Source organism: Burkholderia perseverans (assembly GCF_022870505.1).
Lineage (GTDB): Bacteria > Pseudomonadota > Gammaproteobacteria > Burkholderiales > Burkholderiaceae > Burkholderia > Burkholderia plantarii.
Genome location: NZ_CP045094.1, coordinates 3409388 through 3519917, shown reverse-complemented (window position 1 = coordinate 3519917; position 110530 = coordinate 3409388). Strand labels below are relative to the sequence as shown.

The window sequence follows — 110530 nt, the reverse complement described above, 5'->3', positions numbered from 1 at the left end:
CGCCTGCGCGATCTCGAGCCGATGGCCTTCGATTTCGTGATGAACTTCGCGCGCGACAACAACCTCGTCGTCACCGAGGCCTGCGAGTTGCATCTGGGCAAGCATCCCTGAGCGGACCCGCGCGGGCGCACCGGCAAGGCCGCCGCCAGCGTCATCACGATTCCCTTCCCCCGTTATCGCCGGTGCGCGCCGGTGCGCAGCCTGGCGGCCAGGTTAACGTCATGTCGGCGTCGCGCATGCGCTGCGGCTGGCGGCAAGTCCTGCAGGCACGACAAAAAGCCCGCCGAAGCGGGCTTTTCGCGATCGCGGGAAACAGGGGCCCGCGCGAGGCGGGCACACCGGATTCGAGTTACTGCGCGGCGGCCTGCAGGCCCTTGACCGCTGCCGACAGGCGGCTCTTGTGGCGAGCGGCCTTGTTCTTGTGAACGATCTTCTTGTCGGCGATCGTGTCGATCGTCTTCGTGGCGGCCTTGTACAGCTCGGCAGCCTTGGCTTGATCGCCGGCGTCGATCGCCTTGCGAACCGCCTTGATTGCGGTACGGAATTTCGAGCGCAGCGCCGAGTTGTGCGAGTTAGCCTTCGCTGCCTGGCGGGCGCGCTTGCGTGCTTGTGCGGAATTAGCCATGACGGTTCCTTATCCTGTCCTGTTCCCAGAGCTTGGAGCCTGACGGCCAAGCGCTGCTTTTCGATCCGACCCTCGAGAGCGATTGCCCGGGGCGCAAAAAAACATTGGTTTCACCGAGGTCGGCAACGTGCTCGATGATCACCGCAGCGCGAATGCAGACTCAGAAACGGGCGATTATAGCAACAAAATCAAGGCAGTGACAAGCTCGGCGATATCGGCCGGTCCTGCCTCGTGCCATTTCATGCCGGCGGCGGCCGGAGCCCCGCGCGGGGCGCGTCCGGCGCCTTTTTCCGCCGAAGGGGCGGACCGCAACGGGGCTTCCGTATAATAGGCGCCCCATGAATCTATTCCGAGCCCTGCTGACGGTCAGCGGCTTCACGCTGTTGTCGCGCGTGACCGGTCTGGCCCGCGAAACGCTGATCGCCCGTGCGTTCGGCGCCAGTCAATACACCGACGCGTTCTACGTCGCCTTCCGGATCCCGAACCTGCTGCGCCGGCTGTCGGCCGAGGGCGCGTTTTCGCAGGCATTCGTGCCGATCCTCGCCGAGTTCAAGAACCAGCAGGGCCACGACGCCACCAAGGCGCTCGTCGACGCGATGTCGACCGTGCTCGCCTGGGCACTTGCGCTGCTCTCGGTGGTGGGCGTGGCCGGTGCGTCGTGGGTGGTCTACGCGGTCGCCTCGGGCTTGAGCAACGACGGCCATGCCTATCCGCTCGCGGTCACGATGACGCGGATCATGTTCCCGTACATCATCTTCATCTCGCTGACCACGCTCGCCTCGGGCGTGCTGAACACCTACAAGAACTTCTCGCTGCCGGCGTTCGCGCCGGTGCTGCTGAACGTTGCGTTCATCGTGGCCGCGGCGTTCGTCGCGCCGCACCTGAAGATGCCGGTCTACGCGCTGGCCTGGGCCGTGATCGTCGGCGGCCTGCTGCAGTTCGTGGTGCAGTGGCCGGGGCTCAAGCGCATCGACATGATGCCGCGCATCGGGCTCAATCCGCTGCGCGCGCTCGCGCACCCGGGCGTCAAGCGCGTGCTTGCGAAGATGGTGCCGGCCACCTTCGCCGTCTCGGTCGCGCAGCTCTCGCTGATCATCAATACGAACATCGCGTCGCGGCTCGGGCAGGGCGCCGTGTCGTGGATCAACTATGCCGACCGGCTAATGGAGTTTCCCACCGCGCTGCTCGGCGTCGCGCTCGGCACGATCCTGCTGCCGAGCCTGTCGAAGGCGCACGTCGACGAGGATTCGACCGAGTATTCGGCGCTGCTCGACTGGGGCCTGCGCGTGACCTTCCTGCTCGCGGTGCCGAGCGCGCTCGGGCTGCTGTTCTTCGCCACGCCGCTCACGGCCACGCTGTTCAATTACGGCAAGTTCGACGCGCACACGGTGCAGATGGTCTCGCGCGCGCTGGCCGCCTACGGCGTCGGCCTGATCGGCATCATCCTGATCAAGATCCTCGCACCGGGCTTCTATGCCAAGCAGGACATCAAGACCCCGGTGAAGATCGCGATCGGCGTGCTGATCGTCACCCAGCTGTCGAACTACGTGTTCGTGCCGCTGCTCGGCACGGCCGGCCTCACGCTCAGCATCGGCGTGGGCGCATCGCTGAATTCGCTGCTGCTGTTCCTCGGGCTGCGCCGGCGCGGCATCTACCGGCCGTCGCCGGGCTGGCCGCGCTTCTTCGCCCAGCTGACGGGCGCCTCGCTGGTGCTCGCCGGCACGATCCACTGGTTCGCGATCAATTTCGACTGGACCGGGCTGCGCGCGCAGCCGCTCGCGCGCATCGCGCTGACGGCCGCCAGCCTGATCCTGTTCGCCGCACTATATTTCGGTATGTTGTGGTTGATGGGATTCAAATACGCGTATTTCCGCCGCCGCGCCAAATGACGACCACCATGACCCGCGTTCTCGATTTCTTCAGCGCCCTCGTCGCCGAGGATGACAGCCTGCCCCTGACCGAGGCGGCGCTCTCGCTCGCCCAGGATGCCTATCCCGACCTCGACATGCAGGCGGCGCTCGCCGAGCTCGACGCGCTCGTCGTGCGCTTTCGCCGGCGCGTGCGGGCCGACCTGCCGGCGCGCGCGATGGTGGACGCGCTCAACGACTATTTCTTCCGCGAACTCGGCTTCGCCTGCAATCACAACGATTACTACGATCCCGACAACAGCTACCTGAACATGGTGCTCAAGCGCCGCCGCGGCATCCCGATCTCGCTCGCGGTGCTCTATCTGGAACTCGCGGGCCAACTCGGGCTGGCGGTGCGCGGCGTGTCGTTCCCGGGCCACTTCCTGCTGCGCGCGACGCTGGCCGACGGCGACGCGATGATCGACCCGACCACCGGGCGCTCGCTGTCGGAGGCCGATCTGGTCGACATGCTGGAGCCGTATGTGGCGCATCCCGAGGAAACCATGTCGAGCACGCTGCGCGCGCTGCTGCAGCCGGCGACGAGTCGCGAGGTGCTCGCGCGCATGCTCAACAACCTGAAGTCGATCTACCTGCAGACCGAGCGCTGGCAGCGGCTGCTGGCGGTGCAGCAGCGGCTCGTGATCCTGCTGCCCGGGCAGCCCGACGAGGTGCGCGACCGCGGCTTCGCCTATGCGCGGCTCGACTACCTGCGCCCGGCGCTCGAGGATCTCGAGTCGTATCTCGACGACTGCCCCGAGGCGGTCGATGCGACCATCGTCGAGGCGCAGCTGACCGAACTGCGACAGCGCATGCAGCGCGGCGACGACTGACGCCTGCGCCGCCGGCCGACACCAGCCGATTCAAACGACGACGCCCGCGCACTGCATCACCGGGGCCGCGGGCGTCGTCGCATCGGCGCGCGGCTTGCGGGCCGCGCCGGCGTTCATTTCGGCTGCATGCGGATCGCGCCGTCGAGGCGGATCACCTCGCCGTTCAACATCGGGTTCTCGAGGATCTGGCGCACCAGCATCGCGTACTCGTCGGGCTTGCCGAGCCGCGGCGGGAACGGCACCATCGCGCCGAGCGCGTCCTGCACCTCCTGCGGCATGCCGAGCAGCATCGGCGTCTCGAAGATGCCGGGCGCGATCGTCATGACGCGGATCGCGCTGCGCGACAGGTCGCGCGCGAGCGGCAGCGTCATGCCGGCCACGCCGGCCTTCGAGGCGGCATAGGCGGCCTGGCCGATCTGGCCGTCGAACGCGGCCACCGACGCGGTGTTGACGATCACGCCGCGCTCGCCGGTCTCGACCGGCGCGTTCGCGGCCATCGCGGCCGCGGCCAGGCGCGCCATGTTGAAGCTGCCGACCAGGTTGATCGATACGACCTTCGCGAACAGGTCGAGCGAATGCGGACCGTCCTTGCCGACCGTCTTCGCGGCCGGCGCGATGCCGGCGCAGTTGACGAGGCCGCGCAGCGTGCCGAGCCCGGTGGCCGCTTCGACGGCGGCCTGAGCATCGGCCTCGCGCGCGACGTCGCAACTGACGAAGCGCCCGCCGAGTTCGCCGGCGAGCGCCTCGCCCGCCTCGCGGTTCAGGTCCGCGAGCACCACCTTCGCGCCCGCGCCGGCGAGCATGCGCGCCGTGCCGGCGCCGAGGCCCGATGCGCCGCCCGTGATCAGAAAGACGTTGCCGCGTAATTCCATCTTCGCTCCTTGGTTGTCGGGATCCGCCGCCGTGATCGGCCGGCGCGATCCATTGCCGGTCGATTGTACGAAACCGCGCGTGGCGGTGGTGTGAAGCGAACGTTCGTGCGATTTTTGGGTGGACGAAAAAAAGCCGCCCCGGAGAGCGGCGTGGCGCGTCGGGCGGGCGTCGTGCCCGCGGCCGGCGTTTACTTCAGTGCGTCGAACGCGCGCTGACGGATTTCGTCGACCGTGCCGAGGCCCGAGATCTTGCGATAGGCGGGCGCCTGCAGGCCGTTTTCGGCACCGCGCGCGGCCCAGTCGCCGTAATACGAGATAAGCGGCTTGGTCTGTGCCTCGTAGACGTCGAGGCGCTTCTTCACCGTGTCTTCCTTGTCGTCGTCGCGCTGGATCAGCGGCTCGCCCGTCACGTCGTCCTTGCCCTCGACCTTCGGCGGGTTGAACGTGACGTGATAGGTGCGGCCCGAGGCCGGATGGGTGCGGCGGCCGCTGATGCGATCGATGATCGCCGAGAACGGCACGTCGATCTCGAGCACGTAGTCGATCGCGACGCCGGCGTCCTTCATCGCGTCGGCCTGCGCGATGGTGCGCGGGAAGCCGTCGAACAGATAGCCGTTGGCGCAGTCCGCTTCCTTCAGGCGTTCCTTCACGAGGCCGATGATCAGCGAATCCGGCACCAGCTTGCCCTCGTCCATGTAGCCCTTGGCCTCGACGCCGAGCGGCGTGCCGGCCTTCACGGCCGCGCGCAGCATGTCGCCCGTCGAGATCTGCGGAATCCCGAACTTTTCCTTGATGAACGTGGCCTGGGTGCCCTTGCCGGCGCCGGGAGCGCCCAACAGGATCAAACGCATGGTGATATCTCCAAGTTTCATGAATGTGTGTGGCGCGAGGGGATCGCATCGGCGCGCGGCCCGGAGGTCGGCTTCCACACAACTCCGGCCGGTCTGACGGCGGCGCGGGCGGTGAAGCCCGCGCGGCGGCCGGCGGAGGGAGCTGGCGAGCGCGACTCAACGTGGGCGGCGCCTGACGGCTCGCACAGTCGTCCGATTATGCCATGGGTTATTTTTGCGGCGACCGAAAAAGGGCCTGCACGCGCGCGAGATCGGCCGGCGTGTCGACGCCCGGCGCCGGCGCGGCATCGGTCACGAGCACCGCGATCCGCTCGCCGTGCCACATCGCGCGCAGCTGTTCGAGCTGCTCGGCCTGCTCGATCGGCGCCTGCGCGAGCGACGGGTAACTGCGCAGGAAGCGCGCGCGATAGGCGTACAGCCCGATATGCCGATATACCGGGAAGGCCGGCTCCGGCATGGCTTCGACGGCAGGCCAGTGCGGCTGCCAGGCATCGCGCGACCACGGGATCGGGGCGCGCGAAAAGTACAGCGCGACGCTTTTCGCGTCGAGTGCGACCTTCACGACGTTCGGGTTGAACACGTCGGCGGCGTCGTGGATCGGATGCGCGGCAGTGGCGATCGCGCAGGCCGGATGGGCGGCTAGGTGCGACGCTACGTCGCGGATTAGTGTCGGGTCGATCAACGGCTCGTCACCTTGAACGTTCACGACGATCGTTTCATCCGGCAATTCGAGCAGCGTCGCGACTTCGGCGAGGCGGTCGGTGCCGGAAGGGTGGTCAGCGCGCGTGAGCAGCGCGTCGAAGCCGTCCGCCCGCGCGGCGTCGAGCACGCTCTGCGCGTCCGAGGCGACCAGCACGCGCGCGGCGCCCGCTTCACGCGCGCGCTCGGCCACGCGCACCACCATCGGCTTGCCGCCGAGGTCGGCGAGCGGCTTGTTCGGCAGGCGTGTCGAGGCGAGGCGGGCGGGCACGACGGCGATGAAGGGCGACGGAGTGGTCATCGGGGTTTCGGCGGCGAACGAGAATGGAATCGAAGGGAAGGCCGGCGGGGTGCCGGAGACGGGGCGCCCGCCGCAAAGGGCGGGCGCGACGGCTGGCGCCGGTGTGGAGCCGGTTTGGAGCCGGGTTGGGACCGGTGCCGCTGGAGCGGTCGGCACCGGTGGTAACGGCCAAACCAGCCGGACCGGCGCGGCGACCCCGGTCAGTGCGTGGCGGCGGGGCCGGCCGGATCGACCGGCGTGCCTTCCACGGTCTGGCGCGCCTCGTCGACGAGCATCACGGGGATGCCGTCGCGGATCGGGTAGGCGAGCTTGTCGGCGTGGCAGATCAGTTCCTGCGCGGCGCGGTCATGGTGGAGCGGGCCTTTGCAGATAGGGCACACGATGATTTCAAGCAGGCGAGCGTCCACGGAGTTTCTCCACAACGAGAGCGATAAGGCGGGGATCGAGCGCGGCCTCGACAGGGACCACCCAGAGTCGGGCATCGCGCCAGGAAGCGCCCAATTTTACTGCATCCTTCTCGGTGATCAGGATCACCTCGGCGTCGTCGTTCGCGAACGGGTTGTCGGCGAACGCGTAATGGTCGGGCAGCGCGCGCGTGGCGGGCGCGAGGCCGGCCGCGCGCAGCGTCGCGAAGAAGCGCTCGGGCGCGCCGATGCCGGCCGCGGCCAGCACGCGCGCGCCGGCGAACTGCGCGAGCGGGCGGCGCCGCGACGGCTCGTCGAGATGCCAGGCGTCGCCGGGCGCGAGCCGCAGCGCATAGGTGTCGGGCCACGGCGGTAGCGCGCGGCTGTACGGATCGTTGACGAGCGTGGCATCGCGGTGCCGCGTGAGCGGTTCGCGCAGCGGGCCGGCCGGCAGCAGGAAGCCGTTGCCGCCGAGCCGGTGGTCGAACACCACCAGCTCGACGCGGCGCGCCATCCGGTAATGCTGCAGGCCGTCGTCGCTGACCACCACGTCCACCTCGGGATGCGCGGCCGCGAGCGCCCGGATCGCGGCCACGCGGTCCGGGCAGACCATCACGGGCGCCTGGGTGCGGCGCGCGATCAGCAGCGGCTCGTCGCCGGCGCGCGAGGCGAGCGAATCGGGGCGGACCTCGGTGGGCTCGCGGATCTCGGCGCCGTAGCCGCGCGAGACCACGCCGGGGTGGAAGCCGTTGGCGCGCAGCGCGTCGACCAGCGCGATCACGGTCGGCGTCTTGCCGGTGCCGCCCACCGTGACGTTGCCGACCACCACGACCGGCGGGCCGGCATCGACGGTTTCCTTCCAGCCCGCCGCGAACGCGGCGCGGCGCAGCGCGGCGCAGGCGCCGAACAGCGCGGCGAGCGGCGTGAGCGCCCAGGCGAGCGGGCCGCGCCGCTGCCATTCGCGGGCGATGCGCGCCTCGGCGCGTGCGAGCAGGCCGCCGCTCATCGGGCGATGGCGCCGGCGAGGCGCAAGGCGGGCGACGGATCGATCAAGCGGATTCTCCAGGGCAACCGGGACCGGGGCGGCGCGGCGGGACGGCGCGCCGGATTCCCCTCGAAAGGCGGCACTCTAGCGCGGCGGCGCCGCGCACGGCAAGTCGGGCCGGGACCGCGCCCGCACGGCCGCGGCGGCGTTCTCACGGGGCCAGATGAGGTCGTGCCTGTGGATAACTCTGTGAAAAACTGCCCGAGGGATCGGCGCAAACGCCCGCGTGGCGGGCGTCCGATCGGCGGCTTGACACAATATGTCACAAAGATATTGTTTTAAATCAATAGGTTATTGAGATTTGTCCGGGTTTTTCAGGGGGTTGGCGCAAGCGGCGAGCCGACCGGGGCGCATGTGGACACTTCGTGTCCGATCGGCGCGCGGGCCGGCCTCGGGGCGGCCCGAAGGCGCGGCCGACGCGCGGGCCGGGTGCCGGCGCGAAGCACGAAGCTTGCCGCCACGGCGCGACGGGGCTATCGTGTGCGCGCCTTCATTCCTCCCTACGCGATGCCATCCGATTCCTTTCCGTCCGGCCCGGGCGGTGCCACTTTCGGCCGTGCCGGCGACACCGGCGACGGCGTGATACCCGTTTCCGCGCTGAACCGCGCGATCGGCTCGATGCTCGAGCGTTCGTTCCCGCTCTGCTGGGTCGCGGGCGAGGTGTCGAACTTCACGCGCGCGGCGAGCGGCCACTGGTATTTCTCGATCAAGGACAAGGACGCGCAGATGCGCTGCGTGATGTTCCGCGGTCGCGCCCAGCATGCACCGTTCACGCCGCGCGAGGGCGACCGCATCGAGGTGCGCGCGCTGGTCAGCATGTACGAGCCGCGCGGCGAGCTGCAGCTCAACGTCGAGGCGGTGCGGCGCACCGGACAGGGCAAGCTGTTCGAGGCGTTCCTGCGGCTCAAGGCGCAGCTCGAGGCCGAGGGGCTGTTCGATCCGCAGCGCAAGCGGCCGCTGCCCGCGCATCCGCGCGCGATCGGCATCGTCACCTCGCTGCAGGCCGCCGCGCTGCGCGACGTGCTGACCACGCTCGCGCGCCGCGCGCCGCACGTGCCGGTGATCGTCTATCCGGCGCCGGTGCAGGGCGCGGGCGCCGCCGAGAAGCTCACCGCGATGGTCGAGACGGCCAACGCGCGGCGCGAGGTGGACGTGCTGATCGTCTGCCGCGGCGGCGGCTCGATCGAGGATCTCTGGTCGTTCAACGACGAGGCGCTGGCACGCGCGATCGCCGCGAGCGAACTGCCGGTGGTGAGCGGAGTCGGCCACGAGACCGATTTCACGATCGCCGATTTCGCCGCCGACCTGCGCGCGCCGACGCCGACCGGCGCGGCCGAACTGGTCAGCCCGCAGCGCGCGCTGCTGCTGCGCGAACTGGCCGAGCGCCAGGCGGCGCTCGCGCGCGGCCTGCGGCGCGGGCTCGACGCGCGCGCCCAGCAGCTCGACTGGCTGGCGCGGCGCCTGGTGAGCCCGGCCGAGCGGCTGGCGCGGCAGCGCACCCACCTGCAGCAGCTCGCGCTGCGGCTCGGCTCGGCCGGCGCGCGGCCGGCGCGCGATGCGCGGGCGCGCTTCGCGCTGGTGATGCTGCGCTGGCAGCGCACCCGGCCCGACGCGGCCGCCGCGCGCCAGTCGCTCGCCGGCTGGTCGCAACGGCTCGACACGGCGCTGCGGCACCGGCACGAACGCGCCGCGGCGCGCGTGGCCGGCTACGCGGCGCGGCTCGAAGTGCTGAGCCCGCAGCGCACGCTGGAGCGCGGCTACGCGGCGCTGATCGACACCCAGACGGGGCGCGCCGTGCGCGCGCCGGGCGCGCTCGCGCCGCAGCGCCGGCTCACCGTGCATCTGGCCGAGGGCACGGCGGACGTGTCGATCGCCGACGTCCAGCCGCGTCTCGATGAAACGTTCTGAGCGAGCGTTTCACGGGACGCGCCGCAGCGGGACCGAATCATGCTGAATCAGGCGGGCGTGCTGTCATCGCGCTGATTTTTATATGGGTTGTTCCATCGGTTATCACGCCGGGGCCGCTGGTCGAACGGAGGCAGGCGGATCCGAATACCCGCGAGTTTGCGGGGTTATTCGGTCTCGCCTACAATCGGACGCTCCGCAGGCCCTAGTCCCTACACATACACTTCAAAGGAATCCGTCATGGCTCATACGCTCCCGCCGCTGCCCTATGCTGAAGACGCGCTTGCTCCGCACATCTCGCAGGAAACGATCCAGTTCCACTACGGCAAGCACCATCAAACGTATGTGACGAACCTGAACAACCTGATCCCGGGCACGGAATTCGAAAACCTGTCGCTCGAAGAGACCGTGAAGAAGTCGTCGGGCGGTATTTTCAACAACGCCGCGCAAATCTGGAACCACACGTTCTTCTGGAACAGCCTGTCGCCGAACGGCGGCGGCGCTCCGACGGGCGCGCTGGGCGACGCGATCAACGCCAAGTGGGGTTCGTTCGACGCGTTCAAGGAAGCGTTCACGAAGACCGCGGTCGGCACCTTCGGTTCGGGCTGGGCATGGCTCGTGAAGAAGGCCGACGGCTCGCTCGACCTGGTCTCGACCAGCAACGCCGCCACGCCGCTGACGACCGACGCGAAGGCACTGCTGACGATCGACGTGTGGGAACACGCCTACTACATCGACTACCGCAACGCGCGTCCGAAGTTCGTCGAGGCGTTCTGGAACATCGTGAACTGGGACTTCGCCGCGAAGAACTTCGCGTAAGGTCCGCTGCGACGTCGTTACGCCGGCCGGCATGGCCGGCGTGCCTGCCAATGCCCTCCTCGCGAGGGCATTGTCGTTTCCGGCGCGTCGCTGCTGAATCGTATCCAGCGGCGCCCACGCGTTGTCCCGCCTTTCCGTGACGCCGCGCCGGGTTCGTCACGATCGCCGCGATCGTTTCGACGGTTTCCTCCAGAGCGCGCAGCATCGCGCGGCCGGCTCAGATCGCGCGGCCGATCTCGCCGCTCGCGGCGCGCAGCGCGTCGAGGTCGAGGATCTCGATTTCCCCCACCTGCACGCGCACCACGCCGCGCGCGGCCAGCTCCTTCAGCAGCTGGTTAGTGGTCTGCCGCGTCAGCGAGGCCAGCGCGGCGAGCCGCTCCTGCGAGAGCCGGATGCGCGTGTGGCCGGTACTGATGCCGCCGTAGCCCTCGGCGATCATCAGCAGCCGCGCGGCCAGCCGCTGCGCGGCCGGCATCAGGCTGATGGCTTCCACGGTCATGAACGACAGCCTCAGCTTCTGTGCCATCAGGAGCCCGAAATGTCGCCAATAGCGCGGCTCCTCGTCGAGGAGTTGTTGCAATGCAGCTTGCGTGAAATGCAAAAGTCGTGTGTTCTCCACGGCAATCGCGTCGTGCGTACAGGGCTGGCCGTCGAACAGCGAGATCTCGCCGAACCAGGTGGTGGGTTCGAGCACGGTCAGCAACGCTTCGCGGCCGTCGGGATCGACCGCGCCGATGCTGAGCGCGCCGGACAGCACCGCGTAGAGGCCGCAGGGCGGGTCGCCGCGCCGGAACAGCGTGGCGTCGGCCGCGAGCGTCTGCACGGCGGCAGCGGCGAGCAGACGGGCGCGCAGCGCGTCGGGCAGGGTCTGGAACCAGGGGTTCGCGTCGAGTTGCGACGAATCGAGGTCGGACGGCGTGGGCATGGGGGGATGTCGGGTAGCTGACAGCGCGGGCCTGGGGCAACGCGCAATGATAGCGCTCGTCAAAGGAGACAAACACGATGAAAACACTGGTCGATCAACTCGCGAACTACGCCGCGTATCACCGCGATACGCGCAACATCGTCACCCACCTGTTCGGCATCCCGATGATCGTCGTCGCGGTCGCCGTACTGCTGTCGCGGCCTGCGGCCGGCGACGCGGCCGGCGTCGCGCTGACCCCGGCGCTGGTGCTGGCGGCGGCCACCGCGATCTACTACCTGCGGCTCGACCTGCGCTTCGGCGCGGCCATGAGCGTGCTGCTCGCGCTGACGCTGTGGGCCGGCCAGGTGCTCGCGGCGCAGCCCACCGCGCACTGGCTCGCCTGGGGCATCGGGCTGTTCCTGGTCGGCTGGGTGATCCAGTTCGTCGGCCATGCGTTCGAGGGGCGCAAGCCCGCGTTCGTCGACGACGTGATCGGCCTCGCGATCGGGCCGCTGTTCGTGGTCGCCGAGGTGGCGTTCTACGCCGGCCTGCGCCGCGAGGTGCGCGATGAAGTGGAACGGCGTGCGGGGCCGCAGCGTCACGGGCCGCACGGCGCGCGAATCTGAGCGACGGTGACGACGCTCGCCGTGTTCGGCGCGGGCACCATCGGCTGCTATCTCGGCGGCCGGCTCGCGGTCGCCGGTGCCGAGGTGCGCTTCGTCGGTCGTGCCGCCACGGGCGAGATGCTGCGCCGGCACGGCCTGACGCTGACCGATTACCTGGGCCGCGAGGCGCAGGTGGCCGCCGCGCGGATCGCCTTCGACACCGATACGCGCGCGCTGGCCGAGGCCGACGCGGTGCTCGTCACGGTCAAGTGCGCGGCCACGCCGGCCGCGGCCGCCGCGCTCGAACCGGTGCTGCGTCCCGGCACGGTGGTGATCAGCTTCCAGAACGGCGTGCGCCAGGCCGATGCGCTGCGCATCGCGCTGCCGGGCCGCACGGTGCTGGCCGGCATGGTGCCGTTCAACGTGATCGCACGCGGCGACGGGGTGTTCCACCAGGGCTCGGCGGGGGAACTCGCGGTGGAGGCGTCGCCGCGGCTCGCACCGGTGGCCGGCGCGTTCGAGCGGGCCGGGCTGCCGCTGCGCGTGCGCGAGGACATCGTCGCCGTGCAGTGGGCCAAGCTGCTGTTCAATCTCAACAACGCGATCAACGCGCTGGCCGCGATGCCGCTGCGCGAGCAGCTCGGCACGCGCGACTACCGGCGCTGCCTCGCGCTCGCGCAGGCCGAGGCGCTGCGCGTGATGCGCCGCGCCGGCATCCGCCCCGCGCGGCTCACGCCGCTGCCGGCCGGCTGGCTGCCGACCGTGCTGTCGCTGCCCGACGCGCTGTTCATGCGGCTCGCGGGCGCGATGCTGGCGATCGATCCGCTCGCGCGTTCGTCGATGGCCGACGACGTCGCGGCCGGCCGCGCGACCGAGGTGGACTGGCTGAACGGCGAGATCGTGCGGCTCGCGGCCGAGTTCGGGCTCACCGCGCCGATCAACGCACGGCTGCGCGAACTCGTGCAGCTCGCCACGCGCGATCGTGCGCGCACGCGCTGGCGCGCCGATGCGCTGCTGCATACGCTGCGCGATTCGGTCCACGATCTGCCGGTGATCGCCGACGAGACCTGAACCCGCCGGTGAGCGAGGGAAGTCGTCCGCTAGCGGCGAGCAAGCAACGAAGGCGCCGCGCCGGCGCCTTCGCGTTCACCAGTTGATGTCGACGCAGAGCACCTGCATGCCGTCCGCGCGCGGCACGGCCACCGAGGCGGTCACGCACAGATGCGCCTCGTTGATCGACAGGTAGGGCGGCGTCACGCGCACGCGCCCCGGCGCGCGCATCGCCTCGATGAAGTACGGACGCCTCGCCCAGCTCGCGCCTTCCGAGTGCAGCAGCGGCCGGAAGCGTTTCGCGCGCTGCGAGGCGCGCGTGCGCGGCAGCACGTTGTCGCCGATCTGGCGGCCCGAGGAATCGAGCACGAAGCAGCGCGCGGTGTCGGGCAGCGCGAGCAGCTCGCCGGTGGCGTTCTCGACGTCGTCGCCGGCGGCGAGCCGCGTGCCGGACTGCTGGAGCGCGATCACATACGGTGCGAGACGCGCCTGCTGGCCCCGCTCGCGCTCGGCCACGCGCAGCCGCAGCGCGGCCGACAGCGTGTCCATCGCGCCCGCGGCCGCCTGCGGCTGCACCGGCTCGACGCTCGGTCCCGAGAAATACTGGCCCTGCACGAAATCGACGTTGCATTCGAGCGCGATCAGCGCGTCGCGCTCGGTGGACAGGCCGCCCATCATCACGAGCTGTCCCGACTCGTGCAGCAGCGAGACGAGCCCCGGCAGCACGCGTTCCAGATGCGAGTGCTCGCTCGCCTGCGCGAGGATGCCGCGATCGAGCGCGACGATGTCGGGATGCAGATGCCAGACGCGGTCGATGTTCGAATGCTTGGCGCCGAAGCCGCCCAGCGCGATCAGGAAGCCGGCCTTGCGCAGCCCGTCGACGATCGCGCCGAAGCGCGGGGTCTCGCCGCCCGCCTGCTCCGGCACTTCCAGCACGACGCGCTGCGGCGGCAGGCCGAGCGCCTTCAGGTTGGCGAGCAGCGCGTCGCCGTAGATGGTGTCCATCAGCGCGGCCGGATGCAGGCTCAGGAAGAGCCATTCGTCGTGGCTGTCGAACGCATGGAAATTGCCGAGATGCAGCGACTCGGCGAGCCGGCCGAGTTCGAGCAGATCCCCGCGCCGCGCCGCCTGCGTGAACACCTCGTGCGACGGCACCGGCTGGCCGTCGGCGCCGCGCGCGCGCAGCGAGGCGTGATAGCCGATCGCGCGCCGGTGCGAGACCGAGAACACGGGCTGGAACACGCTGAACACGGTGTAGTCGCCGTACAGCACGGTGCGCCGGTTGCCGTCGTCGCCGGCGACGGGGCGCGGCGGCTGGAAGCCGGGGGGATCGATATCGATCATGGTCATCATGATGTCGGCCGGAAAGAGGATGACAGTTTACCTACCCGGTGTGACTGAGCAAGAAACATGCGCGTGACGGGCCGGCGGCCCAAGCCCTGCCACATTGATCGCGGCGGTCGCCGGTGTGGTCCGGCGGCCTGGGCGGGCACCGATCGCAGGCGGACTGGGTCGGGGTCGGTCGATTCGCGCACCGCATTGGTGCGGCCGGGGTGGGGCCGGTTTGCGCGCCGATCTGCCGGTACGCGAGTGCGTGCAATCGCGGCGGCGCGTTTTTTCAACGCCGCCGCCCCCCGTTCCATCCCGCGTCAGGCGCGTTCCGACGGATCGGTCTTCTTCGCGCTGCCGCGCACGTCCGGCGCGAGCTGCGCGAAGATCCACGCCGAGCCGGCCGTGATGATGCCGACGCAGAAGAACGTCGCATGGAACGCCGGCAGCGTGTGGGTGGGCGTCACGCTGCGCATCACGCCGGTGAAGGTCGCGAGCAGCGCGCCCGCCACCGTCACGCCGAGGCTCATCGACAGCATCTGCACCAGCGAGAACAGGCTGTTGCCGCTGCTCGCGCCGCCGGTGCCGAGGTCCTTCAGCGTGAGCGTGTTCATCGCCGTGAACTGCATCGAATTGAAGCCGCCGAACACGGCGAGCTGCAGCACCTGCACCCAGACCGGCACGTTGTCGCGCATCAGCGCGAAGCTGGCCATCAGCAGCCCGACCATCACGGTGTTGACGAGCAGCACCTTGCGGTAGCCGTGATGCTGGATCAGGTGCGTGATCAGCCGCTTCGAGAACATCCCGACCACCGCCACCGGCAGCATCATCAGGCCCGCCTCGAACGCCGAATAGCCGAGGCTCACCTGCAGCAGCAGCGGAATCAGGTACGGCATCGCGCCGCTGCCGATCCGCGCGAACAGGTTGCCGAGCAGGCCGACGCTGAAGGTGTGGATGCGGAACAGTTCGAGCGAGAAGATCGGATGCGGCGCGCGCACCGCGTAGAGCCCGTAGGCGACGAACGCGGCGAGGCCGAGGATCATCAGCACCAGCACGGCGGCGTGGTCCATGCCGAGATCGGCGAGCCCGTCGAGCGAGAGCGACACCGCGATCATGCCGACCGTCAGCAGCAGGTAGCCCTTCAGGTCGAAGCGGCCCGCCGCCGGGTTGCGCGAGTCGGGCATCGAGTAGAACGTCGCGATGCAGCCCACCACGCCCACCGGCACGTTGATCAGGAAGATCCAGTGCCACGACGCGATCTTGACGAGCCAGCCGCCCAGCGTCGGCCCGATCAGCGGGCCGATCAGGCCCGGGATCGCGACGAACGACAGCGCCGGCAGGTAGCGTTCGGCCGGGAACGTGCGCAGCACGGCGAGCCGGCCGACCGGCAGCAGCATCGCGCCGCCCACGCCCTGCGCCACGCGCGAGGCCACCAGCTGCGGCAGCGTGTGGGCGCTCGCGCAGAGCAGCGAGCTGGCCGAGAAGATCAGGATCGCGCTGAAGAACACGCGGCGCGTGCCGAACGTGTCGGCAAGCCAGCCCGAGACCGGGATCATCACCGCCATCGTCAGCGAGTAGGCGATCACCACCGACTGCATGCGCAGCGGCGATTCGCCGAGGCTCGCGGCCATCGACGGCAGCGCCGTGTTGACGATGGTCGCGTCGAGCGTCTGCATGAAGAAGCCGGTCGCGACGACCCACAGCATCACGGTCAACGACGATTCGCTCGGGGTAGGGGCGGCGGGACGGGACATGGGCGGGCTCGTGGTCGCGAAACAGCCGTCATTGTAAAAAAATCAGGCGAGGCGCGCAGGAGATTCGGGGGCGGATGCTTGGGCGAGACTGGCGCGCGGCGAGCGGGAGGCCGCCGCTGGCCGCCATGGCTTGCGGCCGGGGTGCATGAGTGGCGAGCGTGGCGGCGTCAGTCGGGCCGTGGGCAGCGCCGGAGCGGCCGCCCGTGCTTGGCCCCGGCCCGGGACCGTGGCGCCGGTTCGCGGGCACGCATTGCGCCGGATCAGGCCGGCGTCGCGTCGGTGCCCACGTAGCGCGCGCGTGGCCGGATCAGCTTGCCGTCGTGCTGCTGTTCGAGCGCATGCGCGATCCAGCCCGTCACGCGGCCGGCCGCGAACAGCACGAACGCGGCGCCGTCCGGCAGCGCCAGCACGCGTTCGAGCAGCGCGAGCGCGAAATCGATGGTCGGCCGCTCGCCGGAGGCCGCCTCGACGCGCGCGGCCACGTCCAGCCCCACCCGCAGCGCCGCGTGGCGGGGCATGGCCACCCGCAGCGCCTCGATCAGCGCCGCCGCGCGCGGGTCGCCGGCCGGGTAGAGCGGATGGCCGAAGCCCGCCAGGCGCGTGCGACCGCCGGCCTCGCGCATGTCCTGCGCGAGCCGCGCGGCGAGATAGCGGTCGAGATCGGCGGCGCGCCCGGCCTCGTCGAGCAGCGCGCGGGCCAGCACCGTCTCGCCGCCGTGGCGCGGCCCCGACAGCGCGGCGAGCCCGCCCGCGATCGCGCCGAACAGGTGCGTGCCGGTGGACGCGATGCAGCGCACCGCGAACGTCGACGGGTTGAGTTCGTGATCGGCGCACAGCACGAGCGCGCGGCGCAGCAGCCCGGCGCCGGCCCGGCCGCGCACCGTCCAGGCGCCGGCGAGCTGCCGGTGCGCCGGCTGCATCGACGGCACGATGCCGGCCAGCGCGGCGACGGTCGCGCGCAACAGCGCCGCGGCTATCTCGACCCGCGCCTCGCGGCCTGAATCGGACACGCGCGGCAGCCGCGCCGCCGCGGCCGGCAGCATCACGAGCGCGCGATCGAGCGGCGCGCTGCCGGCCCATTCGCGCAGCGCGTCGCGCCAGCGGGCGGCATCGAATCCCGACAGGCAGGCCTCGGCCTGCACGGCACCGGGCGCGCAGTCCCACAGCAGCGCGGCCACGTCCTCGAGCGAGGCGGACGCGGCGAGCGCCACCGCGTCGTGGCCGCGATAGCGCAGCACGCCATTGGCGATCTGCGTGATCCGCGATTCGAGCACCGGCAGCCCCCAGTCGAGCGAGCGCTCGGCCACGCCGCCCGCGCGTTTCGCGTCGGCGCGCCGACGCGCGAGCAGCGTGACCTCGTCGGCGTCGTAGCGGTGCCGCTTCGACGCGCCGTCGGGCCACGAGCCCAACAGCCCCCGGCTCACGTAGGCGTAGAGGGTCGACAGGCTCACGCCGAGCCGCCGGGCGGCTTCGGTCGCGCTGAGTCGGGCTGTCACGATCACTCCCTGCGCGCCATGGCACGCGGTTGTCCGGATGACGATTTATGCATTGATTCCGCCGATCAAGATTGATCGGCCGGCGCGGCAATTCTAGACTCGTCCGACCGATTTCGAATCCGGCAGGAGGCACGACGATGAATGCTCGACTGGCTTTGCGGACCTTGTGGCAGGCGGCGCTCGGCGATCCGGACGCGCTCGCGCGCGTCGATCTCGCCGACGATGGCGACCCTGGCGACGGCGGCGCGGCGCTGCCGTCGGTGCATCGGGTGGGCGCGCTGGCGGCCTCGACGATCGCGGCGGCGGGGCTGGCCGCCGCCGAATGCCTGCGCCTGCGCGACGGCCGGGAACAGCGCGTGGCCGTCTCGCAGCGCGACGCGCTCGCGGCGTTCCGCAGCGAACGCTACCTGCGTGTCGACGGTGCGCCGCCGCCCGATCCGCGCGACCCCGTCACCGGCTTCCACGCGACGCGCGACGGCCGCTGGATCCAGCTGCATGCGAACTTCGCGCATCACCGGCAGGGCATCGTCAAGGTGCTCGGCTGCGCCGACACGCGCGAGGCGATCGCCGCCGCGATCCTCGAACGCGACGGCGCCGAACTCGACGCGACGCTGGCCGAGGCGGGGATGTGCGCCGCCTTGATTCGCAGTCCCGAGGAATGGGCGGTGCTCGACGCGGCACGCGCGCTCGAACGTCGGCCGCTGTTCGAGATCGAGCGCATCGGCGACGCACCGCCGCGTGCAATCGGCGCCGGCGCGCCCGACATGCCGCTCGCCGGCGTGCGCGTGCTCGATCTCACGCGCATCATCGCCGGCCCGGTGGCCGGGCGCACGCTCGCGCAGCACGGCGCCGACGTGCTGCTCGTCAACGGCCCGCACCTGCCGAACATCGCGGCGCTCGTGATCGACAACGGGCGCGGCAAGCGCTCGGCGCAGCTAGACCTGCGCGATGAAGCGGGCCGCGCGGCGCTCGACGCGCTCGCGGCCGGCGCCGACGTGTTCCTGCAGTCGTACCGGCCCGGCTCGCTGGCCGCGCGCGGCTTCGGCGACGAGGCGCTGGCGGCGGGCCATCCCGGCATCGTCTGCGTGTCGGTCTGCGCCTACGGATACGACGGGCCGTGGGCGATGCGGCGCGGCTTCGACAGCCTCGTGCAGTCGGCGAGCGGCATCGCCTGGCGCGAGCAGCAGGCGGCCGGCGCGGCCGGCCCCGTGCATCTGCCGTGTCAGGCGCTCGATCACGCCACCGGCTATCTGGCCGCGTTCGGCGCGATGATGGCGCTGGCGCGGCGCGCGCGCGAGGGCGGCAGCTGGCGCGTGCGCGTCTCGCTCGCGCAGACCGGGCGCTGGCTGCAATCGTTCGGCACGCTCGACGCGGGCCGCGAGGTGCCGGACTGGCCGCTCGAGGCGGTGCGCGACTGCCTCGCCCCGCCGCTGGTGTCGCCGTTCGGCGTGGTCCACGGCGTGCGGCCCGCCGAGCGGCTGTCGCTGACGCCGCCGCGCTTCGCGCGTCCGCCCGTGCCGCCGGGCACCGATGTGCCGCGCTGGCCCGCCTGACGGCGGCGGGCTCGATCAATCTGATGGATGTGATGGATGTGATGGATGTGATGGATGTGAGGAGCGTGATGCGTGGCGGCCGGCCCGGCGCGAGCACGGAACCGGCGGCGAAGGCTCGCGGCCGCGCGCGCCGTCGCTACTTGCGCAACTCGACGACGAAGTCGTAGTAATCGTTGCGGCAGTAGGTGTCCGTCAGCTCGATCGCGCGCTGGTCGGTGGTGTAGCCGATCCGCGTGATCAGCAGCAGCGCGTCGTGTGGCGCGATGCCCATCTGCTGCGCGATCTCCTCGCTCGCGTTGACCGCGCGGAAATGCTGCAGCGCGCGCACGATCGGCGTGCCGCGCTGTTCGAGCCAGCTGTAGAGCGAATCGCCGATCGAGGCCGGATCGGGGATCAGCGTGGCCGGGAACGTCGAGTTCTCGACCGCCATCACGATGTCGTCGGCGAGCCGCAGCCGCTTGAGCCGCGTGACCGACGCGGCGGGCGAGAGCCCCAGCTGGATCACCTCGTCGCGATTGGCGGGCTGCACGCTGCGCGCGATCCAGCGCGAACTCGGCGTGAAGCCGCGGCGGCGCAGCATCTCGCTGAAGCTCGACAGCCGCGAGAGCGGATCCTCGTAGCGCGGCTGGATGAAATTGCCGGCGCCGTGGGTGCGGCGGATCAATCCTTGCTCGACCAGCAGCGCGATCGCCTTGCGCGCGGTGATCCGCGACACGCCGAGCGCCTCCGACAGCACGCGCTCGGACGGCAGCGCCTCGCCGGCCGTCCAGCGGTTCTCGTGGATCGCTTCGGCGAGCTTGCGCGCGAGTTGCAGGTACAGCGGCGTGTCGTTGTCCGGGTCGGGGCGCAGATCGTGCCAGCGGTCTTCCGTCGGTGGCTTCATGAGGGCGGCGTGAAACAGGGTGGGGTCATTTTATGACATTCGCGCGCCGGGGTTGCGGCCGGCCGGGCCGCCTCGGTGATAGTCCGTATGCCGGCGCGCCGGACGCGGCGCCGCGCGCGACTCGCTACACTGGCGGTCCGGCATGGTGCCGGACTACTGGCGAGGACGAGATGGCGAACACGATCGACATGATTGCGCTGCCCGACGGCGAGCGGGTGGCGAAGCTCGGGCAGGGCACCTGGGAGATGGGCGAGCGGCCCGCGCGCCGTGCCGCCGAGATCGCCGCGCTGCGGGCCGGCATCGAGTTGGGGCTGACGCTGATCGACACGGCCGAGATGTACGGCGACGGCGCCACCGAGGAACTCGTCGGCGAGGCGATCCACGGCCTGCGCGACGGGCTGTTCCTGGTCAGCAAGGTCTATCCGCACCATGCCGACCGCCGCCGCATGATCGCCTCGTGCGAGGCGAGCCTGCGGCGGCTCGGCACCGACCGGCTCGATCTCTACCTGCTGCACTGGCGCGGCGGCGTGCCGCTCGACGAGACGCTGGAAGCGTTCGAGAGCCTGCGCGCGGCCGGCAAGATCCGCCATTGGGGCGTCAGCAACTTCGACACCGACGACATGGAGGAGCTGGTCGCCGCGGGCGGCGCCGGCTGCGCGACCAACCAGATCCTCTACAACCTCGCGCGGCGCGGGCCGGAATTCGACCTGCTGCCATGGCAGGCCACGCGGCACATCCCGGCGATGGCGTACAGCCCGATCGACCATCTGCGCCTGCCCAAGGGCACCGTGCTCGACGAGATCGCGCGCGAGCGCGACGCCACGCCCGAGCAGGTCGCGCTGGCCTGGGTGCTGCGCCGTGACGACATGATCGCGATTCCGAAGGCGGGCAGCGTCGAGCACGTGCGCGCGAACCGCGCGGCGCTCGACCTCGTGATCGACGACGCGGCGCTGGCCCGGCTCGACGTGGCGTTTCTCCCGCCGCGCGAGAAGCAGCCGCTGGAAATGCTGTAGGCGGTTGCGGGCGGCCCGCGCCGCTCAGGCGAGCTGCGAACTGGCGCGGCGCCAGCGATGGAACAGGATCGAGCCGACCCAGCAGGCCAGGAACAGCCCGACGATCGCGTAGCCGATCATGCCGAAGCGATCGTTGATCGCGCCGATCAGGTCCCAGACGCCGCCGGCGAGCCCGAGCCGGTCGGCGACGAGGCCGAGCGCCTCCACGCCGCCGATCACGAGCGCGACCGCGGCCGAGACGAACGTGATGCTGAGGTTGTAGGCGAGCTTGCGGCGCGGGTCGTCCATCGCCCAGCCGTAGGCGTGGACCATCAGCACGTTGTCGGTCGAATCGATCAGCGTCATGCCGGCCGTGAACAGCGCCGGGAATACCAGCACCGCGTGCAGCGGCAGCCCCTGGTTGGCCTGCGCGGCGGCGATCGCGAGCAGCCCGATCTCGGTGGCCGTGTCGAAGCCGAGCCCGAACAGCAGGCCCACCGGATACATGTGCGCGCTCTTCGTGACGAGCCGGAACAGCGGGCGCAGCAGGCGCGTGAGCAGGCCGCCCGCCGCGTGACGGTGGCCCGCGTGATCGTGATCGGCCACCTCGGCGCCGGGATGCGCGGCGGCGGTGGCGCTTGCCGTGCGCGCGCGCCGGTAGCGGCGCCAGATGTCGCGCAGGATCACGAGATTGACGATCGCGAGCACGAGCAGGAAGCTCGCCGACACCGCCGTGCCGATCGTGCCGCCCACCGCCTTGAAGCCGTCGAAGCGTGAGCGCAGCGCGAGCGCGGAGATCGCGATGCCGAGCGTGGCGACGATCACGATCGTCGAGTGGCCGAGCGAGAAGAACAGGCCGACCGAGAACGGCCGCTTGCCTTCCTGCATCAGCTTGCGCGTGACCGTGTCGATCGCGGCGATGTGGTCGGCGTCCACCGCGTGGCGCAGGCCGAAGCCGTAGGCGAGCGCGGCGGTGCCGAGCAGCAGCGGATGGTCGTGCAGCGCGACGAGCGCCCAGACCCAGGCGGCGAGGTTTGCGCCGAGGAGCGAGGCGTAGAGCGTAAACAGCTGGCGGCGAGGCGAGACGGGCATGGCGTGGCGTCGGATCGGTCGGCGGGAGCGGCGGGATGCGGGGATTTTGACACGAGCAAAATTCCGGCGGTACGACCGGACGAGCCACGCATGCGAAACAGATTGTGCAGTTTAACTGTGCAGTTTTCCTGTAAAAGTGATAACGTGCGCGAATGGTTGAAATCACCGACTCCTCCGATTCCCCGGATCCCGCCGCTTCCCGCGGCGACGCCGAGCCGGCCGCGCTGGCCGGCGAGCTGCGGATCGCACTCGGCAAGCTGATGCGGCGCTTGCGCGAGCAGGCGCGCAGCGGCGATTTCACGTCCTCGCAGCGCTCGGTGCTGCTGCGGCTCGAACGCGACGGGCCGGCCACCGTGTCGGCGCTCGCGCGCGCCGAGAGCGTGCGTCCGCAGTCGATGCGGGCCACCGTCGCCGCGCTCGAGGCGCAGGGCGCCGTGGTCGGCACGCCCGATCCGGCCGACGGCCGGCAGACGCTGATGGCGCTTGCCGACGCGTTTCGCGAGCACCTGCAGGCGAGCCGCGCGGCGCGTGAGGACTGGCTCGGCCGCGCGCTCGACGCGCAATTGTCGGCGCGCGAGCGGCGCGAACTGGCGGCGGCCGTCGCGCTGCTGAAGCGGCTCGCGGAGTTCTGAGCCATGCATGCGCATGCCGCTGCGGTCCCGATCGTTTCGCCGAACCCGCCGGCCGGCGCGCGTTTCTTCGATGGCCGCGACGGCGCCGTTTGTCGTCAGCGCGGGGAACCGAAATGAACCTGGCCCGCTCGTTCCGTTCGCTACGCAATCCGAACTATCGGCTCTGGGCCGCCGGCGCGCTGGTCTCGAACGTCGGCACCTGGGTGCAGCGCACGGCGCAGAGCTGGCTCGTGCTCACGCAGCTGACGCATCACGACGCCTCGGCGGTCGGCATCGTGATGGCGCTGCAATACGCGCCGCAGATGCTGCTGCTGCCGTGGACCGGCTACGCGGCCGATCATTTCGACCAGCGCAGGCTGCTGCGCGCGACGCAGGCGCTGATGGGCGTGCTCGCGTTCGGGCTCGGCGTGATCGTGGTGGCCGGCGTGGCGCGGCTCTGGCACGTGTACCTGTTCGCGCTGCTGTTCGGCAGCGTGGCCGCGTTCGACGCGCCGGTGCGGCAGACCTTCGTCACCTCGCTGGTCGGCGACGCCGACCTCGCCAACGCGGTCGCGCTCAATTCCACCGTGTTCAACGCGGCGCGCATGATCGGCCCCGGCGTGGCGGGCCTCGTGATCTCGTCGATCGGCACCGGCTGGGCGTTCGTCGCGAACGGCCTGTCGTTCGGCGCGGTGCTGGTGTCGCTGTCGCGGCTGCGCGTGTCGGAGCAGCATCCGGGCGCACGTTCGCGGCGCGCGCAGGGCGGCCTCGCGGCCGGCGTGCGCTACGTGCGCGGCCGTCCCGACCTGCTCGCGATCCTCGCGATGCTGTTCCTGATCGGCACCTTCGGGCTCAACTTCCAGATCTACATCTCGACGATGGCCGTCGACGTGTTCCATACCGGCGCGAGCGGCTTCGGGCTGCTGTCGTCGATCATGGCGATCGGCACCATCGCGGGCGCGCTGGTGGCCGCCGGCCGCGACCGGCCCACGCTGCGCACGCTGCTCGGCGGCTGCGTGGTGTTCGGCATCGGCTGCGCCTGCGCGGCGCTCGCGCCGGGCTTCTGGATCTTCGGCGCGATGCTGGTGGTGGTCGGCGTCGCCGCGCTGACCATCACCAATTCGTCGAACAGCCTGATGCAGCTGTCCACCGAGCCGGGCATGCGCGGCCGCGTGACGGCGCTGCGCGTGGCGATCGTGATGGGCGGCACGCCGATTGGCGCGCCGATCGTCGGCTGGGTGGCGGACCGCTTCGGGCCGCGCTGGTCGCTCGGCGTGGGCGCGGCGGCCGGCGTCGCGGCGGCCGTGGTGGCGCTGCGCGCGATGCGCCGGCAGGCCCGCGACGCGCTGGCCGAGGCCGAAGCCGAAGCCGAAGCCGAAGCCGAAGCCGAGACAAGCGACGAATCCGGTGGAAGGCATGGAGGCGATGCCGCGGTCGAGCACGAGGCGGACGGCGGCGCCTCCCGCTCGCGCTCGTCGCGCTGAACGCGAGGCGCGGAAAAGCACCACGGCGCATGGCCCCGAGCCTCGCCGCGCCATGAAAAAGCCCGCCCGGAGCGAACCCCGGGCGGGCTTTCCGTCAGGCGCGCCTCATCGCAACGAGGCGCGCCCGCTCACCGGTTTCAGCGCCCCTTCGCGCTGATCACCGCTTCCGACACGTTGGCCGGCGTTTCCGCATAGTGCTTGAACTCCATCGTGTAGGTCGCGCGGCCCTGCGTGGCCGAGCGCAGCGAGGTCGAGTAGCCGAACATCTCCGAGAGCGGCACCTCGGCGCGCACCACCTTGCCGCCACCGCCGGCGATGTCGTCCATGCCCTGCACGATGCCGCGGCGGCTCGACAGGTCGCCCATCACGTTGCCCATGAAGTCCTCGGGCGTCTCGACTTCCACCGCCATCATCGGTTCGAGCAGCACCGGCTTGGCGCGGCGCATCGCTTCCTTGAACGCCATCGAGCCGGCCATCCGGAACGCGTTTTCGTTCGAATCGACGTCGTGGTACGAGCCGAACGTCAGGTGCACCTTCACGTCGACGATCGGATAGCCGGCCAGCACGCCGCTCTTGAGCGTGTCCTGGATGCCCTTGTCGACAGCCGGGATGTACTCGCGCGGAATCACGCCGCCCTTGATCTCGTCGAGGAACTCGTAGCCCTTGCCCGGGTTCGGTTCGAGCGTGACCACCGCGTGGCCGTACTGGCCGCGCCCGCCCGACTGCTTGACGAACTTGCCCTCGACGTCCTTGGCCGTGGTGCGGATCGTCTCGCGATACGCCACCTGCGGCTTGCCGACCGTGGCCTCCACGCCGAACTCGCGCTTCATGCGGTCCACCAGGATTTCGAGGTGCAGTTCGCCCATCCCGGAGATGATCGTCTGGCCCGATTCCTCGTCGGTCTGCACGCGGAACGACGGGTCTTCCTGCGCGAGACGGTTCAGCGCCAGGCCCATCTTCTCCTGGTCGGCCTTGGTCTTCGGCTCGACCGCCTGCGAGATCACCGGCTCCGGGAATTCCATGCGCTCGAGGATGATCGGCGCATTGACCGCGCAGAGCGTGTCGCCGGTGGTGGCGTCCTTCAGGCCGACCGCCGCGGCGATGTCGCCGGCACGCACTTCCTTGATTTCCTTGCGCTCGTTGGCGTGCATCTGCAGGATCCGGCCGAGCCGTTCCTTCTTGTCCTTGGTCGCGTTGAGCAGCGTGTCGCCCGATTCCACCACGCCCGAATAGACGCGGAAGAAGATCAGCTGGCCGACGAACGGGTCGGTCATGATCTTGAACGCGAGCGCCGAGAACGGCTCCTCGTCGCTCGGGTGGCGCTCGGCCTGCTTTTCCGGATCGTGGTAGTCGTGGCCGAGAATCGCCGGCACGTCGACGGGCGACGGCAGGTAGTCGATCACGGCGTCGAGCATCGCCTGCACGCCCTTGTTCTTGAACGCGCTGCCGCACAGCATCGGCACGATCTCGTTGGCGACGGTGCGCTGGCGCAGCGCCGCCTTGATCTCGTCCTCGGTCAGCGAATCGTGGTCGGTCAGGTACTTGTCGAGCAGTTCCTCGCTCGATTCCGCGGCCGCCTCCACCATCTTCTCGCGCCATTCGTGCGCGAGCTCGACGAGGTTCGCCGGGATCTCTTCATAGCTGAACTTCACGCCCTGGCTCTCGTCGTCCCAGAGGATCGCCTTCATCTTGACGAGATCGACCACGCCCTGGAAATGATCCTCCGCGCCGATCGGAATCTGGATCGGCACGGCCACGCCCTTCAGGCGGTCGCCGATCTGCTTCTGCACGCGGAAGAAGTCCGCGCCGATCCGGTCCATCTTGTTGACGAACGCGATGCGCGGCACCTTGTACTTGTTGGCCTGGCGCCAGACCGTCTCGGACTGCGGCTGCACGCCGCCCACCGAGTCGTAAACCATGCAGGCGCCGTCGAGCACGCGCATCGAGCGTTCCACCTCGATCGTGAAGTCGACGTGCCCGGGGGTGTCGATGATGTTGATCCGGTGCTCCGGATAGTTGCCGGCCATGCCTTTCCAGAACGCGGTCGTCGCGGCCGACGTGATCGTGATGCCGCGCTCCTGTTCCTGCTCCATCCAGTCCATCGTGGCCGCACCGTCATGCACTTCGCCGATCTTGTGGCTCACGCCGGTGTAGAACAGGATGCGCTCGGTCGTCGTGGTCTTGCCGGCGTCGATGTGAGCGCTGATCCCGATATTTCTATAGCGCTCGATGGGGGTTTTGCGGGGCACGTGAACCTCCTGTGGTTCCTGAACGAATCGAACCGGCCGACATGACCGGTCCGCTACTGCATTTTCGAGATTTCAAGCATAGCCTGTACGGGTTGCTTTTGCAGGTGGGGGCGCCGGGCGGCGAATCAACCGGGGGCGCGGCAGGGGAATCCGGGCGGTGGGCGGCGAAGCGGGCGGTCTCGGGAGCGGGGCGGTGGCGGCCGCGCTGATTCCAGCCGGCGAGGCTCGGGATGCGGCGTGGCAACGCGTGAGGCGGGCCGGAAACCCGCGCGGGTGGCCGCGATGCGCGACGCGGACGCCGGCTCGGCCGTCCCGGTCGGTCGAGCGCTGTATACAAATAGCACTGGATCGCGGCCGGCGGCGGGAAGCGTGCGGCGGCGCCTGCGCGGCTGCCGCGAGGCTGCACCGGCCGGCAATCCCGCCGGGCAAAGGGCCGGCGTTGCGCCGCCGGCGGCGCGGTACCCCGTCGCGTCGCGCCGCGTGGTCCGTCGGGCCTCGGCCGGGCCTTATTGCGGTGCCGGCAACCCGTCGATCTTCATGCCGGGCTTGATGCCCTTCGCGTCGAACCAGCCCTTGCTCATTTCGAGCGCGTAGACGCCATTGTTGCGCGGGCAATGATTGTCGGTGGTCTCGGCGCGCATCTCGTCGATGTCGGTGATCGTGCCGTCGGCGCGCATGAACGCGATCGACAGCGGGATCAGCGTGTTCTTCATCCAGAAACAATGCACGGCGTTCTCGCCGAACGCGAACAGCATTCCTTCGTTCGGGGCGAGCTGGCTGCGGTACATCAGTCCCTGCTCGCGGTCCGCGTCGTTGGCGGCGATCGCCGCGTCGATCACGTACATGCCCACGCGCAGCTTGGTGCGCGGGAACTCGCTCGGCTGCTTGGCACCCGGCGGGATGCCGTTCGACTGCGCGACGGCGGGCGCGATGCCGCCCGCGGCAAGCGCGAGCGCGACGGGGAACACGGCGGTCCGCACGAGGCGGGCGAGCATGGGGCGCGGGGAGAATCGCACGACGAGGCTCCTGATCGGGTAATCGAGGGCTGCATGGTACGCGATGCGCGTGCTCCGGTGCAGCAATGGCATGACGGCCGGGTGACGGCGCAAAAAGAAAAGGCAGATCGCCTCGCGGTGATCTGCCCTTCAACGGCGCGGGAACCGGACTACGGGCTCCCTGCGCTGCTTACGGCCTGCTTACTTAGTTCGAAGCAGCTGCCGGTGCTGCTGCGTCGCTGGCAGCGGCCTTCTTCTTTGCGTGCTTCTTCGTTGCGTGCTTCTTGTGCGTTGCCTTCTTCGCCGGTGCCGAAGCGGCGTCCGGAGCGGCAGCCGGTGCCGAAGCTTGTGCGAATGCAGCCGTTGCGAACAGGCCAGCGACCAGAGCGGCGATCAGTTTGTTCATCTTGTGTTTCCTCAGCTTTAGTTAATTAACCAAATGACCCGGCATAGGAGTCAGTTCGTCTAACGAGGCCATCCACCTTTCGGTTGACAGACGCGGCAAGAAAAAAATTTCCTTGGCGCTGCGGACACGCGGCTGCGATTCGTGCGTCGCGGACGACGCGGATTTCGCGGCTTGGCGCCAATGCCGGATAGCTTCGGTCGGCATCTGCGTGAAATAACGGGCGGTCGGGATGATTGGTTGACGCGAGTCACGAAACTTTCATTCGACCGGCGCAAAACCATCCCAGGGCGCGCGCGGCGGCAGTTCGACGGTTTCACCGGGCGCGAGGCCGAGCGTGAACAGGTCGAGCGCGCCGACGCCGACGCGCACCAGCCGCAGCGTCGGGAAGCCGACCGCGGCCGTCATCCGTCGCACCTGGCGGTTCCTGCCTTCGCTGATCGCGAGTTCGATCCAGGTGGTCGGGATCGCCGCGCGAAAGCGCACCGGCGGGGTGCGCGGCCACAGCGTGGCGGGCGGCTCGACGAACGACGCGCGGCACGGACGCGTGACGTAATTGCCGAGATCGACACCGCGCGCGAGCGCCTTCAGCGCGGCCGCGTCGGGCGCGCCCTCGACCTGCGCCCAGTAACGCTTGACGAGCTTGTGGCGCGGCTCGGCGATGCGCGCCTGCAGCGCGCCGTCGTCGGTCAGCAGCAGCAGGCCCTCGCTGTCCGCGTCGAGCCGGCCGGCCGGATAGACGCCTGGCGCGCGCACCCAGTCGCCGAGCGACGGCCGGGTTTCGTGCGGCGAGAACTGGCAGATCGTGCCGAACGGCTTGTTGAGGGCGAGGAGGGGCATCGGGCGGGCTGCGCGGCTCGCGCCGCATCGTATGGCAAATGGCGGAATCTTAATGCATAATACGGAACGGCAGGTCTTTTGTCTTATATAAGACTTGGTGACGGGCGGCGGCTTCGCGGCGGCACGGCCGGTCCGGGCGCTAGAATAGCGGCAACGTTTCTGTGCATCAGCCAGGCAAACCACCCGCTTTCCAATCAGCCCAGCCATATCACTGGAGTCGACCATGCCGTATCAGCACATCGTGGTGCCGGACGGCGGTGACAAGATCACCGTCAACGAGGACTTTACGCTCAACGTGTCGGACCAGCCGATCATCCCGTACATCGAGGGTGACGGCTCCGGTGCCGACATCACGCCGGTGATGCTGAAAGTCGTGAACGCCGCGGTCGAGAAGGCCTATGGCGGCCGCCGCCGGATCCACTGGATGGAGATCTACGCCGGCGAGAAGGCGACGCGGGTCTACGGCGACGATGTCTGGCTGCCCGAGGAGACGCTGCAGGCCGTGAAGGAATACGTGGTCTCGATCAAGGGGCCGCTGACTACGCCGGTCGGCGGCGGGCGCCGTTCGCTGAACGTGACGCTGCGCCAGGAGCTCGACCTCTACGTCTGCCTGCGCCCGGTCCGCTATTTCAAGGGTGTGCCCTCGCCGGTGCGGGCCCCCGAGAAGACCGACATGGTGATCTTCCGCGAGAACTCGGAAGACATCTATGCCGGCATCGAGTGGCCGGCCGGCTCCGAGCAGGCGAAGAAGGTGATCCGTTTCCTGCAGGAAGAAATGGGCGTGAAGTCGATCCGCTTCCCCGACAGTTCGGCGCTCGGCGTCAAGCCGGTGTCGCGCGAGGGCACCGAGCGGCTGGTGCGCAAGGCGATCCAGTACGCGCTCGACCACGAGCGCAAGTCGGTGACGCTGGTCCACAAGGGCAACATCATGAAGTACACCGAGGGCGCGTTCCGTGACTACGGCTATGCGCTCGCGCTGAAGGAATTCGGCGCCGAACTGATCGACGGCGGCCCGTGGATGCGCGTGAAGAATCCGAAGACGGGCGGCGAGCTCGTCATCAAGGATGCGATCGCCGATGCCTTCATGCAGCAGATCCTGCTGCGCCCGGCCGAATACGACGTGATCGCCACGCTGAACCTGAACGGCGACTATCTTTCCGATGCGCTCGCCGCGCAGGTCGGCGGGATCGGCATCGCGCCGGGCGCCAACCAGTCCGATTCGGTCGCCATGTTCGAGGCGACCCACGGCACGGCGCCGAAGTATGCCGGCAAGGATTACGTGAACCCCGGTTCGGAAATCCTGTCTGCGGAGATGATGCTGCGCCACCTCGGCTGGACCGAGGCGGCCGACCTGATCATCTCGTCGATGGAGAAGTCGATCCAGCAGAAGCGCGTGACGTATGACTTCGCGCGGCTGATGGAGGGCGCGACGCAGGTGTCGTGCTCGGGTTTCGGCAACGTGCTGATCGAGAACATGTAGGCACGATGCGGTAGTGCCGGATCCGTTCCGGCCACCCCGGCGCCAGGCCGATGCCGCCGGGGTGAGAACTGAGGTTGGTCGGCGCTTCTTCGCGGTCGGTTCGATCGCGGCCCGTTGGGTTCGCTGTCAGCGATCTTCTGTCAATTTTTCGTAGCAACGCATCAACCATGTCCACCTCGTCCAAGATCATCTACACCCTTACCGACGAAGCTCCGGCGCTGGCGACCTATTCGCTGCTGCCGATCGTCAAGGCCTTCACGCACTCGTCGGGCGTGGCCGTCGAAACCCGCGACATCTCGCTGGCCGGCCGCATCATCGCCGCGTTCCCCGAGGCGCTCACGCCCGAGCAGAAGATCAGCGACGATCTCGCCGAGCTCGGCCAGCTGACGCTGCGCCCCGAGGCGAACATCATCAAGCTGCCGAACATCAGCGCCTCGGTGCCGCAGCTCAAGGCCGCGATCGCCGAACTGCAGGCGCAGGGCTACAAGCTGCCGAACTATCCCGACGAAGCGACCAGCGACGCCGAGAAGGACGCCAAGGCCCGCTACGACAAGATCAAGGGCAGCGCCGTGAACCCGGTGCTGCGCGAAGGCAACTCGGACCGCCGCGCGCCGCTGTCGGTCAAGAGCTACGCCCGCAAGCACCCGCACAAGATGGGCGCCTGGACCGCCGATTCGAAGTCGCACGTCGCCCACATGAGCGAAGGCGACTTCTACGGCAGCGAGAAGTCGGCGCTGATCGGCGCGGCCGGCAGCGTCAGGATCGAGCTGACCACAGCCGACGGCACGAAGAAGGTGCTGAAGGAAAAGACCGCGGTCAAGGCCGGGGAAATCATCGACGCCTCGGTGATGAGCCGCACCGCGCTGCGCAGCTTCATCGAAGCGCAGATCGCCGACGCGAAGGCCAAGGACGTGCTGTTCTCGGTCCACCTGAAGGCGACCATGATGAAGGTCTCCGACCCGATCCTGTTCGGCCAGTTCGTGTCGGTGTTCTACGAGGACGTGCTGACCAAGCATGCCGAGACGCTCGTCAGGATCGGCTTCAACCCGAACAACGGCATCGGCGACCTGTACGCGCGCCTGAAGGACGTGCCGGCCGAGACGCGCGCCGAGATCGAAGCCGACATCAAGGCCCAGTACGAAAAGCGTCCGCACCTTGCGATGGTCAACTCGGACAAGGGCATCACGAACCTGCACGTGCCGAGCGACGTGATCGTCGACGCCTCGATGCCGGCCATGATCCGCGACTCGGGCGGCATGTGGGGCGCGGACGGCAAGCTGCACGACGCCAAGGCCGTGATTCCGGACCGCTGCTACGCGGGCTTCTACCAGGCCGTGATCGACGACTGCAAACAGCACGGCGCGTTCGATCCGGTCACCATGGGCAGCGTGCCGAACGTCGGCCTGATGGCGCAGGCGGCCGAGGAATACGGTTCGCACGACAAGACGTTCCAGATCACCGCCGACGGCGTGGTGAGCGTGACCGACGAAGCCGGCAACGTGCTGCTCGAGCAGCCGGTGAAGTCGGGCGACATCTGGCGCATGTGCCAGACCAAGGACGCGCCGGTGCAGGACTGGGTCAAGCTGGCCGTGAACCGCGCGCGCGCCTCGAACACGCCGGCTGTGTTCTGGCTCGACGCCGCACGCGCCCACGACGCGCAGATCATCAAGAAGGTCGAGCAGTACCTGAAGGATCACGACACGAGCGGCCTCGACATCCGCATCCTGCCGCCCGTCGAGGCGACGCGTTTCTCGCTCGAGCGCATCCGCGCCGGCAAGGACACGATCTCGGTGACCGGCAACGTGCTGCGCGACTACCTGACCGACCTGTTCCCGATCATGGAACTGGGCACCAGCGCGAAGATGCTGTCGATCGTGCCGCTGATGGCCGGCGGCGGCATGTTCGAAACCGGCGCGGGCGGTTCGGCGCCGAAGCACGTGCAGCAGTTCAACGAGGAAGGCTTCCTGCGCTGGGATTCGCTCGGCGAATTCCTCGCGCTGGCCGCCTCGCTCGAGCACCTCGGCAACGCGTACCACAACCCGAAGGCGCTGGTGCTCGCGAAGACGCTCGACCAGGCCACCGGCAAGTTCCTCGACGAGAACCGTTCGCCGGCACGCAAGGTGGGCGGCATCGACAACCGCGGCAGCCATTTCTACCTGAGCCTGTTCTGGGCGCAGGCGCTGGCCGCGCAGACCGAGGACGCGGAGCTGGCCGCGCAGTTCGCCGGGGTCGCGAAGACGCTGACGGAAAACGAGGCACGCATCGTCGAGGAACTCGGCGCGGCGCAGGGCAAGCCGGTCGACATCGGCGGCTACTACCGTCCGGACGCCTCGCTGACGAGCCAGGCGATGCGCCCGAGCGCGACGCTCAACGGCGTGATCGACGCGCTGGCGTAAGCCGCGCGGGCGGTGCCGAGGCTGGCGGGCGCGTGAGCGCGCGGCGGCGGTAGCGGGGCACCGAAACAAGCGCGGCGCGGGTGGTGGGCCTCACCGCGCGCGTCGCATGGCCGTCCGCGCAAGGCGTCGCGCGGCGGCGGGGAACGGCGGGCACGTGCGACAAGGCACGCGCCCGCCGTTCGCCGTTTACACATGGACGATTTCCCAATCGTCGATCTGCCCGGGAATCTCGAGCGTCGAGGTGTCGACCTCGTCGAGCGCCTCGCAGTGCGCGCCGCGCGCGAGATGATCGACCGCATGCTCCGGGCTCTTGAACTCGCCCAGCGATTCGTTGCCGAACGTCGCCTCCCAGCCGTCGTTGCCCGGCAGGATGTAGAACGACCCCTGGTCCGATCCATAGCGAAATCCCTTCATATCAGCCTCCGTCCACCATTCAAGAAAGAAATCGGTTGCGTTCCCGCCGCGCGGCGGGAGCCGGCTCGTCGACGTCCGCGCCGGTGGCGGGCGAGGGGGCGGGCATGCCGTGGCCCCTCGCGTTGCGTCGATCCATGGAAACCAGTCTACGTGGGCGGCGCGCGCCGATCGAGCGCATAGAGCGGCTGCTCGAAACAAAAATAATCGATTGAAAACAATGATTTATGTGAGGCGTTTCGAATGGCGGAACGCGTTGCGACATCGCGAAAACGCCTTTTGGTGCTCCGCATCATGATTTTTTACGACACGCGGCAGCGTTCCGTATCGTGAAAAATAACGGGCTTCGATGCTGGGGGAGTGAAGCGGGAGAGGCGGCCGGGAAGAAAAAGGGAGCGATTAAGTCGCCATTCGGCCGTATATTAACGGCGGCCGTTTTCGAAACTTGAGGCTTCGTTCGCGAAACGGCGCCAAAACACTTCATTTCGTGCTCGATTCCCGGGGGGTCATCGTTAAGTCATATGGCGGTAGCCATAATGCGCCCGCCCGGCGATTCGTCCGATTTTCAAAGTCGAGCGGACGGGCGGGCCGGACTCACACATATGGCTGCTACGGGGATTCACATGACCATCCGACATCGCATTACGTTGCTTGTCGCACTGATGTTCGTTGCGCTCGCAGCGATCGGCGGCTACGCCGTCTATCAGGCGCAGCGCAGCGCGGCAAGCGTTCGTCAGGTGACGCAGGGCGTCGTACCGAGCGCACTCGCCTCCTCCGATCTCGTCGCCGACCTGAAGGACGTCCAGATCGCGATGATGACGCTCGTCTACGCCCCCGACGCGAACATGGCGTCGCAGGCGCTCACCGAACTGAATACCAAGGAAGCGTCGCTGCGCGCGGCGCTCGACGTGCAGGGCCGCTCGGCGACGGGCCAGGCACAGACCGGGCTGATCTCGCAGGCGCGCGACAGCCTCACCAACTACTTCGACGCGATCCACGACACCGCGAAGATGAAGTCGGAGGGCAAGAACGAACTGGCGCAGGCCTACCTGTTCGCCAACGTTGCCCAGTACCGCGACGAGCTCGAAGGCATCATCGAGACGCTGCGCATCGAGAAGAACCGCCAGAAGGACGAGGCGATCTCCACGCTGAACGGCATGCTGGCCACCACCACGATGACGATCGCGATCGTCGCGGGCATCGTGATCGTGGTGCTGATCGGCGTCGGCCTGATGCTCTATCGCCAGATCGTGCGCCCGCTCGGCCGGATGCAGGAGATGATGAGCGAGATCGCGTCGAGCCAGGACTTCACGCGCCGCGTGCCGGTGGGCCGGATGGACGAAATCGGCCGCTCGATCGTCGCGTTCAACGGCATGATCGAGACGATCCAGCGCAACGCCGCGCAACTCAAGCAGCGCACCGCCGACATCCAGGCGATGCTGCAGAACATGCAGCAGGGCATCCTGACGATCGTGCCGGGCGGCACCGTGCATCGCGAGTACTCGGCGTTCCTCGAGCGCATCTTCGAGACCGGCGACATCGCCGGCCGGCCGGCCATGGAACTCGTGTTCGCCGATTCGGACGTCGGTTCGGACGGCCTCGCGCAGATCGACGCGGCGATCGACGCGTGCCTCGGCGAGGACGGCATCAACTTCGAGTTCAACCAGCATCTGCTCGTCAACGAGATCGGCAAGCGCATGCCGAACGGCGCCGAGAAGCGCCTCGACCTGTCGTGGTCGGCGATCACCGACGAGACCGGCACCATCGTGCGCCTGATGCTCTGCGTGCGTGACGTGACCGAGCTGCGTGCGCTGTCGGCCCAGGCCAACGAGCAGCGCCGCCGCCTGGAGATGATCGGCGAGATCCTCGCGGTCAGCCAGGACAAGTTCCACGATTTCGTCGAGAGCGCCACCGGCTTCCTGCACGAGAACGAACGCATCATCCGCCAGCACGAGCGCGCCGACAGCTCCGCGCTGGCCGAGCTGTTCCGCAACATGCACACCATCAAGGGCAATGCGCGGACCTACAGCCTCCAGCATTTGACCAACATCGTCCACGAGGCCGAGCAGGTCTACGACGAGCTGCGCAGTGCGGAAGCGGCGCGCGAGTGGGACCAGCACGAGCTGATGAGCGACCTGGCGCGCGTGCGCGAGGCGCTCGACCACTACGCGACCATCAACAACGTGAGCCTGAACCGTCGCGGCCCGGCCACGGGCGCCGAGCCGGATCGCTATCTGGTGGTGGAGCGCGCGCGGATCCATGAAAGCCTGCGTCTGCTCGACTCGGCCGATCCGTCGGACCCGCATAACTGGCTGACGATGCGCGATTCGGTGCGCGACACGCTGCGCCTGCTCGGCACCGAAACGCTCGGCGGCATGATCGCCGGCGTGACCGAATCGCTGCCGGCGCTGGCCGCCGATCTCGGCAAGGCGGCACCGGTGGTGCGCATCGACGACAACGGTTATCGCGTGCGCAGCGAAGCGGCGACGGTGATCAAGGACGTCTTCATGCACCTGCTGCGCAACGCGCTCGACCACGGCATCGAAGCGCCCGAGGCGCGCCGCGCCGCGGGCAAGGCCGACGAAGGCACGATCGACATCGAGGTCGGCGTCGACGCCGGCATGCTGCAGATCACCGTCAGCGACGACGGCCGCGGCCTCGCGCTGGAGCGGATCCGCTCGATCGCCGGCGAACGCGGCTGGCTCGACGACGCGGCCGTGGCGAACGACGACGAGGCCGTCGCCGCGCTGATCTTCCGCCCCGGCTTCTCGACCGCCAGCGCCGTCACCGACGTGTCGGGCCGCGGCGTGGGCATGGATGCGGTGCGCAGCTTCGTGGTGCGCGCCGGCGGCAGCATCTCGCTGCGCTTCACGGACGATCGCCAGGGCGCCGCGTTCCGGCGCTTCCAGACCATCGTCAGCCTGCCGGACAACTACGCCGTCGACAGCGTCGGCATCGAGGTCACGAACGCCGACGAAGCGGCGCGCGACGACCAGGCGATCGATCGGGCGTAACGCGATGATGGGTGGAATCTGGGTAGCAGGGCTGGTGGTGGTCGCGATCGCGGCCATCGGATTCGGCTGCGTCATGTACCTGCGCGCGGCGCGCGCGCTGGCCGAAGTGGGCCGGCTCGAAGCCGAGCAGGGTGCCGCCGCGGCGCGCGCCGTGGCGGCGGAAGCCGACTGGGCGGCGCGCCGCGACGAGGACGCGGAGCAGGCGGCCGCGCGCGAGCAGTCGCTCAACGAGTCGCTCGAGGAGGCAGCCGCGCAGATCGCGGCGGTGCGCGAGTCGCTCGCGAAGGCCGTCGACGAGCGTGACGCCGCGCGTGCGCTGGCCGAGCGGATCGCCACCGAGTCCGCGCGGCTGCGTAGCCTGACCGGGACGTTCGAGCGCTGGCACGAGCAGATGAGCTCGCTGATGACGCAGAACCAGGACATGCATGCGAAGAATCACGAGCTCTCGTCGATCGTCGCGCACGTGCTGATCGTCTCGCTGAACGCCTCGATCGAGGCCGCGCGCGCCGGCACGGCGGGACGCGGCTTCTCGATCGTGGCGAGCGAGGTGCGTTCGCTCGCCTCGCGTTCGCAGGAGCTTTCCAAGAGCTACCAGGACAGCCTGAACCGCAACGACCTCGTGACCACCGCCACGTTCCAGGACATCCAGGCGGGCGGCAAGATGATCACCGCCTCGCTCGGCAACGTCGACCTGCTGGCGACGCAGCTGCGCGACCGGCTCGAACGGAGCGAATCGTGATCGGCGCGAACGCGCGCGAGAGCTTCGAGCGGATCTTCTTCGGCGCGGCGCGGGCGCGGCTCGCGACCGACGGCGTCTGCGAGATCACGCCGCGCGAGGCGCCGGACGTGTCGCGCGGCGTCGAGGTGATCGTGCTGACCATCTCGTCGCTGCGCTTTCGCCTGCTGCTGCTGCTGCACTACCGCGACGACGAGACGACGCGCGCCTATTACATCGGCAGCGACGGCGCGACCGGGCAGCGGCCGCTACGCGAGGCGTTCATGGAAGTCGCGAACCTCTGCTGCGGCGCGATCAACCAGGCGCTCGTCGAGCATTTCCCCGATCTCGGGATGTCGACGCCGTATGGCCTGAACGGCGCGAGCGCCGCGCATCTGATCGAGTTGAAGCCCGACCACGTGGCCGCGTATGACCTGATGGTGGGCGGCTCGGTGCGGCTGGGCGCCACGCTTTGCGTCTGCGCGAACGCGCAGGTCGACTTCGTGGCGGAGACGCTCGACGTCGATTCGGGCGCGGGCGAGCTCGAAATGTTTTGATGGAAGAACCGAACGAACCCTCGGAGAAGCAATGACGACTCACGATACGCCCGTCAGCAAGGTGCTGGTGCTCGACGACAGCGAGACCCACCTCGACGCGATCCGCCGGTTCTGCGACGAGCACAATCTGGTCGGGCTCAAGGCGCGCCGCAACCGGCTGCTGAAGGTGCTGCGCTCGAACATCGACCTCGGCGCGGTGCTGCTCTCGTTCGACTACGGCGGCTCGGCCGACGAGGCCGCCGCGGTGGCCGCGCAGATCGACGCGCTGCGCCCCGAACTGCCGATCATCGTGCGCCGTCCCGACGGCAGCGGCGACGACGGCCTGCCCGAAGCGCTCAAGCGCGTGGCCTGCGCGAGCTACGCGCTGCCCGACCTGGAGCCGCTGCGCCGCGCCGTCGACGAATACCTGTTCAGCCTCGCCTATCCGAACGCGCTGGTGCGCGGCATCGAGGAGATCACCGAGGCGCGCCTCGCCACGATCTTCCGCGGCATGACGATCGAATGCGAAACGCCGTGCATCGTGCGCGATCAGATCATCTTCGGCGAGGTGTTCAGCCTGATCGCACTGGAAAGCGCGTGGTGCCGCGGCTACATGATGATGCAGACCGACGAGCAGCCGATGCTCGACTTCGTGGCCGCGATGCACCCGGACGACAAGGCGCCGGACTTCCGCGACCTGAACGGCGTGCTCGGCGAGCTGACGAATCTGGTCTGGGGCGCGTTCAAGGATCGCTTCCTCGGCAGCAGCAACGTGCCGGCCTCGAGCTCGGTGCAGGTGCCGCTGCTCGTGAACCACAAGCACAAGTACATCTCGTTCGGGTCCGAGAACCCGCAACTGTGTTTCAAGTATCGGGTGACCGACGACAAGTCGGGCCGCACCGTCACGCTGCACCAGCGTTTCGTGTTCAGCCTGCAATGGTCGCCGGAGTCGTTCGACGATCACGCGCAGGCGGTCGGCGAGATGGTCGACGCGGGCGAGCTCGACTGGTTTTAAGCAACAGACGGAAGACAACGGACATGGCAAAGATTCTGGTAGTGGACGATTCGAGCACGGTGCGCGACGAAGTGGCGGGTTTCCTGCGCAAGAACGGGCTCGAGGTGGAAACGGCGGTGGACGGCAAGGACGGCCTGGCGAAGCTGAAGTCGAGCCCGGGCATCCGCCTGGTGGTCAGCGACGTGAACATGCCGAACATGGACGGGCTGACGATGGTCGAGAAGATCCGCAGCGAACTCGGCAACGCCTCGGTCAACGTCGTGATGCTGACCACCGAAAGCAGCCCGGCGATGAAGGAGCGCGGCAAGGCGGCCGGCGTGCGCGGCTGGATCGTCAAGCCGTTCCGCGGCGAGGCGGTGCTCGAGACGTTCCGCAAGCTCGCGGTCTGACGCGAAACTGCGCGTTTTGCCGCTGCCGCGGCGCGCGCGCCGGTGTATCGTCATTGCTTCTCTGACACGGGATTCGATCGATGATACGCAGGCAATTTCTCCGCCGCGCGCTCGGCGCGGCGGCTTCGCTCGCATTCGCGCGCGGCGCGCTCGCGAAGGCGCCGGCGGTGGAGGCGTCGCATGGTATGGGGCCGATGAGCGGCATGGCTGGCATGGACGGCATGCAGGCGGCGCCGGCGGCTTCGGTCACGGCGGCGCCCGCCCGCGACGCGGCGGCCGGTGACGGCACGCTCGCGGCCGCCGACGCGCTGCCCGCGGGCGCGCCGCTCGCGCCGCTGCGCGTGCTGGCCAACGAAAGCACGACACCGGGGCAATTCCGTGCGACGCTCGTCGCGCAGCCGGTCGCGCGGCAGCTGCTGCCCGGCGCGGCGCCCACCACCATGTGGCTCTACGGCGAGGCGGCGACGGGTTCCGCCGTCGGCCCGCTGATCGAGTTGCACGAGGGCGACGCTGTCGAGATCCACGTCGTCAATCATCTGCCGCAGCCGACCACGATTCACTGGCATGGCCTGCCGGTGCCGCCCGACCAGGACGGCAACCCGCTCGCACTGATCGAGCCCGGCGCGTCGCGCACCTACCGCTTCACGTTGCCGAAGGGCAGTGCCGGCACCTACTGGTACCACCCCCATCCGCACATGATGACGGCCGAGCAGGTGTTTCGCGGCCTGGCCGGGCCGATCGTGGTGCGCGCGGCCGACGATCCGCTCGCCGGCTGGCCCGAGCGCCAGCTGTTCGTGTCGGACCTGAAGCTGGCCGCCGACGGCACGATCGCCCCGAACGACATGATGGACTGGATGAACGGCCGCGAAGGCCAGTTCGCGCTCGTCAACGGCGCGCGCCGCCCGCATCTGGAGGTGGCCGGCGACGAGCGCTGGCGCGTCTGGAACGGCAGCAGCGCGCGCTTCCTGAACCTGTCGTTCGACGACGGCCGCGCCTTCGAGCAGGTCGGCACCGACGGCGGCCTGTTCGAGCAGCCGCGCCGCGTAACGACGCTGCTGCTCGCGCCGGGCGAGCGCGCCGAGCTGCTGGTGCGCGCGGGCGAGCAGGCCTCTCGCGCCGTGCTGCGCGCGGCCACCTACGACCGCAGCAAGATGGCCATGGCGATGTCGGACGACGACGATCCGTCGCTGCCGCCCGATCCGCCGCTGCCGCTCGCGGACCTGAGCTTCGCGCCGGCGCCGGCGCGCGCGGTGCCGGCCGTGCTGCGCGTGGTGCCGCCGCTCAGCAAGCCGGTGGCGCGCAAGTCGGTGACGTTCGGCGAGGCGATGGACATGAACGCGATGATGGCCTCGGCGCCGGGCAAGCGCCCGGCCGGCATGCGTTTCATGGTGAACGGGCAGACCTGGTCGCCGCATCGCGCGACGCTGACGAGCCGGCGCGGCGACGTCGAACTGTGGAGCATCACGAACACCACCGACATGGACCACCCGTTCCATCTGCACGGCACGCAGTTCCAGGTGGTCGAGCGCGAACTGCGCGGGCGGCGCACGCCGGAGCCCTACCGCGCGTGGCGCGATACCGTGAACGTCAGGAAGGGCGAGACGGTGCGGATCGCCACGGTCCAGCACGAGGCCGGCGAGCGGATGTTCCACTGCCACATCCTCGAACACGAGGATCTCGGCATGATGGGCACCTTGAAGGTCATCTGAGGCTGCCCGCCCGGGCGCAGGCCGCCTGGGTAGCGGCGAAAAAAAACCCGGCAGAAGCCGGGTTTTTATCGAGAATCCAATGCGCTCAGGCTGCCTGGATATTCGAAGCTTGCTTGCCCTTCGGGCCTTGTACGACCTCGAAGCTCACCTTCTGGCCTTCCTTCAGGGTCTTGAAACCCTGCATGTTGATGGCCGAGAAATGTGCAAACAGATCTTCGCCGCCTTCATCGGGCGTAATGAAGCCGAAGCCCTTCGCGTCATTGAACCACTTGACGATACCAGTTGCCATACCTACTTCCCCTGTCACTCAGTCGTTACCACGAGCACGCTCGAAAAGCTAAACGACCGGCAAATGCAGCCGTTCCCCCCTCACAAGCTCACCTCGGCCCATTCTCCGTCGTCAAGAAAGACAAAAAGAAAAAAGTGCCAGCTTGATTGTTGGCGCTCTTTATTTGAGTGTCAAGGGGAATTTGTCGGCGGTTTGGGGGTCGTTGTAAAGAACCCATTTTCAGGGTTTATCCGGCTTTCCAGCGTCATTCGCGTGCCAAGCAGCAATGCTTGAAAAGCCCCATAATCGGCCCATATACCAGCCTCGGACGACAGGCCTTCGAGCTTGCCGGGAATATGGGATACTCGATCCGAGCGTCGCGTCACGGTAGCGGTTCCGTGGTCGCATGCACGATGAGGGGGCCGGTGCCGCGAGCCGGACTTCACTTCGCGCCTACCACGCAGATCTGTGAGCATGCAGTCAGAACGGTGCCGGCCGCAAGGCTGGTTAATGACAGGATTGCGGGCCTGTCCGAGTTGTTTAGAATGGGTGTATGGCGATCATCCCGGACAAGCAGGACAACACCGTCCTGGAACGCAGCGAGCAGAAGCTGAAGCCGCCTTCGATGTACAAGGTGGTGCTGCTCAACGACGATTTCACCCCGATGGAATTCGTCGTGATGGTGGTGCAGGAGTATTTCAAGAAGGACCGCGAAACCGCGACGCAGATCATGCTGAAGGTACATCGCGAGGGACGGGGGGTATGTGGGGTCTATACGCGGGACATCGCGTCGACCAAAGTTGAGCAAGTCGTTACCCATGCGCGGCAGGCAGGGCATCCGCTGCAGTGCGTGATGGAGGAAGCATGATTGCCCAGGAATTGGAAGTCAGCCTGCACATGGCGTTCATGGAAGCGCGCCAGGCGCGGCACGAATTCATAACGGTCGAACACCTGTTGCTTGCGCTGCTGGACAACCCGACGGCGGCCGAAGTGTTGCGCGCATGCGCGGCCAACATCGAGGACCTGCGCCAGAACCTGCGCAACTTCATCCACGACAACACACCGACGGTGCCCGGTACCGACGACGTCGACACCCAGCCGACGCTCGGTTTCCAGCGCGTGATCCAGCGCGCCATCATGCACGTCCAGTCGACGTCGAACGGCAAGAAGGAAGTTACCGGCGCGAACGTGCTGGTGGCGATCTTCGGCGAGAAGGATTCGCACGCCGTCTACTACCTGCAGCAGCAGGGCGTGACGCGCCTGGACGTCGTGAACTTCATTTCGCACGGCATCGCGAAGACGGGCAGCGCCGACGCGGCAAAGGCGGGCGAAGGCACGCCGGAGTCCGAGGATGCCAATGCGCAGAAGGAAACGCCGCTCGCGCAGTTCACGCAGAACCTGAACCAGATGGCCAAGGACGGCCGCATCGATCCGCTCATCGGTCGCGAGACCGAGGTCGAGCGCGTCGTGCAGGTGCTCTGCCGCCGTCGCAAGAACAACCCGCTGCTGGTCGGCGAGGCCGGGGTCGGCAAGACCGCGATCGCCGAGGGCCTGGCGTGGCGCATCACGCGCGGCGAGGTGCCGGACATCCTCGCGAACGCGCAGGTGTTCTCGCTCGACATGGGCGCGCTGCTGGCGGGCACGAAATACCGCGGCGACTTCGAGCAGCGTCTGAAGACGGTGCTGAAGGAACTGAAGGAGCGGCCGCACGCGATCCTCTTCATCGACGAGATCCACACGCTGATCGGCGCGGGCGCCGCATCGGGCGGCACGCTCGACGCGTCGAACCTGCTCAAGCCGGCGCTGTCGTCGGGCAACCTGAAGTGCATCGGCGCGACCACCTTCACCGAATATCGCGGCATCTTCGAGAAGGACGCGGCGCTGTCGCGGCGCTTCCAGAAGGTCGACGTGAACGAGCCGAGCGTCGAGCAGACGGTAGCGATCCTGCGTGGGCTGAAGTCGCGCTTCGAGGAACATCACGGCGTCAAGTATTCGTCGGGCGCGCTGTCGGCGGCCGCCGAGCTGTCGTCGCGGTTCATCACCGACCGGCATCTGCCGGACAAGGCGATCGACGTGATCGACGAGGCCGGCGCCGCGCAGCGGATCCTGCCGAAGTCGAAGCAGAAGAAGACGATCGGCAAGGCCGAAATCGAGGAAATCATCTCGAAGATCGCGCGTGTCCCGCCGCAAAGCGTTTCGCAGGACGATCGCAGCAAGCTGCAGACGCTCGATCGCGACCTGAAGAGCGTGGTGTTCGGCCAGGATCCGGCGATCGACGCGCTGGCGGCCTCGATCAAGATGGCGCGGGCCGGCCTCGGCAAGCTCGACAAGCCGATCGGCGCGTTCCTGTTCTCCGGCCCGACCGGCGTCGGCAAGACCGAAGTGGCGCGGCAGCTCGCGTTCACGCTCGGCATCGAGCTGATCCGCTTCGACATGTCGGAATACATGGAGCGTCACGCGGTGAGCCGGCTGATCGGTGCGCCCCCGGGCTACGTCGGCTTCGACCAGGGCGGCCTGCTGACCGAGGCCGTCACGAAGAAGCCGCACTGCGTGCTGCTGCTCGACGAAATCGAGAAGGCGCATCCGGACATCTTCAACGTGCTGCTGCAGGTGATGGACCACGGCACGCTGACCGACAACAACGGCCGCAAGGCGGATTTCCGCAACGTCATCATCATCATGACGACGAACGCGGGCGCCGAGTCGATGCAGAAGGGCACGATCGGTTTCACGACGCGCCGCGAAACCGGCGACGAAATGGCCGAGATCAAGCGCCTGTTCACGCCGGAGTTCCGCAACCGCCTCGACTCGACCATCAGCTTCCGCTCGCTCGATGAGGAAATCATCATGCGCGTGGTCGACAAGTTCCTGATCCAGCTGGAAGACCAGCTGCACGAGAAGAAGGTGGATGCGCTGTTCACCGACGCGCTGCGCAAGTACCTGTCGAAGCACGGCTTCGATCCGCTGATGGGCGCGCGGCCGATGCAGCGGCTGATCCAGGATACGATCCGCCGTGCGCTGGCCGACGAGCTGCTGTTCGGCAAGCTGGTCAGCGGTGGCCGCGTGACGGTGGACGTCGACGAGAACGATACGGTGCAACTGTCGTTCGACAACTCGGCCGAGCCGCCGAAGCCGAGCGAAGAGACGGTCGAAGTCGAGTAAATGTCGATCGGGTCCGGCGACCCGGTCCGCACGCGGCGACGCGTGAGCCGAACGGCGCGGGATTCACTCCGCGCCGTTTTTCATTTTTGCGCCCGATTGTTGTGCATCCGGTGCATGCGTGCGGGGCCGGACGTGTCGCCGGCACGCGATTCGAATGGAATAAACCTACTAATCGCGGCGACCCGGGCGGGCGCCGCCCGGTGTGTTCAGCCGCGGCCGGTGCTGCCGAAGCCACCTTCGCCGCGCTCGCTCTGCGCGAATTCCTCGACGACATTGAAGCTCGCCTGCACCACCGGCACGATCACGAGCTGGGCGAGGCGCTCGAATGGATCGAGCGTGAACGCGGTCTGCCCGCGATTCCAGGTCGAGATCATCAGCTGGCCCTGGTAGTCCGAGTCGATCAGGCCGACCAGGTTGCCGAGCACGATGCCGTGCTTGTGGCCGAGCCCCGAGCGCGGCAGGATCAGCGCCGCGTAACGGGCATCGGCGACGTGGATCGCGAGCCCGGTCGGCACCAGCGTCGTCTCGCCCGGCTGCAGCGTGACGGGGGCGTCGAGGCAGGCGCGCAGGTCGAGGCCCGCGCTGCCCGGCGTCGCGTAGTTCGGCAGGTATTCGCGCATGCGCGCGTCGAGGATCTTGAGGTCGAGTTTCATGCGGCGGGTTGCTGGCAGGAGTCGTGGAATTGAAACGTGCGCCGGACCGCGGCTTGTGTCGCGACCCGGCGGCTTGCGTGAATCAGATCAGGCGCGTGTCGGGCAGGCGTTTTGCGATCTCGTCGATCAGCGTGTGCGCGAGCGTGGCTTTCGGCGCGCGGGGCAGGCGTGTGGCGCCGCTGGCCTCGAACAGCACGACTTCGTTGTCGTCGAGGCCGAACGTCAGCGGGCCGAGGTTGCCGATCAGCAGCGGCACCTGCTTGCGCCGGCGCTTTTCCTCGCCGTGGACGTCGAGGTCGCCGCTCTCGGCCGCGAAGCCGACGCAGTAGGGCGCATCGGGCAGCGCCGCGACGGTGGCCAGAATGTCGGGATTCTCGACGAAGTTCAGCACCGGCATCCGCTGGTCGGCCGTTTTCTTGATCTTGTGCTCGGCGGGCTGGTCGACGCGCCAGTCGGCCACGGCGGCCACCGCGATGAACAGGTCGGCGTCGGCCACCGCGTGCATCACCGCGTCGTGCATCTGCTGCGCGGTCTGCACGTCCTCGCGGTAGACGCCCCAGGGCGTCGCGAGCGGCACCGGGCCGGCGACCAGATGCACCTCGGCGCCCGCCTGCTGCGCGGCGCGCGCGAGCGCGAAGCCCATCTTGCCGCTGGAGCGGTTGGTGAGCCCGCGCACCGGGTCGAGCGGCTCGAAGGTCGGGCCGGCCGTGATCAGCACGCGCTGGCGGGCGAGCCGCTTCGGCCGGAAGTGCGAGACGATCGCCTCGTAGATGGCGCCCGGTTCGAGCATGCGCCCGTCGCCGACCTCGCCGCAGGCCTGCGCGCCCGAATCGGGGCCAAGCACGGCCACGCCGTCGGCGCGCAGCTGCGCCGCGTTGCGCTGGGTGGCCGGGTTCTGCCACATCTGGCGGTTCATGGCCGGCACCACCAGCAGCGGGCAGTCGCGCGCGATGCAGAGCGTCGAGAGCAGGTCGTCGGCGAAGCCGTGCGCGAGCTTCGCGAGGAAATCGGTCGAGGCGGGCGCGATCACGATCGCGTCGGCCTCGCGCGACAGGTCGATGTGCGCCATGTTGTTGTCGACGCGCGCGTCCCACTGGCTCGTGAACACGGGCCGTCCCGACAGTGCCTGCATCGTGACCGGCGTGATGAACTGCGTGGCCGCCTCGGTCATCACCACCTGCACGGTCGCGCCGGCCTTGGTCAGCAGGCGCGTGAGCTCGGCGATCTTGTAGCAGGCGATGCCGCCCGTCATGCCGATCACGAGATGTTTTCCTGCGAGTTCCTGATGTTCCAACTGGACCTCCGGTAACGAAACGGGCCGGCGCTACGCGGCCCGGCCCTGTCACGCGCCGCGCGGCTCGGGCGAGACGGCGGTGCTCAGCGCGTGCCGCGCACGCGGCGCAACTCGTCGTAGACCAGCAGCACGGCGCCGATCGTGATCGCCGAGTCGGCGAGGTTGAACGCCGGCCAGTGCGAGCCGCGCAGGTGAAAATCGAGAAAATCGATCACGTGACCGTACATCAGCCGGTCGATCACGTTGCCGAGCGCGCCGCCGAGGATCAACGCGAGCGACAGGCTGAACAGGCGCTGATGGCCGTGGCGCTTGAGCAGGTAGCAGATCACCAGCGTCGCGGCGATGCCGAGCGCCGTGAACGCCCAGCGCTGCCAGCCGCTCGCGGCCGACAGGAAGCCGAACGCGGCGCCGCGGTTGAACACCAGCGTGAGGTTGAAGAACCCGGTGATCGGGTGCATCACGCCGTAGCCGAAGGTCTTCAGCACCGCGATCTTGGTCAGCTGGTCGAACAGGATCACGATCAGCGAAATGCCAAGCCACGGCGCGAGCGAGCCGCTCGCGGATTTCGACAGGGTTTTCGCCATGTTTATGCAGCGCTCCGGGTTTCGCCGTTTTCAAAGAGGTTGGAGAAGCAGCGGCCGCACAGCGTCGGGTGGTCCGCATGCGCGCCGACGTCGGCGCGATAGTGCCAGCAGCGCTCGCACTTCGCGTAGGTCGAGGCCGCCACCACGACCGCTTCGTCGGCCGGCGCCTCGACGCCCACCACCGTGGCCGCCGAGGTGATCAGCACGAACTTGAGATCGTCGCCGAGGCTCGCGAGCGCCGCGTGGCGCGCGCCGCTCGCGCGGATCTCGACCTCGGCCTGCAGCGACGAGCCGATCCGGTTCGCGGTGCGGGCTTCCTCGAGCGCCTTCGTCACGTCGGCGCGCACGGCGCGCAGCAGCGTCCACTTGTCGATCAGCGCGGCCGCGCCGTCGATCTCCGGATAAGCGTAGTAGGTTTCCGTGAAAATCGTCTCGCTGGCCGGCTGGAACACCTTCCACGCTTCTTCGGCCGTGAACGAGAGGAACGGCGCGAGCACGCGCAGCAGCCCCTGCGTGACGTGATGGAGCGCGGTCTGCGCCGAGCGGCGCGCGACCGAGGCCGGCGCGCTGGTGTAGAGGCGGTCCTTCAGCACGTCGAGGTAGAAGCCGCCGAGATCCTCCGAGCAGTACGTCTGCAGCTTCGCGACGATCGGGTGGAACTCGTACTTTTCATAGTGCGCGAGCAGCTCGGCCTGCAGCTGTGCCGAGAACGCGATCGCGTAGCGGTCGATCTCGAGCCATTCGGCGGCCGGCAGCGCGTCCTTCGCATAGTCGAAGTCGGACAGGTTCGCGAGCAGGAAGCGCAGCGTGTTGCGGATCCGGCGATAGCCTTCCGTCACGCGCTTGAGGATTTCCTCGGAGATCGCCAGCTCGCCCGAGTAATCGGTCGAGGCGATCCAGAGCCGCACGATCTCGGCGCCGAGCCGGTTCGACACTTCGTGCGGATCGATGCCGTTGCCGAGCGACTTGCTCATCTTGCGGCCTTCGCCGTCCACCGTGAAGCCGTGCGTGAGCAGGCCCTTGTACGGCGCGCGGCCGTCGATCATCGAGGCCGTCAGCAGCGACGAGTGGAACCAGCCGCGGTGCTGGTCCGAGCCTTCCAGGTAGAGGTCGGCCGGGAACTGCAGCGCGTCCTTGTGCGAGCCGCGCAGCACGTGCCAGTGCGTCGTGCCCGAATCGAACCAGACGTCGAGCGTGTCGCGGTTCTTCTCGTAGAGGTTCGCCTCGTCGCCGAGCAGCTCGCGTGCGTCGAGCGTCTGCCACGCCTCGATGCCGCCCGCCTCGACGCGCTGCGCCACGGCTTCGAGCAGTTCGAGCGTGCGCGGATGCAGCTCGCCGGTTTCCTTGTGGACGAAGAACGCCATCGGCACGCCCCACTGGCGCTGGCGCGACAGGGTCCAGTCCGGGCGGTTCGCGATCATGCTGTAGAGGCGCTGCTTGCCCCACGACGGATAGAACGCGGTGGCCTCGACGCCTTCGAGCGCGACTTCGCGCAGCGTGCGCCCGCCGTCGTTCGGCGGCGTGTCCATGCCGGCGAACCACTGCGAGGTGGCGCGGTAGATGATCGGCGTCTTGTGGCGCCAGCAGTGCATGTAGCTGTGCGTGTACTTCTCGCTGCGCAGCAGCGTGCCGGCCGCCTGGAGCGCCTCGACCACCTTCGGGTTGGCATCCCAGATCGCCAGGCCGCCGAACAGCGGCAGCGATTCGATGTAGCGGCCGTCGCCCATCACCGGGTTGATGATGTCGGCGTCGGTCATGCCGTGCGCCTTGCAGGAGACGAAGTCTTCCACGCCGTAGGCCGGCGACGAGTGGACGATGCCGGTACCGGTGTCGGTCGTCACGTAGTCGCCGAGGTAGACCGGCGCGGTGCGCTGGTAGCCGGGGTGGGCGCTCGCGAGCGGGTGATGGAAGCGCAGGCCCGAGAGCTTCGCGCCCGGCGTGGTGGCGATCGTGTGGCCGGTCAGCTTGAACGCCTCGAGGCAGGCGGCGACGCGTTCTTCGGCGAGGATCAGCAGGCCGCGCGGCGTGTCGACCAGCGCGTAGACGATTTCCGGGTGCGCGTTGAGCGCCTGGTTCGCCGGGATGGTCCACGGCGTGGTGGTCCAGATCACGATGCCGCCGTCCTGGCGCGGCAGCGCCGCCAGCCCGAACGCCTGCGCGGTCTTTTCCGGCTCGGCGAACGCGAACAGCACGTCGATGGTCGGGTCGGTGCGGTCCTTGTACTCGACCTCGGCCTCGGCCAGCGCCGAGCCGCAGTCGAAGCACCAGTTCACGGGCTTCAGGCCGCGGTAGACGAAGCCCTTCTCGATGATCTTGCCGAGCGCGCGCAGCTCTTCCGCCTCGTTGACGAAGTTCATCGTCTTGTACGGGTTCTGCCAGTCGCCGAGCACGCCGAGCCGCTTGAAGCCGAGCTTCTGCTTCTCGATCTGCTCGGTCGCGTAGGCGCGCGCCTTCTGCTGCACCTCGGCGGCCGGCAGCGACTTGCCGAACTGCTTCTCGATCTGGATCTCGATCGGCATGCCGTGGCAGTCCCAGCCCGGCACGTAGGGCGCGTCGAAGCCGGCCATGTTGCGCGACTTGACGACGATGTCCTTCAGGATCTTGTTGACCGCGTGGCCGAGGTGGATGTCGCCGTTCGCATAGGGCGGGCCGTCGTGCAGGATGAACTTCGGCCGGCCGGCGCTGGCCGCGCGGATCTTCTGGTAGATGCCGCGATCCTCCCAGTCCTGCACCCACTGGGGTTCGCGCCTGGGCAGGTCGCCGCGCATCGGGAACGGCGTGTCGAGCAGGTTGACCGGATACTTGGCCTGCGGTTTCGAGTCGGCTTTCTTGTTGCTCATGTCGGGGGTCGCTATCTCTTTTCGGTGACGCTCGCGCGTCGTGAAATCGGGGGGCGTGCGCCGGGCCGGCGCGGCGGGCGCATGCGGCGCCCGGGGCGGATCAGGTCAGCTAATTCGGTCGGTGGCCGAGGTCGCGAAGCCGGTCGCGCGGCCGCCGTGCGCGGCGAAATAGGCGCGCGTGTCGACGACGTCCTGCGCGATCGCGCGCGTCAGCGTTTCCAGGTCGATGAACTTGGCCTCGTCGCGCAGCTTCTTCAGGAACTCGACGCGCACGATCCTGCCGTAGGCGTCGCCGTGCCAGTCGAGCACGTGGACTTCCAGCAGCACGCGGCCCGCGTCCACCACGGTCGGGCGCACGCCGAGGCTCGCCACGGCCGGCAGCGGGTGGTCGGCCAGGCCATGCACGAGGACCACGAAGATGCCCGACAGCGCCGGCCGCTTGTGCGCGATCGGCAGGTTCAGGGTCGGGAAGCCGAGATCGCGGCCGAGCTTGAGCCCGTGGGCGACGTGGCCGCTGATCGCGTAGCCGTGGCCGAGCGCGGCCTTGGCCGCGTCGAGGTCGCCGGCCGCGAGCGAGGCGCGCACGCCCGAGCTCGAGATGCGCGCGCCGTTCGGCGCCGCGAGCGTGGCCATCTGCTCGACGTCGAAGCCGTAGCGCTGGCCCGCCTCGCGCAGCGAGGCGAAATTACCGGCGCGCTTCGCGCCGTAGCAGAAATCGTCGCCCACCATCATCCAGCGCGCATGCAGGCCGTTCACGAGCGTCTGCTCGACGAACGCTTCGGGCGACTGGTTCGCGAACGTGTGGTTGAAATGCTCGACCACCACGCGATCGACGCCGTTCTCGCGCAGCGCTTCCAGCTTGTCGCGCAGCATCGCGATGCGCGGCGGCGCGCCGGCCGGATTGAAGAATTCGCGCGGATGCGGCTCGAACGTCATCACGCAGACCGGCAGCCCGCGCGCGTCCGCCGCCGCGCGCACGCGCGCGAGCAGGGCCTGATGGCCGCGATGGACACCGTCGAAGTTGCCGATCGTCAGCGCGCACGGGGCGCGGCTCTCGGCGTTGGGCAGGCCGCGAAAGACTTTCACGATAGCGGGTGGCAGCGGGCGAGTGGGGCGGGCGGATGCCGCAAAGCACAAGATTATAAACGTTCGGACGGCGGGGCGGCTCGGGCGGCGGGAAACCGCTATCCCGAATGGTAAAATCCGCGGATGAAAAAACTTGTCATCCTGATTTCAGGTCGCGGCAGCAACATGGAGGCCATCGTCGACGCGTGCGAGCGCGAACGCTGGCCGGCCCGGGTGGCTGCCGTGATCGCAAACCGGCCCGACGCGGCCGGTTTGTCGTTTGCGGCCGCGCGCGGGATTCCCGCCGTCGCGGTCGATCACGGCGAGTACGACGGCCGTGAAGCGTTCGACGCCGCGCTGGCGGCCGAGATCGACCGCTTCGACCCGGACCTCGTCGTGCTCGCCGGCTTCATGCGGATCCTCACGCCGGCCTTCGTCACGCGTTACGAGGGCCGGATGCTGAACGTCCATCCGTCGCTGCTGCCGAGCTTCAAGGGCATGCGTACCCACGAGGCGGCGCTGGCCGCCGGCGTGGCGCTGCACGGCGCGACCGTGCATTTCGTGATTCCCGAGCTGGACAGCGGCGCTATCGTCGCGCAGGCGGCGGTGCCGGTGCGCGGCGGCGACACGGCCGAAACGCTGGCCGCGCGCGTGCTCGCGGCCGAGCACCAGCTTTATCCGCGCGCCGTGCGCTGGTTCGCCGAGGGCCGACTGCGGCTCGACGGCGGCCGCGCGGTGGTGGCGCCCGGCGCGTGCCGATGGCTCGTCGCCGATGACAACAACGAACAGGGTGAGGGTGTATGAAGCTGCATGGTTTTCTGATTGGCCAGACCGAGACGTTGCTCGCCGACGTCCTGAAATTTACCGGCCCCGCCGATGCCACCACCAGCCGGTTCTTCCGCGCGCATCCGAAGCTCGGCCATGCCGAGCGCGGCGTGATCGCCGAGGCCGTGTTCGCGGTGCTGCGCCGGAAGATGGAGTTCTCGCATCTGGCCGAAAGCGGCTCGGGCAGCCCGGCGCGGCGCCTGACGCTGCTCGGGCTGATGCAGACGGCGGGCCGCTCGGCGCTCAAGCAGCATGTGTCCGAGGCCGAATGGGCGTGGCTCGATCACGTCGCGAAGATCGATCCGGCCAGCCTGCCGCTGCGCGTGCGCACCAACCTGCCCGACTGGATCCATCAGGCGCTGGCCCAGCGCTTCGATGCCGAGACGCTCGCGCAGTTCGCGGCCGCCGTCAACTATCCGGCGCCGCTGGACCTGCGCGTGAACGTGCAGAAGGCGACCCGCGAGCAGGTGCTGGACGCGCTGCGCATCTCCGGCATCGAGGGCGGGGAGACGCCGTTCGCGCCGAACGGCGTGCGCGTGGTCGGCAAGCCGGCGCTGACGCGGCTGCCGATCTTCCAGGACGGCATGGTCGAGGTGCAGGACGAGGGCAGCCAGCTGCTCTGTTCGCTGGTCGCGCCGCGCCGCGGCGAAATGATCGTCGACTTCTGCGCCGGCGCGGGTGGCAAGACGCTCGCGCTCGGCGCGGCGATGCGCTCCACCGGCCGGCTCTATGCGTTCGACATCTCCGAGAAGCGGCTGGCCAAGCTCAAGCCGCGCCTCGCGCGCAGCGGGCTGTCGAACGTGAACCCGGTGCTGATCGACAGCGAACACGACGCGAAGATCAAGCGGCTCGCCGGCAAGATCGACCGCGTGCTGGTCGATGCACCGTGCAGCGGGCTTGGCACGCTGCGCCGCAATCCCGACCTGAAGTGGCGCCAGACGCGTGATTCGATCGACGAACTCACGCCGAAGCAGGCCTCGATCCTGGCCAGCGCCGCGCGCCTCGTGAAGGCGGGCGGGCGGCTCGTCTACGCGACCTGCAGCGTGCTGGAAGCCGAGAACGAGGCGATCGTCACGCAGTTCCTCGCCGCGCATCCCGATTTCGTGCTGGTGCCGGCCAACCAGGTGCTCGCCGAGCAGCGCATCGGGCTCGACACCGGCGAGTACCTGTCGCTGTGGCCGCATCGTCACGCTACCGACGGCTTCTTCGCCGCCGTGCTCGAACGCCGCGCGAAGCCGGCCGGCAGGGCGGTGGATAAAGCCGGGAAGGCGGCTGAAAAGCCCGCCGAGACGCCAGTTGAAAAGCCGACGGAGCAGGCCGCCGGGCAGCCGGCCGAGCCGGTGGCGGAGCAGCCTGCCGAACCGGCGCCGGATCAGGCCTGACGGACTCGCGCGTGATGCAGGGCCTGCCGCTGTCGCAACGGCTCGCCGGCGTGATCCGCGACTTCGGGCAGCCGGGAACCATCTGGCAGCTCGCGGTGCTGGTCGGGACGCTGCTGCTGGCCTGGTTCGCCGCGCGCTGGCTGCGCGGGCGCATCGACGCGCGGCGCCGGCGTGCCGGGCAGGTCGCCGGCACCGGCTCCGAAAGCCTGAACCGCGCGCTGTTTCCGCTGGTGGGCGGCCTGTTCGTGCTGGTCGCGCAGGCCGTGGGCGAGCGCGTCTTCTCGACCGCGATCCTGCAGCTCGCGCTGGTGCCGCTGTTCGGCATCGCGCTGATCTACCTGCTGTTCTCGATCGCGCGCCGCGCGTTCGTGCGCAACGGCCGCGATCGCGACACGCACGCGTGGCTGTCGATCGTCGAGAAACTCGTCTCGGTGGTGGTCTGGGTCGCGATGGTGCTGACCGTGCTCGGCATCCAGCGCGACGTGGTCGACTGGCTCGACGGCGTGCGATTCCATGTCGGCAGCGCGCACCTGAGCCTGCTGTCGTTGCTGTCGGGCTGCCTCTGGATCGGCGTGACGCTGGTGGTCGCGATGTGGCTCGGCTCGCTGCTCGAGGATCGCCTCGCCCGCGCCACGACGCTCGACGCGAACCTGAAGGTGGTGCTGTCGCGGGTCGGCCGCGCGCTGCTGGTGGTGGCCGCGGTGCTGATCGGGCTGTCGCTGGTGGGCATCGACGTGACGGTGCTCGGCGTGTTCGGCGGCGCGCTCGGCGTCGGGCTCGGCTTCGGCCTGCAGAAGATCGCGAGCAACTACGTGTCCGGCTTCATCATCCTGCTCGACCGGTCGCTCAGGCTCGGCGACGCGATCAACGTGGGCGGCCTGCAAGGGGTGGTCACGCAGATCCGCACGCGCTACACGGTGGTGCGCGGCCTGGACGGCTACGAGACGCTGATTCCGAACGAGAAGCTGATCACCGACGTGGTGCAGAACCAGTCGTCGTTCCAGACGCGCGGCTACGCGAAGGCGGCCGTGCGCGTCGCCTACACGGCCGACGTCGAGGCCGCGCTCGCGTTGCTGGTCGAGGCGGCGCGCGGCGTCGAACGCGTGCTTGACGAGCCGGCTCCGGCCGCCTATCTGGCCGGCTTCGGCACGGACGGCATCGAGCTCGAACTCGGCTTCTGGATCGCCGACGCCGCGCTCGGCACCTCGGGCGTGCGCTCGGCCGTGAACCGCAAGCTGTGGCGGCTGTTCGCCGAGCACCGCGTGGCGATCGCGCTGCCGCAGCGCGAGGTGCGCGTGGTCGGCGCGGGTCATGTCGCTGAAGTTGTCGACGCAGGCCGTCCGGACGAATCGACCGGATTTGTCGCCGCTGCACCGGCACGATCGATCGACCCGGCGCCGCTCTGATTCGTCCCTTTTCGGTCGATTTAGATCGTATCTGGACTCCAAATTCTTGGATGTCCGATATTAGACTGCAATCCCCTTGCGCCATAGCAACAATCATTCATTTTTGACAGTTGCCAGGAACGGATACAGTAAAATTGTGTCTACACGCGGTAGGCTTTCATTTTTATGACGTCGGCGGCCGCGTACCGGCGCCGTCTCTGAACCACGGGTAATTTGCCTTGCTGAATTCTGTGCTCGACTTCCTGGCCCACGGGCTGCTGCACTTCTCGTGGTGGCAGATCGTGCTGTTTACGCTCGTTGCCACTCACATCACGATCGTTGCCGTCACCATTTACCTGCATCGCTGCCAGGCGCACCGCGCGCTCGATCTGCATCCGGCCGTCAGCCACTTCTTCCGGCTCTGGCTCTGGATGTCGACGGGCATGTTGACGGGCCAGTGGGCCGCGATCCACCGCAAGCATCACGCCAAGTGCGAGACCGAGGAAGATCCGCACAGCCCGCAGACGCGCGGCATCTGGAAGGTGCTGCTCGAAGGCGCCGAGCTCTATCGCGCCGAGGCGAAGAACGAAGAAACGATGCGCAAGTTCAGCCATGGCACGCCGAACGACTGGATCGAGCGCAACGTGTATTCGAAGTACACGATCCTCGGCGTGAGCCTGATGATGGTGATCGACGTGGCGCTGTTCGGCATCGTCGGCCTGTCGGTCTGGGCCGTGCAGATGATCTGGATCCCGTTCTGGGCGGCCGGCGTCGTCAACGGCCTCGCGCACTACTGGGGCTACCGCAACTTCAACTCGGCCGACGCGAGCACGAACCTGATTCCCTGGGGCATCGTGATCGGTGGCGAGGAAATGCACAACAACCATCACACGTTCGCGACCTCGGCGAAGTTCTCGAACAAGTGGTACGAGTTCGACATCGGCTGGATGTACATCCGCATCCTGTCGGCGTTCAAGCTGGCCAAGGTGAAGAAGGTCGCGCCGACGCCGCGCCTGGTCGCACGCAAGGCCGTGCTCGACCAGGAAACGCTGCAGGCCGTGCTGTCGAACCGCTATGAAGTGATGGCGCGCTACGGCAAGGCGCTCAAGCGCGCCTACCGCCAGGAGCTCGTGCATCTGAAGGAACTCGGCGCGCGTGAGAAGTACCAGCTGATGCGTGGCGCCCGCAAGTGGTTCCACAAGGAAGAGGACGGCCTGAACGAACCGCAGAAGCGCCTGCTGCCGGAAATCTTCGCGAACAGCCAGAAGCTGCAGACCTACTTCCAGCTGCGCCAGGAACTGGCCGCGATGTGGGACCGTTCGAACGCTTCGCGCGAACAGTTGCTCGTGCAGTTGCAGGACTGGTGTCATCGCGCGGAACAGAGCGGCATCAAGGCTCTGCAGGAATTCGCGACGCGCCTGCGACGCTACGCATAACCGGAAATCGATTAGAATTTCGGAACGTCACAAACCCCGCGCTGGCGGGGTTTTTTCTTTTGTGCCGCCGGTTTCGGGGCGGCCGATCGGCAGGGCAGAGGAGAAGGAAGATGCAAGCGGCGATCAAACCCGTCGAGTACGACCGGCCGGGCGCTACATGCGGCATCGGGCAGGCATGGGCGAAGGTGCCCGACAGCCCGTCGGCGGTGGAACGCGACGCGCTGAAGGCGCGAATCAAGGCGCTGCTGGTGCGCGAGAAGGCCGTGCTCGTCGCGCATTACTACGTCGATGCGGAGCTGCAGGAACTGGCCGACGAGACGGGCGGCTGCGTGGCGGACTCGCTCGAGATGGCGCGGTTCGGCCGCGATCACGACGCGCAGACGCTGATCGTGGCCGGCGTGCGTTTCATGGGCGAGACGGCCAAGATCCTGAGCCCGGGCAAGCGAATCCTGATGCCCGATCTCGACGCCACCTGCTCGCTCGATCTCGGCTGCCCGGCCGACGAGTTCTCGGCGTTCTGCGACGCGCATCCGGACCGCAAGGTGGTGGTCTATGCGAACACGAGCGCGGCCGTGAAGGCACGCGCCGACTGGATGGTCACCTCGTCGATCGGCCTCGAGATCGTCGCCGACCTGCATGCGCGCGGCGAGAAGCTGATCTGGGCGCCGGACCGCCATCTCGGCAGCTACATCCAGAAGAAGACCGGCGCGGACATGCTGATGTGGCAGGGCTCGTGCCTCGTCCACGACGAATTCAAGGGCATCGAACTCGACCTGCTGCGCGCCGAGTATCCCGATGCGAAGGTGCTCGTGCATCCGGAGTCGCCCGAGGGCGTGGTCGCGCTCGCCGACGTGGTCGGCTCGACCACGCAGCTGATCGATGCCGCGGTCAGGCTCGACGCGCAGCGCTTCATCGTCGCGACCGATCTCGGCATCCTGCACAAGATGCGCCTCGCGGCGCCGGGCAAGACCTTCATCGAGGCGCCCACGGCCGGCAACAGCGCGACCTGCAAGAGCTGCGCGCATTGCCCGTGGATGGCGATGAACGGCCTCGCGAACCTGGCCGACGTGCTCGAACGCGGCCACAACGAGATTCACGTCGATCCGGCGCTCGGCCTGCGCGCACGCGTGCCGATCGACCGCATGCTCGCGTTCGCCGCCGAGCACAAGCAGCGCGTGCAGGCCAGCGGCGACCTGCAGCGCGATGCGAAACTGTTCTCGAACGTGGGGGCGGCATGACGGCGGTCTCCACGATCTACGGCGAGATCGTCGCCGAATACGGCGCGGCGTTCGAGGCCGCGATCTCACGCAACGTCGGCGATGCGATTGCCGAGGACGTCGGCAGCGGCGACCAGACCGGCCGGCTGGTACCCGACGGCCTCGCGCGGCGCGCGCGCATCATCGTGCGCGAGCGCGCGGTGCTGTGCGGCGTGCCGTGGTTCGAGGCGGTGATGCGCGCGATCGATCCGTCGATCGAGGTCGACTGGCGCTATCGCGAGGGCGAGATGATGGAGCCCGACGCCACCGTCTGCGAGCTGCGCGGCCCGGCCCGTTCGCTGCTGACGGCCGAGCGCAACGGCCTGAATTTCCTGCAGCTGCTCTCGGGCGTAGCGAGCGCGACGCGCCGCTACGTCGATCTGATCGACGGCCATCGCGCACGCATCCTCGACACGCGCAAGACGCTGCCGGGGCTGCGCCTCGCGCAGAAATACGCGGTGCGCGTGGGCGGCGGCGCGAACCAGCGGCTCGCGCTGTACGACGGCATCCTGATCAAGGAGAACCACATCGCGGCGGCGGGTGGCGTCGGTGCGGCGCTCGACGCGGCGTTCGCGCTGCAGGCCGGCGTGCCGGTGCAGGTCGAGGTGGAGACGCTCGCGCAGCTCGATACCGCGCTCGCGCATGGCGCGAAATCGGTGCTGCTCGACAACTTCACGTTCGAGATGATGCGCGAGGCGGTGCGGATCGCGGGCGGCCAGGCCGTGCTCGAGGTGTCGGGCGGCGTCAATGCCGATACCGTCGTCGAGATCGCGGCGACGGGCGTCGACCGGATCTCGATCGGCGCGCTGACGAAGGACGTGCGCGCGACCGATTTCTCGATGCGCATCGTCGACTGATCGATCGGGCGGGACAAAAAATGAAGCCGCGCGCGGAATGGTCCGCGCGCGGCTTCGTTGTTTTCCGAGCCGGTTTCCTGATCCTGCCTGGCGGCCCGGGCGCCGCGCTCAGCGACCCGGCGACAGCACGGTCGGCAGCGCTTTCGGCAGCGTGTCCGGCCAGTCGCGGCTGTAGTGCAGGCCGCGGCTCTCCCGCCGCGAGCGCGCGCTGTCGACGATCAGCGAGGCGACGTCGACGAGGTTGCGCAGTTCGAGCAGGTCGGGGCTGACGCGGAAGTTCGCGTAATACTCGTGGATCTCGTCGCGCAGCAGCGCGATGCGATGTCGGGCGCGCGCGAGGCGCTTGTCGGTGCGCACGATCCCGACGTAGTTCCACATCAGCCGGCGCAGCTCGTCCCAGTTGTGCGCGACCACCACTTCCTCGTCCGGATCGGATACGCGGCTATCGTCCCAGGCCGGCAGCGCGCCGTGCGAGGCGGATTCGTAGCCGGCGGCCTCGATCGCCTCGGCGGTGGCGCGGCCGATCACGAGGCATTCGAGCAGCGAGTTGCTGGCGAGCCGGTTCGCGCCGTGCAGGCCCGTGTACGACGTCTCGCCGACCGCGTAGAGGCCGGCCAGGTCGGTGCGGCCCGCCAGATCGGTGACCACGCCGCCGCAGGTGTAGTGCGCGGCCGGCACGACCGGGATCGGCTCCTTCGCGATGTCGATGCCGAATTCGAGGCAGCGCGCGTGGATGGTCGGGAAGTGTTCGCGCAGGAACGCCTCGGGCTGGTGGCTGATGTCGAGATAGACGCAGTCGATGCCGCGCTTCTTGATCTCGAAGTCGATTGCGCGCGCAACGATGTCGCGCGGCGCGAGTTCGGCGCGCGGATCGTGGGCCGGCATGAAGCGCGTGCCGTCGGGCAGCTTCAGCAGGCCGCCTTCGCCGCGCACTGCCTCCGAGATCAGGAACGACTTCGCATACGGGTGATAGAGGCAGGTCGGATGGAACTGGATGAACTCCATGTTCGCGATCCGACAGCCCGCGCGCGAGGCCATCGCGATGCCGTCGCCGGTCGCCGTGTCGGGGTTCGTCGTGTACAGGTAGACCTTGCCGGCGCCGCCGGTGGCGAGCACCGTGTGCGGCGCCTCGATCGTCACGGTCAGGCCGGTGCGCACGTCGAGCGCGTAGAGTCCGACGCAGCGCCCGCCGGTCAGGCCGATGCGGTCCGAGGTGATCAGGTCGATCGCGTGATGGTTCTCGAAGAACGTGATGTTCGGATGGCGGCGCGCGCGCTCGCTCAGCGTCGCGAGCACGGCGTGGCCGGTCGCGTCGGCCGCGTGGATGATGCGGCGATGGCTGTGGCCGCCCTCGCGCGTCAGATGGAAACCGAGTTCGGCGGCCGCGTCGCGCGTGAACGGCACGCCCTGCGAGATCAGCCACTCGATCGCGGCGCGGCCGTGCTCGACGATGAAGCGCGTGGTGGTCTCGTCGCAGAGACCGCCGCCCGCGATCAAGGTGTCGCTGACGTGGTTCTCGACGCTGTCGGCCGAATCGAGCACCGCTGCGATGCCGCCCTGCGCATAGTCGCTCGCGCCTTCCATCATCGACCGCTTCGCGATCAGCGCGACCTTGCGCGTTTGCGCCAGGTTCAGCGCGACCGACAGACCGGCCAGACCGCTGCCGACGATCGCCACATCGAAATTCATCTTGCCTCTCCGTTTCCGCGCTTTGATCCGATGTTTCCGCCGGCGCGGGGCCGTGCGGAAGGGCAGAGCATACCGCGTTCGTAACGGCCATGTGTCACGGAGAAGACAAAAACCGGCATCGCGAACAACCTGCGCGCCGGCAAAACAAAAAGCCCCGCGCGAGCGGGGCTTTTCGTGTCATCAGGCTGGAGACGGAAGATTACTTGATCTTCGTTTCCTTGTACGCCACGTGCTTGCGGACGACGGGATCGAACTTCATGATCTCCATCTTTTCCGGCATGTTGCGCTTGTTCTTCGTGGTCGTGTAGAAGTGACCTGTACCAGCGGTCGACTCGAGCTTGATCTTGTCGCGTGCGCCCTTTGCCATGTTCGTGCTCCTTGGACTTAAGCTTCGCCGCGTGCGCGCAGGTCAGCGAGCACGGAATCGATGCCGTTCTTGTCGATAAGGCGCAGGCCGGCGTTCGAGACGCGCAGACGCACCCAGCGGTTTTCGCTTTCCACCCAGAACCGGCGATTTTGCAGATTCGGCAGGAAGCGACGCTTCGTCTTGTTGTTGGCGTGGGAAACGTTGTTGCCGCTCATCGGCGCTTTCCCAGTTACTTGGCATACGCGTGCCATGAGAGCACTCCTAATACGCTGAATTCGGGTTCAATGGCCGGTGAAGTTTCTTCGCTCAACGACTGCGGACCCGCTGCCGTCTTGGAAAGACCAAGCCATTGGTGATGGCCGGACCCTTCGTCCCTTCTTGGCTTCAGAACTGGTTGGAAAAAAGTCAGACGGCGATTCTAACAGAAAAAATTCAGGAAAATCAACCCAATTTCCCGATCCGGTTCGTGGGCGGCTCTGCCGCCGGGTTCGCCGCTCTTCTCGAGGCCATGGGGCCATATCGGAGCGGCCAGCCTGGCGCGCCTGCCGGCGTGGCCGCGAAGGCAGGCGCCGGTGCCGCCGCGCGCGTTTCGCGCCGGTCACATCAGGCCCGCCTGGGCGAACGAGAAGGTCTCGCTCGCGCCCACCACGATGTGATCGATCAGCCGCACGTCGACGAGCGCGAGCGCGTCGTGCAGCACGCGCGTGAGCCGCCGGTCCTCGGCGCTCGGGCGCACCGCGCCGGACGGGTGATTATGCGCCACGATCAGCGCGGCCGCCTTCAGTTCCAGCGCGCGCCGCACGATTTCGCGTGGATAGACGGCCATCCGCGTCAGCGTGCCGTGGGTGGCTTCCTCGTCGCGCACGAGCCGGTGCTGCGCGTCCAGATAGAGACAGACGAACACCTCGCGCGCCCGGGTGCCGATCGTGAGCCGCAGGTAATCCTCCACGGCCCCCGGCGAATCGACGAGCGGGCGCTCGCTGGCGCGTTCGACGAGCGCCCGACGCACCAGTTCGGTGGTGGCGATCATGACCGCGGTGCGCGCCGGGCCGACGCCGGGCAGCTCGCTGATGGCGTCCGGAGCCGCGTCGAGCAGCGCGCGCAGCGACCCGAAGTGCCGCAGCACCGCTTCGGCGATGGCGGCCGTGCTGAGCCCGGCGATGCCGTTGCCAAGCAGCAACGCGAGCAGCTCGTGATCGGCCAGCGCGGCGGGGCCGCGGTCGAGCAGCCGTTCCCGTGGCCGGTCCTCGTGTTCGTTTTTGCGCCGGCGCCGGCGTTTGCGGACGACCGGCGCCGGGGAAGGGCGAAGTGCCGGGGCGGCGTCGGGGCCGGCGGGGGCGACCTCGGGCGCGGCGCCGCCGGCCGTGCGATTGCTGTCCGAACGCATGCGATGATTCTCCGGGTGAGGAACGCACGGCGGCGGCCGTGGCCCGACATTCCGCCCCGCGCGCTCAGGTGACTTACAATAGCGGTTTTGCGTTGTGCCGCCCGGCGGCGGACTGAACGAGTAACTCATGAGCCTCATCGATATCTCAGAAGTGAAGCCCGGTTCCCACGTCACGCTTCATTACCGGCTCGCGCTCGCCGATGGTGCCGACATCGTCAACACTTTCATGGACAAGCCGGCTACCCTGCTGCTCGGTGCCGGGCAACTCGCCCCGGCACTCGAGACCATTCTGCTCGGGCTGAAGACCGGGCACCATTCGACCTTCCAGCTAGCGGCTGGCGAGGCGTTCGGTCCCCGCAATCCGGAGATGATCCAGCGCGTCAGCCTGAAGACGCTGCGCGAGAACGGCATGGTCGGCGACGATTTCACGCCCGGCGACCTGATCGAATTCAACGCGCCGGACGGCGGCCGCTACGCGGGCGTGCTGAAGGAGGTCGGCGAGACCTCGGCGCTGTTCGACTTCAACCACCCGCTGGCGGGGCAGGCCATTACGTTCGAAGTGAAAATCATCGGGATCCTGTAACCATGAGCTCCACCGATACGCTATCCGGCCCCACCGTCGCGGCCGATGCCGAAATTCTGCTCGCCCAGCCGCGCGGCTTCTGCGCCGGCGTCGACCGCGCGATCGAGATCGTCGAGCGCGCGATCGCGATGCACGGCTCGCCGATCTACGTGCGTCACGAGATCGTCCACAACAAGTACGTGGTCGAGGATCTGAAGACGAAGGGCGCGATCTTCGTCGAGGAACTCGAGGAAGTGCCGTCGGGCAACACGGTGATCTTCAGCGCGCACGGCGTGTCGAAGGCGGTGCGCGACGAGGCTGCGGTGCGCGGCCTGCGTATCTACGACGCGACCTGCCCGCTCGTCACGAAGGTCCACGTCGAAGTCGCGAAGATGCGCCAGGACGGCGTAGACATCGTCATGATCGGCCACAAGGGGCACCCCGAGGTCGAGGGCACGATGGGCCAGGTCGAGCGCGGCATGCACCTGGTCGAGAGCGTGGAGGACGTCCTCGCGCTGGAGCTGCCCGATCCCGAGAGCGTCGCGCTCGTCACGCAGACCACGCTGTCGGTCGACGACGCGGCCGAGATCATCGCCGCGCTCAAGCGCAAGTTTCCGGCGATCCGCGAGCCGAAGAAGCAGGACATCTGCTACGCGACGCAGAACCGCCAGGACGCCGTGAAGTTCATGGCGCCGCAGTGCGACGTGGTGATCGTGGTCGGCAGCCCGAACAGTTCGAATTCGAGCCGCCTGCGTGAAGTCGCGGAAAAGCGCGGCGTCGATGCCTATATGGTCGATTCGCCGGACCAGATCGATCCTGCCTGGGTGGCCGGCAAGCGCCGGATCGGCGTGACCGCCGGCGCCTCGGCGCCCGAGGTGCTGGCCCAGGCGGTGATCGCGCGCCTGCGCGAACTCGGCGTGCGCAACGTGCGTGCGCTCGAAGGCATCGAGGAGAACGTCTCGTTCCCGCTGCCGCGCGGCCTCAACCTGCCGCCGGCCGGCTGAGCGGGAATTCCCTCCCCCGGGATATTCCCCGATTCGTCGGATCAATCCCGGCGACCGGCATCGTCCCCCTACCAAAGCGCGCCTCGGCGCGCTTTTGTTTTACCCTCCATTTCCCTTCTTTTTTTCGTTTTGCAACTGCTTGCTTCGGGTCTGGTGCAACCTGGTTGCGCTGATTTTCGGGCAATTGTTCAAAAATTTGGTTGCAATGCAGGAAAACCCTGTCGAATCAGGAATATTGGTCATCCAGAAATTGGAGTTACAATGCGCGCGTTTTGAGGCTGGAATGCGTTGCAGACAAGGATTTGCAATGCGCAGGAGACCGATTTAATGCCGCGTCAGTTGGCCGTCGCCCGCTCGGTGGTAACCCGGGTTGCAATGGGGCGCGACGCCGTGACGCGAAATCTGGCGGCGGTGATCGAAATGGTATCCGGCGGGGCCGGGGCCGGATCGAAAACGGGTCGCGGCCAGGACGCGACGGACGGGAAGCAAAACGGGAAGCAGAACGATAACGAGGTCTGTTTGGGGATCGAAGCAATGCGTTTGCGTGACCCGAAGGGCGCGCAAAGCCGGATGACGGCCCGCGAATGGCTGGTGTGTGCCGAAACAGGCACGCAAATTGCTCAAATGTTGGAGCAGGCCGATGGGGCGGGCGCGCGCGACGCGACGGCCCGGATGGCGCCGGCCTGCGCACTCGGCATTTTTGGCGGTTTGGATTTGAGTATTGTGCAGATTACGTCTTTCACGAGTCGGACGATCGTCCGCGACGCACCGGCGGTGTGCATGGATGTGCCCGTTATCGGGGCAGGCATTGCCGGCGACGACGAGCGGTCCGTCGCCGGACCGGCGCGGCACGCCGCGCGGCCGGGCCGGACTTCGCGTCGCCCGTGCCGGCGCGGCGCGATTCGCGCCACCTTTCTCAGGACCGTCCCGGGTCGCTCGCGTGCAGGCCACGCGACGGCCGGCGCGCGCGCGAATGCGGGCATGCGGGATGCGGCTGGCTCCAACGTTCGGATGCCTAACGACTTCAAGGAGGCCAGGATTATCGTCCTCGATGTCGTGAAGATGTAGCGACGGGACTCGTGACGGCACCGGGATCGTGCGGTGCCGTTTTTGTATCCGTCCCGGCCGCGTGCACGCTTTCACAGGCTGCGCGGCGTGGCCGGGACGTCATCACCCTTATCGGTATTTATTCGTACCCGCAGTGCAACCGGGATCGCGTATCCGCCGCTCATCGGCGCGGGGCAGTGGTTCTCCGGTCGCACGGATCAAGGAGCTTTTAATGGATATTTTCGTCCAGCAGGTCATCAACGGACTGGTGCTCGGCAGTGTCTACGCCATCATCGCGTTGGGCTACACGATGGTGTACGGCATTCTCGGCATCATCAACTTCGCGCATGGCGACGTGCTGATGATCGGCGCGATGGTGGCGTTGTCGGCCATCACCGTGTTGCAGAACCATTTCCCGGGGCTCGGCAACATCGCGACGCTGACGATCGGTCTCGTGATCGCCGCGGCGGTGTGCGCGGTGGTGGGCTTCACGATCGAACGCGTCGCCTACCGGCCGCTGCGCCGCGCGCCGCGTCTGGCCCCGCTGATCACCGCGATCGGCGTGTCGATCCTGCTGCAGACCGCCGCGATGATGATCTGGTCGCGCAACCCGCTGCCGTTCCCGCAGCTGCTGTCGACGAATCCGCTCAACGTGATCCAGCCGACCGACGCGACGCCGGGCGCGGTGATCTCGCCCACTGAAATCGTGATCATCGCGGTGGCGTTCATCGTGATGGCCGGCCTGCTGCTGCTGGTCCACAAGACCAAGCTCGGCCGCGCGATGCGCGCGATCTCGGAGAACCCGAACAATGCCAGCCTGATGGGCGTGAATCCGAACTTCGTGATCTCGGCGACCTTCATGATCGGCTCGGCGCTGGCCGCGCTGGCCGGCGTGATGATCGCGTCCGAATACGGCAACGTCCACTTCTACATGGGCTTCATCCCGGGCATGAAGGCGTTCACGGCCGCGGTGCTGGGCGGGATCGGCAACCTCGGCGGCGCGATGGTGGGCGGCGTGCTGCTCGGCCTCATCGAGCAGCTCGGGGCCGGCTACATCGGCAATCTGACGGGCGGCGTGTTCGGCTCGAACTACCAGGACGTGTTCGCGTTCGTCGTGCTGATCATCGTGCTCGTGTTCCGTCCGTCCGGCCTGCTGGGCGAACGTGTGGCCGATCGCGCATAAGGAGACCAACATGACTTCCATTCAACCGATCGAAACCTCGACGACGCTCATCGAAGAGCGCAATACCGCGAAGACGCTCGCCATCGGCGTAGTGGTCGCGCTGCTGGTGGCCGCCGCGCCGTTCCTGATCGGCGCGGCCGGTGGCAACTACTGGGTGCGCGTGCTCGACTTCGCGATGCTGTACGTGATGCTGGCGCTGGGCCTGAACGTGGTGGTCGGCTTCGCCGGCCTGCTCGACCTGGGCTACATCGCGTTCTACGCGGTGGGCGCCTACGTCGCCGCGCTGCTGACCTCGCCGCACCTGACCACGCAGTTCGCCTGGATCGCGGCGATGTTCCCGAACGGCCTGCACACGCCTTACTGGGTGGTGGTGCCGGTCGCGATGGCGCTGGCCGCGCTCGCGGGCGTGCTGCTGGGCGCGCCGACGCTGCGCCTGCGCGGCGACTACCTGGCGATCGTCACGCTCGGCTTCGGTGAAATCGTCCGGATCTTCATGAACAACCTGGACCGTCCGGTCAACATCACCAACGGGCCGCAGGGGATCACGGGCGTCGCGCCGCTGCACTTCGGCGGCTTCAACCTGTCGCAATCGCATACGCTGTTCGGTTTCACGATTACCTCGGTCTACCTGTACTACTACGTGTTCGTGATCTGCTCGCTGCTGGTGATCTGGATCTGTACGCGCCTGCAGCACTCGCGCATCGGCCGCGCCTGGGCCGCGATCCGCGAGGACGAGATCGCCGCCAAGGCGATGGGCATCAACACCCGCAACGTCAAGCTGCTCGCGTTCGCGATGGGCGCCTCGTTCGGCGGCCTGTCGGGCTCGATGTTCGGCGCGTTCCAGGGCTTCGTGTCGCCGGAATCGTTCACGTTCTGGGAATCGATCGTGGTGCTGGCCTGCGTGGTGCTGGGCGGCATGGGCCACATCCCCGGCGTGATCCTCGGCGCGGTGCTGCTGGCCGTGTTCCCGGAAGTGCTGCGCTCGACCATGGGCCCGCTGCAGCACGCGCTGTTCGGCCATGAGATCGTCGACACGGAAGTGATCCGCCAGGCGCTGTACGGCCTCGCGATGGTGCTGATCATGCTGTACCGCTCGGAAGGCCTGTGGCCGGCACCGAAGCACGAGGACAAGATCGCCAGGATCTCGAAGCGCAACGGCAAGAAGACGGCGGTTCGCGCCTAACGGACGGATACGGAGAAACAAGCAATGAGCGAGAACATTCGACTGTCCGTGAAGGGCGTGAACAAGCGCTTCGGCGGCCTGCAGGCGCTGTCGGACGTCGGGCTGCAGATCCGCGAGGGCGAGATCTACGGGCTGATCGGCCCGAACGGCGCGGGCAAGACCACCTTCTTCAACGTGATCACGGGCCTCTACACGCCCGACTCCGGCGAATTCAAGCTGGACGGCACCGACTACACGCCGACCGCCGTGCATGAAGTGGCGAAGGCGGGCATCGCGCGCACGTTCCAGAACATCCGCCTGTTCGGCGGCATGACGGCGCTCGAGAACGTGATGGTGGGCCGCCACGTGCGCACGCGTCACGGCCTGATCGGCGCGGTGTTCCAGACGCCGTCCGAGCGCCAGGAAGAGCGCGAGATCAAGGAGCGCGCGATCGAGCTGCTCGATTACGTCGGCGTGCTGCAATACGCCGACTACACCTCGCGCAACCTCTCGTATGGCCACCAGCGCCGTCTCGAGATCGCGCGCGCGCTCGCGACCGATCCGAAGCTGCTCGCGCTCGACGAGCCGGCGGCCGGCATGAACGCGACCGAGAAGGTCGAGCTCACGCGCCTGCTCGACAAGATCCGCGCGGACGGCAAGACGATCCTGCTGATCGAGCACGACGTGAAGCTGGTGATGGGATTGTGCAACCGGATGACGGTGCTCGATTACGGCAAGGTGATCGCCGAGGGTCTGCCGCAGGACGTGCAGAAGGATCCGAAGGTGATTGAGGCATATCTCGGCGCAGGGGTGCACTGATGGCAGCGGCAATGTTGAAGATTTCGGGCCTGCAGGTGAACTACGGCGGCATCCAGGCGGTGAAGGGTGTCGACATGGAAGTTCGCCAGGGCGAGCTGGTCACGCTGATCGGCGCGAACGGCGCGGGCAAGACCACCACGATGAAGGCGATCACGGGCCTCAAGCCGTTCTCGGGCGGCGACATCACCTACGAAGGCAAGTCGATCAAGGGCGTGCCGGCGCACGAGCTGCTCAAGCGCGGCCTCGCGATGGTGCCGGAAGGCCGCGGGATTTTCGCGCGCATGTCGATCCTCGAGAACATGCAGATGGGCGCCTACCTGCGCAGCGACAAGGACGGCATCAAGTCCGACATCGAGCGCATGTTCGGCTTCTTCCCGCGCCTGCGGGAGCGGGCCACGCAGTTCGCCGGCACGCTGTCGGGCGGCGAGCAGCAGATGCTCGCGATGGCGCGCGCGATCATCAGCAAGCCGAAGCTGCTGTTGCTCGACGAGCCGTCGATGGGCCTCTCGCCGATCATGGTCGAGAAGATCTTCGAAGTGGTGCGCGAGATCTCGAAGGAAGGGCTGACCGTGCTGCTCGTCGAGCAGAACGCGCGGCTCGCGCTGCAGGCCGCCGACCGCGGCTACGTGATGGATTCGGGCACGGTCACGATGGAAGGCAACGCGAAGGACATGCTCGACGATCCGAAGGTGCGCGCGGCGTATCTGGGCGAGTGATTCGTCGGGACGCCGCCTGAGCGGCCGGCCGGAAGGCCGGTCGCGCGGCTGCCGAAACGTTCGCAAGAAAACAGGCCGCCACGGTTTTGCCGTGGCGGCCTGTTTCGTTTGCTGCGGTCCGGTGTTTCGGCCGCTCAGGCCGGTATCGGCAGGCGCTTGCCGAACGACACCAGCTGCTCGACCTGATAGCCGAGCGCCGCGTAGAAGCGGCAGGCCTCGTCGTTGTCGGGGAGCACCTGCAGGTTGATCTTGCGGCAGCCGAGTGCCTCGAGCGCGGCCTCGGCGTGCGCCATCAGCGCGCGGCCGATGCCGAGCCGGCGCGTATCGCGCGCGACCGCGAACGAGTAGAGCCAGCCGCGGTGGCCGTCGTAGCCGGCCATCACGGTGCCCGTCAGCCGCTCGTTGCGCAGCGCGACGAAGAACAGCTCCGGCTGGGTGGCGAGCTTGGCCTCGATCGAGCGTCGCGGGTCGCGATGCGGCACGCTCGCGTCCGAGTAGCCCGGAAACGCGTCGGCCCACAGCGCGAGCACCGGCTCGGTGTCGGCGCGCACGAAGGCGCGGATCGTCACGTCATCGTCGAGATGCATGGCCGGCTCCCGCCTCGCTTCAGAGCGTGTCGAGGATCGAACGCAGCATCGCCATCATCTGGTCGATTTCCTCGTTCGTCACGTTCAGCGCCGGCATGAAGCGCAGCAGGTTCGGGCGCGCCGCGTTCAGCAGCAGGCCGTCGGGCTGCATGTCGCGCGCCTTCTCGACGATCTGCGGGCCGATGTCCTTGCCGAGCAGCAGCGCGCGCAGCAGCCCTTCGCCGCGCTCGCCCTCGAAGCCGCGTTCCTCCGACAGTTCGAGCAGGCGCCGCTTCAGGTACTCGCCGCGCTCGCGCACGCCTTCGAGGAAGCCCGGCGCGACGAGCTGCGAGATCACCGAATAGCCGACCGCCGTCATCAGCGGGTTGCCGTTGTAGGTGCCGCCCTGGTCGCCGGCCTCGAACACCGCGACGTCGGCCTTCGAGAGCAGCGCGGCCAGCGGCACGCCGCCGCCGATGCCCTTGCCGAGCGTCATGATGTCCGGCTCGATGTCGGCCAGCTCATACGCGAACAGCGTGCCGGCGCGGCCGCAGCCGCTTTGCACTTCGTCGACGATCAGCAGCAGGTTGTGCTGCTTGGTCAGCGCGCGCAGCTGCTGCATGAATTCGCGCGTGGCCGGGATCACGCCGCCTTCGCCCTGGATCGGTTCGAGCATGACCGCCACGGTCTTCTCGCTGATCAGCTTCTCGACCGACGCGATGTCGTTCAGGTCGGCCTTCGGGAAGCCCGGCACCTGCGGCGCGTAGATCGTGTCCCAGCCCGGCTTGCCGCTCGCCGACATGGTCGCGAGCGTGCGGCCGTGGAAGCTGTGGTCGAACGTGATGATCTCGTAGGCGCCGTTGCGGAACTTGCGGCCCCACTTGCGCGCGAGCTTGATCGCGCCTTCGTTCGCTTCCGCGCCGCTGTTGGCGAAGAACACCTTGTCGAACACGCTGTGCCCGGTGAGCAGCGCGGCTAGCTTCGCCATCGGCTCGTTGTAGAACGCCGGCGACGGGTTCAGCAGCGTCTCGGCCTGCGATTTCAGCGCCTCGATCATGCCTTCGTTGCAGTGGCCGAGCGCGTTCACCGCCCAGCCCTGGATGAAATCCAGATAACGCTTGCCGGTGTGATCGTAGAGCCACGAGCCCTTGCCGTGAGTGAACACGATGTCGGGGCGGTTCGTGATGTACATCAGCGAGTCGATCGGATATTCGTTCAGAGGCATGGCGGCGAGCTCCAGCGGGTAGCGACAGGAAAAAAGACAATAAAAAAGCCACGGGATGCCGTGGCTTGGTGGTTCGAACAGCTTGGCGTAACGAGAGGGGGTTACGCGTGCGTCCGTGACGAGCCGGCGGCATCCATGAGGTGCGGCGAGCGACGTCGGAGGGCGGACAGGAAGCGGTTCATGGCGCAAGCATACGGCATGACGCCGCACCAAGTAAACCGCCCGGTTGCGACAAACGGGTGTCGCCGCGCAAATTTCCGCGGCGCCCGGGTGCCCGGCGGGCGCAACCGGGCGGCCGCGCGGCGCGGGACCGGGCGCCGGCGTGGTCAGACAGCCGGCTCAGACGGCGTGCGCGAGATCGGCCGCGCTCGTGAACGAATCCGCGTAGAACTCGTCCTGGGGCAGCCCGTGGTGCGCCGTGAAATCGCGCTGTGCCGATTCGACCATCACCGGCGCGCCGCAGGCGTAGACCTGGAACGGCGACAGATCGGGCAGATCCTCGACGACGGCGCGATGCACGAAGCCGGTGCGGCCGGTCCAGGCGTCGTCGGCGTCGGGCTCGGAGAGCACCGGCACGAACGTGAAGTTCGGGATCTCGCGCGCCCATTGCTCGGCCAGCTCGAACAGGTAGATGTCCTTGCGGCGGCGCGCGCCCCAGTACAGGCGCATCGGCCGAGTGAAATTGCTGTGGCGCGCGTGTTCGATGATCGCCTTGATCGGGGCGAAGCCGGTGCCCGAGGCGAGCAGCACGATCGGCTTTTCCGAATCCTCGCGCAGGAAGAACGTGCCGAGCGGGCCTTCGAAGCGCAGGATCTCGCGCTCCTTCATGGTGTTGAACACGTGGTCGGTGAACTTGCCGCCCGGCATGTGGCGGATATGCAGTTCGAGCGGGCCTTCCTCGTGCGGCGCGCTCGCCATCGAATAGCTGCGGCGCGTGCCGTCCTTCAGGATGAACTCGATGTACTGGCCGGCCAGGTACTGCAGGCGCTCGTTGGCCGGCAGCTGCAGCTTCAGCACCGCGACGTCGTCGGCGCGGCGCTCGATCGCGTTGACGCGGCACGGCAGCTTCTTCACCTGCACGCCGTCCACGCCGGCGATCTCGCGCACGTCGATCTCGAGGTCGCACTGCGCGGTGGCGCAGCAGAGCAGCGCGAGGCCGCGCGTGCGTTCGTCGTTCGACAGCGCCGAGGCCGCGTGCGGACGCTGCTCGACCTGCCCCTGCACGACCTGTCCCTTGCACGAGCCGCAGGCGCCGTTCTTGCAGCCGTAGGGCAGGTGGACGTTCTGGCGCAGTGCGGCTGCCAGCACGGTTTCGTCGGCCTCGACCTGGAATTGCCGGCCGCTTTGCTTGAGGGTTACGTTGAATGCCATAAGTCGGTTGAACAAAAGTGGGGACCGTGCGAATCGGGCACGGCGGCTACAATGCTTGCGCTACGAATTCCGCTTACATCCATGATTGCGACACGAATCCTGCGCCGTCCGCGCGTGCTGATCGTCGGCTGCGGCGATGTCGGCATGCGCTGCGTCGAACAGCTGCGCCGGCGGGCGCGCCCGCCGCGCATCATCGCGCTGACGAGCCAGCCGGCCCGGCGCGCCGAACTGCTTGCGGCGGGGGCCGTGCCGATCGTCGGCGACCTCGACCGGCGTGGGACGCTGGCGCGGCTCGGGGGCCTCGCGCGGCTCGTGCTGCATCTCGCGCCGCCGCGTCCGTCGGGCGACGGCGATGCGCGCACGCGCGCGCTGATCGCGGCGCTCGGCGCGCGCCCGGCGGCGCGGCGCGGGCCGGCCCGGCAGGCCACCCAGGCGGTGGGCCGGCTGCGTGCGACGGCCAGTCACTTGCCTGACGGCCAGGCCAATCGGGCAGCGCGTATTGTACCCGAGGGGCTCCGGCGCCCGATGACGCTCGTCTATGCAAGCACGAGCGGTGTTTACGGGGATTGCGGCGGCGCCTACGTCGACGAAACGCGGCCGGTGCGGCCGGCCAACGCGCGCGCCGTGCGGCGCGTGTCGGCCGAACGGCAGCTGCGGCGCGCCGGCGCGCGCGGGGCGCTCGACGCGCGGATCGTGCGGATTCCCGGCATCTACGCGGCCAACCGGTTGCCGATCGCGCGGCTCGAACGCGGCACGCCAGCGCTCGTCGACGCCGACGACGTCTATACCAATCACATCCATGCCGACGACCTGGCCGGCATCCTGCTCGCGGCGGCACGGCGCGGCCGCGCCGGGCGCGTGGTGCATGCCAGCGACGATACCGAGATGAAGATGGGCGAGTATTTCGAGCGCGTGGCGCGCGCGAGCGGCCGGGCGAGCCCGCCGCGCATCACGCGCGATGAGGCCGAGCAGCGCCTCGAACCGGTGCAGCTGTCGTTCATGCGCGAGTCGCGGCGGCTCGTCAACACGCGGCTCAAGCGCGAACTGCGCTTCGTGCTGCGCTATCCGAGCGTCGAGGATTTCCTGCGCACCGTGTCCGCCGACAGCGAACTCGGCTCGCTCAGGTGATCGCGGGCAGCGCCTCGATCAACAGGAAGCAGAGCAGAGCGCCGATCATCGCGCCGATCAGGTTCGGGTGGTAGGTGCGCTTCAGATGCATCATGGCCAGCAGTGCGCCGATCAGGACGGCGCCGACGATGGCGAACGTGAGCATTACGGGCGACAGGGCGAACGCGGTGTGGGTCATGATCCTTCCCCTAAACCATACTGACTTTTGACCTTGTTGTGATTCGAGTATAGCGGGGACGCAGCAGAGTTCCATATTGCGCCGCAACGCCGCGTGCGCGGGTGCAACGGCGGGGATTGTGCGGATCGACGCGCGCGCGGCGCGGGGTCAGCGCGCGGTCAGCGGGCCGGCGTGGCGGCGCGCAGCGAGGCGAGATCGGCCTCGTCGAGCCAGCGCCAGGCGCCGGCCGGCAGCGTGTCGGGCGGCAGCGCAAAGCCGCCGATCCGCTCGCGATGCAGCAGCTCGCAGCGATTGCCCGCGGCGGCGATCATCCGCTTCACCTGATGGTATTTCCCTTCCTGCACCGTCATTTCGAGCTGGTGCGTGCCACGCGCCCGCGCGTCGAGCGCGGTGATCGGCTTCGGCTCGCCGTGCAGCAGCACGCCGTCGCGCAGCGCGGCCAGCTGCGCGTCGTCGAGCGGATGCTTGAGCGTGGCGAGGTAGGTCTTCGGGACCTTGCGTTTCGGCGACGTGTAGGCATGTACGAACTGGCCGTCGTCGGACAGCAGCAGCAGGCCGGTGGTGTCCTGGTCGAGCCGGCCCACACATTGCACGCCGCGCTCGGCGAACTGCTGCGGCAGCAGCGCGAACACGCTCGGATGGTGCTGCGGGTCGCGCGAGCATTCGTAGCCGGCCGGCTTGTGCAGCGCGAGGTAGGCGTGCTCGCGATAGGGCCAGCGCGTGCCGTCCACCTCGAATTCGAGGCCGTCGGCGGGGAAGGACTGGTCGGGATCGTCGCAGATCGCGCCGCCGATCGCGACGCGGCCCGCGTCGACCAGCGCGCGGCACTGGCGGCGCGAGCCGAAGCCCTGGGAGAAAAGGATGGTTTCGAGGTCCATGGCGCGCGCAATTGTAGCAAGGGCGGGAGGCATGAAAAAACCCGCGAAGCCAGATGCTGTCGCGGGTTTTCGAGTTTGGTGCCCAGGGCCGGAATCGAACCGGCACGCCTTGCGGCGGGGGATTTTGAGTCCCCTGCGTCTACCAGTTTCACCACCTGGGCAGAAGATGTTGCAGCCCCGCACGTTCGGTTGCGCGCGGGCGAAACGCGGATTATGTCGGAAAACGCCGAGCCGGGCAAGCCGCCCGTGCGGGGCGGCGGCAAGCGTCCGACCGCATCCGCGGCCGCCCCATCTATATAGGAAAGGGGCGTGCCGCCCTCACAGCTCGTAGGACTCGGCCTCGCCTTTCAGCGCCTGCTCGATCAGCTTGCGGTTCAGCGTCGGCGACAGCAGCTCGACGAGCGTATATACATAGCCGCGCAGGTACGCGCCTTGTTTCAGCGCCACGCGCGTCACGTTGCTGCCGAACAGGTGCCCGACCGGAATCGCGCGCAGGTTGCGGTCGCGCTCCGGATTGAACGCGATGTCGGCCAGGATCCCGACCCCGAGCCCCAGCTCCACGTAGGTCTTGATCACGTCCGCGTCGATCGCCTCCAGCACGATGTCGGGCGACAGCCCGCGCAGCGCGAACGCGTGGTTGATCTTCTTGCGGCCCGCGAACGCGTCGTCGTAGGTGATCAGCGGGTATTGCGCGAGATCGTCGAGCGAGGGCGGGCGCCGTTCGAGCAGCGGATGGTCGGCCGGCACCACGGCCGCGTGATGCCACTGGAAGCACGGCAGCGACACCAGCTCCTTGTAGTCGGCGATCGCTTCGGTCGCGATCGCGAGATCGGCCTGGTCGTGGATCACCATCTCGGCCACCTGTGTCGGGCTGCCCTGCAGGATCGACAGATGCACTTTCGGGAAACGCTTCTTGAACTCGGCGATCGCGGCGGGCAGGGAGTAGCGCGCCTGCGTATGCGTGGCCGCGATGGTCAGGTTGCCCTGGTCCTGTGCCGCGTAATCCTTCCCGACCCTTTTCAGGCTTTCCACCTCCTGAAGGATCCGCTCGACCGAGGCGAGAATGATCCGGCCCGGCTCGGTCAGCGAGCGCACGCGCTTGCCGTGGCGCGTGAAGATCTCCACGCCCAGCTCGTCCTCGAGTTCGATGATCGCCTTCGACACGCCCGGCTGCGAGGTAAACAGCGCCTTCGCGGCCTCGGTGAGGTTGAAATTCTGGCGGACGGCCTCGCGCACGAAGCGAAATTGGTGCAGGTTCATATATAACCCTTTCGCATATGGACAGAATTTTTTAGTCGTTTGAAATATAAGGCGAGTTTATTACGATTCACCTTGGTTTTTCAAATATGGATATCTGTTTTCGTCATTAGCAAGTGACGCGGCCGGTGCCCAGCCGGCTCAGCGCGTCGGGCGCGAACGAGGCAGAATTCAGGCTTGGCGTGGCTAGGACGCCAAGCCGTCAACACGAAACCTGGGGTCCCCGAATGTATCAGTACGACCAGCACGACCAGACGATCGTCGACGAACGCGTCGCGCAATACCGCGACCAGGTGCGTCGCCGGCTGTCGGGCGAATTGAGCGAAGAAGAATTCCGTCCGCTGCGCCTGCAGAACGGCCTGTACATGCAGCGCCACGCGTACATGCACCGGATCGCGATTCCGTACGGCAATCTGCGCAGCGACCAGCTCCGCATGCTGGCGCGCATCGCGCGCGAGCACGATCGCGGCTACGGCCATTTCTCGACGCGCTCGAACATCCAGTTCAACTGGATCCAGCTCGAGGAAACGCCGGACCTGCTCGCCAAGCTCGCGTCGGTGCAGATGCACGGCATCCAGACCTCGGGCAACTGCATCCGCAACATCACGGCCGACCAGTTCGCCGGCATCGCGCCCGACGAGGCGATCGATCCGCGCCCGTGGGCCGAAATCCTGCGCCAGTGGTCGACGTTCCATCCCGAATTCGCCTGGCTGCCGCGCAAGTTCAAGATCGCCGTGTCCGGCTCGAAGGTGGACCGCGCCGCCGTGCAGATGCACGACCTCGGCGTCTACCTGTCGCGCAACGCCGACGGCGAACTCGTCGCGAGCATCCTCGCCGGCGGCGGCCTGGGCCGCACCCCGATCGTCGGCTCGATCATTCGCGAGAACCTGCCGTGGCAGCATCTGCTGACCTACTGCGAGGCGGTGCTGCGCGTCTACAACCGTTTCGGTCGCCGCGACAATCTCTATAAAGCGCGGATCAAGATCCTCGTGAAGGCGCTTTCGCCGGAGAAATTCTCGCAGCAGGTCGAGGCGGAATGGCAGCACCTGAAGGACGGCCCCTCGACGCTGACGCAGGACGAAGTCGAGCGCGTCTCGCGCTTCTTCGCGCCGCCGGCCTACGAGAAGCTGGCCGACACCGATGCCTCCTACGAACAGCATCTGCTCGAGAACAAGGCGTTCGCGCGCTGGGTCGAGCGCAACGTCGCGCCGCACAAGGTGTCGGGTTACGCGGCGGTCACGCTGTCGCTGAAGCCGAACGGCGTGGCGCCGGGCGACGCGACCGACGCGCAGATGGAAGCGGTGGCCGACTGGGCCGATGCCTATTCGTTCGGCGAGCTGCGCGTGTCGCACGAGCAGAACCTGATCCTCGCGAACGTGAAGAAGCACGACCTGTTCGCGCTGTGGGAAAAGGCCAGGGCGGTCGGCTTCGCGACGCCGAACATCGGCCTGCTGACCGACATCATCGCGTGCCCGGGCGGCGATTTCTGCTCGCTCGCGAACGCCAAGTCGATCCCGATCGCGCAGGCGATCCAGGAGCGCTTCGACGATCTCGACTACGTCTACGACCTCGGCGAGATGTCGCTGAACATCTCGGGCTGCATGAACTCGTGCGGCCACCACCACGTCGGCAACATCGGCATTCTCGGCGTCGACAAGGACGGCTCGGAGTGGTACCAGATCTCGCTCGGCGGCGAGCAGGGCACGGGGCAGGACGGCCTGAAGCTGGGCCGCGTGATCGGCCCGTCGTTCTCGGCCGAGGAAGTGCCGGACGTGATCACGAAGCTGGTCGATACGTTCGTCGACACGCGCATCGACGGCGAGCGCTTCATCGACACCTACAACCGCATCGGCATCGCGCCGTTCAAGGAGCGGGTCTACGCGGCGCGCCAGCCGGCCCACGCGTAACCGAACGAGGAATTCAGCAGATGGCTTCGATTATCAAGAACCGCGCAGTGATCGACGACGCATGGCAGCTGGTGCGCGCGGGCGAGGACGGCGCGCTGCCCGAGGTGGGCGCGCTGCCGGCCGGCAAGGTGCTGGTGCCGCTCGCCTACTGGCAGGCCGGGCGCGATGCGCTGGTGGCCGCGAAGACGAAGGACGAACTGGGCGTGTGGCTCGCGCCGGACAGCGAGCCGGCCGACCTGGTCGCCGACTTCGACAAGCTGACGGTGATCGCGGTCGAGTTCCCGCGCTTCGGCGACGGCCGCGGCTACAGCACCGCCCACCTGCTGCGCAAGCGCTACGGCTGGACCGGCGAGCTGCGCGCGATCGGCGACGTGCTGCGCGACCAGCTGAACTACATGTCGCGTTGCGGCTTCGACGCGTTCGCGGTGCGCGCGGATCGCGATCCGCACGACGCGCTGAACGCGTTCAGCGAATTCTCGCAGCGCTACCAGGGCGCGGTGGACGACGTGGTGCCGCTGTTCCGCCGCCGCGCCGCGGCCGGCCAGGTGGGCGCATGAGCGAGGCCCTCCCCCCCGAACTGGCGGCCAAGGTCGAGCGGCTCGACGCGCTGCTCGCCGTGATCGCCGAGCGCCACCCGCGCGTGAAGTTCGCGAGCAGCCTGGCGGCCGAGGACATGCTGGTCACCCACGCGATCCTCTCGAAGCAGCGCGCGATCGGCATCTTCTCGCTGAACACGGGCCGCCTGCATGCGGAGACGCTTGGCATGATCGACCGCGTGCGCGAGCGCTACGGCTACGAGATCGAGCAGTTCCACCCGCAGGCCGACGCGATCGACCAGTACGTGGCCGAGCATGGCCTGAACGCGTTCTACGAGAGCGTCGAGCTGCGCAAGGCGTGCTGCCAGATCCGCAAGGTCGAGCCGCTCAACCGCGCGCTCGCCGAGGTCGACGCCTGGGTCACGGGCCAGCGCCGCGAGCAGTCGGTGACGCGTGCGGAGCTGCACGAGGAAGAGCAGGACGAGGCACGCGGCATCGCCAAGTACAACCCGCTAGCCGACTGGAGCGAGGCCGAGGTATGGGCCTACCTGAAGGCGTTCGACGTGCCGGTGAACCCGCTGCACGCGCGCGGCTACCCGAGCATCGGCTGCGAGCCCTGCACGCGCGCGATCCGCCCCGGCGAGGACAGCCGCGCGGGCCGCTGGTGGTGGGAATCGCGCGACACCAAGGAATGCGGCCTGCACATCACGGTCGCGCCGGTGTCGGAACTGCCGAGCCGCGCCAACGCCTGACGCGCCGCCGCGCGCCTTCGACCACGAACGACAGCAATCGCGCCGCCCGCCCCGACGGGCGGCGCCAGCAAACCAGCAAGGACTGACACCATGAGCACGACGCTCGAACAATCCGCCTTCGCCCGGCCGGCCGGCGCTTCCAGCCGGATGGGCCACCTCGACTGGCTCGAGGCCGAGTCGATCCACATCCTGCGCGAACTCGTGGCCGAGTGCAGCAAGCCCGCGCTGCTGTTCTCGGGCGGCAAGGATTCGGTCGTCGTGCTGCATCTCGCGCTGAAGGCGTTCGGCCTCGGCGCGGGCCGCCAGACCTCGCTGCCGTTCCCGCTCGTGCATATCGACACGGGCCACAACTACGACGAGGTGATCGATTTCCGCGATCGCCGCGCCAAGGAGATCGGCGCCGAGCTGGTGGTCGGCCACGTCGAGGATTCGATCGCGCGCGGCACCGTGGTGCTGCGCCGCGAAACCGATTCGCGCAACGCCGCGCAGGCCGTCACGCTGCTCGAGACGATCGAGCAATACGGCTACACGGCGATGATCGGCGGGGCGCGCCGCGACGAGGAAAAGGCGCGTGCCAAGGAGCGCATCTTCTCGTTCCGCGACGAGTTCGGCCAATGGGATCCGAAGGCCCAGCGTCCGGAACTGTGGAGCCTCTACAACGCACGCCTGCACAAGGGCGAGCACCTGCGCGTGTTCCCGATCTCGAACTGGACCGAACTCGACGTCTGGCAATACATCGCGCGCGAGAACCTCGAACTGCCGTCGATCTACTACGCGCACCAGCGCGAGATCGTGCGCCGCAACGGCCTGCTGGTGCCGGTCACGCCGCTCACGCCGATGCGCGAGGGCGAGACGAGCGAGAACGCGCTGGTGCGCTTCCGCACGGTGGGCGACATCAGCTGCACCTGCCCGGTGGAGAGCGATGCCGACGACGTCGAGAAGATCATCGCCGAGACCGCGGTGACCGAGATCACCGAGCGCGGCGCGACGCGGATGGACGACCAGACGTCGGAAGCGGCGATGGAACAGCGCAAGAAGCAGGGTTATTTCTGAAGCACGCGAGGACACAGACATCATGAGCATCATCGAGAACCACGAAGACCTCGGCGTGTTGCGCTTCATCACGGCGGGCAGCGTCGACGACGGCAAGAGCACGCTGATCGGCCGCCTGCTATACGACAGCAAGGCCGTGCTGTCCGACCAGCTGTCGGCGCTGTCGCGCGCGAAGAACAAGCGCACGGTGGGCGACGAGCTCGACCTCGCGCTCCTGACCGACGGCCTCGAGGCCGAGCGCGAGCAGGGCATCACGATCGACGTGGCGTACCGCTACTTCGCCACCGCCAAGCGCAAGTTCATCATCGCCGACACGCCGGGCCACGAGCAGTACACGCGCAACATGGTGACGGGCGCCTCGACCGCGCACGCCGCGATCATCCTGATCGACGCGACGCGCGTGACGGTCGAGGGCGGCGTCACGCAGCTGCTGCCGCAGACCAAGCGCCATAGCGCGATCGTCAAGCTGCTCGGCCTGCAGCACGTGATCGTCGCGATCAACAAGATGGATCTGGTCGAGTATTCGGAGACCACCTTCAACCTGATCCGCGACGCCTACGTCACGCTCGCCGAACAGATCGGTCTGGCCGGCGTGCGCTTCGTGCCGGTGTCGGCGCTCAAGGGCGACAACATCGTCACGCTGTCGGACAGCATGCCGTGGTACTCGGGCGAGCCGCTGCTCGACCTGCTCGAAACGCTGCCGGTGGCGATCGACGGCGGCGACGCGCTGCGCTTCCCGGTGCAGTGGGTGGCGCGCCAGGACGGCAGCTCGGCCGACGACTTCCGCGGCTACATGGGCCGCGTCGAGGCCGGCGAAGTGCGCGTGGGCGACGAGATCGCGGTGCTGCCCTCGGGCCGCACGGCGACGGTGGCCGAGATCATCGCGCCGGTGCCGGGCGGCACGGCCGCGGTAGAATCCGCGTTCGCGGGACAGACGGTGACGATCCGCCTCGGCGAGGACGTCGACGTCTCGCGCGGCGACGTGTTCGTGCCGAACGCGCAGCGCATCGAGCCGGCCAAGAAGCTCGAAGCGGACCTGTGCTGGTTCGACGAGACGCCGCTGTCGCCGCAACGCAAGTATCTGCTCAAGCAGACCACCAACATGGTGTTCACGAAGATCGGCGCGGTCCGGCAGGTACTCGACGTGCATACGCTGTCGCAGGCCACCGACCGCCAGGACCTGAAGATGAACGACATCGGCCGGGTGGCGCTGACGCTGCAAAAGCCGATCGTCTGCGATACCTACGATGCGCATCCGGGTACCGGCGCGTTCGTGCTGATCGACGAGGCGACGCACCACACGGTCGCCGCCGGCATGATCCGCGCGTATTCCGCGTGACGCCAGCGCCGTCGGCGCCGCCGGCATGACCGACGGCCGCCGGCGGCCGCTGAGGGCGACCAACCAACGAAGGGTTTATGGGCAAGGTGTATCTGATTGGCGCGGGGCCGGGCGCGGCGGACCTGATCACGGTGCGCGGCGCGCGGCTGCTCGGCCTGGCCGACGTCGTGCTGCACGACGCGCTGGTGGAGCCGGCGATGCTCGACCATGCGCCGAACGCGCGGCGCGTGGCGGTGGGCAAGCGCTGCGGGCAGCGCTCGTCCGCGCAGCAGTTCATCAACAAGCAGATCGTCGACGCCGCGCGCGAGCATGCCGTGGTGGTGCGCCTGAAGGGCGGCGATCCGATGCTGTTCGGCCGCGCCGACGAGGAAATGCGCGCGCTGGAGGCGGCCGGGATCGACTACGAGGTGGTGCCGGGCATCACCGCGGCGCTGGCCGGCGCGGCCACGCTGAAGCGCTCGCTGACGCTGCGCGGCGTCGCGCGCAGCGTCGCGTTCGCCACCCAGAGCCGTGCGCCGGGCAGCGACGAGATCCGCGAGCAGGTCAACGCCGATTCGCTGGTGTTCTACATGGGCCGCGACAGCGCGCCCGGCATCGCGCAGCAACTGATCGACGCGGGACGCGCGGCCGATACGCCGGTGGCGATCGTCGAGGCCTGCAGCACGCCGCGCGAGCGCACGCTCGAACTGACGCTGGCGCGGATGGCGGCGGGCGAGGCGCAGGCCTGGCTCGATCCCGCGCAGCCGAGCCTGCTGATGATCGGCGCCGCGTTCGGCGAACGCGGGCGGCTCGCGGACGACGGTGCGCCGGCCAAAGCCAAAGCGGATGGCGATAGCGACAGCATGCGCAACGCGGCCTGACGCGGCACTCCCAATGAAAGACGCCGGCCCTCGGGCCGGCGTTTTTTCGTTTCGGTGCCGCCACGACGGGCGGCAGGCATCGTTTCAGACAGATCTTGTAGGCGCGCTAACAAGTCAGGCGCTCGCCTGCTGCAGGCAGTAGTGCGCGATCGCGTCGAGCACGGAGTCGTCCTCGCCGATCGCGGTGGCGCAGCGGATCTCGACGCCCGGATGCGCGGCGCGGCACGCCTCGAGGATCTCGGGCAGGTCGCGCCGCACGTGGCCGCCCTGGCCGACGAACACCGGCACGATCGTGATGGTCGCGCAGCCGTGCGTGACGTGCGCGGCCACCGCGTCGTCGAGTTCCGGCGGCATCAGCTCGAGGAACGCGAGCGAGACCGGGCCGCTCGTGTGGGCGGCGCGCACGCGCTCGGCGAGCCGCTCGAACGGCTCCATCCAGCGCGGGTCGCGCGAACCATGTCCGAACAGGATGATCCCGTGCTTGCTCATCATGCCTCCGTCGTCTGCGGTAATCGGTGGTCAGTGCCGGTCGACCCACTTCAGCGCGAACAGGCCGAGCGCGAGGTAGATCAGGGCGGGGAGCGCCGCCGTGAGCGGCGCGGGCCAGGTGTTGAGCGTGCCGATGTGCGAGAACAGCGTGTTGAAGAGCTGGAAGCTCATGCCGAGCATGATGCCGCCGAACACCTTCACGCCCACCACGCCGGCGCGCGTGTGCAGGTACGCGAACGGCAGCGACAGCACCAGCATCACGAACACCGCGAACGGATACAGCAGCTTGCGCCACAGCGCGATGTCGTAGGTCTGCGTGTCCTGCTGGTTCTCGCGCAGATGCTGGATGTAGCGGAACAGGTTGAAGATCGACATCCGCTCCGGCGACACCAGCAGCACCGAGAGGATCTGCGGCGTGAGATCCGAGCGCAGCGAGTATTGCGGCATCGACACCTGCTCGGAGCGGTAGACCGGGTTCAGCGCGTCCGCCGGCGCGTGGGTGTCGGGCGGGATCGGCGTGAGCTGGGTGTCGGTCACGTCGGTCAGCAGCCAGTGGCCGGGCGGCGCGTAACGGCCCGACTTCGCGATCCGCACGTTCTGCAGCTGGAACTTCGAGTCGAACTCGTAGATCCGCACGTTGCTGATGGTCGAGTCGGGCGACAGCGTGCCGACGTTGACGAAGCGCGTGACCGGCTCGCCGTTGTCGCGCGCGGTCAGCGTGTCCTTGACCCAGACGCCCGAGGCGAAGTTCGACGACACCGACGAGCCGAGCGCCTCGAGCCGCACGCGCTCGGAGAGCTGGTCGGTGTAGGGGCCGACGAATTCGCCGATCAGGTAGGTGACGATCACGAGCGGCACGCCGATCTTCAGCAGCGAACGCAGCGCCTGGTTGGTGGCGAGGCCCGAGACGCGGAAGATCGTGAATTCGGAGTTCGCCGCCATCTGCGCGAACACGTAGATCGCGCTGATCAGCGTCGCGACCGGGATGATCTCGTAGAACCGCGAGGGCGTCTGCAGCGCGACGCGCAGCACCGCGTAGCCGAAGTTGTAGGTGCCGTGGCCGACCGAGTTCAGTTCGCTGATCAGGTCGAAGAAGAAGAACAGCCCCGAGAACGCGAACAGCACGAAGATGAACGTCAGGTAGATCTGGCGCGCGAAATACTTTTCGTAGAGCCGCATCGGTCAGGCTCCCCGGCGGAACGTGGCCCGCGAGATGAGCGGCCGGTTGCGCACGCGCAGCCAGAACAGGAACGCGACGATGCCGGCCACCACCACGTGCAGCACCACCAGCCCGACGCCGAACGGCAGCTTGCCGCGCTCGATCTGCGATTGCACCACGTTCAGCAGGTTGGAATACGTCAGATAGATCAGCACGGCCATCACGAGGTTCACGGTGCGGCCGCGCCGCGGATTCTGGTAGGCGAGCGGGATCGCCAGGATCATCAGGTTGATCGCGATCAGCGGCAGCCCGGCGCGCCAGGCGAATTCGGCCAGGTTTTCCTTGGTCGGATCGCGCAACAGGTCGAGCGTGGGCGTGCTGGTGGTGGTGGGCTGCGTGACCACCTGCTTGCTCTGGATCTTCACGCCGTAGCGCTCGAACTGCATGATCTTGAAGTTCGGCTGGCCGGGCACGCCGTCGTAGCGGCGGCCGTTCTCGAGCACGATGAAGCGGTCGCCGTTCTTCTCGGTTTCGGTGCGGCCGGTCTGCGAGACGACGATGTTGACCTTGCCCTGCTCGGTGGTCGTGACGAACACGTTCTGCACCCGGGCCTGGTCCGGCGACATCTTCTCGATGAAGAACACGCGGTTGGTCGAGGTGGATTCGCGGAACTGGCCCGGCGCGAGCAGCGAGACCTCGTCGCGCTGCTGGAAGCGCGCCTTGATCAGCTTGCTCTGCTGGTTCGACCACGGCCAGCCGACGAACGCGAAGAACGCGATGAGCAGCACGATCGGCGTGGAGAACACGCCGATCGGCCGGATCAGGCGCGTGAGGCTCACGCCCGAGGCGAGCCAGACCACCATTTCGGAATCGCGATACCAGCGCGTGAGCACGAACAGGATCGACACGAACAGGGTGCCGACCAGGATCATCGCGAGGTAGCCGATCACGGTGAGGCCGATCAGCACGAGCACGTCCTTCGGGCTGACCTGACCGGACGCTGCGTAGCCGACGATACGGATCATCATCGACGTCAGCATGATCGTGAGCAGCACCATGAAGACAGCGCCGGCCGTATACGCAAGCTCGCGCTGGAGGGAGCGTTCAAAGATCATGTTTGATGCGAAGAGGGCGGGGAGGGTAGGGGCGCGCGCCGCCACGGGAAAAATAGCGGATAATTGCGGCTTTCACCCATAGCCCAGATTTTATCCGAGGACAAGCGCGATGGACTTTAGCATAAAAGGCTTTGATTGGAGCAAAGGCGCTTCCAAGGGGTTCCTGACCGGAAAATCCGACTGCGTCGTGATCGGCGTGTTCGAGTCCCAGACGCTGTCCGGCGCCGCGCTCGACACGGATGAAGCCACCAAGGGGCTGCTGTCGCGGATCATCAAGGCCGGCGACATGGACGGCAAGGCCGGCAAGACGCTGTTCCTGCACGAAGTGTCGGGCATCGGCGCGTCGCGCGTGCTGCTGGTCGGTCTCGGCAAGCAGGACGGATTCGGCCAGAAGGCTTACCAGGAAGCCGCCCGCGCCGCGTGGCGCGCGCTGCTCGGGACCAAGGTCGGGCAGGTCGCGTTCACGCTCACCCAGCTGCCCGTGGCCGAGCGTTCGTCCGACTGGTGCGTGCGGGCCGCGATTGTCGCGCTGCGCAACGAAACCTACCGCTTCACGCAGATGAAGAGCAAGGCCGAGCCCGCGCCGGCCGCGCTCAAGCGCGTCGTGTTCAGCGTCGATCCGGCCGACGAGAAGGCCGCCAAGCTGGCCGCGAAGCAGGCCGTGGCGATCGCCAACGGCACCGATTTCGCGCGCGACCTCGGCAACCTGCCCGCCAACGTCTGCACCCCCACCTATCTCGCGAACGCCGCCCGGCAGATGGCCAAGGACTGGAACCTGAAGTCCGAGGTGCTCGGCCTGAAGCAGATCCAGGCGCTGAAGATGGATTCGTTCCTGGCCGTCGCGCGCGGCTCGGTCGAGCCGCCGCAGTTCATCGTGCTGCACTACCAGGGCGGGCCGGCCAAGGCCGCGCCGGTCGTGCTGGTCGGCAAGGGCATCACGTTCGACACGGGCGGCATCTCGCTGAAGCCGGGCGAGGGCATGGACGAGATGAAGTACGACATGTGCGGCGCCGGCTCGGTGCTCGGCGCGATGCGCGCCGTGGCCGAGATGGGGCTCAAGCTCAACGTCGTCGCGATCGTGCCGACCTGCGAGAACATGCCGGCGGGCAACGCGGTGAAGCCGGGCGACATCGTCACGAGCATGAAGGGTCTGACGGTCGAAGTGCTCAATACCGACGCCGAAGGCCGCCTGATCCTCTGCGACGCGCTCACCTATGCCGAGCGCTTCAAGCCGGCCGCCGTGATCGACGTCGCGACGCTGACGGGCGCCTGCATCATCGCGCTCGGCCACCACAACAGCGGCCTGTTCTCGAAGGACGACGCGCTGGCGGGCGAACTGCTCGACGCCTCGCGCGAGGCCGGCGATCCGGCCTGGCGCCTGCCGCTCGACGACGAGTATCAGGAACAGCTGAAGTCGAACTTCGCCGACCTGACGAACCTCGGCGGGCGCCCGGGCGGCAGCGTGACGGCCGCGTGCTTCCTGTCGCGTTTCGCCGAGGCTTATCCGTGGGCGCACCTCGACATCGCCGGCACCGCCTGGAAGAGCGGCGCGGCGAAGGGGGCCACCGGCCGTCCGGTGCCGCTCCTGACGCAGTTCCTGATCGACCGCGCCGGCGCGTGAGCGGCGCGGCAACGACGCGGCGGCGCGCGCGATGACGCGGATCGATTTCCACTCGAACGTCGGCGATTCGCTGGCGTATGCGTGCCGGCTGCTGCGCAAGGCGTATCTGGCGGGGCAATCCGTCGTCGTCTGCGCGGAGCCGGCGCGGCTGCGCGCGCTCGACGAGCAGCTCTGGACCTTCTCGCCGCTCGATTTCATCCCGCACTGCTCGGTCGACAATCCGCTGGCCGGCCAGACGCCGATCGTGCTGACCGCCGATCTTTCCCGCGCGCCGCACGACGGCGTGGTGCTCAATCTCGGCGCCGAGGTGCCCGCGCAATTCGCGCGGTTCGCGCGGCTGCTCGAGGTGGTCGGCAACGCGCCCGAGGAACTGGCGGCCGGCCGCGATCGCTACCGGTTCTACCGCGATCGCGGCTATGCGCTGAACAACTACAAGCAGGGCGGCTGACCCGCGCCCGGAGGCAACATGCCCGACGCCAACCACGAGTTCGACATTCCTGTTCTGACCGATGTGCTGGTGCCGGGCAAGCCCGTGCCGGCCCGTTCCGCGACGCAGCCGGAGGCGCCGCCGCCGCGTGCCGGTGATGTTCCCGATCTGCCGCCGGAGGTTGCGCCTGAACTGGCTGCTTCCGGGCTGCCGCCTGTCGAGGCGCGCACGGCGCTGTCGACGGCTTACGATGCGCCGGCCGGCGCGGCCGGAGCCGATGCGCTGCCGGTGTCGAGGCTGGCGGCCGGGGCGGAGGAGGCTGGGCGGGCGGAGGGGCCCGCCGTGCTGAGAGAAATGGAGGCTTGGGCGTCCAGGTCCGAGGTTTCTCCGCAGGCGCGCGCGGCGTTGCCGGAAGCCACGTTCGTGGCGCCGGAGCCGGCGCCGGCGCATACGTCCGAAGCGACGATTTCCCATCAGGTTGAATTGGCTCCGCAGGTTGCGGCAGACGAGCCGCCTTTGCCGGCGGCTGAGGCCGCACCGGCCGGGCTGCATGCGTCGCCACCTGAGGCCCGTGAGGCCGAGCCCGACGTTCCGGATGCGCCGTTCGTTGCACCGGAACCGATGGTGCCGCCGGAACTGGCTGGCGCGCCGGAGCCGTTGCCGGAGCCGGCCGTCGATACGGCGCTGAATGCCTCGGAGGCGCAGTTCGTGGCGCCGGAGCCGTTGGCGCCGCAAGCACTCCCCAAGTCGTCCGAGGCGCTTGGCTCGCTGGAACCGACGGGGCATGAGGCAGTTGCCGCGGAGCCTGAGCAGTCAGTCGCTCGGCACGAGCCGGCGGCGGCACCGGTGCCTGTCGCGGAGCCCGAGTCGCATATTCCGCCGGAGCCGACTATCGAGGCGGCGCCGGATTGGCCGGAGGCGTGGTCCGCGCCGTCTGAGCCGGCGGTGCAGCAGGAATTCACCGCCACGCCCGAGCCTGTCACTCCGCACGAGCCGGCCGCAGCATCTGCGCTCGCAGCCGAGCCCGAGCCGCACATCCCGTCGGAGCCGGCTGGCGAGGCCGCATCGAACGCCCCGGAGGCGCATTCCCCCGAACTGGCGGCGGCCCAGCAGTTCGCCGTCGAGCCCGAGGCGGTTTATCCACAGGAGGCGGCCGCAAAGGCGGAGCCACGTGCGGAGAAGGCACCGTTCGTGTCGCCGGAGCCGCCGCTGCCCCAGGCACTCGCCGCGGCACCCGAGCCCCTCGCTTCGTCCGCACCGCCCGCTCACGCCGAGCCGAGTGCCTCGGAGGCCGTGTTCGTCGCGTCCGAGCCCGCCGTTCCACAGGAATTCGCGGCAAGCCCGGAACCGCTTTTTCCACCGAAGCCCGACGCGGCATCCGTGACATCGTCGCCGGCTCCCACGTTGCATGAGGCGGTCGAAGCGCCGCTCGTTCGCGACGACGAGCACGACGCTCCGGACGACGCTTCGCTCGCCTACGCGCTGACGAATCCGGAACAGGCCGCCGGGCCTGGCGACGCTGAACCGGACGCTACCGGCAACCACTTCGGCATCGCCGCTGCACCAGTCGGCGAAGCACCGCCGGCCGATAGCGATGTCGTCGCCCGCACCGAGTCGGCGCTGCACGCGATCGAGGCGATGCCGCCCGCCGCGTTCGCCGAACTGACGCCGTTCGCCGCCGATGAGCCGATGCCGGCGCGCTTCGCCGGTCACGAGGCGCCGCCGCCCGTCGAACTGCAGCACGGCGCGCCCGAGCCGTTGCCGGCGGCGGTCCCGCCCGCGCCGGCGGCGCCTGCCATCGACGCGCAGCGCGTCGCCGAGCGGCTGCATGGCCGCGTTGCCGGCTATCTGGCCGGCGAAGGCCGCGCGCTGATCGACGCACGCTGTCGCGAGGTGGTCCGGCAGCATGCGGCGGCGCTCGCGGGAGAAGTCTCGCAGCAGGTGCTGCTGGCGCTCGCGCCGGAAATCGAACGATGGGTGAGCGAGGCAATTGGCGAAGCGCTCACGGATCGCGAGCCGCCGTCGGCCTGAAGAGGTAATCGAGGCACGGGGGCGAGCAATGCCCGCGTGCGCGATGATTCGTGGATTTTTCCGACCGGCGCCGGCATCAGCGACGCGGTACCCGGATGCGATGCGAGCGCCTACTTCAGCGTCATGATCCAGTGGGCGAGCGTGTGCGCCTCGTCTTCGGTCAGCTGCGTGTTGGCCGGCATCGGCACCGGCCCCCAGACGCCGACGCTACCCTTCACGATCGATTGCGCGAGATAGTCGGCCGCATCGGCGCGCGCGAGATAACGATCGGCGATGGCGTGGAACGACGGCCCCATCAGCGGAGCCGCCACGGCATGGCAGGCCATGCAATTCTTGCGTTGCGCGAGTATCGGGCCGCTCGCGGGTTGCTGGGCGTGCGCGAGCAGGCTCGTACCCAGCAGCGCGGCGGCGGTCGCTCGCAGGAGCGTGATTCTCATACGGGGGTCTCCACCGGCTCGGCGGCCGGTCTGGCTGTCCGCGCATTATAGAAGTAAAGCCCCCGCGAGTTCCTGGCGGCCGTCCATGCACGGCGTGCGGCCATGCGCGGATCAACTCACCGCGCGCATCCGGCATCGACGGCGATTTCAACCGCGCGCGGCGCTCGCGTCATCCTGTTCGGCGCGTGAAGGATCACGCAGACATGCGCGGATGATCGAAGCAACGGCCGCCGCGAGCCGGCAACCGTTGCAACGCGGCCCCTCAACCCGTCACCGCCCCCTTGTTCGCCGGCAGCGCGAGCGCCGCGTATTTCGCCAGCACGCCGCGCGTGTAGCGCGGCGCCGGCCGCCGCCAGGCGGCGCGCCGGCGCGCCAGTTCGGCGTCGTCCACGTTCAGCTGCAGCAGCAGTCGGTGCGCGTCGATGGTGATCGAATCGCCCTCCTGCACGAGCCCGATCGTGCCGCCCGCAAACGCTTCGGGCGCGACGTGGCCGACCACCATGCCCCAGGTGCCGCCCGAGAAGCGGCCGTCGGTGATGAGGCCGACCGATTCTCCGAGCCCCTTGCCGATGATGGCCGAGGTCGGCGCGAGCATCTCCGGCATGCCGGGGCCGCCCTGCGGGCCGAGATAGCGCAGCACGACCACGTCGCCGGCGCGAATCCGGTTGGCGAGGATCGCCTCGAGCGCGCTCTGCTCGTCGTCGAACACGCGCGCCGGCCCGGTGATCACAGGATTCTTCAGGCCGCTGATCTTCGCGACCGCGCCGTCCTCGGCGAGGTTGCCCTTCAGGATCGCGAGATGGCCCTCGTCGTAGAGCGCCCGGTCGATCGGGAAGATCACCTGCTGGTCCGCGCGCGGCACGCCCGGCACGTCGGCCAGCGTCTGCGCGATCGTGCGGCCGGTGATCGTGATGCAGTCGCCGTGCAGCAGCCCCGCGTCGAGCAGGATCCGCATCACCTGCGGGATGCCGCCCGCGCGGTGCAGGTCGGTGGCCACGTAGCGCCCCGATGGCTTCAGGTCGCAGATCACCGGCACGCGCTTGCGGATCCGTTCGAAATCGTCGATCGACCAGTCGATCTCGGCCGCGTGCGCGATCGCCAGATAGTGCAGCACGGCGTTGGTCGAGCCGCCGGTGGCCATGATCACCGACACGGCGTTCTCGATCGAATGCTTCGTGATGATGTCGCGCGGCTTCAGATCGCGCTTGACCGCTTCCACCAGCACGCGCGCCGATTCGGCGGCCGACTCGACCTTTTCCTCGTCGGGGTTGGCCATCGTCGACGAATAGGGCAGCGCCATGCCGAGCGCCTCGAACGACGAACTCATGGTGTTCGCGGTGTACATCCCGCCGCACGAGCCGGTGGACGGGCAGGCGTTGCGCTCGATGCCCTCGAAATCCTCCTGCGACATGCGGCCGGCCGTGAACTCGCCGACCGCCTCGAACGACGAGACGATGGTCAGGTCGTGGCCCTTCCAGTTGCCGGGGCGGATCGTGCCGCCGTAGACGTAGATGCCGGGCACGTTGAGCCGCGCGAGCGCGATCATGCCGCCCGGCATGTTCTTGTCGCAGCCGCCCACCACCACCACGCCGTCCATCCACTGGCCCTGCACGCAGGTCTCGATGCAGTCGGCGATCACCTCGCGCGAGACCAGCGAATACTTCATGCCCTCGGTGCCCATCGACATGCCGTCGGAGATGGTCGGCGTGCCGAAGATCTGCGGATTCGCGCCGGCTGCCTTCACGGCGGCCACGGCCGCGTCGGACAGGCGCTGCAACCCGGCGTTGCAGGGCGTGATGGTGGAATGGCCGTTGGCGATGCCGATCATCGGCTTGTCGAAATCGTCCTTCTCGTAGCCGAGCGCGTAGTACATCGAACGATTCGGGGAGCGGGCGACGCCTTGCGTGATGTGCTTCGAACGACGGTTGTAGGACATGGGGGACTCCATCCGGGGGTTCTGGCCACGGTACGGTGCGACGCGCTGCCGCGGCGGCTTCGAATGATGGAAGGATGGTGCGTCGGCAAACCGCTGTCCAATATATTATTCATCGCTGATTGAGTCGCAGAGGATATCAACGATGGCGGAACCGACCCCGGATCTGCGGCAATGGCGGTATTTCGTGGCGGTGGCCGACGAGCGCCATTTCGGCCGCGCGGCCACGCGGCTCGCGATGACGCAGCCGCCGCTGTCGCAGGCGATCCGCGCGCTGGAGGAGGCGCTCGGCGTCGAGCTGTTCGCGCGTACGCGCCGTTCGGTCGAGTTGACGGCGGTGGGCGCGGCGCTGCTGCCCGAGGTGCGGCGCCTGCTGGCGGCCGCCGACGCGCTGCCGCCGCTGGCCGCGAGCCTCGCGCGCGGCGAGTCGGGCACGCTCGCGCTGGCGTTCGTCTCGACCGCCGACTACGGGCTGCTGCCGCAACTGCTGCGCGAGTTCGGCGCGCGCTATCCGCGCGTGCGGCTGAAGCTGACCGAGGCGACCAGCGACGTCCAGCTCGAACTGCTCGCGGCCGGCCGGATCGACGCCGGGCTCGTGATCCCGCCGCTGCCGCCGCGCCACGCGGCGGGCCTCGCCTACCTGGCCGTGGCGCGCGAACCGCTGGTGGCGGCGATGCCGCAGGCGCTGTCGGATGCGCCCGAAGCGGAGCCGGTGCGGCTCGCCGAACTGGCCGATCTGCCGCTCGTGATCTTCCCGCGCCGTTTGGCGCCCGGCTTTTATGACATCATTACGGGCTGCTACGGCGCGCTCGGCGTGACGCCGCGCATCGGCCAGGAGGCGATCCAGATGCAGACGATCGTCAGCCTCGTGTCGGCGGGCATGGGCGTCGCACTCGTGCCGCAATCGCTGCGTAACCTGCGGCGCACCGGCGTCGTCTATCGGCCGCTGGCGGACGAAGCGCCGATCTTCGAAACGGGCCTCGTCTGGCGCACGCGCGAGGTGAGCCCGGTGCTCGCGGGTTTCATCGAGATCGTGCGGCACGCGGCGGCGGCCTGAGCCGCGCCGCGTGCCGAACGCGCGCGGCGAACCACCGTCAAATGGCAGGCGCGGCGCATGAATGCCGCACCGATTCAGCAACCATCCACACCGACTCATGATCATTCACCCCAATTTCGATCCCGTCGCGATTCATCTCGGACCGCTCGCCGTGCGCTGGTACGGGCTCATGTATCTCGTCGGCTTCATCGCGGCGATCGTCGTCGGCCGGGTGCGGCTCAAGCTGCCGCACGTCGCGGCGCAAGGCTGGACCGCCAAGGACATCGACGACATGATGTTCTACGGCGTGCTCGGCGTAGTGCTGGGCGGCCGGCTCGGCTACGTGCTGTTCTACAAGGCCGGTTATTACTTCGCGCATCCGCTCGACATCTTCCGCGTCTGGGAAGGCGGGATGTCGTTCCACGGCGGCTTCCTCGGCGTGCTGGCCGCGATGGTGCTGTTCGCCTGGCAGCGCAAGCGCACCTGGCTGCAGGTGACCGACTTCATCGCGCCGATGGTGCCGTTGGGCCTCGCGGCCGGGCGCTTCGGCAACTTCATCAACGGCGAGCTGTGGGGCCGCGTGACGAGCCCCGACGCGCCGTGGGCGATGCTGTTCCCGGGCGCCTCGCGCGACGACGCGCTCTGGCTCGCCGCGCACCAGGACCTCGCCGCGAAATGGCATCTGAACGAGGTGTTCATGCAGTACCAGATGCTGCCGCGCCACCCGTCGCAGCTCTACGAGATCGCGCTCGAGGGGATCACGCTGTTCCTCGTGCTGTTCTTCTTCTCGCGCAAGGCGCGGCCCATCGGCGCGGTGTCGGCGCTATTCCTGATCGGCTACGGGCTCGCGCGCTTCACCGTCGAGTTCGCGCGCGAACCCGACGATTTCCTCGGCCTGCTCGCGCTCGGGCTGTCGATGGGGCAGTGGCTGTCGCTGCCGATGGTGGTGGCCGGCGTGCTGATGCTGATCTGGGCCTATCGTCGCAAGCGCGCGCCGGAAGTGGCGTGAGCCGGCCGACCATCGCGCCGGTGCGTCCGTGATGCCGCGGCGCCCGGCATGAAAACAGCCCGGCGGGGTGACCCGGCCGGGCTGTCGGTTTTGGCGCGCCGCGTTCGTGAACCGGAGCGCGGCGCCGCTTGACGGTGACGCTTACTTCATCTGCACCGAGCCGTTGACGTTGACCGTGACGGTGGCCTTGCCGCCCTCGACCGCGATCGGCGCGGCGGCCTTCGCGGCCATCGGTGCCACGTCCATCGCCATCATGCGCGGATACGGCTGCACGCTGCGCCCGCCGCCCACGTTCACCTCGCGGATCGCGAAGCCACTGTAGCCGAATGCCTTCGCGGCCTCGGCCGCGCGATCGCGGAACGACTGGATCGCCTGCGAGGTCAGCTTCTGCTCGGCCGCGCGCTGCGCTTCGGGCGACAGCGAGAACGCGACGTTGCCGACCTGCAGCGAGCTCGACAGGTCGCCGGCCAGCTTCGAGGCGGCCGCGAAATCGCGCGATTCGAGCACGACCTCGGTGCGGCCGCGCCAGGCCGAGATCTTGCCGTCGCGGTCGGTGCTCGGGTACACCGAGAAGCCGCCGGTGTGGGCGCTCACGCCCGACACGCCGCGGGCACGCGCGAGCGCCGCGTCGGCGCGGCGGTTCAGTTCGGCCGTCAGGCTGCCGGGGTCCTTTGCTTCCTGTTCGTAGAACAGCGTGATGTCGACCACGTCCTGCGGCACGTCGGTGCTGGCCTGGGCCGACAGCGACAGCACGCCGGCGGGCGGCGGCGTGACCTGCGCGCGGGCGGCCGGGGCCACGGAGAGGGCGAGGGTGGACATCGCGAGCGCCAGTGCGGCAGCGGTTTTTTTCATCGTATGAGCTCCGGTTGGTGCGCGGCTGCCGCGAGCGTGCGAGCGTTCGCGGTGCCGTGCGTCGTGTCGAGGCAAACGGACGACGCGGCGTTGCCGCCCGTGGTTCCGCCCGTTTGCGCGAACGTTAGGCCGATGAAAGACACGCCGAGTTCCGGCGCCGCGCCTGCCATCCGGCCGATATCCGGGCCGGCGTTGCGAGCGGCGCGGCAGCGCGGGCTTCACGTCATCAGCCGTTCGGTGATGAAGCGCCATTCGGCGCGCGTGACCGGCGTGATCGAGAGCCGGTTGCCCCTGGCGAGCACGCGCATCTCGGCGAGTTCGTCATGCTCGCGCAGCGCGGCGAGCGGCACGAGCGCCGTCTTCCTCACGAAGCGCACGTCCACCAGCGTCCAGCGCGGTGCGTCCGGTTTCGATTTCGGATCGTAGTACGGACTGTTTGCGTCGAACTGGGTCGGATCGGGATACGGCATGGACGAGACCTCGGCGAGCCCGGCGATGCCCGGCTCGGGGCAGCTCGAGTGGTAGAACAGCACGCCGTCGCCGACCCGCATCGTGTCGCGCATGAAGTTGCGCGCCTGATAGTTGCGCACGCCGGTCCACGGCAGCGTGCGTTGCGGCGCGGCGGCGAGATCGTCGATGCTCGCCTCGTCCGGTTCGGATTTCATCAGCCAGAATTGCATGGAGGCTCCGCGGGGACAGAGAGACAGGGAACGCGGGGAGGGGCAGGCCGCGCGCCGCGGGAAAGCGGTGGCGCCAATGAAAAACGGCATCGGACAAAGTCCGATGCCGTCGAATAGGTCCCCGCCTTGGCCGCTAGGCCGGCATCCTGAACCTGAGGTTCAGAATTGGTCGCAGTTAGCAGCACTTCGGGTACATCAGACAGAGTGACGCGCGCGCCCGTGCTACAAATTTCCGCAACCGTGCACATGGCATTGGTTCAAGGAATATATGACCTTGGCGAACCAGGCAGGGAAGCTGAGTAAATCGTTCCAACAAAAACCATCATTACCGCAAAACCGCTCGAACCGAACCGCTGGTGGCTTACCGCGCTTCGTGCTGGGCCAGTACCGCGCCGAGCTGTTCGTTCATGTGGCGCATTGTACGCCGGATTTCCTCGGCGGGAAATGCTTCTCCGTGACGAACGCTCTGTTGCAGGCGAAGCAACTCCGAGGCCAGCGACAGCGCCGCCATCACGGCGATCCGGTCGGTGCCGCGCACCGAGCTGTTGGTGCGGATCTTCGACATCTCGGCGTCCACGCGCGCGACCGCCTCGAGCAGCGCCGCTTCGGTTTCCGGCGAGCACGCGAGGCGATACGCCTGGCCGAGAATCGAGACTTCGATCTGCTTGGTGGTCATGCATGTTCTCCGTGGCTGGCCGCGCCGCTGCTCGCTGCTTCGGCCGGCACGTCGAGCAGGTCGAGCTGGCTCTCGCCGTCGGCGGTCTGCTTCGTGCGCGGCAGCTTTTCGAGGATCGCGTTCAGTTTCACCTGGGCGTCGTCGATCTTCGCGGAAAGCGTGTCGCGTTCGGCCACCAGCGCGTTGCGTTCCTCGCGCAGCTGGTCGAGTTCGACGCGCACGGCTTCGGCCTGCGCACGCAGCTGCGCGACTTGCTCCTCGAGCGCGAGACGTTCCGTATGATGGCGTTGGTTCAGCGCGATCAGGCGGCCAATGTTCTGGGATAGGGTTTCGAGTTCGTTGAGCATCTGCTGCGTCCTCTAAAGACCGGGCATTTTAGCGCGGAAACTCCGGCGTTCCGACTTTTGTAACGTATCCAGACGTAACACCCCCGCTTCTTGCCGCGAAATGCGTCGCCAGTGACGCGTGATGCGTGCGATGCCGGCGGATTGTTCGCAGCGGGGCGGGGATCGGCCGTGAGGCACGCGGTATGGCGTGTCTGCCGCAAACGCGCGCCGCGCGTTCCTTGACGCTCGGAAGACCCGCTCCTACACTGGCGCCGCTTCGGTGCATGCGTGCGAGATGGCGTCGCACGCGGTTAAACGGGAAGCAGGAAGCCGCCGATGCGGGCGCGCCAACCTGCGCTGCCCCCGCAACGGTAAGCGACCGCGTCGACCGTGCCTCGGTCATGACGCGAACCGCCCCTCGAAATCGGCTGTCCCGCTCGCGCGACGACGGATGGCCGTGGCCACTGCGCGCTGCCGCGCGGGAAGGCGGGGCCGGTGGTCGCCAGCCCGGATACCGGCCGGAGCGGGGAAGCGTGTCGCCCGCGTGCGCCGTTTCCGTGAGGCGGAACCTGCGGGGAAGCGGGGGCCGCGCTGGTCAACAGGATGTTTCCGATGCGTACCCGTTTGGTTCGCGCCACGCTCGCCGCGTTCTGCGGCCTGCCCGGCCTCGCGTGGGCGCAGGCCGCCGCGCCTGCCGCTGCAGCCACGCCGCTTGCGTCTTCGTCCTCGGCTGCATCCGCGCCGACTGAGGCACCGGCTGCCGGCACGGCCGCCGCGTCGACCGACGCCGCCGTGCCGGTCGCGCTCGACTCCGTCGTCGTGACCGCGAGCCGCGGTCCGCAGAAGCTCGCCGACGCGCTGCCGCAGACCACGCTGTTCACGCGCGAGGACATCGACGGCGGCAGCGCGACCGACCTGCCCGGGCTGCTCGCGCTCGCGCCCGGCGCGCAGATCGTGCGCAACGGCGGCCCCGGTTCCAGCACCGCGCTGTTCCTGCGCGGCGCGCAATCGACCCAGTCGCTGGTGCTGATCGACGGCGTGCGCGTCGATTCCGCGAGCCTCGGCGCCGCGCAGATCAGCCAGCTGCCGCTCGAGCAGATCGATCATGTCGAGGTGGTCAACGGCAACGTCTCGTCGCTGTACGGCTCGGGTGCGATCGGCGGCGTGGTGCAGGTGTTCACGCGCGACGGCGGCGATCATCCGCCGCGCTTCTGGTTCTCGGCCGGCTACGGCAGCTATCACACGCAGTCGCAGGACGCGGGCGTATCGGGCCGGCTCGATGCCGACGGCCGCACCACGTTCTCGCTCGCGCTCTCGCGCGACAAGACCGACGGCTTCTCCGCGCTGAACCCGGCGCAGCAGCCGGGCGCGAACCCGAACGCGAACGGCAACCTCGCCGAGAGCGTCTCGGCCGCGCTCAAGCACCGCTTCGCGAACGGCTGGACGGCCGGTGTCACCTACTTCCAGTCGAACGGCGAGAACAGCTACGACAATGCATTCGGCCTGCCCGCCGACGTCAACACGCTGTACAGCCGCGTGCAGCAGATCTCGGTGTTCGCCGACGGCAAGCTGGCCGACTGGTGGACCACGCATCTGCGCGTCTCGACCGGCAACGACCGCAGCCAGTCCTGGCTCAACGGCGCCTACACCGACCACTTCAACACCGACAACCGCCAGTACACCTGGCAGAACGATTTCCGGCTCGCGCGCGACCAGACCATCCAGGCCGGCTACGAGCGGCTCGACCAGGCGTTCGATTCGGACGAGTATTCGGCGCCGCAGCGCCACGTCAATTCGGGCTGGCTCGGCTACACGGGACGCTTCGGCAACAGCCGGTTCCAGGCCAACGTCCGGCGCGACCAGTATTCGGATTTCGGCGGCGCGAACAGCTACTATCTCGGCTACGGCCTCGACCTGAGCGAGCACTGGAAGGTCACGGCCAGCTATTCGGATGCGTTTCGCGCGCCGACCTTCAACGACCTGTACTTCCCGGGCGCGAGCAATCCCGCGATCCAGCCGGAACGCAGCCATTCGGTGGAAGCGGCGCTGCAGTACGCCTCGGACGCGCTCGGCGTGATGCGCCTGAGCCTGTTCCAGACGCGCTACACGAACCTGATCCAGTACGTGCCCGACGCCACCGGCTTCGTCTACACCGCGCAGAACGTCGGACGCGCCAAGGTGCAGGGCATCGAGGGCTCATGGCAGGGGCATCTCGGCAAGACCGACCTGCGCGCGTCGGCGACGCTGCAGAATCCCGTCGACGAGAGCGCGAACCAGGATCTGGTGCGCCGCGCCCGGCACTTCGCGTCGTTCTCGGCGAACCGCGCGTTCGGCGGCTGGCGCGTGGGCGGCGAATGGCTCGTGAGCGGCGCGCGCGACGACAGCGGCGAGCCGCTCGCCGGCTACGGCATCGTGAACCTGACGGCGCGCTACGACATCACGAAAGCGTGGTACGTGAGCGCGCATCTCGACAACCTGTTCAACAAGGATTACCAGCTTGCGTATGGGTACAACACGCCGCGCCGCGGCGCCTACGTCACGATCGGCTGGCGGCAGCCGTAGCGTGTCGACCAGGCCGCGTGCGCGGCGAGCATGCCCGTGCGCGGCGCCCCGATGACGCCCGGCCGGGCCGCCGCGATCTGGGCCGCGCTCGCGCTCGCGGCGGGGCTCGTGCTGGTCGCGTCGCTGGCGCTCGGCAGCGTGCCGATCACGCCGTGGCACGCGCTCGGCGCGCTGTTCGCGCCGGGCGGCGACGCGCTCGCCAGCGAGATCGTCACCACGCTGCGCCTGCCGCGCGCGCTGGCCGGCTTCGGCTGCGGCGCGCTGCTGGCGCTGGCCGGGGCGCTGCTGCAGGTGCTGCTGCGCAATCCGCTCGCCGAGCCCTACGTGCTCGGCGTGTCGGGCGGCGCGGCCGGCTTCGCGCTGGCGGCGATGATCGCGGGCGCCGCGTGGTGGCTCGTCGATGCGGCCTCGTTCGTCGGGGCGCTGCTGTCGATCGCGCTGGTGCTGGGCCTGACGTACCGGCCGCTGGCGCGCGGCGCCGGAGACGCGCGCGACGCATCGCCGAGGCTGCTGCTGACCGGTGTCGTGATCGCGGCCGGCTGGGGCGCGCTCGTCACGCTGATGCTGTCGATCGCGCCCGACAACCGCCTGCGCGGCATCCTGTTCTGGCTCGCGGGCGACCTCGGCAGCGCGGCGCCGCCGTGGTTCGCGCTCGGCGCGCTGGCTTGCGCCGTGGCGGCCGCGCTGCCGGTCGCGCCGCAGCTGAACGTGCTGCTGCGCGGCGACACCGCGGCCGCCGCGCTCGGCGTGCCGGTCGCGCGGCTGCGGCTGCGGATCCTGCTGATCGCCTCGCTGGCCGCCGCCGCCGCGGTCACCACGGCCGGCACCATCGGCTTCGTCGGCCTGGTGGTGCCGCATGCGCTGCGGCTCGCGTTCGGCAACGACCAGCGCATGCTGCTGCCGGCCGCGATGCTGGCCGGCGGCGCCGTCGTGACGGGTGCCGATCTGGTGGCGCGGACCGTGATCGCGCCCGCGCAACTGCCGGTCGGCGCGATGACGGCGCTGCTCGGCGTGCCGGTGTTCCTGTGGATGCTGCTGCGCCGGCCCGCGCCATGAGCGATCAAGCGAACCTGGAGGCCCAAGCCGCCAACGCGACCAGGGCGGCCGATGCCGGCAGCTGGCGCGCCTGCGGGCTGCGGCTCGCGGCCGGCACGCGCACGCTGGTCGAGGCGCTGTCGCTCGCGTTCGGCCCGGGCGAACTCTGGTGCATCGCCGGCCCGAACGGCGCCGGCAAGACCACGCTGATCTCGGTGCTGGCCGGCCTCGCCGAGCCGGACGCGGGGCACGTCGAAGCCGACGGCCGGCCGCTCGCCGCATGGCGGCCCGAGGTGCTCGCGCGGCGCCGCGCGTTGATGGCGCAGGCGCGCCACGACGCGTTCGCGGCGAGCGTGTTCGACACGGTGCTGGCGCACCGCTTCCCGCATCTGGGCGGCTGGGGCTGGGAGCGCGAGGCCGATCGCGCCGCCGCGCGCGAGGCGCTGGCCGCGCTCGATCTGGCGGCGCTCGCGCCGCGCAACGTGCTGACGCTGTCGGGCGGCGAGCGCCAGCGCGTCGCGCTGGCCGGCGTGCTGTGCCAGGACGCGCCGCTGCTGCTGCTCGACGAGCCGCTCGCGCATCTGGACCTGCATCATCAGGCCGGCTGTCTCGACGTGCTGGTGCGCTGGCTGCAGGACGCGCCGCGCAGCGTGATTTTCTCGTGTCACGATCTCAATCTCGCGCGCCGTTTCGCGACCCACGCGCTGCTGCTCGACGGCCGCGGCGGCGCGCTGGCCGGCCCCGCGCGCGAGGTGCTGACGGCCGAGGCCGCGAGCGCCGCGTTCGGCTACCCGCTGGTGCTGATCGAGCGCGACGGCCACGAGGCGCTGGTGCCGGCCTGGCCGGCGCAGCCGCAACCGGGGCGGGCGGCGCCATGACGGCGACCCCGCCACCGACACGCTTACCGAGGCCGGCGCGATCCACGCGCGGGCCGCTATCCGAAACGAATCCGGCATGAACGATACCTACCCGATCCCGACCGTCGACGCGCTCGACGACACGCTGACGGCAACGCTGCAACACCTGATCGACACCAGGACCAAGCCGCCCGGCAGCCTCGGCAGGCTCGAGACGCTCGCGCTGCAACTGGGCCGCATCCAGCGCAGCACCGCGCCGCGCGTCGCGCGGCCCGTGACGATCGTGTTCGCGGCCGACCACGGCATCGCGGCGGAGGGCGTGAGCCCGTATCCGCAGGCCGTGACGGCGCAGATGGTGGCGAACTTCCTGGCCGGCGGCGCGGCGATCAACGCGTTCTCGAAGGTCGGCGGCTGCGAGCTGGAGATCGTCGACGCGGGCGTGGCCACGCCGCTGCCGGCGTCGCCCGCGCTGGTGTCGGTGCCGGTCGCGGCCGGCACGCGCAACTTCGCGCGCGAACGCGCGATGAGCGACGCGCAGCTGCGCACGGCGCTCGCGGCCGGCGCGGCGCGCGTGGCGCACCATGCGGCGCTCGGCACCAACGTGATCGCCTGCGGCGAGATGGGCATCGCCAACACCTCGGCGGCGGCCTGCCTGATGAGCCGCTTCACGGGCCTGCCGCTCGCCGAGTGCGTGGGGCGCGGCACCGGCCTCGACGATCGCGGGCTCGCGCACAAGCGCGCGGTGCTGGAAGCGGCGCTCGCGCGGCACGCCGACGCGCGGACGCCGCTCGAGGTGCTGGCCGCGTTCGGCGGTTTCGAGATCGCGATGATGACGGGCGCGTTCCTCGCGGCCGCGCGGGCGCGCATGGCGATCGTGGTGGACGGCTTCATCGCCAGCTCGGCGCTGCTGGCCGCCGCGGCACTGGCGCCGGCCGTGCGCGACTACTGCGTGTTCTCGCACGTCTCGGACGAGGCGGGCCACCGCCGCATGCTCGACCATCTCGGCGCCGCGCCGCTGCTCGCGCTGGACCTGCGGCTCGGCGAGGGCACGGGCGCCGCGCTGGCGCTGCCGCTGCTGCGCGCGGCGGCCGCGTTCGTCAACGAGATGGCCAGCTTCGATGCGGCCGGCGTCGCGAACCGCGACGACGCGTAAGCCGGGACGTGCGATGCGCTGGCTCGCCGAATTCCGCTATTTCTTCGTCGCGCTCGGCTATTTCACGCGCGTGCCGATCCCGCGGCGGATCGGCTACGCGGCCGGCGATCTCGATCACGCGGCGCGTTATTTCCCGCTGGTCGGGGTGGGCGTCGGCGCGCTCGCGGCGGCCGTCTATCTGGCCGCGGCGCGGATCTGGCCGGGCGGCGTCGCGGTGCTGCTGTCGATGGCGGCCACGCTGGTCGCGACCGGCGCATTCCACGAGGACGGCCTCGCCGACAGCTGCGACGGCTTTGGCGGCGGCTATACGCGCGACGACGTGCTGCGGATCATGCGCGACTCGCGGATCGGCACGTTCGGCGCGGTCGCGCTGGTGGTCTCGCTCGCGCTGAAGTGGCAGGCGCTCGCGGCGCTGCCGCCCTTGCGCGCGGCCTGGACCCTGCTGGCCGCGGATGCGGCGAGCCGCGTCGGCGCGGTAAGCCTGCTCGTCACGCTCGACTACGTGCGCGAGGAAGGCAAGGCCAAGCCGGTCGCGCGGCGCATGTCGGCGCGCGCGTTCGCGTTCGCCGCGCTGTGCGGGCTGCCGTGGCTGTTCTGCCCGGGCTGGCCGGACTGGCGCCTGGGGCTTGCCGCGCTGGCCGTGCTGCTGGTGGCGCGGGCCGGTATCGCGCGTTATCTGCGGCGCCGGCTCGGCGGATACACGGGCGACTGCCTCGGCTTCGCGCAGCAGGTGTCCGAACTCGCGATCTACCTGACGGTGCTCGGATGGACCTCGTCCTGATCCGGCATCCGGCGCCGGCCGTCGCGGCGGGCATCTGCTATGGCGCCACCGACCTGCCGCTCGCGGGCGACGCGGCGGCCGCCGCGGCCGAACTGCTCGGGCGCCTGCGTGCTCGCGGCCTCGCGATGCCGGACGAGATCGTCACGAGTCCGCTGCGGCGCTGCGCGGCGGTGGCCGAGGCGCTCGGCGCGTCGCTGCGGGTGACGGTGCGCAGCGAGCCGCGGCTGCGCGAGATCGATTTCGGCGCGTGGGAGATGCGTACCTGGGACGAGATCGGCCCGGCCGCGCTCGACCGCTGGCAGGCCGACCTGATGGGCGCGCGCGAGCACGGCGGCGAGAGCGCGGCGCAGTTCGTCGCGCGCGTGGTGCCGGCTGCTGCATTGCTCGAGCGCGGCGCCGGCGCGCCGCCCGTGTTCGTGATCACGCATGCCGGCGTGATTCGCGCGCTTGCCTCGCACTGGCTCGGCGTGCCGCTCGCCAGCTTGCTGACGCGCCCGATCGCTCATGGCGGATGGGTTGGATTCCGGCGTGACGCGCGGGGCTGGCGATTGCGGTGCTGGGACGAGCGGGTGGGGTGAGAAGGGGATCGCTTCGGCGATTCGTGCCGGGGCGATGCGATGTTTATGCCGTTGATCGCGCTGCCGAACGACGGGCGTGTTTGGATGTCTCACGGCCGCCGCGAGCGCGCCGTCTCCAGATCGCGGCAGACCTGTTCGGCGCCGAGCGCGAGTCGCGGCGTCGGCCGCGTCAGCAGATCGCCGTCGATCGCGAACAGGTTGCCGCGCGCGACCGCCGTCAGTCGTGGCCAGCGCTGCCAGCGCGCGAGGCTCGGCAGCGCCGCGTCGCTGGCGGTGGCGCCCTGCGCGGTCGCGACGATCGCCTCGGGATTCGCGGCCAGCACCGCTTCGTCGTTCACGGTGGGCGCCACTGGCTTCAGCGCCGCGAACACGTTGTGGCCACCGCACAGGCGCAGCACGTCGCTGACGATTTCGCTGCCGTTCAGCGTCGTCAGCGGCCGGTCCCAGATCTGCAGGAACACGTCCACGGGCGGCCGCGCGGCATAGCGCTCGCGCAGTGCCGCGATGCGCTGCCGGTACGCGTCGGCCGCCGTGTCGGCCACCTCGCGCGTGCCGAGCAGCTGGCCGAGCCGGTCGAGCGACACGGCCACGTCGTCGAGCCGCCGCGGCTCGCTCACGTAGACGGGGATGCCGAGCGCCTGCAGCTGTGCGGTCTGGCGCTCGGCGTTGCCGTGGCGCCAGACCACGATCAGGTCGGGCTTCAGCGCCGCGATGCGTTCGAGGTCGAGCGAGCGGTTGTCGCCGACGCGCGGCAGCGTGCGCGCGGCGTCCGGATAGTCGCTGTAGGCGACCGCGCCGACCATCGCGCCGCCGCCGCCCGCCGCGTAGAGCAGCTCGGTGGCGTGCGGCGCGACGCTGATCACGCGCCGGGCCAGCGCGGCGAGCGTGACGGTGCGGCCCGCGTCGTCGGTCACGGAGACGGCCGCCGCTGCCGCCGGCGCGACGGCGCTGTTCCACAGCGCGAGGCCAAGCCCGAGGCTGCTCGCGAACCGCGCCGCGCGACGTGGCCATGCCAATGGATTCGGTGGTGCGCGCATCGTTCAGCGCGCCGGCCGGTCGCCGGCCGGTGTGGACGATTCGAGCCGTTCGGCCGAGCTTGCCGATGCCGACGATGCGGTTGAGTCAGTGGACTCGGCCGCGAATCCCGCGAGCGCGTCCGCGAGCCGCTGCCATTCGGCTTTCGTGCCGGGCAGGCCGATCCGCACGCTCGGCGCATGCGCGAAGAAGCGCGTCCAGATGCCCCGCCGCGCGAGCGATTCGTGCAGCGCGTGGGCGCGCGCGTCGTCGGTCCAGCAGAACAGCGGCGTGGCGCGCGCCGTCATGCCGAGCGCGCCGAGCAGCGCGGCGAGCCGCGCGCCGTCGTGGGCCAGCCGCGCCCGCGTGGCGCGCTGCCATTCGACATCGGCCAGCGCGGCGCTCACCGCGTGCTGCGCGGGACCGCTGACGGTCCACGCGCCGAGTTCGGCGCGCAGCCGTGCGAGCAGCGTCGGCTCGGCCAGCACGAAGCCGGCGCGCACGCCCGCCAGCCCGAAGAACTTGCCGATCGAGCGCAGCACGACGAGCCCCGGGCGGCCGACCTCGGCGGCGAGCGTCGTGGCTGCTTCGCCGGCATCGACGAACGCCTCGTCGACGATCAGCGTGCCGCCGCGTTCGGCGAGCTGAGCATGCCAGTCGAGCAGCCGTGCGCGCTCGACGCGCTCGGCGGTCGGATTGTTCGGATTGCCGACGATGACGTGGCGCAGCGTGGCGGGCAGCACCGCCGTGCCGACGTCGAAGCGTTCGATCGCATGGCCGTGCCGCACGAAGGCCGGCGCGTATTCGCTGTAGGCGAGCGGCGCGACGCCGGCCGTGCCTTGCGCGAGCAGCGCCGGCAGCGCGCGGATCGCGGCCTGGCTGCCGGCCACGGGCAACACGTGCGCGGCGTCGGGCGCGCCGTAATGGTGGGCAGCCAGCGCGGCGAGCGGGGCGTCGTCGCCGGGCAGCCGGCGCCACGCGTCGGCCGGCACCGGCGGCACCGGATAGCCGAGCGGGTTGATGCCGGTCGACAGATCGAGCCATTGTTCGGCCGGAATGCCGTAGCGGCGCGCCGCGTCGTGCGGATTGCCGCCGTGCGTGATCGCGGGCGGCGTGAAGACGGATTCGGTCATGAGCTGAGGCGGGCGCTGCCGGATGAAGAACGACGAAGATGGCGAGACACGCGGGCTGCCATGGAGGCGCGGGCAACGGTGGAAGAAACGTGGGGCGGCGTGGCGTCCGGGCTTCGGCTTCGTCCCGAGGACGCGGCATCGGCGACAGCCCGGCGCCGACGTATCGAACGCGCGCCGGCCGGCAGCAGGCACGGCGCGTCGGTATCGACAAAGGCGGGATCGCACGCTCGTGGCGACGTTGCCGCGCGAGCCATGCAAGTCGACAGGCGCCGCATCTTTCGCCGCGAGACGCGTAGGCGGCCCGCATCAACCATGATGCGTCGCCACCGCGAGCGCCCCGCACGCGAGCAGCAGCGCGAGCCACAGGATCGAAGTGCGCGTCACCAGCGACAGCGCGGCACGCACGTGTTCGGGCGCGGCAGGGCGGCCGGCGCCGAGCGTGGGCCGCGACTCGATCTCGCCGTGATAGACGGCCGGGCCGCCGAGCACGACGTTGAGGCTGCCCGCGCCGGCGGCCATCACCGGCCCGGCGTTCGGGCTGTCCCAGTGGCGCGCCTGGGTGCGCCAGCAGCGCCATGCGCTGGCGGTGTCGCCGAGCAGCGCGTAGCTGGCGGCGGTGAGCCGCGCCGGTGCCCAGTTCAGCGCGTCGTCGATGCGCGCGGCGGCCCATCCGAAGCGCAGCAGGCGCGGCGTGCGGTAGCCCCACATCGCGTCGAGCGTGTTGGCGAGCCGGAACATCAGCGCGCCGGGGCCGCCCGCCACGGCGAACCAGAACAGCGCGCCGAAGATCGCGTCGTTGCCGTTCTCGAGCGCCGATTCGACGGCCGCGCGCGACAGCGCCGACGCATCGGCGTCGCGCGTGTCGCGCGAGACGATCCGCGCGGTCAGCACGCGCGCGTCGGCGAGGTCGCCGCGCACCAGCGCCGCGCCGATCGGCGCGATGTGTTCGGCGAGGCTGCGCGCGCCGAGCGCGAACCAGAGCAGCGCGACGTGCAGCGCGATCGCGAACGGCCAGGGCAGCAGGGCGATGCCAAGCGCCGCCAGCGCGACCGGCGGCACGACGGCCAGGCACCAGGCGGTCACGCCCACCAGCCGGCCGCGCGCGCCGGTGTTCAGGCGCGCCTCGATCCGCGCGGCGAGCTTGCCGAACCCGACCAGCGGATGGGCGCGGCGCGGCTCGCCGAGCCGCCAGTCGATCAGGAACGCGGCGACCGCGAGGATCGCGACGACGGGCAGCGACAGCATCAGCATCGCGGGCCTGCCTGCGTGGCCGCGGCCACGGTCGTCCCGCCCTCGCCCGCGTCCTTGACGGCGACCGGCAGGCCGGCCACGACCAGCGTCACGCGCGTGGCCAGCGCGGCGATGCGCTGGTTGAGCCGGCCGAGTTCGTCGACGTAGCGGCGCGTTTCGGCGCCGAGCGGCACCACGCCGAGCCCGATCTCGTTGCTGACCACGATCACGCGCGCGCGCGAGGCGGCGAGCGCGGCTTCGAGCGCGCCGATGCGCGCCTCCAGCGCCGCGTCGGAGACGCTCGCGCCATCGGGCGGGCAGAGCAGGTTCGCGAGCCACAGCGTCAGGCAGTCGACCAGCACGCAGCCGTGCGGATCGTCGAGCGCGGCGAGCGCCTCGGCGAGCGTCTCGGGCGCCTCGACGAGCGCCCACGACGCGGGCCGGCGCGCGCGATGGTGGGCGATGCGCGCGTCGAATTCCGCGTCGCCGACCCGCGCGGCGGTCGCCACATAGGTGACGGCGCGGCCGCTGTCGGCCGCGAGCCGTTCGGCGAACGCGCTCTTGCCCGAGCGCGCGCCGCCGAGGACGAAGGTGAGGTCGTGCGAAGTCATCGCGTGATTGTAACGGCGCGGGGGATAATGCGGCCTTCGCTTTCCGCCTGTTTCCCGCCGATGACCGCTCCCGATCGCCCGCTCGCCGGTTTGCCCATGCCACGCGGCACGCTGATGATCCAGGGCACCACGTCCGACGCCGGCAAGAGCACGCTGGTGGCCGGCCTGTGCCGGCTCGCGCGCCGCGCGGGCGCCCGCGTCGCGCCGTTCAAGCCGCAGAACATGGCGCTCAACAGCGCGGTGACGGCGGACGGCGGCGAGATCGGCCGCGCCCAGGCGCTGCAGGCGATCGCGGCCGGCATCGACGCGCATACCGACCTGAACCCGGTGCTGCTCAAGCCGACCAGCGACCGCGGCTCGCAGGTGATCATCCACGGCCACGCGCATGCCAACCTCGACGCGCGTGCCTACCACGCCTTCAAGCCGGTCGCGTTCGAGGCGGTGCTGGCATCCTATGCGCGGCTGCGCGCCGGCTACGACGCGGTGATCGTCGAGGGCGCGGGCAGCCCGGCCGAAATCAACCTGCGCGAGGGCGACATCGCCAACATGGGGTTCGCCGAGCAGGTCGATTGCCCGGTGGTGCTGGTGGCCGACATCGATCGCGGCGGCGTGTTCGCGCATCTGCTCGGCACGCTCGCCTGCCTGTCCGACAGCGAGCGCGCGCGCGTGCGCGGCTTCGTGATCAACCGTTTTCGCGGCGATCCGGCGCTGCTCAAGCCCGGCCTCGACTGGCTCGAGGCGCGCACCGGCAAGCCCGTGCTCGGCGTGGTGCCGTACCTGCACGGCCTCGCGCTCGACGCCGAGGACATGCTGCCGAGCCTCGCCCACACGCGCGCCACCGACCGCGAGGCGAGCGTGCTGCGGGTGGTCGTGCCGGCCGTGCCGCGCATCAGCAACCACACCGACTACGACGCGCTACGCGCGCATCCGCGCGTCGACTTCTCGTACTGGAAGCGCGGGCCGATCCCGGCCGCCGATCTGGTGATCCTGCCCGGTTCGAAGAACGTGCAGCGCGATCTCGAATGGCTGCGCGCGCACGGCTGGGAGACGGCGCTCAAGCGCCACCTGCGCTACGGCGGCAAGGTGCTCGGGATCTGCGGCGGGATGCAGATGCTGGGCCGCACGCTCGACGACCCGCACGGCCTGGAGGGGCCGGCCGCATGCGTGGCCGGCTTCGGGCTGCTCGATTTCGACACGACGCTGATGCCGGACAAGACGCTCGCCAACGTGAGCGGCCGGCTTGGCTGGGGCGCGGGCGCGGGCGCGGCCGTGGCCGGCTACGAGATCCACATGGGCGAGACGCGCGGCCCGGCGCTCGAGGCGCCCGCGCTGCTGCTCGACGGCCCGCACGGCACGCGCCCCGACGGGGCGCGTTCGGCCGACGGACAGATCCTCGCGACCTACGTCCACGGTGTGTTCGAGCGGCCCGACGCCTGCGCGGCGCTGCTCGAATGGGCCGGGCTCGACGCGGCCGAGGCGGTGGACTGGGCCGCGCTGCGCGAGGCGTCGATCGAGCGGCTCGCCGACACGCTCGGCGCCCATCTCGATCTCGAACGCATCTTCGGCGCGTTCGCCTGACGAGGGCGGCGGCTCGATTCATTCCTGATAGGAAGTAATGTAAGCCGGATCGGCGATTTATCGAGGCCGCCGGCTTCGAATACAGTTCGCTCCATTCCCTTCCGAACCGGAGTCCACGATGAACCCGAACCGTTCCGCCGAACTGGGCGCCACGCTGCTGCGCGTGGTGCTCGGCCTGCTGTATCTCGTCCACGTCGCCCAGAAGGTGTTCGTCTTCACGCTGCCCGGCACCGCGCAGTTCTTCGAATCGATGGGCCTGCCGGGCTGGCTCGCCTACCTGACCACCGCCGTCGAGCTGGTGGGCGGACTCGCGCTGCTGTCGGGCTTCCAGGTCCGGATCGCCGCGCTGGTGCTGCTGCCGTTCATGCTCGGCGCCGCGCATGCGCATTATCCGAACGGCTTCAGCTTCGCATCGCCGCATGGCGGCTGGGAATATCCGGCGTTCTGGGCGGTCGCGCTGGCCGTGCAGGCGCTGATCGGCGCCGGTGCCTATGCGCTCGGCGGCCGGACCGCGGAGCCGCGGGCCGGGGCGCGCGCCGCGGTGTGAGGCGGTTGGTCGTATTTCAATCTGCTTTCGGATCGGGCGCGCGGCGGGCGACGCGCCGCGATGTCGGCTGCTTGACGGGCCGCATGGGGACCGTCGGCGCCCGATACGACGGCTGACCGGCGTCCGGCCGACGCCGATTCGAGCGCGGTCCGCAAGCGACTGGCGATCGACCGGCAATCGGTCAACGACCGGCCAACGACCGGCCAACAACCGACCGGCAACTCGCCCGGAGCCCCGTCTACCATTGATCCGCAAAGCCCGCCGCCCCTCCGTCGCGCAGTCGTCCCCGCATCACCTTGCGCGCCCCGTTCCGGTGCGATGCGTTTTGCCGATATCATCGCTCCCTGTATCCGTAATCTCGTGGCGCCGGCCGATCGGCGCCGCACGGCTTTCCGGGGGCGTACATGACGGTGATCGTGGTGGCAAATCCGAAGGGCGGCGTCGGCAAGAGCACGCTGTCCACCAATCTGGCGGGCTATTTCGCGGCGCAGGGCGCCTGGGTGGCGCTCGCCGATCTCGACCGGCAGCAATCCTCGCACGGCTGGCTCGGCCTGCGGCCCGACGCGCTGCCGCCGATCGAAGCCTGGGCGCTCGATCCGGGCAATCCCGCCAGGCCGCCGCGCGGCCTCGAATACGCCGTGATCGACACGCCGGCCGGCCTGCACGGCAACCGGCTCGACGTGGCGCTCGATCTGGCCGACAAGGTAATCGTGCCGCTCCAGCCCTCGATGTTCGACATCCTCGCGACCCAGCACTTCCTCGAACGCCTCGCGGGCGAGAAGGCGGTGCGCAAGGGCACGGTGCAGATCGGCATCGTCGGGATGAGGGTGGACGCGCGCACGCGCTCGGCCGAGCAGCTGCAGCGTTTCGTCGAGGGGCTGAAGCTGCCGGTGCTCGGCTACCTGCGCGACACGCAGAACTACGTGCAGGTGGCCGCGCACGGCCTGACGCTGTGGGACGTCGCGAAAAGCCGCGTCGAGAAGGATCTCGAGCAGTGGCAGCCGATCGTCGAATGGGCGCAGGCGAAGCCCGCGAAAGGCGAGGGGAAGGGGGAGGCGAAGGCCGAGGCCAAGGGCGAAACGAAGCAGGGCTGACGCCGGCCCCGCGCACCGTGCCGCGCGAGCATCACGTCGGCCGTCATCCGGGGCCGCCTTCAGGCGGCTGCTTTCCTGGGTGGACCTCACGGACCAACTTCACGGACCAACTTCACGGACCAACTTCACGGCCCGCGACCCCACGGGCCAGCTGAACGGCCTGACCACGACGCCGCCGGTCCAATCCAGCCCGGTGTCAACTTAGGTCCAGCTCTGGGTCGGCACGTGGTCGCGGCTGCCCTTCATCTTGTTGTGCTCGTCGACGAACACCAGATCCGGCTTCCAGCCCGCTTTCAGGTCCGCCTCGTCGACCACCGCGAACGCAGCGATGATCACCAGGTCGCCCAGCTGCGCGCGGCGCGCGGCCGAGCCGTTCAGCGAGATCATCCCGCTGCCGCGCTCGCCCTTGATCGCATAGGTCGAAAAGCGCTCGCCGTTGTTGATGTTCCAGATGTCGATCCGTTCGTTCTCGACGATGTTCGACGCTTCGAGCAGATCCTCGTCGATCGCGCAGGAGCCTTCGTAATGGAGCTCGCAGTGCGTGACCGTGGCGCGGTGGATCTTCGATTTCAGCATGTGGCGCTGCATGGTGTTTCCTGGGACGGGTTGGCGAAATCGCGGCCGGCGGCCGTCAGATCTCGAGATTGTCGATGAGGCGCGTGGTGCCGAGCTTGGCCGCCGCCAGCACCACCAGCGGCTCGCCGGCTTCGAGCTGTTCGGCGCTCGGCGCGACGAGGTTGGCGCGGCGGCGCACCGCGATGTAGTCGGGCTGCCAGCCGCGCGCGGCCAGCGCCTCGCGCGCGCGCGCCTCGACGGTCGCGAGGTTGCGTTCGCCGCCCAGCACGCTCTCGCGCACGCGCTGCAGCGCGCGCGCCAGTTCCGGCGCCTCGGCGCGTTCGGCCGCGCTCAGGAAGCGGTTGCGCGAGGACATCGCGAGGCCGTCGTCGTCGCGCACCGTCTCGGCGGCAATGATCTCGACCGGCAGCGCGAGCTGGTGGCACATGCGGCGCACGATCATCAACTGCTGGTAATCCTTCTTGCCGAACACGGCCACCTTCGGCGACACGCAGGCCATCAGCTTGGTGACCACGGTGCAGACGCCGGTGAAGAAGCCCGGGCGGAATTCGCCCTCGAGGATGTCGCCGAGGTCGTGCGGCGGCTGCACGCGGTATTCCTGCGGCTCCGGATAGAGGTCGCGTTCGGTGGGCGCGAACAGCACGTAGACGTTTTCCTTCTGCAGCTTCTCGATGTCCTGTTCGAGCGTGCGCGGGTACTTGTCGAAGTCCTCGTTCGGGCCGAACTGCAGCCGGTTCACGAAGATGCTCGCGACGACCGGATCGCCGTGCTGGCGCGCGAGCCGCATCAGCGACAGATGGCCGTCATGCAGGTTGCCCATCGTCGGCACGAAGGCCGTGCGGTTCTGGCCGCGCAACTGGTCGCGCAGCTCCTGGATCGTGCTGATGACTTTCATGATCGGTCAGGCGGTTCCTCGCGCGTCTCGCGCGTTGCCGCCGCGGTTGCGCGGCGTCGTGATCGGAGGTGTCGCTCGCCCGCGAGCCGGGCACGGAGGCGGGCAAGCGCGAGCGTCGGCGATTGTAGAGGATTTGCCGCGGTAGCGCACCGATAAGCGCACGATCGTTCGCTTTTTATCGACGGACAGACGGCGTGGGAAAGCGCCACGGGCCGGATGCGGTCGGCCGTCGAAGCGCCGGGCACGGCAAGGACGCCGCCGGCCCGGTGCCGGCTTCAGGCCGGCAGATAGGCGAGCCGCACGTAGATCGGCGCGAACGGCTCGGGCTGGGTGATCTCGATCAGCGATTCGCGCGCGAGTTCGAGCATCGCGATGAAGTTGACCACCACCACCGGCACGCCGCGCGAGGTGTCGAACAGCTCGGCGAACTCCATGAAGCGCACGTTCTGCAACTGGCGCAGGATCAGGCTCATGTGCTCGCGCACCGACAGCTCCTCGCGCGAGATCCGGTGATGCTGCACCAGCTTCGCGCGCTTGAGCACGTCGGCCCAGGCCGCGCGCAGGTCGTCGGCGTTCACGTCGGGAAAGCGCGGCGAGCTGCTCTGCTCGATATAGACGTCGGCGCGCAGGAAGTCGCGGCCGAGCTGCGGCAGCTGGTCGAGCCGCTGCGCGGCGAGCTTCATCTGCTCGTATTCGAGCAGGCGGCGCACGAGTTCGGCGCGCGGATCCTCGGCTTCCTCGCCGGTGTCGGCCTTCTTGACCGGCAGCAGCATGCGCGACTTGATCTCGATGAGCATCGCGGCCATCAGCAGATACTCGGCCGCGAGTTCGAGGTTCGACTCGCGGATCTGGTCGACGTAACCGAGATACTGCGCGGTCACCTCGGCCATCGGGATGTCGAGCACGTTGAAGTTCTGCTTGCGGATCAGGTACAGCAGC

104 protein-coding genes, 1 tRNA gene, 1 other RNA gene and 1 riboswitch (2 of these 107 cut by a window edge) are annotated in these 110530 nt (G+C 68.9%); of the genes, 55 read left to right on the top strand and 51 right to left on the bottom strand.

Annotated features, from left to right (window positions below; all coding sequences use genetic code 11):
• Nucleotides 1-111 carry the end of a DUF3579 domain-containing protein gene (locus BpN12_RS30245; protein ID WP_042625838.1) on the top strand. The gene continues 207 nt to the left of window position 1, outside the view, so 111 of the gene's 318 nt are visible here — the last part of the coding sequence; the start codon falls outside the window, past its left edge; the stop codon is at nt 109-111.
• Nucleotides 112-349: 238 nt separating this feature from the next.
• On the opposite strand, the gene rpsT is transcribed toward BpN12_RS30245, so the two are convergent.
• A complete protein-coding gene (gene rpsT, locus BpN12_RS30240) occupies nt 350-625 on the bottom strand; it encodes a 30S ribosomal protein S20 (protein ID WP_013699183.1) in 276 nt (91 codons plus the stop codon).
• Between the two features lie 338 nt (nt 626-963).
• On the opposite strand from rpsT, the gene murJ reads away from it, so the two are divergent.
• Nucleotides 964-2514 (top strand): murein biosynthesis integral membrane protein MurJ, encoded by a 1551-nt coding sequence (gene murJ / locus BpN12_RS30235; RefSeq protein WP_042625837.1) that lies wholly within the window; start codon nt 964-966, stop codon nt 2512-2514.
• A gap of 8 nt (nt 2515-2522) precedes the next feature.
• Nucleotides 2523-3362 (top strand): SirB1 family protein, encoded by an 840-nt coding sequence (locus BpN12_RS30230; RefSeq protein WP_246795804.1) that lies wholly within the window; start codon nt 2523-2525, stop codon nt 3360-3362.
• 113 nt (nt 3363-3475) lie between these two features.
• On the opposite strand, the gene BpN12_RS30225 is transcribed toward BpN12_RS30230, so the two are convergent.
• From BpN12_RS30225 to lpxK, 5 genes are all read right to left on the bottom strand, one after another.
• On the bottom strand, nt 3476-4234 hold the full coding sequence (locus BpN12_RS30225; RefSeq protein WP_246795803.1) for an SDR family NAD(P)-dependent oxidoreductase: 759 nt from the start codon (nt 4232-4234) through the stop codon (nt 3476-3478).
• Between the two features lie 188 nt (nt 4235-4422).
• On the bottom strand, nt 4423-5085 hold the full coding sequence (gene adk / locus BpN12_RS30220; protein WP_246795802.1) for an adenylate kinase: 663 nt from the start codon (nt 5083-5085) through the stop codon (nt 4423-4425).
• A 208-nt stretch (nt 5086-5293) separates the two neighbouring features.
• Complete coding sequence (kdsB, locus tag BpN12_RS30215; protein ID WP_246795801.1) at nt 5294-6085, bottom strand: 3-deoxy-manno-octulosonate cytidylyltransferase; 792 nt, start codon at nt 6083-6085, stop codon at nt 5294-5296.
• A gap of 200 nt (nt 6086-6285) precedes the next feature.
• Nucleotides 6286-6492, bottom strand: a complete 207-nt coding sequence (locus BpN12_RS30210; RefSeq protein ID WP_015876828.1) for a Trm112 family protein — start codon at nt 6490-6492, stop codon at nt 6286-6288.
• Nucleotides 6473-7495, bottom strand: coding sequence for a tetraacyldisaccharide 4'-kinase (gene lpxK, locus BpN12_RS30205; protein ID WP_246795800.1), 1023 nt, complete (start codon nt 7493-7495; stop codon nt 6473-6475). The genes BpN12_RS30210 and lpxK overlap by 20 nt, the downstream gene beginning before the upstream one ends.
• Before the next feature lie 546 nt (nt 7496-8041).
• Between lpxK and xseA the strand changes: the two genes are divergently transcribed.
• On the top strand, nt 8042-9442 hold the full coding sequence (gene xseA, locus BpN12_RS30200; RefSeq protein WP_246795799.1) for an exodeoxyribonuclease VII large subunit: 1401 nt from the start codon (nt 8042-8044) through the stop codon (nt 9440-9442).
• Between the two features lie 237 nt (nt 9443-9679).
• Nucleotides 9680-10258: a superoxide dismutase gene (sodB, locus tag BpN12_RS30195; RefSeq protein WP_198251311.1), complete on the top strand. Its 579-nt coding sequence runs from the start codon at nt 9680-9682 to the stop codon at nt 10256-10258.
• A 217-nt stretch (nt 10259-10475) separates the two neighbouring features.
• On the opposite strand, the gene BpN12_RS30190 is transcribed toward sodB, so the two are convergent.
• Nucleotides 10476-11183 (bottom strand): Crp/Fnr family transcriptional regulator, encoded by a 708-nt coding sequence (locus BpN12_RS30190; RefSeq protein WP_246795798.1) that lies wholly within the window; start codon nt 11181-11183, stop codon nt 10476-10478.
• A gap of 77 nt (nt 11184-11260) precedes the next feature.
• On the opposite strand from BpN12_RS30190, the gene BpN12_RS30185 reads away from it, so the two are divergent.
• Together BpN12_RS30185 and BpN12_RS30180 are read left to right on the top strand one after the other, a co-directional pair.
• Nucleotides 11261-11788 (top strand): Mpo1 family 2-hydroxy fatty acid dioxygenase, encoded by a 528-nt coding sequence (locus tag BpN12_RS30185; RefSeq protein ID WP_246795797.1) that lies wholly within the window; start codon nt 11261-11263, stop codon nt 11786-11788.
• A gap of 6 nt (nt 11789-11794) precedes the next feature.
• Nucleotides 11795-12838: a 2-dehydropantoate 2-reductase gene (locus BpN12_RS30180; protein ID WP_246795796.1), complete on the top strand. Its 1044-nt coding sequence runs from the start codon at nt 11795-11797 to the stop codon at nt 12836-12838.
• A 75-nt stretch (nt 12839-12913) separates the two neighbouring features.
• Here BpN12_RS30180 and BpN12_RS30175 read toward each other — a convergent pair whose 3' ends face one another.
• The 3 genes from BpN12_RS30175 to BpN12_RS30165 all read right to left on the bottom strand — a co-directional run bounded on the left by BpN12_RS30175 (nt 12914) and on the right by BpN12_RS30165 (nt 17396).
• Nucleotides 12914-14167 (bottom strand): sensor domain-containing phosphodiesterase, encoded by a 1254-nt coding sequence (locus BpN12_RS30175; RefSeq protein WP_246795795.1) that lies wholly within the window; start codon nt 14165-14167, stop codon nt 12914-12916.
• Between the two features lie 299 nt (nt 14168-14466).
• Nucleotides 14467-15900, bottom strand: a complete 1434-nt coding sequence (gene mdtD / locus BpN12_RS30170; RefSeq protein ID WP_246795794.1) for a multidrug transporter subunit MdtD — start codon at nt 15898-15900, stop codon at nt 14467-14469.
• 260 nt (nt 15901-16160) lie between these two features.
• On the bottom strand, nt 16161-17396 hold the full coding sequence (locus BpN12_RS30165) for a citrate synthase family protein (protein WP_246795793.1): 1236 nt from the start codon (nt 17394-17396) through the stop codon (nt 16161-16163).
• Between the two features lie 137 nt (nt 17397-17533).
• Here BpN12_RS30165 and BpN12_RS30160 point away from each other — a divergent pair, with 137 nt between their 5' ends.
• On the top strand, nt 17534-18949 hold the full coding sequence (locus BpN12_RS30160) for a CoA transferase (protein WP_246795792.1): 1416 nt from the start codon (nt 17534-17536) through the stop codon (nt 18947-18949).
• Between the two features lie 136 nt (nt 18950-19085).
• Here the strand turns inward: BpN12_RS30160 and BpN12_RS30155 are convergent, their stop codons facing one another.
• Nucleotides 19086-19832 carry a GntR family transcriptional regulator gene (locus BpN12_RS30155; RefSeq protein ID WP_246795791.1) on the bottom strand — a complete coding sequence of 249 codons (747 nt, stop codon included), beginning with the start codon at nt 19830-19832 and terminating at the stop codon, nt 19086-19088.
• Between the two features lie 170 nt (nt 19833-20002).
• On the opposite strand from BpN12_RS30155, the gene BpN12_RS30150 reads away from it, so the two are divergent.
• Nucleotides 20003-20845, top strand: coding sequence for an aldo/keto reductase (locus BpN12_RS30150; protein ID WP_246795790.1), 843 nt, complete (start codon nt 20003-20005; stop codon nt 20843-20845).
• A 24-nt stretch (nt 20846-20869) separates the two neighbouring features.
• Here BpN12_RS30150 and BpN12_RS30145 read toward each other — a convergent pair whose 3' ends face one another.
• Entirely contained in the window at nt 20870-21916 is a 1047-nt protein-coding gene (locus tag BpN12_RS30145; protein WP_246795789.1) for a HoxN/HupN/NixA family nickel/cobalt transporter, read from the bottom strand.
• Between the two features lie 152 nt (nt 21917-22068).
• Here BpN12_RS30145 and BpN12_RS30140 point away from each other — a divergent pair, with 152 nt between their 5' ends.
• Together BpN12_RS30140 and BpN12_RS30135 are read left to right on the top strand one after the other, a co-directional pair.
• On the top strand, nt 22069-22548 hold the full coding sequence (locus tag BpN12_RS30140) for a MarR family winged helix-turn-helix transcriptional regulator (protein ID WP_246795788.1): 480 nt from the start codon (nt 22069-22071) through the stop codon (nt 22546-22548).
• Nucleotides 22549-22661: 113 nt separating this feature from the next.
• Nucleotides 22662-24011: an MFS transporter gene (locus tag BpN12_RS30135; protein WP_246795787.1), complete on the top strand. Its 1350-nt coding sequence runs from the start codon at nt 22662-22664 to the stop codon at nt 24009-24011.
• A 137-nt stretch (nt 24012-24148) separates the two neighbouring features.
• On the opposite strand, the gene fusA is transcribed toward BpN12_RS30135, so the two are convergent.
• The 4 genes from fusA to BpN12_RS30115 form a co-directional block, all read right to left on the bottom strand.
• Nucleotides 24149-26260: an elongation factor G gene (gene fusA / locus BpN12_RS30130; RefSeq protein ID WP_246795786.1), complete on the bottom strand. Its 2112-nt coding sequence runs from the start codon at nt 26258-26260 to the stop codon at nt 24149-24151.
• A 506-nt stretch (nt 26261-26766) separates the two neighbouring features.
• The gene (locus tag BpN12_RS30125; RefSeq protein ID WP_246795785.1) at nt 26767-27276 is read right to left on the bottom strand and encodes a DUF192 domain-containing protein; all 510 of its coding nucleotides are present in this window, start codon (nt 27274-27276) and stop codon (nt 26767-26769) included.
• A 184-nt stretch (nt 27277-27460) separates the two neighbouring features.
• Complete coding sequence (locus BpN12_RS30120; RefSeq protein WP_246795784.1) at nt 27461-27661, bottom strand: hypothetical protein; 201 nt, start codon at nt 27659-27661, stop codon at nt 27461-27463.
• Between the two features lie 258 nt (nt 27662-27919).
• Nucleotides 27920-28498, bottom strand: coding sequence for a pseudouridine synthase (locus tag BpN12_RS30115; RefSeq protein WP_246795783.1), 579 nt, complete (start codon nt 28496-28498; stop codon nt 27920-27922).
• A gap of 223 nt (nt 28499-28721) precedes the next feature.
• On the opposite strand from BpN12_RS30115, the gene icd reads away from it, so the two are divergent.
• Nucleotides 28722-29978 carry an NADP-dependent isocitrate dehydrogenase gene (icd, locus tag BpN12_RS30110; protein WP_246795782.1) on the top strand — a complete coding sequence of 419 codons (1257 nt, stop codon included), beginning with the start codon at nt 28722-28724 and terminating at the stop codon, nt 29976-29978.
• 167 nt (nt 29979-30145) lie between these two features.
• Nucleotides 30146-32374, top strand: coding sequence for an NADP-dependent isocitrate dehydrogenase (locus BpN12_RS30105; protein WP_246795781.1), 2229 nt, complete (start codon nt 30146-30148; stop codon nt 32372-32374).
• A 186-nt stretch (nt 32375-32560) separates the two neighbouring features.
• On the opposite strand, the gene BpN12_RS30100 is transcribed toward BpN12_RS30105, so the two are convergent.
• Nucleotides 32561-32788 carry a hypothetical protein gene (locus BpN12_RS30100; RefSeq protein ID WP_246795780.1) on the bottom strand — a complete coding sequence of 76 codons (228 nt, stop codon included), beginning with the start codon at nt 32786-32788 and terminating at the stop codon, nt 32561-32563.
• A 620-nt stretch (nt 32789-33408) separates the two neighbouring features.
• Here BpN12_RS30100 and BpN12_RS30095 point away from each other — a divergent pair.
• The 6 genes from BpN12_RS30095 (at nt 33409) to BpN12_RS30070 (ending at nt 40163) form a co-directional block, all read left to right on the top strand.
• Nucleotides 33409-35799, top strand: a complete 2391-nt coding sequence (locus tag BpN12_RS30095) for an ATP-binding protein (protein WP_246795779.1) — start codon at nt 33409-33411, stop codon at nt 35797-35799.
• Nucleotides 35800-35803: 4 nt separating this feature from the next.
• Complete coding sequence (locus BpN12_RS30090) at nt 35804-36538, top strand: methyl-accepting chemotaxis protein (RefSeq protein ID WP_246795778.1); 735 nt, start codon at nt 35804-35806, stop codon at nt 36536-36538.
• Entirely contained in the window at nt 36535-37071 is a 537-nt protein-coding gene (locus BpN12_RS30085; RefSeq protein WP_246795777.1) for a hypothetical protein, read from the top strand. The genes BpN12_RS30090 and BpN12_RS30085 overlap by 4 nt, the downstream gene beginning before the upstream one ends.
• 31 nt (nt 37072-37102) lie before the next feature.
• Nucleotides 37103-38065: a chemotaxis protein CheX gene (locus BpN12_RS30080; RefSeq protein ID WP_246795776.1), complete on the top strand. Its 963-nt coding sequence runs from the start codon at nt 37103-37105 to the stop codon at nt 38063-38065.
• Between the two features lie 23 nt (nt 38066-38088).
• Nucleotides 38089-38454, top strand: coding sequence for a response regulator (locus BpN12_RS30075; protein WP_042625809.1), 366 nt, complete (start codon nt 38089-38091; stop codon nt 38452-38454).
• An 80-nt stretch (nt 38455-38534) separates the two neighbouring features.
• Entirely contained in the window at nt 38535-40163 is a 1629-nt protein-coding gene (locus BpN12_RS30070; protein WP_246795775.1) for a multicopper oxidase family protein, read from the top strand.
• Between the two features lie 85 nt (nt 40164-40248).
• Here the strand turns inward: BpN12_RS30070 and BpN12_RS30065 are convergent, their stop codons facing one another.
• Nucleotides 40249-40452, bottom strand: coding sequence for a cold-shock protein (locus BpN12_RS30065; RefSeq protein ID WP_004196460.1), 204 nt, complete (start codon nt 40450-40452; stop codon nt 40249-40251).
• Nucleotides 40453-40984: 532 nt separating this feature from the next.
• On the opposite strand from BpN12_RS30065, the gene clpS reads away from it, so the two are divergent.
• Both clpS and clpA read left to right on the top strand, forming a co-directional pair.
• Nucleotides 40985-41299, top strand: a complete 315-nt coding sequence (clpS, locus tag BpN12_RS30060) for an ATP-dependent Clp protease adapter ClpS (RefSeq protein ID WP_013699144.1) — start codon at nt 40985-40987, stop codon at nt 41297-41299.
• Nucleotides 41296-43593, top strand: a complete 2298-nt coding sequence (clpA, locus tag BpN12_RS30055) for an ATP-dependent Clp protease ATP-binding subunit ClpA (protein WP_246795774.1) — start codon at nt 41296-41298, stop codon at nt 43591-43593. The genes clpS and clpA overlap by 4 nt, the downstream gene beginning before the upstream one ends.
• Before the next feature lie 206 nt (nt 43594-43799).
• On the opposite strand, the gene dut is transcribed toward clpA, so the two are convergent.
• From dut to BpN12_RS30030, 5 genes are all read right to left on the bottom strand, one after another.
• Nucleotides 43800-44246 carry a dUTP diphosphatase gene (gene dut / locus BpN12_RS30050; RefSeq protein ID WP_042625806.1) on the bottom strand — a complete coding sequence of 149 codons (447 nt, stop codon included), beginning with the start codon at nt 44244-44246 and terminating at the stop codon, nt 43800-43802.
• 82 nt (nt 44247-44328) lie between these two features.
• Entirely contained in the window at nt 44329-45540 is a 1212-nt protein-coding gene (gene coaBC / locus BpN12_RS30045) for a bifunctional phosphopantothenoylcysteine decarboxylase/phosphopantothenate--cysteine ligase CoaBC (RefSeq protein ID WP_246795773.1), read from the bottom strand.
• A gap of 83 nt (nt 45541-45623) precedes the next feature.
• Nucleotides 45624-46124, bottom strand: a complete 501-nt coding sequence (gene lspA, locus BpN12_RS30040; protein ID WP_042625804.1) for a signal peptidase II — start codon at nt 46122-46124, stop codon at nt 45624-45626.
• Between the two features lie 2 nt (nt 46125-46126).
• Nucleotides 46127-48964, bottom strand: a complete 2838-nt coding sequence (gene ileS, locus BpN12_RS30035) for an isoleucine--tRNA ligase (protein WP_246795772.1) — start codon at nt 48962-48964, stop codon at nt 46127-46129.
• Between the two features lie 105 nt (nt 48965-49069).
• A complete protein-coding gene (locus BpN12_RS30030; RefSeq protein WP_042625802.1) occupies nt 49070-50050 on the bottom strand; it encodes a bifunctional riboflavin kinase/FAD synthetase in 981 nt (326 codons plus the stop codon).
• Between the two features lie 123 nt (nt 50051-50173).
• Here BpN12_RS30030 and purN point away from each other — a divergent pair, with 123 nt between their 5' ends.
• The 6 genes from purN (at nt 50174) to nadC (ending at nt 57170) form a co-directional block, all read left to right on the top strand.
• Nucleotides 50174-50833 carry a phosphoribosylglycinamide formyltransferase gene (purN, locus tag BpN12_RS30025; RefSeq protein WP_246795771.1) on the top strand — a complete coding sequence of 220 codons (660 nt, stop codon included), beginning with the start codon at nt 50174-50176 and terminating at the stop codon, nt 50831-50833.
• On the top strand, nt 50830-52236 hold the full coding sequence (locus BpN12_RS30020) for an RsmB/NOP family class I SAM-dependent RNA methyltransferase (RefSeq protein ID WP_246795770.1): 1407 nt from the start codon (nt 50830-50832) through the stop codon (nt 52234-52236). Before purN ends, BpN12_RS30020 begins: the two co-directional genes overlap by 4 nt.
• A 14-nt stretch (nt 52237-52250) precedes the next feature.
• Nucleotides 52251-53642: a mechanosensitive ion channel family protein gene (locus tag BpN12_RS30015; protein ID WP_246798042.1), complete on the top strand. Its 1392-nt coding sequence runs from the start codon at nt 52251-52253 to the stop codon at nt 53640-53642.
• 218 nt (nt 53643-53860) lie between these two features.
• On the top strand, nt 53861-55057 hold the full coding sequence (locus BpN12_RS30010; RefSeq protein WP_198251343.1) for a DesA family fatty acid desaturase: 1197 nt from the start codon (nt 53861-53863) through the stop codon (nt 55055-55057).
• Nucleotides 55058-55167: 110 nt separating this feature from the next.
• Nucleotides 55168-56295, top strand: coding sequence for a quinolinate synthase NadA (nadA, locus tag BpN12_RS30005; RefSeq protein ID WP_246795769.1), 1128 nt, complete (start codon nt 55168-55170; stop codon nt 56293-56295).
• Nucleotides 56292-57170 carry a carboxylating nicotinate-nucleotide diphosphorylase gene (gene nadC / locus BpN12_RS30000; RefSeq protein WP_246795768.1) on the top strand — a complete coding sequence of 293 codons (879 nt, stop codon included), beginning with the start codon at nt 56292-56294 and terminating at the stop codon, nt 57168-57170. Before nadA ends, nadC begins: the two co-directional genes overlap by 4 nt.
• A gap of 108 nt (nt 57171-57278) precedes the next feature.
• Here nadC and nadB read toward each other — a convergent pair whose 3' ends face one another.
• The 4 genes from nadB to radC form a co-directional block, all read right to left on the bottom strand.
• Nucleotides 57279-58859 carry an L-aspartate oxidase gene (nadB, locus tag BpN12_RS29995; RefSeq protein ID WP_246795767.1) on the bottom strand — a complete coding sequence of 527 codons (1581 nt, stop codon included), beginning with the start codon at nt 58857-58859 and terminating at the stop codon, nt 57279-57281.
• A 199-nt stretch (nt 58860-59058) separates the two neighbouring features.
• On the bottom strand, nt 59059-59226 hold the full coding sequence (gene rpmG, locus BpN12_RS29990; RefSeq protein WP_007586229.1) for a 50S ribosomal protein L33: 168 nt from the start codon (nt 59224-59226) through the stop codon (nt 59059-59061).
• Nucleotides 59227-59243: 17 nt separating this feature from the next.
• A complete protein-coding gene (gene rpmB / locus BpN12_RS29985; protein ID WP_004186391.1) occupies nt 59244-59477 on the bottom strand; it encodes a 50S ribosomal protein L28 in 234 nt (77 codons plus the stop codon).
• A gap of 347 nt (nt 59478-59824) precedes the next feature.
• On the bottom strand, nt 59825-60613 hold the full coding sequence (gene radC / locus BpN12_RS29980) for a RadC family protein (protein ID WP_246798041.1): 789 nt from the start codon (nt 60611-60613) through the stop codon (nt 59825-59827).
• 127 nt (nt 60614-60740) lie between these two features.
• Here radC and BpN12_RS29975 point away from each other — a divergent pair, with 127 nt between their 5' ends.
• The 7 genes from BpN12_RS29975 (at nt 60741) to BpN12_RS29945 (ending at nt 67106) form a co-directional block, all read left to right on the top strand.
• A complete protein-coding gene (locus tag BpN12_RS29975) occupies nt 60741-61196 on the top strand; it encodes an FKBP-type peptidyl-prolyl cis-trans isomerase (RefSeq protein ID WP_246795766.1) in 456 nt (151 codons plus the stop codon).
• 2 nt (nt 61197-61198) lie between these two features.
• The gene (gene ispH, locus BpN12_RS29970; RefSeq protein WP_246795765.1) at nt 61199-62179 is read left to right on the top strand and encodes a 4-hydroxy-3-methylbut-2-enyl diphosphate reductase; all 981 of its coding nucleotides are present in this window, start codon (nt 61199-61201) and stop codon (nt 62177-62179) included.
• 327 nt (nt 62180-62506) lie between these two features.
• The gene (locus BpN12_RS29965; RefSeq protein ID WP_246795764.1) at nt 62507-63247 is read left to right on the top strand and encodes a hypothetical protein; all 741 of its coding nucleotides are present in this window, start codon (nt 62507-62509) and stop codon (nt 63245-63247) included.
• Between the two features lie 211 nt (nt 63248-63458).
• Entirely contained in the window at nt 63459-64409 is a 951-nt protein-coding gene (locus BpN12_RS29960) for a branched-chain amino acid ABC transporter permease (protein WP_042625791.1), read from the top strand.
• A gap of 10 nt (nt 64410-64419) precedes the next feature.
• Nucleotides 64420-65592, top strand: a complete 1173-nt coding sequence (locus tag BpN12_RS29955; protein ID WP_246795763.1) for an ABC transporter permease subunit — start codon at nt 64420-64422, stop codon at nt 65590-65592.
• A gap of 24 nt (nt 65593-65616) precedes the next feature.
• On the top strand, nt 65617-66390 hold the full coding sequence (locus BpN12_RS29950; protein WP_042625789.1) for an ABC transporter ATP-binding protein: 774 nt from the start codon (nt 65617-65619) through the stop codon (nt 66388-66390).
• Nucleotides 66390-67106: an ABC transporter ATP-binding protein gene (locus tag BpN12_RS29945; RefSeq protein ID WP_246795762.1), complete on the top strand. Its 717-nt coding sequence runs from the start codon at nt 66390-66392 to the stop codon at nt 67104-67106. The genes BpN12_RS29950 and BpN12_RS29945 overlap by 1 nt, the downstream gene beginning before the upstream one ends.
• A 134-nt stretch (nt 67107-67240) precedes the next feature.
• Here the strand turns inward: BpN12_RS29945 and BpN12_RS29940 are convergent, their stop codons facing one another.
• The 3 genes from BpN12_RS29940 to BpN12_RS29930 form a co-directional block, all read right to left on the bottom strand.
• The gene (locus tag BpN12_RS29940; protein WP_246795761.1) at nt 67241-67693 is read right to left on the bottom strand and encodes a GNAT family acetyltransferase; all 453 of its coding nucleotides are present in this window, start codon (nt 67691-67693) and stop codon (nt 67241-67243) included.
• Nucleotides 67694-67712: 19 nt separating this feature from the next.
• The gene (locus tag BpN12_RS29935) at nt 67713-68897 is read right to left on the bottom strand and encodes an acetylornithine transaminase (protein ID WP_246795760.1); all 1185 of its coding nucleotides are present in this window, start codon (nt 68895-68897) and stop codon (nt 67713-67715) included.
• Nucleotides 68898-69236: 339 nt separating this feature from the next.
• Nucleotides 69237-70268: a CDP-6-deoxy-delta-3,4-glucoseen reductase gene (locus tag BpN12_RS29930; RefSeq protein ID WP_246795759.1), complete on the bottom strand. Its 1032-nt coding sequence runs from the start codon at nt 70266-70268 to the stop codon at nt 69237-69239.
• A gap of 81 nt (nt 70269-70349) precedes the next feature.
• Between BpN12_RS29930 and BpN12_RS29925 the strand changes: the two genes are divergently transcribed.
• Nucleotides 70350-71396, top strand: a complete 1047-nt coding sequence (locus BpN12_RS29925) for an NAD-dependent epimerase/dehydratase family protein (RefSeq protein WP_246795758.1) — start codon at nt 70350-70352, stop codon at nt 71394-71396.
• Here the strand turns inward: BpN12_RS29925 and BpN12_RS29920 are convergent.
• The 4 genes from BpN12_RS29920 to BpN12_RS29905 form a co-directional block, all read right to left on the bottom strand.
• A complete protein-coding gene (locus BpN12_RS29920) occupies nt 71389-71574 on the bottom strand; it encodes a hypothetical protein (protein WP_246795757.1) in 186 nt (61 codons plus the stop codon). The genes BpN12_RS29925 and BpN12_RS29920 overlap by 8 nt on opposite strands.
• A gap of 158 nt (nt 71575-71732) precedes the next feature.
• Complete coding sequence (locus BpN12_RS29915) at nt 71733-72452, bottom strand: pseudouridine synthase (protein ID WP_246795756.1); 720 nt, start codon at nt 72450-72452, stop codon at nt 71733-71735.
• Nucleotides 72453-72528: 76 nt separating this feature from the next.
• Nucleotides 72529-72613: transfer RNA gene (locus BpN12_RS29910), tRNA-Leu, on the bottom strand.
• 157 nt (nt 72614-72770) lie between these two features.
• Nucleotides 72771-73712, bottom strand: coding sequence for a CysB family HTH-type transcriptional regulator (locus BpN12_RS29905; RefSeq protein WP_042625781.1), 942 nt, complete (start codon nt 73710-73712; stop codon nt 72771-72773).
• Nucleotides 73713-73936: 224 nt separating this feature from the next.
• Here BpN12_RS29905 and BpN12_RS29900 point away from each other — a divergent pair, with 224 nt between their 5' ends.
• From BpN12_RS29900 to cobA, 6 genes are all read left to right on the top strand, one after another.
• On the top strand, nt 73937-75616 hold the full coding sequence (locus tag BpN12_RS29900) for a nitrite/sulfite reductase (protein WP_246795755.1): 1680 nt from the start codon (nt 73937-73939) through the stop codon (nt 75614-75616).
• A gap of 20 nt (nt 75617-75636) precedes the next feature.
• Entirely contained in the window at nt 75637-76173 is a 537-nt protein-coding gene (locus tag BpN12_RS29895) for a DUF934 domain-containing protein (protein WP_246795754.1), read from the top strand.
• Nucleotides 76170-76904: a phosphoadenylyl-sulfate reductase gene (locus BpN12_RS29890; protein ID WP_246795753.1), complete on the top strand. Its 735-nt coding sequence runs from the start codon at nt 76170-76172 to the stop codon at nt 76902-76904. The genes BpN12_RS29895 and BpN12_RS29890 overlap by 4 nt, the downstream gene beginning before the upstream one ends.
• A gap of 90 nt (nt 76905-76994) precedes the next feature.
• Nucleotides 76995-77957, top strand: coding sequence for a sulfate adenylyltransferase subunit CysD (cysD, locus tag BpN12_RS29885; protein WP_246795752.1), 963 nt, complete (start codon nt 76995-76997; stop codon nt 77955-77957).
• Nucleotides 77958-77979: 22 nt separating this feature from the next.
• Complete coding sequence (locus BpN12_RS29880) at nt 77980-79296, top strand: sulfate adenylyltransferase subunit 1 (protein ID WP_246795751.1); 1317 nt, start codon at nt 77980-77982, stop codon at nt 79294-79296.
• A gap of 77 nt (nt 79297-79373) precedes the next feature.
• A complete protein-coding gene (gene cobA, locus BpN12_RS29875) occupies nt 79374-80156 on the top strand; it encodes a uroporphyrinogen-III C-methyltransferase (protein ID WP_246795750.1) in 783 nt (260 codons plus the stop codon).
• A gap of 114 nt (nt 80157-80270) precedes the next feature.
• Here the strand turns inward: cobA and BpN12_RS29870 are convergent, their stop codons facing one another.
• Genes BpN12_RS29870 through lptF form a run of 3 tightly spaced genes read right to left on the bottom strand, consistent with a single transcriptional unit; the run spans nt 80271 to nt 82919 of the window.
• A complete protein-coding gene (locus BpN12_RS29870) occupies nt 80271-80645 on the bottom strand; it encodes a sirohydrochlorin chelatase (protein ID WP_246798040.1) in 375 nt (124 codons plus the stop codon).
• A 30-nt stretch (nt 80646-80675) separates the two neighbouring features.
• Nucleotides 80676-81824 carry an LPS export ABC transporter permease LptG gene (gene lptG, locus BpN12_RS29865; RefSeq protein WP_042625773.1) on the bottom strand — a complete coding sequence of 383 codons (1149 nt, stop codon included), beginning with the start codon at nt 81822-81824 and terminating at the stop codon, nt 80676-80678.
• Between the two features lie 3 nt (nt 81825-81827).
• Nucleotides 81828-82919: an LPS export ABC transporter permease LptF gene (gene lptF / locus BpN12_RS29860; RefSeq protein ID WP_246795749.1), complete on the bottom strand. Its 1092-nt coding sequence runs from the start codon at nt 82917-82919 to the stop codon at nt 81828-81830.
• 109 nt (nt 82920-83028) lie between these two features.
• Here lptF and BpN12_RS29855 point away from each other — a divergent pair, with 109 nt between their 5' ends.
• The 3 genes from BpN12_RS29855 to BpN12_RS29845 are packed head-to-tail and all read left to right on the top strand — an operon-like array spanning nt 83029 to nt 86998.
• Nucleotides 83029-84540, top strand: a complete 1512-nt coding sequence (locus BpN12_RS29855; RefSeq protein WP_246795748.1) for a leucyl aminopeptidase — start codon at nt 83029-83031, stop codon at nt 84538-84540.
• A gap of 31 nt (nt 84541-84571) precedes the next feature.
• Nucleotides 84572-84988: a DNA polymerase III subunit chi gene (locus BpN12_RS29850; protein ID WP_246795747.1), complete on the top strand. Its 417-nt coding sequence runs from the start codon at nt 84572-84574 to the stop codon at nt 84986-84988.
• An 18-nt stretch (nt 84989-85006) separates the two neighbouring features.
• Nucleotides 85007-86998, top strand: coding sequence for a DUF2486 family protein (locus BpN12_RS29845; RefSeq protein ID WP_246795746.1), 1992 nt, complete (start codon nt 85007-85009; stop codon nt 86996-86998).
• 110 nt (nt 86999-87108) lie between these two features.
• Here BpN12_RS29845 and BpN12_RS29840 read toward each other — a convergent pair whose 3' ends face one another.
• Nucleotides 87109-87435 (bottom strand): c-type cytochrome, encoded by a 327-nt coding sequence (locus tag BpN12_RS29840; protein WP_246795745.1) that lies wholly within the window; start codon nt 87433-87435, stop codon nt 87109-87111.
• Between the two features lie 262 nt (nt 87436-87697).
• The gene (ilvD, locus tag BpN12_RS29835; protein WP_246795744.1) at nt 87698-89371 is read right to left on the bottom strand and encodes a dihydroxy-acid dehydratase; all 1674 of its coding nucleotides are present in this window, start codon (nt 89369-89371) and stop codon (nt 87698-87700) included.
• A 142-nt stretch (nt 89372-89513) separates the two neighbouring features.
• Between ilvD and BpN12_RS29830 the strand changes: the two genes are divergently transcribed.
• Both BpN12_RS29830 and lgt read left to right on the top strand, forming a co-directional pair.
• Nucleotides 89514-90425, top strand: coding sequence for a LysR family transcriptional regulator (locus tag BpN12_RS29830; RefSeq protein WP_246795743.1), 912 nt, complete (start codon nt 89514-89516; stop codon nt 90423-90425).
• A 97-nt stretch (nt 90426-90522) separates the two neighbouring features.
• A complete protein-coding gene (lgt, locus tag BpN12_RS29825; protein WP_246795742.1) occupies nt 90523-91413 on the top strand; it encodes a prolipoprotein diacylglyceryl transferase in 891 nt (296 codons plus the stop codon).
• A gap of 141 nt (nt 91414-91554) precedes the next feature.
• Here the strand turns inward: lgt and BpN12_RS29820 are convergent, their stop codons facing one another.
• The 5 genes from BpN12_RS29820 to BpN12_RS29800 form a co-directional block, all read right to left on the bottom strand.
• The gene (locus BpN12_RS29820; protein ID WP_246795741.1) at nt 91555-92265 is read right to left on the bottom strand and encodes an SIMPL domain-containing protein; all 711 of its coding nucleotides are present in this window, start codon (nt 92263-92265) and stop codon (nt 91555-91557) included.
• A gap of 218 nt (nt 92266-92483) precedes the next feature.
• Entirely contained in the window at nt 92484-92945 is a 462-nt protein-coding gene (locus tag BpN12_RS29815) for an EVE domain-containing protein (protein ID WP_246795740.1), read from the bottom strand.
• A gap of 114 nt (nt 92946-93059) precedes the next feature.
• Nucleotides 93060-93241: non-coding RNA, 6S RNA (gene ssrS / locus BpN12_RS29810), on the bottom strand.
• Nucleotides 93242-93306: 65 nt separating this feature from the next.
• On the bottom strand, nt 93307-93621 hold the full coding sequence (locus BpN12_RS29805; protein ID WP_015876748.1) for a cell division protein ZapA: 315 nt from the start codon (nt 93619-93621) through the stop codon (nt 93307-93309).
• Nucleotides 93618-93968, bottom strand: a complete 351-nt coding sequence (locus tag BpN12_RS29800; protein WP_246795739.1) for a coiled-coil domain-containing protein — start codon at nt 93966-93968, stop codon at nt 93618-93620. Before BpN12_RS29800 ends, BpN12_RS29805 begins: the two co-directional genes overlap by 4 nt.
• Before the next feature lie 240 nt (nt 93969-94208).
• A riboswitch (cobalamin riboswitch) is annotated at nt 94209-94484 on the top strand.
• 75 nt (nt 94485-94559) lie between these two features.
• On the opposite strand from BpN12_RS29800, the gene BpN12_RS29795 reads away from it, so the two are divergent.
• The 6 genes from BpN12_RS29795 (at nt 94560) to cobC (ending at nt 100913) form a co-directional block, all read left to right on the top strand.
• Nucleotides 94560-96509: a TonB-dependent receptor plug domain-containing protein gene (locus tag BpN12_RS29795; protein ID WP_246795738.1), complete on the top strand. Its 1950-nt coding sequence runs from the start codon at nt 94560-94562 to the stop codon at nt 96507-96509.
• A 51-nt stretch (nt 96510-96560) separates the two neighbouring features.
• Nucleotides 96561-97565, top strand: a complete 1005-nt coding sequence (locus BpN12_RS29790) for a FecCD family ABC transporter permease (protein WP_246795737.1) — start codon at nt 96561-96563, stop codon at nt 97563-97565.
• A complete protein-coding gene (locus tag BpN12_RS29785; RefSeq protein ID WP_246795736.1) occupies nt 97562-98422 on the top strand; it encodes an ABC transporter ATP-binding protein in 861 nt (286 codons plus the stop codon). The genes BpN12_RS29790 and BpN12_RS29785 overlap by 4 nt, the downstream gene beginning before the upstream one ends.
• 76 nt (nt 98423-98498) lie before the next feature.
• Nucleotides 98499-99554: a nicotinate-nucleotide--dimethylbenzimidazole phosphoribosyltransferase gene (gene cobT, locus BpN12_RS29780; RefSeq protein WP_246795735.1), complete on the top strand. Its 1056-nt coding sequence runs from the start codon at nt 98499-98501 to the stop codon at nt 99552-99554.
• A 13-nt stretch (nt 99555-99567) separates the two neighbouring features.
• Nucleotides 99568-100335, top strand: coding sequence for an adenosylcobinamide-GDP ribazoletransferase (locus tag BpN12_RS29775; protein WP_246795734.1), 768 nt, complete (start codon nt 99568-99570; stop codon nt 100333-100335).
• Entirely contained in the window at nt 100320-100913 is a 594-nt protein-coding gene (cobC, locus tag BpN12_RS29770) for an alpha-ribazole phosphatase (RefSeq protein ID WP_246795733.1), read from the top strand. The genes BpN12_RS29775 and cobC overlap by 16 nt, the downstream gene beginning before the upstream one ends.
• An 89-nt stretch (nt 100914-101002) precedes the next feature.
• On the opposite strand, the gene BpN12_RS29765 is transcribed toward cobC, so the two are convergent.
• The 4 genes from BpN12_RS29765 to cobU form a co-directional block, all read right to left on the bottom strand.
• Nucleotides 101003-101950 (bottom strand): cobalamin-binding protein, encoded by a 948-nt coding sequence (locus BpN12_RS29765; protein WP_246795732.1) that lies wholly within the window; start codon nt 101948-101950, stop codon nt 101003-101005.
• Between the two features lie 3 nt (nt 101951-101953).
• Nucleotides 101954-103060: a threonine-phosphate decarboxylase CobD gene (gene cobD / locus BpN12_RS29760; protein WP_246795731.1), complete on the bottom strand. Its 1107-nt coding sequence runs from the start codon at nt 103058-103060 to the stop codon at nt 101954-101956.
• 306 nt (nt 103061-103366) lie between these two features.
• Nucleotides 103367-104311 (bottom strand): adenosylcobinamide-phosphate synthase CbiB, encoded by a 945-nt coding sequence (cbiB, locus tag BpN12_RS29755; RefSeq protein WP_246795730.1) that lies wholly within the window; start codon nt 104309-104311, stop codon nt 103367-103369.
• A complete protein-coding gene (gene cobU / locus BpN12_RS29750; RefSeq protein WP_246795729.1) occupies nt 104305-104901 on the bottom strand; it encodes a bifunctional adenosylcobinamide kinase/adenosylcobinamide-phosphate guanylyltransferase in 597 nt (198 codons plus the stop codon). The genes cbiB and cobU overlap by 7 nt, the downstream gene beginning before the upstream one ends.
• 60 nt (nt 104902-104961) lie before the next feature.
• On the opposite strand from cobU, the gene BpN12_RS29745 reads away from it, so the two are divergent.
• The 3 genes from BpN12_RS29745 to BpN12_RS29735 all read left to right on the top strand — a co-directional run bounded on the left by BpN12_RS29745 (nt 104962) and on the right by BpN12_RS29735 (nt 108120).
• Nucleotides 104962-106479, top strand: a complete 1518-nt coding sequence (locus BpN12_RS29745) for a cobyric acid synthase (protein WP_425306335.1) — start codon at nt 104962-104964, stop codon at nt 106477-106479.
• A gap of 118 nt (nt 106480-106597) precedes the next feature.
• Complete coding sequence (locus tag BpN12_RS29740; protein WP_246795727.1) at nt 106598-107026, top strand: DoxX family protein; 429 nt, start codon at nt 106598-106600, stop codon at nt 107024-107026.
• 404 nt (nt 107027-107430) lie between these two features.
• Nucleotides 107431-108120: a ParA family protein gene (locus BpN12_RS29735; RefSeq protein ID WP_246795726.1), complete on the top strand. Its 690-nt coding sequence runs from the start codon at nt 107431-107433 to the stop codon at nt 108118-108120.
• A gap of 201 nt (nt 108121-108321) precedes the next feature.
• On the opposite strand, the gene panD is transcribed toward BpN12_RS29735, so the two are convergent.
• The 3 genes from panD to BpN12_RS29720 form a co-directional block, all read right to left on the bottom strand.
• Complete coding sequence (gene panD, locus BpN12_RS29730) at nt 108322-108708, bottom strand: aspartate 1-decarboxylase (RefSeq protein ID WP_042625753.1); 387 nt, start codon at nt 108706-108708, stop codon at nt 108322-108324.
• A 43-nt stretch (nt 108709-108751) separates the two neighbouring features.
• Nucleotides 108752-109591 carry a pantoate--beta-alanine ligase gene (gene panC, locus BpN12_RS29725; RefSeq protein WP_246795725.1) on the bottom strand — a complete coding sequence of 280 codons (840 nt, stop codon included), beginning with the start codon at nt 109589-109591 and terminating at the stop codon, nt 108752-108754.
• A 275-nt stretch (nt 109592-109866) separates the two neighbouring features.
• Nucleotides 109867-110530, bottom strand: the 3' portion of a protein-coding gene (locus BpN12_RS29720; RefSeq protein ID WP_246795724.1) for a segregation and condensation protein A. 206 nt of this gene lie beyond the right edge of the window; the window shows 664 of its 870 coding nt (coding positions 207-870); its start codon lies beyond the right edge, outside the window; the stop codon is at nt 109867-109869.

Excerpts from the sequence above, each read along its gene's own strand:
- BpN12_RS30230 (WP_246795804.1), top strand. The coding sequence starts at position 2,523 with ATGACCCGCGTTCTCGATTTCTTCAGCGCCCTCGTCGCCGAGGATGAC.
- BpN12_RS29930 (WP_246795759.1), bottom strand. The coding sequence starts at position 70,268 with ATGGCATTCAACGTAACCCTCAAGCAAAGCGGCCGGCAATTCCAGGTC.
- lgt (WP_246795742.1), top strand. The coding sequence starts at position 90,523 with ATGATCATTCACCCCAATTTCGATCCCGTCGCGATTCATCTCGGACCG.
- BpN12_RS29960 (WP_042625791.1), top strand. The coding sequence starts at position 63,459 with ATGGATATTTTCGTCCAGCAGGTCATCAACGGACTGGTGCTCGGCAGT.
- BpN12_RS29870 (WP_246798040.1), bottom strand. The coding sequence starts at position 80,645 with ATGAGCAAGCACGGGATCATCCTGTTCGGACATGGTTCGCGCGACCCG.
- BpN12_RS30105 (WP_246795781.1), top strand. The coding sequence starts at position 30,146 with ATGTCCACCTCGTCCAAGATCATCTACACCCTTACCGACGAAGCTCCG.
- cysD (WP_246795752.1), top strand. The coding sequence starts at position 76,995 with ATGAGCACGACGCTCGAACAATCCGCCTTCGCCCGGCCGGCCGGCGCT.
- BpN12_RS29955 (WP_246795763.1), top strand. The coding sequence starts at position 64,420 with ATGACTTCCATTCAACCGATCGAAACCTCGACGACGCTCATCGAAGAG.
- BpN12_RS29950 (WP_042625789.1), top strand. The coding sequence starts at position 65,617 with ATGAGCGAGAACATTCGACTGTCCGTGAAGGGCGTGAACAAGCGCTTC.
- BpN12_RS29785 (WP_246795736.1), top strand. The coding sequence starts at position 97,562 with ATGAGCGATCAAGCGAACCTGGAGGCCCAAGCCGCCAACGCGACCAGG.
- rpmB (WP_004186391.1), bottom strand. The coding sequence starts at position 59,477 with ATGGCACGCGTATGCCAAGTAACTGGGAAAGCGCCGATGAGCGGCAAC.
- radC (WP_246798041.1), bottom strand. The coding sequence starts at position 60,613 with ATGCGTTCGGACAGCAATCGCACGGCCGGCGGCGCCGCGCCCGAGGTC.
- BpN12_RS29740 (WP_246795727.1), top strand. The coding sequence starts at position 106,598 with ATGAACCCGAACCGTTCCGCCGAACTGGGCGCCACGCTGCTGCGCGTG.
- BpN12_RS29915 (WP_246795756.1), bottom strand. The coding sequence starts at position 72,452 with ATGGACCTCGAAACCATCCTTTTCTCCCAGGGCTTCGGCTCGCGCCGC.
- BpN12_RS30070 (WP_246795775.1), top strand. The coding sequence starts at position 38,535 with ATGATACGCAGGCAATTTCTCCGCCGCGCGCTCGGCGCGGCGGCTTCG.
- BpN12_RS29765 (WP_246795732.1), bottom strand. The coding sequence starts at position 101,950 with ATGCGCGCACCACCGAATCCATTGGCATGGCCACGTCGCGCGGCGCGG.
- nadA (WP_246795769.1), top strand. The coding sequence starts at position 55,168 with ATGCAAGCGGCGATCAAACCCGTCGAGTACGACCGGCCGGGCGCTACA.
- ilvD (WP_246795744.1), bottom strand. The coding sequence starts at position 89,371 with ATGTCCTACAACCGTCGTTCGAAGCACATCACGCAAGGCGTCGCCCGC.
- BpN12_RS30020 (WP_246795770.1), top strand. The coding sequence starts at position 50,830 with ATGAAGCTGCATGGTTTTCTGATTGGCCAGACCGAGACGTTGCTCGCC.
- BpN12_RS30100 (WP_246795780.1), bottom strand. The coding sequence starts at position 32,788 with ATGAAGGGATTTCGCTATGGATCGGACCAGGGGTCGTTCTACATCCTG.
- BpN12_RS30155 (WP_246795791.1), bottom strand. The coding sequence starts at position 19,832 with ATGAAGCCACCGACGGAAGACCGCTGGCACGATCTGCGCCCCGACCCG.
- cobA (WP_246795750.1), top strand. The coding sequence starts at position 79,374 with ATGGGCAAGGTGTATCTGATTGGCGCGGGGCCGGGCGCGGCGGACCTG.
- BpN12_RS29895 (WP_246795754.1), top strand. The coding sequence starts at position 75,637 with ATGGCTTCGATTATCAAGAACCGCGCAGTGATCGACGACGCATGGCAG.
- BpN12_RS29850 (WP_246795747.1), top strand. The coding sequence starts at position 84,572 with ATGACGCGGATCGATTTCCACTCGAACGTCGGCGATTCGCTGGCGTAT.
- panD (WP_042625753.1), bottom strand. The coding sequence starts at position 108,708 with ATGCAGCGCCACATGCTGAAATCGAAGATCCACCGCGCCACGGTCACG.
- BpN12_RS29965 (WP_246795764.1), top strand. The coding sequence starts at position 62,507 with ATGCCGCGTCAGTTGGCCGTCGCCCGCTCGGTGGTAACCCGGGTTGCA.
- BpN12_RS29940 (WP_246795761.1), bottom strand. The coding sequence starts at position 67,693 with ATGCATCTCGACGATGACGTGACGATCCGCGCCTTCGTGCGCGCCGAC.
- BpN12_RS30090 (WP_246795778.1), top strand. The coding sequence starts at position 35,804 with ATGATGGGTGGAATCTGGGTAGCAGGGCTGGTGGTGGTCGCGATCGCG.
- BpN12_RS29855 (WP_246795748.1), top strand. The coding sequence starts at position 83,029 with ATGGACTTTAGCATAAAAGGCTTTGATTGGAGCAAAGGCGCTTCCAAG.
- BpN12_RS30120 (WP_246795784.1), bottom strand. The coding sequence starts at position 27,661 with ATGAACAAACTGATCGCCGCTCTGGTCGCTGGCCTGTTCGCAACGGCT.
- BpN12_RS30095 (WP_246795779.1), top strand. The coding sequence starts at position 33,409 with ATGACCATCCGACATCGCATTACGTTGCTTGTCGCACTGATGTTCGTT.
- BpN12_RS29795 (WP_246795738.1), top strand. The coding sequence starts at position 94,560 with ATGCGTACCCGTTTGGTTCGCGCCACGCTCGCCGCGTTCTGCGGCCTG.
- BpN12_RS29815 (WP_246795740.1), bottom strand. The coding sequence starts at position 92,945 with ATGCAATTCTGGCTGATGAAATCCGAACCGGACGAGGCGAGCATCGAC.
- BpN12_RS29800 (WP_246795739.1), bottom strand. The coding sequence starts at position 93,968 with ATGCTCAACGAACTCGAAACCCTATCCCAGAACATTGGCCGCCTGATC.
- BpN12_RS30065 (WP_004196460.1), bottom strand. The coding sequence starts at position 40,452 with ATGGCAACTGGTATCGTCAAGTGGTTCAATGACGCGAAGGGCTTCGGC.
- cobU (WP_246795729.1), bottom strand. The coding sequence starts at position 104,901 with ATGACTTCGCACGACCTCACCTTCGTCCTCGGCGGCGCGCGCTCGGGC.
- BpN12_RS30145 (WP_246795789.1), bottom strand. The coding sequence starts at position 21,916 with ATGCCCGTCTCGCCTCGCCGCCAGCTGTTTACGCTCTACGCCTCGCTC.
- BpN12_RS29735 (WP_246795726.1), top strand. The coding sequence starts at position 107,431 with ATGACGGTGATCGTGGTGGCAAATCCGAAGGGCGGCGTCGGCAAGAGC.
- sodB (WP_198251311.1), top strand. The coding sequence starts at position 9,680 with ATGGCTCATACGCTCCCGCCGCTGCCCTATGCTGAAGACGCGCTTGCT.
- BpN12_RS30015 (WP_246798042.1), top strand. The coding sequence starts at position 52,251 with ATGCAGGGCCTGCCGCTGTCGCAACGGCTCGCCGGCGTGATCCGCGAC.
- BpN12_RS29890 (WP_246795753.1), top strand. The coding sequence starts at position 76,170 with ATGAGCGAGGCCCTCCCCCCCGAACTGGCGGCCAAGGTCGAGCGGCTC.
- BpN12_RS29925 (WP_246795758.1), top strand. The coding sequence starts at position 70,350 with ATGATTGCGACACGAATCCTGCGCCGTCCGCGCGTGCTGATCGTCGGC.
- BpN12_RS29820 (WP_246795741.1), bottom strand. The coding sequence starts at position 92,265 with ATGAAAAAAACCGCTGCCGCACTGGCGCTCGCGATGTCCACCCTCGCC.
- lspA (WP_042625804.1), bottom strand. The coding sequence starts at position 46,124 with ATGGCGAAAACCCTGTCGAAATCCGCGAGCGGCTCGCTCGCGCCGTGG.
- cobC (WP_246795733.1), top strand. The coding sequence starts at position 100,320 with ATGGACCTCGTCCTGATCCGGCATCCGGCGCCGGCCGTCGCGGCGGGC.
- icd (WP_246795782.1), top strand. The coding sequence starts at position 28,722 with ATGCCGTATCAGCACATCGTGGTGCCGGACGGCGGTGACAAGATCACC.
- kdsB (WP_246795801.1), bottom strand. The coding sequence starts at position 6,085 with ATGACCACTCCGTCGCCCTTCATCGCCGTCGTGCCCGCCCGCCTCGCC.
- xseA (WP_246795799.1), top strand. The coding sequence starts at position 8,042 with ATGCCATCCGATTCCTTTCCGTCCGGCCCGGGCGGTGCCACTTTCGGC.
- BpN12_RS29900 (WP_246795755.1), top strand. The coding sequence starts at position 73,937 with ATGTATCAGTACGACCAGCACGACCAGACGATCGTCGACGAACGCGTC.
- ileS (WP_246795772.1), bottom strand. The coding sequence starts at position 48,964 with ATGAGCAACAAGAAAGCCGACTCGAAACCGCAGGCCAAGTATCCGGTC.
- BpN12_RS29935 (WP_246795760.1), bottom strand. The coding sequence starts at position 68,897 with ATGCCTCTGAACGAATATCCGATCGACTCGCTGATGTACATCACGAAC.
- dut (WP_042625806.1), bottom strand. The coding sequence starts at position 44,246 with ATGAAACTCGACCTCAAGATCCTCGACGCGCGCATGCGCGAATACCTG.
- BpN12_RS29745 (WP_425306335.1), top strand. The coding sequence starts at position 104,962 with ATGACCGCTCCCGATCGCCCGCTCGCCGGTTTGCCCATGCCACGCGGC.
- clpA (WP_246795774.1), top strand. The coding sequence starts at position 41,296 with ATGATTGCCCAGGAATTGGAAGTCAGCCTGCACATGGCGTTCATGGAA.
- BpN12_RS29920 (WP_246795757.1), bottom strand. The coding sequence starts at position 71,574 with ATGACCCACACCGCGTTCGCCCTGTCGCCCGTAATGCTCACGTTCGCC.
- BpN12_RS30140 (WP_246795788.1), top strand. The coding sequence starts at position 22,069 with ATGGTTGAAATCACCGACTCCTCCGATTCCCCGGATCCCGCCGCTTCC.
- purN (WP_246795771.1), top strand. The coding sequence starts at position 50,174 with ATGAAAAAACTTGTCATCCTGATTTCAGGTCGCGGCAGCAACATGGAG.
- BpN12_RS29945 (WP_246795762.1), top strand. The coding sequence starts at position 66,390 with ATGGCAGCGGCAATGTTGAAGATTTCGGGCCTGCAGGTGAACTACGGC.
- BpN12_RS29905 (WP_042625781.1), bottom strand. The coding sequence starts at position 73,712 with ATGAACCTGCACCAATTTCGCTTCGTGCGCGAGGCCGTCCGCCAGAAT.
- BpN12_RS29805 (WP_015876748.1), bottom strand. The coding sequence starts at position 93,621 with ATGACCACCAAGCAGATCGAAGTCTCGATTCTCGGCCAGGCGTATCGC.
- BpN12_RS29830 (WP_246795743.1), top strand. The coding sequence starts at position 89,514 with ATGGCGGAACCGACCCCGGATCTGCGGCAATGGCGGTATTTCGTGGCG.
- panC (WP_246795725.1), bottom strand. The coding sequence starts at position 109,591 with ATGAAAGTCATCAGCACGATCCAGGAGCTGCGCGACCAGTTGCGCGGC.
- BpN12_RS29845 (WP_246795746.1), top strand. The coding sequence starts at position 85,007 with ATGCCCGACGCCAACCACGAGTTCGACATTCCTGTTCTGACCGATGTG.
- rpsT (WP_013699183.1), bottom strand. The coding sequence starts at position 625 with ATGGCTAATTCCGCACAAGCACGCAAGCGCGCCCGCCAGGCAGCGAAG.
- ispH (WP_246795765.1), top strand. The coding sequence starts at position 61,199 with ATGAGCTCCACCGATACGCTATCCGGCCCCACCGTCGCGGCCGATGCC.
- cobT (WP_246795735.1), top strand. The coding sequence starts at position 98,499 with ATGAACGATACCTACCCGATCCCGACCGTCGACGCGCTCGACGACACG.
- BpN12_RS30080 (WP_246795776.1), top strand. The coding sequence starts at position 37,103 with ATGACGACTCACGATACGCCCGTCAGCAAGGTGCTGGTGCTCGACGAC.
- BpN12_RS29840 (WP_246795745.1), bottom strand. The coding sequence starts at position 87,435 with ATGAGAATCACGCTCCTGCGAGCGACCGCCGCCGCGCTGCTGGGTACG.
- clpS (WP_013699144.1), top strand. The coding sequence starts at position 40,985 with ATGGCGATCATCCCGGACAAGCAGGACAACACCGTCCTGGAACGCAGC.
- lptG (WP_042625773.1), bottom strand. The coding sequence starts at position 81,824 with ATGCGGCTCTACGAAAAGTATTTCGCGCGCCAGATCTACCTGACGTTC.
- BpN12_RS30150 (WP_246795790.1), top strand. The coding sequence starts at position 20,003 with ATGGCGAACACGATCGACATGATTGCGCTGCCCGACGGCGAGCGGGTG.
- BpN12_RS30175 (WP_246795795.1), bottom strand. The coding sequence starts at position 14,167 with ATGACCATGATCGATATCGATCCCCCCGGCTTCCAGCCGCCGCGCCCC.
- BpN12_RS30185 (WP_246795797.1), top strand. The coding sequence starts at position 11,261 with ATGAAAACACTGGTCGATCAACTCGCGAACTACGCCGCGTATCACCGC.
- BpN12_RS29775 (WP_246795734.1), top strand. The coding sequence starts at position 99,568 with ATGCGCTGGCTCGCCGAATTCCGCTATTTCTTCGTCGCGCTCGGCTAT.
- BpN12_RS30190 (WP_246795798.1), bottom strand. The coding sequence starts at position 11,183 with ATGCCCACGCCGTCCGACCTCGATTCGTCGCAACTCGACGCGAACCCC.
- BpN12_RS30115 (WP_246795783.1), bottom strand. The coding sequence starts at position 28,498 with ATGCCCCTCCTCGCCCTCAACAAGCCGTTCGGCACGATCTGCCAGTTC.
- BpN12_RS29975 (WP_246795766.1), top strand. The coding sequence starts at position 60,741 with ATGAGCCTCATCGATATCTCAGAAGTGAAGCCCGGTTCCCACGTCACG.
- BpN12_RS29880 (WP_246795751.1), top strand. The coding sequence starts at position 77,980 with ATGAGCATCATCGAGAACCACGAAGACCTCGGCGTGTTGCGCTTCATC.
- adk (WP_246795802.1), bottom strand. The coding sequence starts at position 5,085 with ATGCGTTTGATCCTGTTGGGCGCTCCCGGCGCCGGCAAGGGCACCCAG.
- cobD (WP_246795731.1), bottom strand. The coding sequence starts at position 103,060 with ATGACCGAATCCGTCTTCACGCCGCCCGCGATCACGCACGGCGGCAAT.
- nadB (WP_246795767.1), bottom strand. The coding sequence starts at position 58,859 with ATGAATTTCGATGTGGCGATCGTCGGCAGCGGTCTGGCCGGTCTGTCG.
- lpxK (WP_246795800.1), bottom strand. The coding sequence starts at position 7,495 with ATGAGCGGCGGCCTGCTCGCACGCGCCGAGGCGCGCATCGCCCGCGAA.
- BpN12_RS30225 (WP_246795803.1), bottom strand. The coding sequence starts at position 4,234 with ATGGAATTACGCGGCAACGTCTTTCTGATCACGGGCGGCGCATCGGGC.
- BpN12_RS29790 (WP_246795737.1), top strand. The coding sequence starts at position 96,561 with ATGACGCCCGGCCGGGCCGCCGCGATCTGGGCCGCGCTCGCGCTCGCG.
- BpN12_RS30135 (WP_246795787.1), top strand. The coding sequence starts at position 22,662 with ATGAACCTGGCCCGCTCGTTCCGTTCGCTACGCAATCCGAACTATCGG.
- murJ (WP_042625837.1), top strand. The coding sequence starts at position 964 with ATGAATCTATTCCGAGCCCTGCTGACGGTCAGCGGCTTCACGCTGTTG.
- cbiB (WP_246795730.1), bottom strand. The coding sequence starts at position 104,311 with ATGCTGATGCTGTCGCTGCCCGTCGTCGCGATCCTCGCGGTCGCCGCG.
- mdtD (WP_246795794.1), bottom strand. The coding sequence starts at position 15,900 with ATGTCCCGTCCCGCCGCCCCTACCCCGAGCGAATCGTCGTTGACCGTG.
- BpN12_RS30160 (WP_246795792.1), top strand. The coding sequence starts at position 17,534 with ATGAATGCTCGACTGGCTTTGCGGACCTTGTGGCAGGCGGCGCTCGGC.
- lptF (WP_246795749.1), bottom strand. The coding sequence starts at position 82,919 with ATGATCTTTGAACGCTCCCTCCAGCGCGAGCTTGCGTATACGGCCGGC.
- BpN12_RS30075 (WP_042625809.1), top strand. The coding sequence starts at position 38,089 with ATGGCAAAGATTCTGGTAGTGGACGATTCGAGCACGGTGCGCGACGAA.
- rpmG (WP_007586229.1), bottom strand. The coding sequence starts at position 59,226 with ATGGCAAAGGGCGCACGCGACAAGATCAAGCTCGAGTCGACCGCTGGT.
- nadC (WP_246795768.1), top strand. The coding sequence starts at position 56,292 with ATGACGGCGGTCTCCACGATCTACGGCGAGATCGTCGCCGAATACGGC.